This window comes from Streptomyces dioscori, assembly GCF_003024195.1.
In the GTDB taxonomy this organism is placed as follows: domain Bacteria; phylum Actinomycetota; class Actinomycetes; order Streptomycetales; family Streptomycetaceae; genus Streptomyces; species Streptomyces dioscori.
Window position 1 is genome coordinate 236,022 of sequence record NZ_KZ679051.1, and the last position, 98,904, is coordinate 334,925.

General features: G+C 70.9%; 87 protein-coding genes (1 of these 87 cut by a window edge). 37 read left to right on the forward strand and 50 right to left on the reverse strand.

What is annotated here, in order from left to right; genetic code table 11:
- Nucleotides 1–363, reverse strand: the 5' portion of a protein-coding gene (gene trhA, locus C6Y14_RS31650) for a PAQR family membrane homeostasis protein TrhA (protein ID WP_107020298.1). 351 nt of this gene lie to the left of the window's left edge; only the first 363 of its 714 coding nucleotides appear in the window; it begins with the start codon at nucleotides 361–363; the stop codon falls past the left edge of the window.
- A gap of 387 nt (nucleotides 364–750) precedes the next feature.
- Between trhA and C6Y14_RS31655 the strand changes: the two genes are divergently transcribed.
- On the forward strand, nucleotides 751–2,592 hold the full coding sequence (locus C6Y14_RS31655) for a phosphoenolpyruvate carboxykinase (GTP) (protein WP_107020299.1): 1,842 nt from the start codon (nucleotides 751–753) through the stop codon (nucleotides 2,590–2,592).
- A gap of 154 nt (nucleotides 2,593–2,746) precedes the next feature.
- On the opposite strand, the gene C6Y14_RS31660 is transcribed toward C6Y14_RS31655, so the two are convergent.
- From C6Y14_RS31660 to C6Y14_RS31690, 6 genes are all read right to left on the reverse strand, one after another.
- Nucleotides 2,747–5,194 (reverse strand): galactose oxidase-like domain-containing protein, encoded by a 2,448-nt coding sequence (locus tag C6Y14_RS31660; protein ID WP_107020300.1) that lies wholly within the window; start codon nucleotides 5,192–5,194, stop codon nucleotides 2,747–2,749.
- Entirely contained in the window at nucleotides 5,194–6,411 is a 1,218-nt protein-coding gene (locus tag C6Y14_RS31665; RefSeq protein WP_107020301.1) for a glycosyltransferase, read from the reverse strand. The genes C6Y14_RS31660 and C6Y14_RS31665 overlap by 1 nt, the downstream gene beginning before the upstream one ends.
- Nucleotides 6,408–8,087: an ArnT family glycosyltransferase gene (locus C6Y14_RS31670; RefSeq protein ID WP_107020302.1), complete on the reverse strand. Its 1,680-nt coding sequence runs from the start codon at nucleotides 8,085–8,087 to the stop codon at nucleotides 6,408–6,410. The genes C6Y14_RS31665 and C6Y14_RS31670 overlap by 4 nt, the downstream gene beginning before the upstream one ends.
- Nucleotides 8,084–9,493, reverse strand: coding sequence for a glycosyltransferase (locus C6Y14_RS31680; protein WP_225891373.1), 1,410 nt, complete (start codon nucleotides 9,491–9,493; stop codon nucleotides 8,084–8,086). The genes C6Y14_RS31670 and C6Y14_RS31680 overlap by 4 nt, the downstream gene beginning before the upstream one ends.
- Nucleotides 9,494–9,693: 200 nt before the next feature.
- On the reverse strand, nucleotides 9,694–11,724 hold the full coding sequence (locus tag C6Y14_RS31685) for a thioredoxin domain-containing protein (protein WP_107020304.1): 2,031 nt from the start codon (nucleotides 11,722–11,724) through the stop codon (nucleotides 9,694–9,696).
- 49 nt (nucleotides 11,725–11,773) lie between these two features.
- The gene (locus tag C6Y14_RS31690; protein WP_159074343.1) at nucleotides 11,774–13,060 is read right to left on the reverse strand and encodes a recombinase family protein; all 1,287 of its coding nucleotides are present in this window, start codon (nucleotides 13,058–13,060) and stop codon (nucleotides 11,774–11,776) included.
- Nucleotides 13,061–13,216: 156 nt separating this feature from the next.
- Here C6Y14_RS31690 and C6Y14_RS31695 point away from each other — a divergent pair, with 156 nt between their 5' ends.
- The gene (locus C6Y14_RS31695; RefSeq protein WP_107020306.1) at nucleotides 13,217–16,438 is read left to right on the forward strand and encodes a tetratricopeptide repeat protein; all 3,222 of its coding nucleotides are present in this window, start codon (nucleotides 13,217–13,219) and stop codon (nucleotides 16,436–16,438) included.
- A gap of 131 nt (nucleotides 16,439–16,569) precedes the next feature.
- Here the strand turns inward: C6Y14_RS31695 and C6Y14_RS31700 are convergent, their stop codons facing one another.
- Together C6Y14_RS31700 and mca are read right to left on the reverse strand one after the other, a co-directional pair.
- Nucleotides 16,570–16,845 carry a hypothetical protein gene (locus C6Y14_RS31700; protein WP_107020307.1) on the reverse strand — a complete coding sequence of 92 codons (276 nt, stop codon included), beginning with the start codon at nucleotides 16,843–16,845 and terminating at the stop codon, nucleotides 16,570–16,572.
- A 1-nt stretch (nucleotide 16,846) separates the two neighbouring features.
- The gene (gene mca / locus C6Y14_RS31705) at nucleotides 16,847–17,707 is read right to left on the reverse strand and encodes a mycothiol conjugate amidase Mca (protein WP_199854937.1); all 861 of its coding nucleotides are present in this window, start codon (nucleotides 17,705–17,707) and stop codon (nucleotides 16,847–16,849) included.
- Between the two features lie 147 nt (nucleotides 17,708–17,854).
- Here mca and C6Y14_RS31710 point away from each other — a divergent pair, with 147 nt between their 5' ends.
- Nucleotides 17,855–18,247, forward strand: coding sequence for a DUF4307 domain-containing protein (locus C6Y14_RS31710; protein ID WP_107020309.1), 393 nt, complete (start codon nucleotides 17,855–17,857; stop codon nucleotides 18,245–18,247).
- A 257-nt stretch (nucleotides 18,248–18,504) separates the two neighbouring features.
- Nucleotides 18,505–19,002: a transcription elongation factor GreA gene (gene greA, locus C6Y14_RS31715; protein ID WP_107020310.1), complete on the forward strand. Its 498-nt coding sequence runs from the start codon at nucleotides 18,505–18,507 to the stop codon at nucleotides 19,000–19,002.
- Between the two features lie 105 nt (nucleotides 19,003–19,107).
- Here greA and C6Y14_RS31720 read toward each other — a convergent pair whose 3' ends face one another.
- The 3 genes from C6Y14_RS31720 to ilvA form a co-directional block, all read right to left on the reverse strand.
- On the reverse strand, nucleotides 19,108–19,977 hold the full coding sequence (locus tag C6Y14_RS31720) for an ABC transporter permease (RefSeq protein ID WP_107020311.1): 870 nt from the start codon (nucleotides 19,975–19,977) through the stop codon (nucleotides 19,108–19,110).
- Nucleotides 19,974–21,002 carry an ATP-binding cassette domain-containing protein gene (locus tag C6Y14_RS31725; protein WP_107020312.1) on the reverse strand — a complete coding sequence of 343 codons (1,029 nt, stop codon included), beginning with the start codon at nucleotides 21,000–21,002 and terminating at the stop codon, nucleotides 19,974–19,976. The genes C6Y14_RS31720 and C6Y14_RS31725 overlap by 4 nt, the downstream gene beginning before the upstream one ends.
- A gap of 263 nt (nucleotides 21,003–21,265) precedes the next feature.
- Nucleotides 21,266–22,495, reverse strand: coding sequence for a threonine ammonia-lyase (ilvA, locus tag C6Y14_RS31730; protein WP_107020313.1), 1,230 nt, complete (start codon nucleotides 22,493–22,495; stop codon nucleotides 21,266–21,268).
- Between the two features lie 167 nt (nucleotides 22,496–22,662).
- On the opposite strand from ilvA, the gene C6Y14_RS31735 reads away from it, so the two are divergent.
- The 3 genes from C6Y14_RS31735 (at nucleotide 22,663) to C6Y14_RS31745 (ending at nucleotide 24,099) form a co-directional block, all read left to right on the forward strand.
- Nucleotides 22,663–23,163, forward strand: a complete 501-nt coding sequence (locus tag C6Y14_RS31735; RefSeq protein ID WP_199854938.1) for a MarR family winged helix-turn-helix transcriptional regulator — start codon at nucleotides 22,663–22,665, stop codon at nucleotides 23,161–23,163.
- Between the two features lie 184 nt (nucleotides 23,164–23,347).
- Entirely contained in the window at nucleotides 23,348–23,851 is a 504-nt protein-coding gene (locus C6Y14_RS31740; protein WP_107020314.1) for a sigma factor-like helix-turn-helix DNA-binding protein, read from the forward strand.
- Nucleotides 23,848–24,099: a hypothetical protein gene (locus C6Y14_RS31745; RefSeq protein ID WP_107020315.1), complete on the forward strand. Its 252-nt coding sequence runs from the start codon at nucleotides 23,848–23,850 to the stop codon at nucleotides 24,097–24,099. Before C6Y14_RS31740 ends, C6Y14_RS31745 begins: the two co-directional genes overlap by 4 nt.
- 74 nt (nucleotides 24,100–24,173) lie before the next feature.
- On the opposite strand, the gene C6Y14_RS31750 is transcribed toward C6Y14_RS31745, so the two are convergent.
- Complete coding sequence (locus tag C6Y14_RS31750; RefSeq protein WP_107020394.1) at nucleotides 24,174–25,328, reverse strand: cystathionine gamma-synthase; 1,155 nt, start codon at nucleotides 25,326–25,328, stop codon at nucleotides 24,174–24,176.
- A gap of 230 nt (nucleotides 25,329–25,558) precedes the next feature.
- Between C6Y14_RS31750 and C6Y14_RS31755 the strand changes: the two genes are divergently transcribed.
- Nucleotides 25,559–26,680 (forward strand): hypothetical protein, encoded by a 1,122-nt coding sequence (locus C6Y14_RS31755; RefSeq protein ID WP_107020316.1) that lies wholly within the window; start codon nucleotides 25,559–25,561, stop codon nucleotides 26,678–26,680.
- Nucleotides 26,681–26,769: 89 nt separating this feature from the next.
- Nucleotides 26,770–27,363, forward strand: coding sequence for a DUF4291 domain-containing protein (locus C6Y14_RS31760; RefSeq protein ID WP_107020317.1), 594 nt, complete (start codon nucleotides 26,770–26,772; stop codon nucleotides 27,361–27,363).
- A gap of 89 nt (nucleotides 27,364–27,452) precedes the next feature.
- On the opposite strand, the gene msrA is transcribed toward C6Y14_RS31760, so the two are convergent.
- From msrA to C6Y14_RS31775, 3 genes are all read right to left on the reverse strand, one after another.
- The gene (gene msrA / locus C6Y14_RS31765; protein ID WP_107020318.1) at nucleotides 27,453–27,965 is read right to left on the reverse strand and encodes a peptide-methionine (S)-S-oxide reductase MsrA; all 513 of its coding nucleotides are present in this window, start codon (nucleotides 27,963–27,965) and stop codon (nucleotides 27,453–27,455) included.
- Nucleotides 27,966–28,191: 226 nt separating this feature from the next.
- The gene (locus tag C6Y14_RS31770) at nucleotides 28,192–28,743 is read right to left on the reverse strand and encodes a DUF3455 domain-containing protein (RefSeq protein WP_107020319.1); all 552 of its coding nucleotides are present in this window, start codon (nucleotides 28,741–28,743) and stop codon (nucleotides 28,192–28,194) included.
- A gap of 364 nt (nucleotides 28,744–29,107) precedes the next feature.
- Nucleotides 29,108–29,752, reverse strand: a complete 645-nt coding sequence (locus C6Y14_RS31775; RefSeq protein ID WP_107020320.1) for an NADPH-dependent F420 reductase — start codon at nucleotides 29,750–29,752, stop codon at nucleotides 29,108–29,110.
- A gap of 136 nt (nucleotides 29,753–29,888) precedes the next feature.
- Here C6Y14_RS31775 and C6Y14_RS31780 point away from each other — a divergent pair, with 136 nt between their 5' ends.
- A complete protein-coding gene (locus C6Y14_RS31780) occupies nucleotides 29,889–30,350 on the forward strand; it encodes a winged helix-turn-helix transcriptional regulator (RefSeq protein WP_107020321.1) in 462 nt (153 codons plus the stop codon).
- Between the two features lie 9 nt (nucleotides 30,351–30,359).
- On the opposite strand, the gene C6Y14_RS31785 is transcribed toward C6Y14_RS31780, so the two are convergent.
- The 3 genes from C6Y14_RS31785 to C6Y14_RS31795 form a co-directional block, all read right to left on the reverse strand.
- Nucleotides 30,360–32,468: a restriction endonuclease gene (locus C6Y14_RS31785; RefSeq protein ID WP_199854934.1), complete on the reverse strand. Its 2,109-nt coding sequence runs from the start codon at nucleotides 32,466–32,468 to the stop codon at nucleotides 30,360–30,362.
- 74 nt (nucleotides 32,469–32,542) lie between these two features.
- Nucleotides 32,543–32,932, reverse strand: a complete 390-nt coding sequence (locus tag C6Y14_RS31790) for a VOC family protein (RefSeq protein ID WP_107020323.1) — start codon at nucleotides 32,930–32,932, stop codon at nucleotides 32,543–32,545.
- Nucleotides 32,933–33,150: 218 nt separating this feature from the next.
- Nucleotides 33,151–34,191: an NAD(P)-dependent alcohol dehydrogenase gene (locus C6Y14_RS31795; RefSeq protein ID WP_107020324.1), complete on the reverse strand. Its 1,041-nt coding sequence runs from the start codon at nucleotides 34,189–34,191 to the stop codon at nucleotides 33,151–33,153.
- 183 nt (nucleotides 34,192–34,374) lie between these two features.
- Here C6Y14_RS31795 and C6Y14_RS31800 point away from each other — a divergent pair, with 183 nt between their 5' ends.
- A complete protein-coding gene (locus C6Y14_RS31800; protein WP_107020325.1) occupies nucleotides 34,375–35,304 on the forward strand; it encodes a helix-turn-helix transcriptional regulator in 930 nt (309 codons plus the stop codon).
- A 161-nt stretch (nucleotides 35,305–35,465) separates the two neighbouring features.
- Here C6Y14_RS31800 and C6Y14_RS31805 read toward each other — a convergent pair whose 3' ends face one another.
- The 6 genes from C6Y14_RS31805 to C6Y14_RS31835 form a co-directional block, all read right to left on the reverse strand.
- On the reverse strand, nucleotides 35,466–36,242 hold the full coding sequence (locus C6Y14_RS31805) for a globin domain-containing protein (protein ID WP_107020326.1): 777 nt from the start codon (nucleotides 36,240–36,242) through the stop codon (nucleotides 35,466–35,468).
- Between the two features lie 118 nt (nucleotides 36,243–36,360).
- Nucleotides 36,361–39,684 carry a S8 family peptidase gene (locus C6Y14_RS31810; RefSeq protein WP_107020327.1) on the reverse strand — a complete coding sequence of 1,108 codons (3,324 nt, stop codon included), beginning with the start codon at nucleotides 39,682–39,684 and terminating at the stop codon, nucleotides 36,361–36,363.
- A 150-nt stretch (nucleotides 39,685–39,834) separates the two neighbouring features.
- Entirely contained in the window at nucleotides 39,835–40,518 is a 684-nt protein-coding gene (locus tag C6Y14_RS31820; protein ID WP_107020328.1) for an ABC transporter ATP-binding protein, read from the reverse strand.
- A 204-nt stretch (nucleotides 40,519–40,722) separates the two neighbouring features.
- Nucleotides 40,723–42,207 carry an ABC transporter permease gene (locus C6Y14_RS31825; protein WP_107020329.1) on the reverse strand — a complete coding sequence of 495 codons (1,485 nt, stop codon included), beginning with the start codon at nucleotides 42,205–42,207 and terminating at the stop codon, nucleotides 40,723–40,725.
- Nucleotides 42,208–42,397: 190 nt separating this feature from the next.
- Complete coding sequence (locus C6Y14_RS31830; protein ID WP_107020330.1) at nucleotides 42,398–43,669, reverse strand: L,D-transpeptidase; 1,272 nt, start codon at nucleotides 43,667–43,669, stop codon at nucleotides 42,398–42,400.
- A 211-nt stretch (nucleotides 43,670–43,880) separates the two neighbouring features.
- The gene (locus C6Y14_RS31835; RefSeq protein WP_107020331.1) at nucleotides 43,881–44,222 is read right to left on the reverse strand and encodes a hypothetical protein; all 342 of its coding nucleotides are present in this window, start codon (nucleotides 44,220–44,222) and stop codon (nucleotides 43,881–43,883) included.
- A gap of 110 nt (nucleotides 44,223–44,332) precedes the next feature.
- On the opposite strand from C6Y14_RS31835, the gene C6Y14_RS31840 reads away from it, so the two are divergent.
- A complete protein-coding gene (locus C6Y14_RS31840) occupies nucleotides 44,333–44,689 on the forward strand; it encodes a hypothetical protein (protein WP_107020332.1) in 357 nt (118 codons plus the stop codon).
- 95 nt (nucleotides 44,690–44,784) lie between these two features.
- On the opposite strand, the gene C6Y14_RS31845 is transcribed toward C6Y14_RS31840, so the two are convergent.
- The 4 genes from C6Y14_RS31845 to C6Y14_RS31860 form a co-directional block, all read right to left on the reverse strand.
- A complete protein-coding gene (locus C6Y14_RS31845; RefSeq protein WP_107020333.1) occupies nucleotides 44,785–46,404 on the reverse strand; it encodes a DEAD/DEAH box helicase in 1,620 nt (539 codons plus the stop codon).
- 140 nt (nucleotides 46,405–46,544) lie between these two features.
- Nucleotides 46,545–46,748 carry a cold-shock protein gene (locus tag C6Y14_RS31850; RefSeq protein ID WP_003969786.1) on the reverse strand — a complete coding sequence of 68 codons (204 nt, stop codon included), beginning with the start codon at nucleotides 46,746–46,748 and terminating at the stop codon, nucleotides 46,545–46,547.
- Nucleotides 46,749–46,937: 189 nt separating this feature from the next.
- Complete coding sequence (hutH, locus tag C6Y14_RS31855) at nucleotides 46,938–48,476, reverse strand: histidine ammonia-lyase (protein WP_107020334.1); 1,539 nt, start codon at nucleotides 48,474–48,476, stop codon at nucleotides 46,938–46,940.
- 99 nt (nucleotides 48,477–48,575) lie between these two features.
- The gene (locus C6Y14_RS31860; RefSeq protein WP_107020335.1) at nucleotides 48,576–49,718 is read right to left on the reverse strand and encodes a GGDEF domain-containing protein; all 1,143 of its coding nucleotides are present in this window, start codon (nucleotides 49,716–49,718) and stop codon (nucleotides 48,576–48,578) included.
- Nucleotides 49,719–49,842: 124 nt separating this feature from the next.
- Here C6Y14_RS31860 and C6Y14_RS31865 point away from each other — a divergent pair, with 124 nt between their 5' ends.
- Both C6Y14_RS31865 and C6Y14_RS31870 read left to right on the forward strand, forming a co-directional pair.
- Complete coding sequence (locus C6Y14_RS31865; RefSeq protein WP_107020336.1) at nucleotides 49,843–50,700, forward strand: enoyl-CoA hydratase/isomerase family protein; 858 nt, start codon at nucleotides 49,843–49,845, stop codon at nucleotides 50,698–50,700.
- Nucleotides 50,701–50,912: 212 nt separating this feature from the next.
- Nucleotides 50,913–51,476, forward strand: a complete 564-nt coding sequence (locus C6Y14_RS31870) for a hypothetical protein (RefSeq protein ID WP_107020337.1) — start codon at nucleotides 50,913–50,915, stop codon at nucleotides 51,474–51,476.
- A 15-nt stretch (nucleotides 51,477–51,491) separates the two neighbouring features.
- Here the strand turns inward: C6Y14_RS31870 and C6Y14_RS31875 are convergent, their stop codons facing one another.
- Nucleotides 51,492–52,598, reverse strand: a complete 1,107-nt coding sequence (locus C6Y14_RS31875; RefSeq protein WP_107020395.1) for an adenylate/guanylate cyclase domain-containing protein — start codon at nucleotides 52,596–52,598, stop codon at nucleotides 51,492–51,494.
- 472 nt (nucleotides 52,599–53,070) lie between these two features.
- Entirely contained in the window at nucleotides 53,071–53,997 is a 927-nt protein-coding gene (locus C6Y14_RS31880; RefSeq protein WP_107020338.1) for a biotin--[acetyl-CoA-carboxylase] ligase, read from the reverse strand.
- Nucleotides 53,998–54,150: 153 nt separating this feature from the next.
- Here C6Y14_RS31880 and C6Y14_RS31885 point away from each other — a divergent pair, with 153 nt between their 5' ends.
- Together C6Y14_RS31885 and C6Y14_RS31890 are read left to right on the forward strand one after the other, a co-directional pair.
- Entirely contained in the window at nucleotides 54,151–55,749 is a 1,599-nt protein-coding gene (locus tag C6Y14_RS31885) for an acyl-CoA carboxylase subunit beta (RefSeq protein ID WP_107020339.1), read from the forward strand.
- Nucleotides 55,750–55,782: 33 nt separating this feature from the next.
- A complete protein-coding gene (locus C6Y14_RS31890) occupies nucleotides 55,783–55,992 on the forward strand; it encodes an acyl-CoA carboxylase epsilon subunit (RefSeq protein ID WP_107020340.1) in 210 nt (69 codons plus the stop codon).
- Nucleotides 55,993–56,065: 73 nt separating this feature from the next.
- Here C6Y14_RS31890 and C6Y14_RS31895 read toward each other — a convergent pair whose 3' ends face one another.
- Nucleotides 56,066–57,229, reverse strand: coding sequence for an SGNH/GDSL hydrolase family protein (locus C6Y14_RS31895; RefSeq protein WP_107020341.1), 1,164 nt, complete (start codon nucleotides 57,227–57,229; stop codon nucleotides 56,066–56,068).
- Nucleotides 57,230–57,398: 169 nt separating this feature from the next.
- Here C6Y14_RS31895 and mmpB point away from each other — a divergent pair, with 169 nt between their 5' ends.
- Nucleotides 57,399–57,527, forward strand: a complete 129-nt coding sequence (mmpB, locus tag C6Y14_RS45595) for a morphogenic membrane protein MmpB (protein ID WP_107020342.1) — start codon at nucleotides 57,399–57,401, stop codon at nucleotides 57,525–57,527.
- 66 nt (nucleotides 57,528–57,593) lie between these two features.
- Nucleotides 57,594–58,214, forward strand: a complete 621-nt coding sequence (locus C6Y14_RS31905; protein WP_107020343.1) for a Maf family protein — start codon at nucleotides 57,594–57,596, stop codon at nucleotides 58,212–58,214.
- An 80-nt stretch (nucleotides 58,215–58,294) separates the two neighbouring features.
- On the opposite strand, the gene C6Y14_RS31910 is transcribed toward C6Y14_RS31905, so the two are convergent.
- Entirely contained in the window at nucleotides 58,295–58,846 is a 552-nt protein-coding gene (locus tag C6Y14_RS31910) for a hypothetical protein (protein WP_107020344.1), read from the reverse strand.
- Nucleotides 58,847–59,218: 372 nt separating this feature from the next.
- On the opposite strand from C6Y14_RS31910, the gene C6Y14_RS31915 reads away from it, so the two are divergent.
- Both C6Y14_RS31915 and C6Y14_RS31920 read left to right on the forward strand, forming a co-directional pair.
- Nucleotides 59,219–60,991, forward strand: coding sequence for an acetyl/propionyl/methylcrotonyl-CoA carboxylase subunit alpha (locus C6Y14_RS31915; protein ID WP_107020345.1), 1,773 nt, complete (start codon nucleotides 59,219–59,221; stop codon nucleotides 60,989–60,991).
- Nucleotides 60,992–61,284: 293 nt separating this feature from the next.
- Nucleotides 61,285–61,830 carry a TetR/AcrR family transcriptional regulator gene (locus tag C6Y14_RS31920; protein ID WP_107020396.1) on the forward strand — a complete coding sequence of 182 codons (546 nt, stop codon included), beginning with the start codon at nucleotides 61,285–61,287 and terminating at the stop codon, nucleotides 61,828–61,830.
- 125 nt (nucleotides 61,831–61,955) lie between these two features.
- Here the strand turns inward: C6Y14_RS31920 and C6Y14_RS31925 are convergent, their stop codons facing one another.
- Nucleotides 61,956–62,918: a DeoR/GlpR family DNA-binding transcription regulator gene (locus tag C6Y14_RS31925; RefSeq protein WP_107020346.1), complete on the reverse strand. Its 963-nt coding sequence runs from the start codon at nucleotides 62,916–62,918 to the stop codon at nucleotides 61,956–61,958.
- 248 nt (nucleotides 62,919–63,166) lie between these two features.
- A complete protein-coding gene (locus tag C6Y14_RS31930; RefSeq protein ID WP_107020347.1) occupies nucleotides 63,167–64,615 on the reverse strand; it encodes an NAD(P)H-quinone dehydrogenase in 1,449 nt (482 codons plus the stop codon).
- A gap of 141 nt (nucleotides 64,616–64,756) precedes the next feature.
- On the opposite strand from C6Y14_RS31930, the gene C6Y14_RS31935 reads away from it, so the two are divergent.
- The 3 genes from C6Y14_RS31935 (at nucleotide 64,757) to C6Y14_RS31945 (ending at nucleotide 68,319) form a co-directional block, all read left to right on the forward strand.
- Nucleotides 64,757–65,194, forward strand: a complete 438-nt coding sequence (locus tag C6Y14_RS31935; protein WP_107020348.1) for a gamma-glutamylcyclotransferase — start codon at nucleotides 64,757–64,759, stop codon at nucleotides 65,192–65,194.
- Nucleotides 65,195–65,338: 144 nt separating this feature from the next.
- On the forward strand, nucleotides 65,339–66,163 hold the full coding sequence (locus C6Y14_RS31940; protein WP_107020397.1) for a purine-nucleoside phosphorylase: 825 nt from the start codon (nucleotides 65,339–65,341) through the stop codon (nucleotides 66,161–66,163).
- A gap of 506 nt (nucleotides 66,164–66,669) precedes the next feature.
- On the forward strand, nucleotides 66,670–68,319 hold the full coding sequence (locus C6Y14_RS31945) for a phospho-sugar mutase (protein ID WP_107020349.1): 1,650 nt from the start codon (nucleotides 66,670–66,672) through the stop codon (nucleotides 68,317–68,319).
- A gap of 58 nt (nucleotides 68,320–68,377) precedes the next feature.
- On the opposite strand, the gene C6Y14_RS31950 is transcribed toward C6Y14_RS31945, so the two are convergent.
- The 3 genes from C6Y14_RS31950 to C6Y14_RS31960 all read right to left on the reverse strand — a co-directional run bounded on the left by C6Y14_RS31950 (nucleotide 68,378) and on the right by C6Y14_RS31960 (nucleotide 71,964).
- Nucleotides 68,378–69,208, reverse strand: a complete 831-nt coding sequence (locus C6Y14_RS31950) for a hypothetical protein (RefSeq protein WP_107020398.1) — start codon at nucleotides 69,206–69,208, stop codon at nucleotides 68,378–68,380.
- Between the two features lie 154 nt (nucleotides 69,209–69,362).
- Complete coding sequence (locus C6Y14_RS31955) at nucleotides 69,363–71,057, reverse strand: hypothetical protein (RefSeq protein ID WP_107020350.1); 1,695 nt, start codon at nucleotides 71,055–71,057, stop codon at nucleotides 69,363–69,365.
- Nucleotides 71,058–71,304: 247 nt separating this feature from the next.
- Nucleotides 71,305–71,964: a PH domain-containing protein gene (locus C6Y14_RS31960; RefSeq protein WP_107020351.1), complete on the reverse strand. Its 660-nt coding sequence runs from the start codon at nucleotides 71,962–71,964 to the stop codon at nucleotides 71,305–71,307.
- A 427-nt stretch (nucleotides 71,965–72,391) separates the two neighbouring features.
- Between C6Y14_RS31960 and deoC the strand changes: the two genes are divergently transcribed.
- Genes deoC through C6Y14_RS31975 form a run of 3 tightly spaced genes read left to right on the forward strand, consistent with a single transcriptional unit; the run spans nucleotide 72,392 to nucleotide 75,745 of the window.
- Nucleotides 72,392–73,351: a deoxyribose-phosphate aldolase gene (deoC, locus tag C6Y14_RS31965; protein WP_107020352.1), complete on the forward strand. Its 960-nt coding sequence runs from the start codon at nucleotides 72,392–72,394 to the stop codon at nucleotides 73,349–73,351.
- Between the two features lie 17 nt (nucleotides 73,352–73,368).
- Nucleotides 73,369–74,817 (forward strand): aldehyde dehydrogenase family protein, encoded by a 1,449-nt coding sequence (locus C6Y14_RS31970; protein ID WP_107020353.1) that lies wholly within the window; start codon nucleotides 73,369–73,371, stop codon nucleotides 74,815–74,817.
- Nucleotides 74,810–75,745 (forward strand): aldehyde dehydrogenase family protein, encoded by a 936-nt coding sequence (locus C6Y14_RS31975; RefSeq protein ID WP_107020354.1) that lies wholly within the window; start codon nucleotides 74,810–74,812, stop codon nucleotides 75,743–75,745. The genes C6Y14_RS31970 and C6Y14_RS31975 overlap by 8 nt, the downstream gene beginning before the upstream one ends.
- 133 nt (nucleotides 75,746–75,878) lie before the next feature.
- Here C6Y14_RS31975 and C6Y14_RS31980 read toward each other — a convergent pair whose 3' ends face one another.
- On the reverse strand, nucleotides 75,879–76,283 hold the full coding sequence (locus tag C6Y14_RS31980) for a hypothetical protein (RefSeq protein WP_107020355.1): 405 nt from the start codon (nucleotides 76,281–76,283) through the stop codon (nucleotides 75,879–75,881).
- Between the two features lie 127 nt (nucleotides 76,284–76,410).
- Between C6Y14_RS31980 and C6Y14_RS31985 the strand changes: the two genes are divergently transcribed.
- Nucleotides 76,411–77,082, forward strand: coding sequence for a uridine kinase (locus C6Y14_RS31985; RefSeq protein ID WP_225891376.1), 672 nt, complete (start codon nucleotides 76,411–76,413; stop codon nucleotides 77,080–77,082).
- Nucleotides 77,083–77,487: 405 nt separating this feature from the next.
- Here the strand turns inward: C6Y14_RS31985 and C6Y14_RS31995 are convergent, their stop codons facing one another.
- Nucleotides 77,488–78,249, reverse strand: a complete 762-nt coding sequence (locus C6Y14_RS31995) for a SigE family RNA polymerase sigma factor (protein ID WP_107020357.1) — start codon at nucleotides 78,247–78,249, stop codon at nucleotides 77,488–77,490.
- Nucleotides 78,250–78,591: 342 nt separating this feature from the next.
- Here C6Y14_RS31995 and afsQ1 point away from each other — a divergent pair, with 342 nt between their 5' ends.
- From afsQ1 to C6Y14_RS32020, 5 genes are all read left to right on the forward strand, one after another.
- Nucleotides 78,592–79,269, forward strand: a complete 678-nt coding sequence (gene afsQ1 / locus C6Y14_RS32000; protein ID WP_099505496.1) for a two-component system response regulator AfsQ1 — start codon at nucleotides 78,592–78,594, stop codon at nucleotides 79,267–79,269.
- Entirely contained in the window at nucleotides 79,266–80,894 is a 1,629-nt protein-coding gene (locus C6Y14_RS32005) for a sensor histidine kinase (RefSeq protein WP_107020359.1), read from the forward strand. The genes afsQ1 and C6Y14_RS32005 overlap by 4 nt, the downstream gene beginning before the upstream one ends.
- A gap of 239 nt (nucleotides 80,895–81,133) precedes the next feature.
- Nucleotides 81,134–81,700: a hypothetical protein gene (locus C6Y14_RS32010; protein WP_107020399.1), complete on the forward strand. Its 567-nt coding sequence runs from the start codon at nucleotides 81,134–81,136 to the stop codon at nucleotides 81,698–81,700.
- 146 nt (nucleotides 81,701–81,846) lie between these two features.
- On the forward strand, nucleotides 81,847–82,413 hold the full coding sequence (locus tag C6Y14_RS32015) for a VanZ family protein (RefSeq protein ID WP_107020360.1): 567 nt from the start codon (nucleotides 81,847–81,849) through the stop codon (nucleotides 82,411–82,413).
- A 101-nt stretch (nucleotides 82,414–82,514) separates the two neighbouring features.
- On the forward strand, nucleotides 82,515–82,718 hold the full coding sequence (locus tag C6Y14_RS32020) for a PspC domain-containing protein (protein ID WP_107020361.1): 204 nt from the start codon (nucleotides 82,515–82,517) through the stop codon (nucleotides 82,716–82,718).
- A gap of 144 nt (nucleotides 82,719–82,862) precedes the next feature.
- On the opposite strand, the gene C6Y14_RS32025 is transcribed toward C6Y14_RS32020, so the two are convergent.
- Both C6Y14_RS32025 and C6Y14_RS32030 read right to left on the reverse strand, forming a co-directional pair.
- Nucleotides 82,863–83,213, reverse strand: a complete 351-nt coding sequence (locus C6Y14_RS32025; RefSeq protein ID WP_107020362.1) for an ATP-binding protein — start codon at nucleotides 83,211–83,213, stop codon at nucleotides 82,863–82,865.
- A gap of 125 nt (nucleotides 83,214–83,338) precedes the next feature.
- A complete protein-coding gene (locus tag C6Y14_RS32030; protein ID WP_107020363.1) occupies nucleotides 83,339–84,493 on the reverse strand; it encodes an adenosine deaminase in 1,155 nt (384 codons plus the stop codon).
- 113 nt (nucleotides 84,494–84,606) lie between these two features.
- Here C6Y14_RS32030 and C6Y14_RS32035 point away from each other — a divergent pair, with 113 nt between their 5' ends.
- Nucleotides 84,607–85,371, forward strand: coding sequence for a dienelactone hydrolase family protein (locus C6Y14_RS32035; RefSeq protein ID WP_107020364.1), 765 nt, complete (start codon nucleotides 84,607–84,609; stop codon nucleotides 85,369–85,371).
- A gap of 310 nt (nucleotides 85,372–85,681) precedes the next feature.
- The gene (locus tag C6Y14_RS32045) at nucleotides 85,682–86,104 is read left to right on the forward strand and encodes a hypothetical protein (protein WP_107020365.1); all 423 of its coding nucleotides are present in this window, start codon (nucleotides 85,682–85,684) and stop codon (nucleotides 86,102–86,104) included.
- 33 nt (nucleotides 86,105–86,137) lie between these two features.
- Here C6Y14_RS32045 and C6Y14_RS32050 read toward each other — a convergent pair whose 3' ends face one another.
- Nucleotides 86,138–87,100: a LysR family transcriptional regulator gene (locus tag C6Y14_RS32050; RefSeq protein WP_199854935.1), complete on the reverse strand. Its 963-nt coding sequence runs from the start codon at nucleotides 87,098–87,100 to the stop codon at nucleotides 86,138–86,140.
- A gap of 62 nt (nucleotides 87,101–87,162) precedes the next feature.
- On the opposite strand from C6Y14_RS32050, the gene C6Y14_RS32055 reads away from it, so the two are divergent.
- Together C6Y14_RS32055 and C6Y14_RS32060 are read left to right on the forward strand one after the other, a co-directional pair.
- On the forward strand, nucleotides 87,163–88,473 hold the full coding sequence (locus C6Y14_RS32055) for an MFS transporter (RefSeq protein ID WP_107020367.1): 1,311 nt from the start codon (nucleotides 87,163–87,165) through the stop codon (nucleotides 88,471–88,473).
- 186 nt (nucleotides 88,474–88,659) lie between these two features.
- On the forward strand, nucleotides 88,660–89,682 hold the full coding sequence (locus C6Y14_RS32060) for a sigma-70 family RNA polymerase sigma factor (RefSeq protein ID WP_107020368.1): 1,023 nt from the start codon (nucleotides 88,660–88,662) through the stop codon (nucleotides 89,680–89,682).
- Here the strand turns inward: C6Y14_RS32060 and C6Y14_RS32065 are convergent.
- Nucleotides 89,566–89,952: an STAS domain-containing protein gene (locus C6Y14_RS32065; protein ID WP_159074344.1), complete on the reverse strand. Its 387-nt coding sequence runs from the start codon at nucleotides 89,950–89,952 to the stop codon at nucleotides 89,566–89,568. The two genes, C6Y14_RS32060 and C6Y14_RS32065, sit on opposite strands and share 117 nt — an antisense overlap.
- A 319-nt stretch (nucleotides 89,953–90,271) precedes the next feature.
- Between C6Y14_RS32065 and C6Y14_RS32070 the strand changes: the two genes are divergently transcribed.
- The gene (locus C6Y14_RS32070; RefSeq protein ID WP_107020369.1) at nucleotides 90,272–91,192 is read left to right on the forward strand and encodes an AEC family transporter; all 921 of its coding nucleotides are present in this window, start codon (nucleotides 90,272–90,274) and stop codon (nucleotides 91,190–91,192) included.
- An 85-nt stretch (nucleotides 91,193–91,277) separates the two neighbouring features.
- Here C6Y14_RS32070 and C6Y14_RS32075 read toward each other — a convergent pair whose 3' ends face one another.
- The 6 genes from C6Y14_RS32075 to C6Y14_RS32100 all read right to left on the reverse strand — a co-directional run bounded on the left by C6Y14_RS32075 (nucleotide 91,278) and on the right by C6Y14_RS32100 (nucleotide 98,454).
- On the reverse strand, nucleotides 91,278–92,555 hold the full coding sequence (locus C6Y14_RS32075) for a thymidine phosphorylase (protein ID WP_199854941.1): 1,278 nt from the start codon (nucleotides 92,553–92,555) through the stop codon (nucleotides 91,278–91,280).
- A 95-nt stretch (nucleotides 92,556–92,650) separates the two neighbouring features.
- A complete protein-coding gene (locus tag C6Y14_RS32080) occupies nucleotides 92,651–93,064 on the reverse strand; it encodes a cytidine deaminase (RefSeq protein WP_107020371.1) in 414 nt (137 codons plus the stop codon).
- Entirely contained in the window at nucleotides 93,061–94,323 is a 1,263-nt protein-coding gene (locus C6Y14_RS32085) for an ABC transporter permease (RefSeq protein ID WP_107020372.1), read from the reverse strand. The genes C6Y14_RS32080 and C6Y14_RS32085 overlap by 4 nt, the downstream gene beginning before the upstream one ends.
- Nucleotides 94,320–95,441, reverse strand: a complete 1,122-nt coding sequence (locus tag C6Y14_RS32090) for an ABC transporter permease (RefSeq protein ID WP_107020373.1) — start codon at nucleotides 95,439–95,441, stop codon at nucleotides 94,320–94,322. The genes C6Y14_RS32085 and C6Y14_RS32090 overlap by 4 nt, the downstream gene beginning before the upstream one ends.
- Complete coding sequence (locus C6Y14_RS32095; protein WP_107020374.1) at nucleotides 95,438–97,102, reverse strand: ABC transporter ATP-binding protein; 1,665 nt, start codon at nucleotides 97,100–97,102, stop codon at nucleotides 95,438–95,440. The genes C6Y14_RS32090 and C6Y14_RS32095 overlap by 4 nt, the downstream gene beginning before the upstream one ends.
- Nucleotides 97,103–97,404: 302 nt before the next feature.
- Nucleotides 97,405–98,454, reverse strand: a complete 1,050-nt coding sequence (locus tag C6Y14_RS32100) for a BMP family lipoprotein (RefSeq protein WP_107020375.1) — start codon at nucleotides 98,452–98,454, stop codon at nucleotides 97,405–97,407.
- Nucleotides 98,455–98,904: the final 450 nt, after the last annotated feature.

Sequence of the window (98,904 nt, forward strand, 5' to 3'; positions counted from 1 at the left end):
GCTCTCCGGGAGCAGCAGCATCGTCAGCGGTGTGTACGAGCCCGCGATGATCAGGAAGATGTTCGCGTGGTCGAGTCTGCGCAGCACGCCGTCCATCCGCGGACTCCACGTGCCGCGGTGGTAGATCGCGCTGACTCCGAACAGCAGGCAGGCCGTCAGGACGAAGATCGCGCAGGCCGCACGGGCGCGGGTCGACCCGGCGAGGGCCGTCAGGACCAGGCCGGAGACGAGGACCGCCGGGAACATTCCGGCGTGCAGCCAGCCGCGCAGTCTTGGTTTGACGGGGTGCGGCAGGGAGAGCGCTTCGGCGACACGGTCGACGACCGGCGATTCCGCTGAGGCGTCGGGGCTGGGCGCAGTCATGCGATCCATCGTACCTACGCAACCGTAGGTTACGTATCAGCCGACCGTCGGAAGTGCGCCAAGTGGCCAGCGTCTCATGCGGGCGCCGGGCCGAAGTGCCGGGTGGGCAGGGAAAGGACTTCTTACGCCCACGGCAACAAGTGGTGATGCTCACGCCGCTCAGGTGTGAGGCCCTCTGGACATATGCGCGGACCCGTCGGATGATCAAATGAGTGCGGTCGGCACCGGATGAGCGCCAGGAAGATCGATATCCACCGAAAAGATCGATAAGGGTCGGTAAAAATCCGTGACGATCGGTCACGATCGGTGAGTATCGATTACGTGAAGCATCCGGGTCGCAGCCCCCACGGGGCACAAAAAACAAAAACCCCTCATCTAGGAGCGATCGTGGCGCGCGACATCGCGGCTCCCTCTTCTTCCGACACCGTCCCCACCCACCATCAGGAACTGGTCTCGTGGGTCAACGAGATCGCCGAACTGACGCAGCCGGACAGTGTGGTCTGGTGTGACGGCTCAGAGGCCGAATACGAGCGACTGAGCGAGGAGCTCGTCCGCAAGGGCACCTTCAGGAAGCTCGACCCGATCAAGCGCCCGAACTCCTACTACGCCGCCTCCGACCCGACCGATGTCGCCCGGGTCGAGGACCGGACGTTCATCTGCTCCGAGGACGAGGCGGACGCGGGCCCGACCAACCACTGGAAGGACCCCGCCGAGATGCGGGAGGTCTTCCAGGGCAAGGAGGGCAACGGGGGGATCTTCCGCGGCTCGATGCGCGGCCGGACGATGTACGTCGTCCCGTTCTGCATGGGCCCGCTCGGCTCCGACCTCTCCGCCATCGGTGTCGAGATCACCGACTCCGCGTACGTCGCCGTGTCCATGCGCACCATGACCCGGATGGGTCAGCCGGTCCTGGACGAACTCGGCTCCGACGGTTTCTTCGTGCGTGCTGTGCACACGCTCGGGGCGCCGCTGGAGGAGGGCGAGGCGGACGTGCCGTGGCCCTGCAACTCCACGAAGTACATCTCCCACTTCCCGGAGACCCGCGAGATCTGGTCGTACGGCTCCGGGTACGGCGGCAACGCGCTGCTCGGCAAGAAGTGCTACGCGCTGCGCATCGCCTCCGTCATGGCCCGTGACGAGGGCTGGCTCGCCGAGCACATGCTCATCCTGAAACTCACGCCCCCGCAGGGAGAGTCGAAGTACGTCGCCGCCGCGTTCCCGAGTGCCTGCGGCAAGACGAACCTCGCGATGCTGGAGCCGACGGTCCGCGGCTGGACCGTCGAGACCATCGGCGACGACATCGCGTGGATGCGCTTCGGCGAGGACGGGCGGCTGTACGCGATCAACCCCGAGGCCGGTTTCTTCGGCGTCGCGCCCGGCACCGGTGAGCACACCAACGCCAACGCGATGAAGACGCTGTGGGGCAACTCCGTCTTCACCAATGTCGCCCTGACCGACGACAACGACGTGTGGTGGGAGGGCATGACCGAGGAGACGCCCGCCCATCTGACGGACTGGAAGGGCAACGACTGGACGCCCGAGTCCGGCGTACCGGCCGCCCATCCGAACGCCCGCTTCACCACGCCCGCCGCGCAGTGCCCGATCATCGCGCCCGAGTGGGAGGACCCGCGGGGCGTGCCGATCTCGGCGATCCTCTTCGGTGGCCGCCGGGCCACGGCCGTGCCGCTGGTCACCGAGTCCTTCGACTGGAACCACGGTGTCTTCCTCGGGGCGAACGTCGCCTCCGAGAAGACCGCCGCCGCCGAGGGCAAGGTCGGTGAGCTGCGCCGCGACCCGTTCGCGATGCTGCCGTTCTGCGGCTACAACATGGGCGACTACATGGGCCACTGGGTCGACGTCGCCAAGGGCAAGGACCAGGCGAAGCTCCCGAAGATCTACTACGTCAACTGGTTCCGGAAGAACGACGCGGGCAAGTTCGTGTGGCCCGGCTTCGGCGAGAACAGCCGGGTCCTGAAGTGGATCGTGGACCGGCTCGACGGGCGGGCCGAGGGTGTGGAGACGCCGATCGGTGTGCTGCCGGCGAAGGGCGCGCTCGACACGGAGGGCCTCGCGCTCTCCGAGTCCGACCTCGACTTCCTGCTCACGGTCGACAAGGAGGTCTGGCGTGAGGAGGCCGCGCTGGTGCCTGAGCATCTGAACACGTTCGGTGAGCACACACCGGTCGAGCTGTGGGACGAGTACCGGGCCTTGGTGAAGCGCCTCGGCTGACGCCCACCGTTTGTCGTTTGTCCTCAAGCGCCGGACGGGCTGAGTGATCAGCCCGTCCGGCGCTCGCGCCATATGGCCGGGCGAGGCGCGACCGCCGTCTTTCAAGGGGCGCGGGGAACTGCGCGCCCAGCCACGACGCACCCGCACCCGCACATCAGCGCTTGCCGTCTCCCTTGCCGCAGGCCACGCCGTCCCCGTTGCGGTCGAGCCGCAGGAGGTCGTCCTTGCCATTGATCTTCAGGGGGCCGTAGTCGTTGGACTTCAGCCAGGCGCAGCGGGCCGCTGTCGTCTTCTTGACCGTCTTCGGGAAGACCGTCGGGACACAGACATTGGCGGAGCCGTAGTGGCGGTCGCACCCGGCGACGGTCGGGCTGACCTTCGCCGCGGCGCGCTTCTTGCCGGGCGCGACGACCTTGCCCTCCAGCGAGTCCGCGAAGGAGTGGACGTGGCCCGAGGCGGCCTCCCCTGAAGCGGCCGCCAGCGCGGTCGGGCCCTGGAGGTGGACCCACTTCGCCACCGACGGCACACCGTTCGCGTCGACCGCGAAGAGCATGTACCAGCCGGGCGGGGCGAGGTTCGGGTTGCTGGTCACGTTCAGGTCGACGTTGTTGCCGTCGACGGAGAGCGGCAGGTCCACGAAGCGCTGGTTCGGGTCGGAGGAGTGGGTCACCGCGGCCGGGCGGATCAGTTCGGCCCTGGCGATGGGCCGGTCGACCGTGATGCGTTGCGTGTCGCCGTACGTCCACTCGTTGTCGATGACCGAAGTGATCGACGGGCGTGGGCCCTTGAGTAGGTAGGGCGGGGTGTAGACGGACACGTTGTGGTTCCAGGTGCCGTTGCCGGGGTTGTCGCCGGTGGCCATCACGCGGCCGTCGGGGAGCAGGAACGCGGAGGAGTGGTAGCCGCGGGCCTCGGGGTCGGCGGCCACCGGGTCGAAGGTGTTCGTCGCCGGGTCGTACAGCGACGACTCGTACACCGGGTTGGCGCGGTTGTGCAGGGCGCCGCCGGTCTCCAGGACCTTTCCGTCGGGCAGCAGCACGGCGGAGACGTACATCTTGCCCTGGGCGCCGGTCTGCGGGACCTTGCCGTTGCCGAGGTCGACGGTGCCCTGCGGGAGCGGTGGTCCGGCGACGTACGCCGGGTTCGCCGACTTGAGGTCGATGACGTCGGTCAGGCGGTTCGCGTCGGGGTTCGAGTCGATGTTGCCGCCGCCGATGGTGAGGACCTTCTGGTCCTGGGCCGGGGGCAGCAGCACGCTGGCCGACTGGTCGCGTTCGTCCTTGCGCTGCAGGCCGGGCACCTGGGTGGTGGTGTTGGCGTCGTAGTCGTAGATCGCCGAGCCCGTGCCGGGGATGTTGTTGCCGAAGGTGTGGCTGCCCGTGTAGAAGAGGCGGCCGTCCTGCATCAGGACCATCGTCGGGTAGAGGCCCCAGTACGACCAGGTCTGGTTGACCTGCCACAGCGGCAGCCACTTGTTCTCGGCGTCCGACCAGCGCTCGGCCGTGACGGAACCGGTCGAGTCCTCCTTCAGCCCGCCGAAGGAGAGCACGTCACCGTTGCCGAGGATCGTCGCCGACGGATACCAGTGCCCGTCGTTCATGTCGTTCGTCTTGCTGTACGTCTCGGTGACCGGGTCGAAGGTGTACGAGTCCTTGTAGCCCTGGTAGCCGACCGTGCCGTCGGCGGACGGGTAGCCCTTGTTGCCGCTCATGACCAGGACCCGGCCGTCGTCGAGCTGCACATGGCCCGCGCAGAACATGTCCTTGGGCGTGGGGATCTGCTTGTACGTGCCGGTCACCGGGTTGTAGACGGCGCTGGTGAACGTGCCCGCCTCGAACATCTCCTCGCTGTTGCCGGAGCCCGCGATGAGCAGCACCTTGCCGTTGTTGAGGACGACGGAGTGCATGGAGCGGACCGGGTTCTGCGTGGGCAGCACGTCCCAGCGCCCGTTGGCGCACTGCTCGGCCGTGCCGGTGCACACCGGGTCGGGGATCGGGTCGGCGACCTGGTCCATCGTGTAGTCGTCGGTGGTCGCGGAGCCGGTGCCGTAGACGGAGACACCCCAGCTGATGCGGTCGGTGCCCGCGGGGACCTCGGGGGTACGGACCGTCGCCTCCGACCAGTTCGCGCTGATCGGGAGCGTCTTGAGGTCGGTCCAGTACTGCCAGCCGGCGGTCGTGTCGTGCCGGAAGAGCGTGAGGGAGGTGTCCGGGGTCGTCGACTTGTACCAGAGCCCGAGGTCGTACTGCTTGCCGACGCTCACCACCGGCGCGCACTCGGCAGACTCGGTGATCAGCGCCTTGCGGTCGCCCTCGGTACGGCGGGTCAGCTCGACCTTCATGGCCTTGGAGCCGGTGTGGGCGCCGCCGACGGTGGAGAAGGTGAAGTCGTTGTCGCCCCAGCCGGACTTCTCCCAGCAGTACGGCATGCCGTCGCCGCCCGTGCCCGCGGTCTCGAAGCCCGGGTTCTTCACGAGGTTGGCGGCGGAGGCAGGCTGCGGGACGGAGAGGAGCAGCCCCGAGGTGAGGGCTCCGACGGCGATCAGGGTGGTGGTACGGCGTCGGAGGCGGGCGGGTCCACGTCGTACGGGTCGTCCGAACATCAGCTGGATCTCCTTGGGGTGCGGCTCCTCGCACGGCGGTCCTTGCCCGCCGCCATGCCATAGACCAGGGCCTCCGTGCCGGCGAACCGCAGGACGAAGGTCGTCACCAGGGCGAGTGCCGTGGCGGTGAGCGCGCTCATGCCGAACTGCCCCACGAGCAGCGCGATCAGCGGGATGCGCAGCACGAGGTCGGCGTTGGCGAGCAGCGCGAACCGGCCCGCCCTGTCCCACCAGTGCCGGTGCTGCCGGCGGTCCCGGAAGCAGAGGTGTTCGATGAGCAGGAAGTTCCAGGCGACCCCGAACTGGTTGGCGACGATCTCGGCGGGCAGGTAGTGCATCCCGGCGGCCGTCAGGGCCCACAGGCCGAGGAGGTTGGGCAGGAAGCCCGTCGCGCCGATCAGCCCGAAGACCACCATCCGGGCCACCGGTGAGGCCGTGCGCAGTCCGGCGAGGTGCCGCAGGAAGCGGACGCCCTCCTGCGCGGTCGACTTGGACTCCCCCGCGAACCGGTCCTGGAAGACGAACGGCACCTCGGTGACCTGGCGGGGCCGGGCCCGTACGGCCATTTCGAGCAGGATCTTGTAGCCGAGGGGCTTCAGGACGTCCGCGGTGACCGCGCTGCGGCGGATCGCGAAGAACCCGCTCATCGGGTCGCTGATACCGCGCAGCCGGTGCGGGAACAGCGTCTTCGTCAGCCAGGTGGCGCCGCGCGACACGGCGACGCGGTAGCCGCCCGCCAGGCCCTCGCGGCTGCCGCCCTTGACGTAGCGGGAGGCGACGACGAGTCCGGCGGGGGCGCGTTCACCCGCCGCCACCAACTCGGGGACGAGGGACGGCGGATGCTGCAGGTCGCCGTCCATGACGACGATCCAGTCGGAGGTCGCCGCCCGGATGCCCTCGACGACGGCCCCGCCGAGCCCGCCGACGGGCTCCTCCCTGTGCAGCACGGTCACCGGGTACGGGCAGTCGCGGGCGGCCTCGCGGATCACCTCGGGGGTGTCGTCGGTGGAGTCGTCCACGAAGACGACCTCGCAGGGCAGCCGCGCGGGCACGGAGCCGGTGATCTGGCGCAGCAGCTCGCGGATGTTCGCTGACTCGTTGAAGGTCGGCACGACGATGGTGACCGCGCCCGGTTCGGGGAGCGGGGAGGCCGCGCGCAGCGCCGGATCGCTCAACTCTCCCGGCAGTTCCCCCGGGACGATGGACTCGTACGTCATCGGTCGCCGCCTTCTGTGCTTGCCTTGCTCGCCCTGCTCTCCGTACCGCCGTTCTCGATCTTCCGTATCTCGATGCGGTCCGGGCCCTCGCCGAAGGTGGCGACGGGCGTCGAGTGCTTCATGGCCTGTTTGACGTTGGGCAGGTCGACGGCGTCGCGCCGTACGGTCGGGGAGGCGACGACGTAGTCGAGGTCGCGCCAGCCGCGCGGCATCGTCTTCGTCACCGCGGGGTCGAGGTCGGCCTTGTAGAACCAGATGACACCGAGTCCGGGCCGGTAGCCGGCGTGCACGAGGTCGAGCCAGAGCGCGTCGTCGACCAGGACCCGGGTGTCCTCGGGGCGGTCGACCTCGGTCGCCAGCCACTTGGAGGCGGCCCGGTAGGGGGCGTTGGCGTCGGTGGTGGCGGCGGTACGGGCGCCGTCGTACCAGCGCGGCACGACGTACACGGCCGAGACCGCGACGAGCAGCGCCGCGACGGCGTACCGGCCCCGGGTGACGTACGCGCTCTCGTCGGCGGTACGCCGTCTGCGCAGCACCCCGTGGGCGACGCTCGCCGTGCCTCCGGCGAGGACCAGCGCGAGGAACGGCAGGGCCTGGATGACGTACATCGCGGGCAGGTAGCCGTTCGGGCGCAGGGCGACCAGGGCGAGGACGGCGACGGTCAGGGCGGGTCCGGCGAGCGCCCGCGCGGTGACCGACCAGCGCCAGGTGACCAGGAGGAGCAGTGCTCCGGCCAGGCCGCCCAGCGGCAGGATGCGGTCGTAGTAGAGCCAGGACCGCAGCACCTCGTACGAGCCGGAGCCCTCGTCGAGGATGAAGCCCGAACCGGGCCTGGTCAGCTGGTATTCGAGGCCGTCCCAGAGCGAGACGTGTCCGGCGCCGGGGAACAGCTCGCCCTTGAGGAGGGCGAAGAGCGGGTACGACATGCCGATCAGGACGCAGGCCGTGACGGCGCCGGTGAGGGCGAACTTGCGGGTGTCACGGTGGCTGTGGCGCCACATGGTGACGAGCACGGCGGGCAGGACGAAGATCATCGTCTCTTTGGTGAGCACCGCCGCCGCCGCGGCGAGTCCCGCGCCGAAGTGGTGCCAGAGATGGCGGCTCGGGGAGGCGGCGAGGCAGAACGCGAGCAGCGTCCACATCACCGCGATGTTGTCGAGGAAGATCTCCCGCTGGAGGACCACGGACAGCGGCGAGAGCCCGAAGAGCAGCAGCGCGAGCGCGGCGGCCCAGCGGGGCAGGGAGAGGCGGCGGGCCAGTACGTAGACGAGGACCGCGCTCACCGCGCTGACCAGGAGCATCACGATCCGCATCGAGCCGACGGTCATCGACTCGGGGCTGAGCAGGGACGGTATCCAGGTCAGTGCGGCTATCTGTATCCAGCCGAGGGGCGGGTGGTCGTACCAGTACGTGTAGTGGGCGAGGCCGTCGCCCTGCTGCACGGACCAGGCCTGGGCGAGGTAGGTGCCCTCGTCGTCGCTGAGGGTCGGATAGTCGGCGATGTTCCAGCCCTGCACGGTCATGACGACCACGAGGAGGACGCCGCACAGGATCAGGTCGGCCTTCGAACGGGGCCGCCGGGACGGGGCCGTTCGAGGAGCCGAACCTGCTTCGGGGACAGGTGTGCGCTGCGCGGGGACCTTCGGAGTGGTCACCGCGGGGAGGGTGGAGGTCACGCAGGGACGTCCTCTCGGGACCCGCGGGCCACGGCCGCGGCTTCGGTGGCGGCGGTGGCGGCATTGGTTGCGGCGCCGGTCGCGATGTCGGTGTCGGTGTCGGTGTCGGCGCCCTTGCCGGTGCCCTTGCCGAAGTCGGTGCCGGTGCCGGTGCCGGTGCCGGTGCCGGTGCCGGTGAGATGCGCGCCGACGTGGCTGGTCAGCTCCCAGTCGTTGCGGCCCCGCTGCTCGCGCCAGACGGCCCGGACGGCCGCTCCGGCGAGGAGCACCTGGTAGAAGGGGCCGCCGACGACGAGCTTGAGGTAGTGGACGAAGCGGACGCGCAGCCCGTACTGCTTGCCGAAGTCGTGCAGTCCGACGAGTTCGAAGACGAAGGTGACGAACGCGGTGACGGCCGGCAGGAAGGTGATGAAGGCGACGCCGACGGGGACGTCGAGGAAGAGCGCGACGGCCACGTTGAGCGGGATGATCACGCCGGAGATCGCCTGGAGGTACGGCGTCATGAGCGTGTAGCGCGCGAGCAGGCGCTGGCCGAAGCCGGGAAGCTGCTTCCAGTCCTTCTTGCGGTAGACCTGGAGGAATCCCTGGTTCCACCGGGTGCGCTGCTTGAGCAGCGACATCAGGCTGCCGGGCGTCTCCTCCTTGGTCACCATGTCGGAGTCGTACGCGACGACGACCTTCTTGCCGACGCTGGAGAGCCGTACGCCCAGGTCGCAGTCCTCGGCGAGGCAGTCGGGGTCCCAGCCGTCGGCCTCCCGCAGGACGTCCGTGCGGACGAAGACGGTGTTGCCCCCCAACGGGATGAAACCTTTCTGCGCATGGAGGTGGAGCCGCGAGCGGAACCAGAAGAAGTACTCCAGGCAGTTGCGCAGGCTGTACCAGCTGGAGTGGAAGTTGATGAGCTGGACGCCGCCCTGGACGACGTCGGCGCCGGTGGTGCGGAAGGCGTGGTCGACGTGCGCGAGCAGCTCCGGGTGGACCTGGTCCTCGGCGTCGAAGACTCCGACGACGTCGCCGCGGCAGTGCGGCAGCGCCGTGTTCATGGCCTTCGGCTTGTTCTTCTTCTCGTGGGTGTCGACGACCACACGGACGCGCGGGTCACGGGCCTCGGCGTGCCGGGCCACCGCGGTGGTGTCCGGGTCGTCGTGGCCGACGATCACGATGATCTCGAAGTCGGTGTGGCTGGATTCCAGCAGACGCTGGATGGTGTGGTCGAGGACGGCTTGTTCGTGTCTCGCGGGCAGCAGCAGCGAGAAGGACACGTGCTCGCCCCCGTCCGGACTGCTGAACCGGGTGGAGGCGAGCACCTCGGGCGTACGCCACGCGTGCATCTGCCACCACAGGGTGAAAGCAGCCATCCAGAAAAGGGCGAGCGAAACGACAGCGATGAAGACAGACGCCAGCAACAGATCCCCCCAGGATCCCCAGAACCCCCTGTCACGACAGCGAGTCACTCCTGTCGTGTCCGGGACAGAGACTATGGGGATTCTGTGAAGTCCGGGAGGTGTTCTGATAAATAGCGTGTTTCGGAATGCTCGGTCGACTACTAGGACGTATCCGAACACCTGCGCACATCAAGCCTCGGCGTGCCGGGTGTTTCCCCTGCTCAGCGCCCCAGTGCCGCCCGGAGGCGGTCGACGTCGGTCGTCGGGGCGTCACAGGTGAAATTACGGCAGACATACGCGGTCGGTTCATTGTCGACAAGTGACCGGTGTGCAAGGAGGGGTAGTTCGTCACTGTCCGCAGTGCCCACGGCGACGACCGCGCCGGGTGCGGTGGCGAGCAGGGCGGCGCGGTGCAGCTCCCTGGTGGCCGGATTGTCATTGGGCCCGACGACAGCCACCTCGCGCGGTCCGTCCAACTGCGCCTCGGCGGTGGCCAGTCCCCAGCCGATGAACCGCGGGGCGCGCGGCCCGAGCGCCCTGACCACGCCCAACGCCCCTTCGGCAGCGGTCCGATGGGGCTCCGAACCGGTCTGGGCCGCGTAGCTCAGCAGGGCGCCGGCCGCCGCGCTCCAGCCGGAGGGCGTGGCGTTGTCGGTCGGGTCCTGCGGGCGCCGGATGAGCTTCTCGGCGTCGGCCGCCGTGTCGTACAGGGCTCCCGACTTGTCATCGGTGAACTGCACGAGGACGTGGTCGAGCAGGAAGCCGGCGAATTCCAGCCAGACGCCTTCACCGGTGACCGAGGCCAGCGCGAGGAAGCCCTCCGCGACGTCCGCGTAGTCCTCCAGCACGCCCGCGTGCGCGCCGACGCGGCCGTCCTTGCTGGTACGGGCGAGCCGCGCGTGCTCGTCCAGATGGAGCCGTACGAGCAGGTCGGCCGCCGCGAGCGCCGCGTCGACGAGGTCGGGCCGGTCGAAGTACGCGCCGGTCTCGGCCAGGGCGGCGATCGCGAGCCCGTTCCAGGCGGCGACGACCTTGTCGTCGCGGCCGGGCGCGGGACGGCGGTCGCGCGCCTCCTTCAGCCGGGCCTTGACGGACTCGATCCGTCCGGCGTCGAACACGCCCTCGCTCTGCGGCAGTTGCAGCACGGAGGCGCCCTCCTCGAAGGTGCCCTCCTCCGTCACGCCGAAGTAGTCGGTGGCGAGGCGCGCGTCCTCGTCGCCCAGCACGTCACGCAACTGCTGCGGCGTCCACGCGTAGTACGCGCCCTCGACGTGCTTTCCCGTGCCGTCGTCGCTGTCTGCGTCGAGCGCGGAGGCGAACCCGCCCTCGTTCGTGCGCAGTTCGCGGACCATGAAGTCGGCGGTCTCCAGAGCGACCCGGCGGGCCAGGTCCGACCCGGTGGTCCGCCACAGGTGCGCGTACACGCGGCACAACAACGCGTTGTCGTACAGCATCTTCTCGAAGTGGGGCACGACCCACTCACGGTCGACGGAGTAGCGGGCGAAGCCACCGCCGAGCTGGTCGTAGATCCCGCCGCGGGCCATGTGCTCACAGGTGTCGGCGGCCATCTGGAGCGCGCCCTCGGACCCGGTGCGGGCGTGGTGGCGCAGCAGGAACTCGACCGCCATGGACGGCGGGAACTTGGGCGCCCCGCCGAAACCGCCGTGGGTGGCGTCGTAGTCGCGGGTGAGCCCGAGCAGCGCCTGCGCGAGGTCGCCCTCGCCGGGCACCTGCGCGTCGCCGAAGCCGATCTCGCGGTCGGCGAGATCGCGCACGATCTTCCGGGCGACCTCGCCGACCTCGTCCCGCCGGTCGGTCCACGCGCCGCTCACGCCTTCGAGGACCTGCCGGAAGGAGGGGCTGCCGTGCCGGGGCTCGGGCGGGAAGTAGGTACCGAAGTAGAACGGCTCGGCGTCGGCCGTCAGGAAGACGGTCATGGGCCAGCCGCCCTGCCCGGTCGCCGCCTGCACGGCCTCCATGTACACGGCGTCGACGTCGGGACGCTCCTCGCGGTCGACCTTGATGTTCACGAAGTGCGCGTTCATGTACGCGGCGACCGCTTCATCCTCGAAGCTCTCCCGAGACAGGACATGGCACCAATGGCAGCTCGAATAGCCCACGCTCAGGTGTACGGGCAGATTTCGCCGCCGTGCCTCCGCGAAGGCCTCTTCCGACCAGGGCCACCAGTCGACGGGGTTGTCGGCGTGCTGAAGGAGGTAGGGGGACGTCTCGTGGGCCAGTCGGTTCGGCATGTAGCCATCCTGCCTGAGAGGTCCGCCGGACTGGGGGACGGAGTGGCTGTCAACGCCAAACGGGCTCCACCCGCGAATAGTCCCAGGTGTGGTTCCCCTTCATGCCCGGCCGGACGACGCAGCACGTGATGACGGACGCGATGATTTTTCGCCTCTCATCGAGTGGCAACTCACCGGCACGCCAGCGCCGGTGCACATTCTCCGACGGCCGCGCCTGCCCCGCAGCTTCGGAGAACACGAGCCTTTCAAGCACGTCGTCGGCCAAGGGCCCACTGATGCTGCACCGCACGCAGTCACGGCAGGCATAGGTGTAGGGGCTCCTCCTGCTTTTCGCCCTCTGGCCGCACAACGGGCCGTGGCACACCGTGCCATCGTGGCGTTCGGCTCCGCACCGAAGGATGCCACCGGCAAGGTAGCGGGGAGCGGCTCTCTTCCCATGGAGCCTCGGTGCCCCACTGCCTCTGTGCATATACAGGCTGCCTGCGGAAAACGTCGAACACACCGCCTGCCACCGGTCCGGCGTGACGATGGGTTCCCACCGACCGAGCACCGGCTGCCCTGTCTCCGGAACCAGCAGCAGTTCCCCCCTGTTCGCTCGGTAACCGCAGACCCTCGGCGCCGTCATGATCTGCGTGACCGTTGCAGCGTTGGGCCTGCCGCCTCGGGTTCCGGTCACACCGAGGTCGCGCCATTCGTGTGCGATGGCACGGACGGCTTTCCCGCCCACCCGGTCACCGACGGCCTTCTCGATCAGTGTCGCCTCAACGGGATGCACGGTGATCCGGTCCTCCTGCCACCCGAACGGCCGCGGCCCGTTGTGCGGCACACCTTCCACAGCGCGAGCCCAGTGCCAGTCCGCCAGGCGTCGGCTCCTGACCCGCGTTTCCGCGACCGCCGCGTCCAGTGATCGCAACGCCTCCAGTAATCCCTCCTGCGCGTACGGATCCCGGACACCCCGCGGGTCGACGTAGATCCGCCCCGGCCGACTGGTCAACGCGGTGAAGAAGCGGGCGAGGTCCTCCGCGCGGCGGTACAACCGGTCGTCGGCGACACAGACGACCCCTGCGATCCGCTGTCCGTCATCCGTGCACCCGCGTGCGAGGTCCGCGAGCAGGCGGTCGAATTCAGGTCTTGCCGCTCCCGCCTTCGACGCGCTACGGCCGTTGTCGCCGTACACGGCAACCACCGCGCAGCCGTTCTGATGCGCAGCCCGTTCATTGATCCGCAACTGATAGCGCACACCGTGGCCATCACCCTGCCGAAAGTCCTCCGACGTACGTGCGTACGACGCAACCGGGATCGATCCCGTCGGCTCATCCACCTCAAGGTTGCTCACACTGCCTCCGTTCGACAATCTGCCCGACCGTCATAAAAACGATCGAGTGATTCAAAGGTCACCGAACCGATGCCGTTGATCGCCGCCCTCTCGCGTTCAGGCCCCTTACGAAGGACACTTGACAGCCAAGGAGTTGCTGCTGGAGGGGGACGCGAAATGCGGGACAGCCATCGGGCGGAGGCCGAACGGCTGTTGGTGCGGGCCGTGGAGGAGGAGGTCCGGCGGTCCGGCGGACGGACCGCCGGGAACGTACTGCTGTCACGGGCACGGGCCTCGCTGGACACCATGGCGCAGACGGCCGCCGAGGAGTACGAGGCCTACACGAAGGCGACGGACGAGGCCGAGGCGGGCCGGCTGACCTTCGGGCAGCGCTACGCGCGCGAGGGCGCCGGAACTCCCCTGCTGGTGGCGGCCGTCGCCGCCCTCGCGGCCGCCGTGGCGGACCTGGCACTCGGCGCCGGCACGGGCACGGCCATGGCCGCAGGCGCGATCGTCGGCGTCGCGGGCGCCGCGACCACGGTGGCGAAGGTGACGGCCTCCCACCTGCCGGCCGCGAGCCGCCGGGCGGGAGCCCTCGGCCAGCCCGGCGGCCCCGAACAGCTGCGCCTGACCTGGCTGACCGCCCTGGAGGTCCGCGGGATCCGCCCCTTCTTCGACCAGCAGCGCGTGTACAACGCCGCCACCGGGGCGAAGAAGGGCGCGCCCCAGTTGCGGCGTACGGACAAGAGCGCGGCGGCCCGGCGGCGCAGCGTCCTGGAGCAGTCGTTCGGGCAACTCCCGGAGCCGGTCGGGCCGTTCGCGGGCCGCCGCCAGGAGTTGCAGCGGATCACGCAGTGGGTGCACGCGGCCCGCGCGAGCACCGAGACCCGGCCGACGGTGGTCGTCCTGCACGGCGCGCCGGGTTCCGGCCGCAGCACCCTCGCCGTCCGCGCGGCGCACGAGCTGAAGGATCAGTTCCGCGGCGCGTGCGTGGTGGACCTGCGGGGCGACAGCGCGGAGGAGTCACCGCTGACCACCCGCGACGCGCTGCTCCACCTGCTGAACCGGCTGGGCGCACCCCGCGAACAGCTCCTGTTCCGTGAGCGTTCCTCGCAGGATCAGCAGGTCAGGCGGCTCGCCGAGCTGTACCACCAGCATCTGACCGGCCTGGCGGTGACGATCGTGCTGGACGACGCGAGCGACCTGGAGCAGGTGCGCACGCTCGTGCCGGAGCGCTCCGACAGCCTGGTCGTCGTCACCGCCCGGAAGCCCCTGGACCTGCCTGCCGACCTGCCCGCCTGGGTGCACCAGCTCGCGGTGGAACCGCTGGCCGCGCCGGGCGCCGAGGAACTGCTGAAGGCGTCCGCCCAGGACGCGTCGGCCCCGTACGACGCCGAAGCCGCGGACGAGATCCGGGAGTTGTGCGGCGGGCTGCCCCTGGCGCTGCGTGTCGCCGGCTCGTCCCTCGGCCCGCGTACACCGCGCCGGCTGGCCACCGATCTGGCGGCGTACGGTCCGGTCGAGCCGGTCGAACGGGTCCTGTGGCTGCGCTACACGGACCAGCCGGACCCGGCGAGGCGGCTGCTGCGGCGGCTCGCCCTGGCGGGCCGCGCCTCGCTGGGGGCCGCCGCCGCGGCGGCCCTGCTCGCGACGGACGAGGCGGAGGCGACCCGTCATCTGGAGGCCCTGTCCCGCGCGGGTCTGATCGACCACGTCCGCGGCAGCCGCTACCGCCTGCACGATCTCGTACGGGCCTTCGCGCAGGCCCGTCTCCTCGACGAGGAGGACCCGGCCGAGCGCACGGCCGCGCAGGAACGTCTCATCGTGAACTACGGCGAGCTGGCCGACTCGGTGATCCGCCTGGTCGACGGCAAGACGTCCACGCGCGCGGACACGTCTTTCCAATCGAGCACGGTCGGGCCGCACGGCTTCACCTCGCTGGACGCGGCCCTGCGCTGGCTGGACGACGAGTCGAGCTTCATCACGGCGGCACTGCGGCACGCGGAGGGCGTCAACCAGGCGGCGGTGCTCAACCTCCTGGGCGCCCTGTGCGACTACTGCCTGCTGCGCGGCGACCTCTACCGGCTGGGTGAGATCAGCGAGTTGACGCAGGCCGTCGACCAGGGGCTGCTGGTCCGCTCGGTCCAGTGGCGCACGGGCATCGCGGCCCGTCAGCTCGGCGAACTCGACAAGGCCCGTACGACCCTGACGTCGGTGGTCGACCTCTACTTCGAGGCCCATCACGACGCGGGCGCCGCACGGGCGTTGTGTTCGCTCGGCATCACCCTCCACCACCAGGGCAACCTCACCGAGGCCGCCGTGAAGCTCCAGGAGGCCCTGGACCTGCAGGCCTCCCCCGCCCTCGCGGCGGACCGTGCCTGGACGATGCACGCGCTGGCGGCCGTGGAGCGCGACCGGGCGAGGCTGGGCGAGGCGCTCGACCTCCTCACCCGGGCCCTGGACCTGCACCGCGAGGGCGAGTCCGTGCACGGCGAGGCATGGGCGCACTACCAGCTCGGCCAACTGGGCCTGCGGATGGGCGACGTACCGCGCGCCGAGTCCGAACTGCGCGACGCCCTCGACCTGTACGGGCGTACGCGCGACGCCCGCGGCGAGGCCTGGGCGCTGACCCAGCTGGCCCGGGCCCGGCTCGTCGACGGCGACCCGTCGGCCGCCGTGGACGGTCTGCGCCAGGCGGCCTCCCGCCACCGCGAGAACGAGGACGCCCGCGGCGAGGCCTGGACGGTGTACTACCTGGGCCAGTCACTGGAGGAGACGGGCAACCTCGACCAGGCGGTCCGTGAACTGGAGCGGTCCCGGACGATGTTCTCCCGCATCCGCGACGTCTACGGCCTGGCCTGCGCCCGCCACCACTCGGCCCGGGTGACCCGCGACCAGCGCGCCGCGCAGACCGGCTCACTGCGCAACTCCGGCTTCGCCCGCCAGCTCCTGGTCGACGCGCGCGCCGACTTCCAGCGGATCGGCGTCGCCCACGGCGAGGCCTGGACCTGCCTGGAACTGGCGGTGGTCGACGCGGGCAACGCCCGTACGCAGTCGGCCCTGGCCCTGTGCGACGAGGCGACCGCGCTCTTCGCGTCCTACGGCGACCGCCGCGGCGAGGACTGGGCCCGCTTCCTGCGCTGCACCCTCCTGCCGTACGCGTCCCCCGGCGGCGTCGAGGTGGGCACCGCCGTGGCCCAGGAGGAACTGTCCCAGCTCTCCCGCACCGGCCACCCGTCCCGCGACGGAAAACTGGACGACTACATCGAGGCGTACCAGCTCCTCCTGGAGCGAGGAGCCGACCTGGAGGCCGGCTGGCAGGCCTGGCGCCTGGGAATGGTCCCGAACCGGCATGCGCGAGAGGTGATGGGGGTGACGGTCTCGGCGGGACGGGCGTGACAGCGCCGTGCCCGAAGGGGCCCCGCGGCGTCCTGCGGATGTGACTGATCCGGCGATGCCTCCCGGGCATCACCGGATCAGGACGCCGACGCGGTCGTCATCACGGTCGTGATCGCGGTCGCGTCCGGGGCTCAGCCCTTCGCAGGCGAAGCCGTCCCCCCGGAACCGGAACCGCTGCCGGAGCCGGTCGAGGTGGATGTCGCCTTCCCGGCGGGTTCCGCCTTCGGGTCGGCGTCCTCCTTGAAGTCGACCCTCGTCAGCTGCCGGTTCATGCTCTTCATCAGGCCCCATACCGCCAGGGCCATCACCGCGAAGACGATGAAGCCGAGGACACCGGGGGTGACCTTGTTCTCGTCGACCTCCTTGGCGAGGGGGACGAGGTGCGTCAGTGCCAGGCTTGCGCTCATATCAGGCATTGTCGCGGATGCCCGCGAAGAGGTCGTCCTCGGGGAGGGATGTGTCGACGAGGGACTTCGCCAGCTCGTACTCCTCCGTCGGCCAGACCTCCTTCTGGAGCTCCATCGGGACGCGGAACCAGCCGCCCTCGGGGTCGATCTGCGTGGCGTGCGCGATGAGGGCCTTGTCGCGGATCTCGTAGAAGTCCGCGCACGGGACATGCGTCGTCAGCGTGCGCTCGGCGCGCTCGAACTCGTCCCACCGCTTGAGCCAGTCCCCGTACGGCGACTCCAGGCCCCGGTCCAGCAGGGCGTGGTGCAGCGCCTCGGTGCGCGGTCGGTTGAAGCCCTGGTTGTAGTAGAGCTTCTGCGACCGGAAGGCCGGGCCGAACTCCGACTCCGGGTACTTCTCGGTGTCGGCCGCGCCCTCGAACGCCACCATCGAGATCTTGTGGGTCATGATGTGGTCGGGGTGCGGATAGCCGCCGTTCTCGTCGTAGGTGGTGATCACCTGCGGGCGGAACGAGCGGATCTTGCGGACCAGCTCACCGGCGGCCTTGTCGACGTCCTCCAGGGCGAAGCACCCCTCGGGCAGCGGCGGCAGCGGGTCGCCCTCGGGCAGGCCCGAGTCGACGAAGCCCAGCCACTCCTGCTTGACGCCGAGGATCTCGCGGGCCTCGTCCATCTCCTTCTTGCGCACCTCGTGGATGTGCTCCTCGACGTACTTGTCGCCCTGCAGCTTGGGGTTGAGAATGGAGCCGCGCTCCCCGCCCGTGCAGGTCACGACCAGCACGTCCACCCCCTCGGACACGTACTTCGCCATGGTGGCCGCGCCCTTCGACGACTCGTCGTCGGGGTGGGCGTGCACGGCCATCAGTCGCAGCTGGTCAGTCAAGACTCAATCCTCAGTAAGTCGGCGCCCCAGTGTGAAACGGCGCGATCGGCCCTCCTATAGTGACCGAACCGGCGGGCGAAAAATTCCGGGCCCCGGCCCGGCGGACCCGCCCCGGAAAGGACGATCATGAGTACGGTGCAGCTGCCCGAGGGCCGCTACGGTCGCTCCGCGGACGCGCGCGCCGACCGCAGACTCAAGATCATCGGTTCCGTGCTCGGGGCGGCCCTGCTCGCACTGATCGGCTATTTCGCCTTCCACTACGTGGCCGGCAACAAGATCAGTGCCGAGGTCATCAGTTTCGACGCCTCCGGTTCCGCCGTGAAGGTGCATCTTGAGGTCCGTAAGGACTCGGGCGTGACGGGCTACTGCACGATCCGCTCCCAGGCCGAGGACGGCGCCGAGGTCGGCCGCGCGGACTTCCGGTTCGACCAGGACGCGTCCCGTGTCGACAAGGTCCTCACGCTGCGCACGACGGCTCCCGGCACGACCGCGGAACTCCTCGGCTGCCACGCGGACTGAGCCTCGGGACGCGTTCACCGCCGCCCCTGCCCCACCGTGCGAGCCGTGCGCCTCCCCGGCCACACCGGACCACACGCGACACTGACGGATGTCACTCCCGACGCCTCCGCACTGACCTGCGTGGACGCAATTCTGATGGCTTATGTCCTCCCCCTTCGGCCCGTGAATTGTTAGGCTCGTGGTTTCGCCCACCCGAGAAGGAACATTCTTCTGGGTAGGGCGATGCTTTGTATTCCCAGTACCTACGAGGAGCACCTGTGACCCAGACCAGCGAGAACGTCACCTGGCTGACCCAGGAGGCGTACAACCAGCTCAAGGCCGAGCTGGAGCACCTGTCTGGTCCTGCGCGCGCGGAGATCACGGCCAAGATCGCGGCCGCGCGCGAGGAGGGCGATCTGCGTGAGAACGGCGGGTACCACGCGGCCAAGGAGGAGCAGGGCAAGCAGGAGCTCCGGGTGCGCCAGCTGACCCAGCTCCTGGAGAACGCCAAGGTGGGCGAGGCTCCGTCGGCCGGTGGTGCGGTCGCGCCCGGCATGGTCGTCACCATCGCCTTCGACGGCGACGAGGACGACACGCTCACCTTCCTGCTCGCCTCGCGCGAATACGCGAGCTCCGACATCGAGACGTACTCGCCGCAGTCCCCGCTGGGCTCCGGTGTGAACGGCAAGAAGATCGGCGAGGACGCCCAGTACGAGCTGCCGAACGGCAAGCTCGCCTCGGTGAAGGTCCTCGAAGCCAAGCCGTACGCCGCCTGACCCCGTCCCCGGCGTCGCCCTGGCGAGCCCCCGGTGCCTGCGCGCCGGGGGCTTCTGCGTGCCCGGCCGCCGGGGGCTCCCCCGTGCCTGCCCGAACGGGCCCGCTCAGCCGTCCGCCTTGCGGTACTTGCGTACCGCCAGGGTGCGGAAGGCGACGATGATCAGCACGGACCAGATCACCGAGGCCCAGACGGGATGCTGCATGGGCCAGGCGCTGGACTCCACCACGCCCGGGTTGCCGAACAGCACGCGGCACGCCTGCACCGTGGCACTGAACGGGTTCCACTCGGCTATGTGCCGCAGCCAGGGAGTCATCTGGCTGGAGTCCACGAAGGCGTTCGAGATGAACGTCACCGGGAACAGCCAGATGATCCCGCCCGAGGTCGCCGCCTCGGGGGTGCGCACGGACAGGCCGATCAGGGCGCCGATCCAGGTGAACGCGTATCCCAGGAGGAGCAGCAGACCGAAGGCGGCCAGTACCCTGGCCGCGTTGGTCGGCTCCGCGGAACCGGTGCGCCAGCCCACGAGCAGTGCGACGACCGCGAGGACGAGCAGGGTGATGGCCGTCTGTACGAGGTCGGCGACGGTCCGGCCGGTCAGCACCGCGCCGCGGGCCATCGGCAGGGAGCGGAAGCGGTCGACGAGCCCCTTCTGCATGTCGTCCGCGATACCGGCGGCCGATCCCGCCGTGGCGAACGTGACGGTCTGCGCGAAGATGCCCGCCATCAGGAAGTTCTTGTAGACGTCCGGGTCGGTGGTGCTCCCGATCTGCATCGAGCCGCCGAAGACGTACGTGAACATGACCACGAACATCACTGGCTGGATGATCCCGAACAGGATCATCTCGGGGATCCGGGTCATGCGGATCAGGTTGCGTTTGGCGACGACCAGGGAGTCCCGGACGGACTGCCCGAGGGAGCCTCCCGGGGCCGGGGCCGGGGCCACGCTTCGCGCGGCATCGGTGACGGCGCTCACTTGTCGGCCTCCTTCTTGCGCTTGGATCCCTTGGACCTCTTGAGCCCTTCGGTGTCGGCGCTCTCGCCGTTCTCCGCGTCCTTCTGCTCGGCGAGGTGGCCGGTCAGGGACAGGAACACGTCGTCGAGCGTGGGGCGGCGCAGACCGATGTCGTCGATCTCTATGCCGCGGGCGTCCAGCTCACGGATGACCTCCGCGAGGAGCTTCGCGCCGCCGGAGACGGGCACGGTGAGCCGGCGGGTGTGGTCCTCGACGGTGGTCTCGCCCTTGCCGAAGCCCCGCAGGACCTCGGCCGCTGTCGCGATGTGCTCGCGGTCGTGCACCACGACCTCCACGCGCTCGCCGCCGGTACGGGCCTTGAGCTGGTCGGAGGTGCCGCGGGCGATGACCTTGCCGTGGTCGACGACGCAGATGTCGTGGGCGAGGTGGTCGGCCTCTTCGAGGTACTGGGTGGTCAGCAGCAGCGTCGTACCGCCGGAGACCAGCTGCTTGATGACCTCCCACAGCTGCTGGCGGTTGCGCGGGTCGAGGCCGGTCGTCGGCTCGTCCATGAACATGACCGGCGGCGAGACGACGAGCGCCGCCGCGAGGTCGAGCCGACGGCGCATACCGCCGGAGTACGTCTTCGCCGTCCGGTCGGCGGCCTCGGTGAGGTTGAACTGCTCCAGCAGCTCGACCGCGCGGACCTTCGCCTGCTTGGCCCTCATCTGGTAGAGCTGGCCGACCATGTGGAGGTTCTCACGGCCTGTCAGATACTCGTCGACCGCGGCGAACTGGCCGGACAGACCGATCGAGCGCCGTACCTCGTTCGGGTGCTTCAGTACGTCGATGCCCGCGACGACCGCTTTGCCGCTGTCGGGCCGGAGCAGGGTGGTGAGGCAGCGGACGGCGGTGGTCTTGCCCGCGCCGTTCGGTCCGAGCAGGCCGAGGACCGTGCCCTCCGGGACATCGAGATCGACGCCGTCCAGAGCCCTTACGTCGCCGAAGGTCTTCACCAGGCCTTCGGCGTAGATGGCTCCTGGCATGTGAGTCTCCCAAGTGGTTGGGGATTCTGTGAAAAGTGATGAGTGGGCGACTATTTTCGCCCGCTTTGCGTCTCGGGGCGAGTGAATATCGCACCTCGCCCCCGGCGGCATGTGAGGAGAGACACACCATAACGCGATGTATCGCGTTTCCTCAAGTGATTTTCCCGGCCCGGTTTTCCATGCGTTTCTCCCCCGCCGCGCGCGCTCGCCGCGCCCCCGTCACGCGCCCCCGTCACACACTCGTCGCGCTCCCCCGCCCGGCCTCAGTCGATGACCGTGTAGCCCGCCCGCCGCAGTGCCGAGTTCACCTCGGCGCAGTGCTCAGGCCCCTTCGTCTCCAGGTGCAGCTCGACCTCCACCTCCGTGAGCCCGAGCCGGGGATCGGTCCGTACGTGACTCACATCGAGGACGTTAGCGTCCACCACTGACAACACCCCGAGAAGCGTGGCCAGGGCCCCGGGCCGGTCCGTCAGGCGCAGTGTGACCGCGAGGTAGCGGCCGTTCGCGGCCATGCCGTGCCGCAGGATGCGCTGCATCAGCAGCGGATCGACGTTTCCGCCGGACAGCAGCGCGACGACCGGGCCCTCGAAGGCGTCCGGCTCGCTCATGATCGCCGCGACCGGGCTCGCGCCGGCCGGTTCGACGACCAGTTTGGCCCGCTCCAGGCAGAGGAGGAGCGCGCTGGACAGGGCGTCCTCGGACACCGTGCGGATCTCGTCCACCAGGTCGCCGATGATCCGGAACGGCACGTCCCCGGGCCGCCCGACCTTGATGCCGTCGGCCATCGTCGCCGGATTCTCGACCGACACGGGGCGCCCGGCCGCCAGCGAGGGCGGGTACGCGGCCGCGCCGGCCGCCTGCACGCCCACGATCCGCACGTCCGGCCGCAGTGCCTTCACCGCGACCGCGATGCCCGCGGCGAGCCCGCCACCGCCGATCCCCACGACGATCGTGCGTACCTCGGGGCACTGTTCCAGGATCTCCAGGCCCACCGTGCCCTGCCCGGCGATGATGTCGGGGTGGTCGAAGGGATGGATGAAGACGGCGCCCGTCTCCGCCGCGTACTCCTGCGCGGCGGCCAGCGTCTCGTCCACCACCGTGCCGTGCGTCCGCACCTCGGCGCCGTAGTGCATGGTCGCCGCGACCTTCGGCAGGGGGGCGCCCGACGGCATGAACACCGTGGAGTGCACCCCGAGCAGCGAGGAGGCCAGGGCCACACCCTGCGCGTGGTTGCCCGCGCTGGCCGCGACCACTCCCGCCGCCCGTTCCTCGGGGAGGAGCCCGGCGATCCGCACGTACGCGCCGCGCAGTTTGAACGAACCGGTGCGCTGGAGGTTCTCGCACTTGAGGTGGACCGGCGCGCCCACCAGGCCGGACAGGTGCCTGCTGCCCTCCATGGCGGTCATCCGTGCCACGCCGGAGAGCATCTTCTGGGCGCCGCGCACATCGTCGAGGGTCACCGGCGGCAAGGGGTCGGCCGTGCGATAGCTCATGACCGTCAGTCTCGCAGTTCACACCGCACCCCACCGTCCGTGACCAACGTCCGAGACCGGTTTGCCCAGCGCCCGTACGGCCCGCCCCCCGTCCGCGTACTCTGTCCCCCAACCCAAGCCAGCCCCACGCATGAATAGAGCCCCCGGCCATGCCCACAACACCTGGAATGTCGATGGACATGACGACCGTCGGTGACACCGGTCTTCTCGAAACGCTGCAGCACGAGGTCGCGGTGTTCGCCCGCCGTGCCGAACAGACCCGGCTCGGCGGGGTCGGCCAGGTGCGCAACTCGATGGACCGCGCCGCCTACCTGCTGCTCAACCGCCTTGACAAGGAAGGCCCGATGGGCGTCAAGGCGCTCGCCGCGAGCATGGGGATCGACTCGTCGACGGTCACCCGGCAGGTGGCCCCGCTGGTCGACACCGGCCTCGTCAAGCGCACCTCCCACCCGGAGGACGGGCGGGCCGTGGTGCTCCAGCTGTCGCCGCGCGGACTCTCCCGTCTGGACGAAGTGCGTTCCTCCAGGCGCCAGTTGATGGCGGAACTGACCCAGGAGTGGTCACCCGAGGAGCGCGAGGCCTTCTGCACGCTGCTCACGCGCTTCAACACCGCTCTCTCCACCCGCATGGCCGCGTCGCCGTCCGCGGAGGCACCGGCAACCTCCTGACCGCCCGTACGCCGCCCACCGCCCGCCACCGCTCCGGGCCACACCGGCCGGATCCGGGCGTACCGTCTCGTGCCGGCCTCTTGACCAGGGGCCCGCGCCTGGCCTCATATGAAGTCGGGTCCCGGCGTACGCGACCGTTCACGGCGTACGTCTCCAGGGCCCGCTTTTCCCACGGGGAGGCGCGGTGCGAGAGCGGCAGGCGTCCCGGAACGCCCGCCGTGCCCGGGAGTTCGAGGCGTTCGTCGCGGGCGCGGCAGGGCGGTTGCTGCATGCCGCCACACTGCTCACCGCGGAGCCCCCGGACGACAACCCGCGCGCGCGGCGCCTGCTCACCGCGTCCCTGGCCCACACGTACGCCGTCTGGGACCGTCTGCACGGCGAGGACCCGTACGACCGGACCCGGCAGTATCTGGCGGTGCGCTTCGCGCGCGGGGCCTGGCACCAGTACGGCGGCCTCGGCCGGCCGTATCCCCGTGGCCGCCCCGACAGCGCCCTGCGCCACCTCACCCCTCAGGAACGGCTGATCCTCGTGCTGCGCATGTACGAGGGCGTCGCCGAGGAACAGGCCGCCGCGCTGCTGGGGCTGCCCACGGAACGCGTACGGGCGATCTGCGCCCGCGCCATGGCAACGCTCCTGCATCCGCCCCGGCAGGCCGCCCCGCCGGTCGCGAAAGTGGTGCCTTCATGAGCCCCGTCAACCGCAGGGAGGCCGATGTCCGGCGCATTCTGGAGGAACCGCAGCCGCCCGTACCGCCGGATCTGTACACGGAGGCCGTCCGCAGGGGCGGGCGCATGCTGCGCCGCCGGACGTTCGCCCGGCGGCTGATGTGGCTGGTGCTGCTCGCGGCGACCGTGGCCCTCGTGGTGTGGCTGTCGGTCGCCCAGCCGTGGGTGGAGCCGCCGTCGGAGACGACTCCACCGCTGACCGGCTGGTGAAAGGTCCGGCGGGCGGCCTCTGCGGGGCAGCAGCCTCTGAAAGGCCGCCTGGGACCTCGACCGGGCCTGTCGGGCTACGCGAGGGCCTGCTTGAGGTCCTCAAGGAGGTCGTCGATGTTCTCGATGCCCACGGAGAGGCGTACGAGATCGGCGGGGACCTCAAGGAGGGACCCGGCCACGGACGCGTGCGTCATCCGCCCCGGGTGCTCGATCAGGGACTCGACGCCGCCCAGGGACTCGCCCAGGGTGAACACCTTGGCGCGGTTGCAGACCTCGACGGCCGCCTCCTCGCCGCCCTCGACCTGGAAGGAGACCATGCCGCCGAACGACCGCATCTGCTTGGCGGCGGTCTCGTGACCGGGGTGCTCCGGAAGGCCGGGGTACAGGACGCGCGTCACGCGCGCGTGCCGGGTGAGCATCTCGGCGACCTTGCCGGCGTTCTCGCTGTGCCGGTCCATCCTGACGGCGAGCGTCTTGATGCCGCGCAGCACCAGCCAGGCGTCCATCGGGCCGGCGACCGCGCCCATCGCGTTCTGGTGGTAGGCCAGCTCCTCGCCGAGCGCCTGGTCGGCGACCACGAGGGCGCCGCCGACGACGTCGGAGTGGCCGCCCATGTACTTGGTCAGCGAGTGCACGACGACGTCCGCGCCGAGCGCGAGCGGCTGCTGGAGGTAGGGGCTCGCGAAGGTGTTGTCGACGACCAGCTTCGCGCCGGCCTCCCGTGCGACGTGCGAGAGCGCGGCGATGTCGGTGATGCCGAGGAGCGGGTTGGAGGGCGTCTCCACCCAGACCGCCTTGGTCTTCGGGGTGATGGCGGCCCGTACGGCCGCGGGGTCGCTGGTGTCGGCGACCGACCACTCCACCCCCCACCGCGAGACGACCTTCGCGAAGAGGCGGAACGTACCGCCGTACGCGTCGTTGGGGATGACCACGTGGTCGCCGGGACTGAGCAGCGTACGCAGCAGGCAGTCCTCGGCCGCCAGTCCGGACGCGAACGCGAGCCCGCGGCTGCCGCTCTCCAGGGCGGCGAGGTTCTCCTCAAGCGCGGTCCTGGTCGGGTTGGCGCTGCGGCTGTACTCGTAGCCGCCGCGCAGACCGCCGACGCCGTCCTGCTTGTAGGTCGAGACCTGGTAGATCGGCGGGACGACCGCGCCGGTGAGGGGATCGGCGGTGTTGCCCGCGTGGATCGCCACGGTTTCGAAGTGCTGACTGATGTGCCTGTCGCTCATGGGCACCGAGGGTAGTGCGCCCGCGGGCATGATGACGGCGGACGTCCACCTCCTGGCCCGAGCCCGTCGCCGGGGTTCCTGGTGGAACCGCCCCCTCCGGCCTCCCTCCGGCCTCCCTCCGGCCTTTCTCCGGCCTTTCTCCGGCCTTTCTCCGGCCTTCGACGAAGGTTTTCCACAGGAGCCGCCGCCCTGGTTGGCCAATTGTCGGACGCGTCTGGTTCGCTTGTGGCATGGAGATTCTCTGGGTCCTGATAGCGCTGGTCATGATCGGATTCGTTGTCGGACCGATCGTGTCGCGCAGGCGTGCCGGTGGTATCCAGCAGGTCGCCCCCGGCGACCCGGACGCCGCGGACCCGGCGAACTACGGTTTCCTTCGGCAGGAGGAGCTGGACATCCGCATGCCCGGCCCCGACCAGGACCTGCTGGAGGTCCTCGACCTGGTGCAGCGCAGCCAGGACCACCGCGCCGCGTCGCAGCTCCTCGCCGGTACGGAGGCGGAGGGCGAGCGGCGCTGGCAGCGCGTCCAGGCCTTCGCGGGGGCCGCGTCGCTGGAACTGCAGCAGCGCCCCGGCGGGGTGAGCGACAACCCCGGCGGGCAGTGGCTGCGGGTGTGGCGGGCCGAGCAGCCCAAGGACGCGGGCGGCGCGGCGGTGCACGCGGAGTTCCTGGTGCAGCAGGCGTGGCGTACGTCGTCACCGGGGACGGACGAGTTCCGGATCATCATGGAGGAGGCGCGGTCGGCCTGCGGTGACGCGGCGCTGCTGGCTCCGGGCGACCCGATCCCGTACATCATCGAGCTCTCCGTGGCCCGCGGGCTCGCCTATTCGCAGCCGGAGTTCGAGAAGCTCTGGCTGAAGATCCTGGACCGGGATCCCGCGCACATGGGGGCGCATCTGGCGGCGCTGCACTACTGGTGCGAGAAGTGGCACGGCTCGCGGGAGACGGCCTACTCGTTCGCGGAGGCGGCCGCGGCGCGCGCTCCCCGGGGTTCCCTGCTCGCCGCCATGCCGCTCTTCGCGGTCTTCGAGCACCTTCCCGAGGTGAACCTCGTCAGCAGCTTCTACCAGAGCGAGGTCGTGACGAAGGCGGTCCACGGCGCGCTCTTCGCGGTCCACGCGGCCCGCCCGGACGACCCGATGCTCGCCCATGTCCGCCATCTGCTCGTCTTCTTCCTGGTACGCGGCGAGCGCTGGGCGGAGTCGATGAACCAGCTGGTGCATGTCGACGGCCACGTGGGCGCCCTGCCCTGGACCCTGACGCCCGACCCGGCGGCGGACTACGCGGTGTACCGGGCCCTGTCGGTGGCGGGCTACGAGGCGAACGGGGGGAGCCCGGCGACGCTGCCGCACTGAGCGCGGCCCGGGCCCGCCCGAACTGGGGGGCTTTCCGCCCCGGCGAAAATGGGTGGCCGCCCGAACCGGCCGCCCCCACGCTGTACGCCATGGAAGAACCGCAACACAGGATCCGCGCGGCGCACTCGGAATCCACGATCACCGTCTACCAGGCCTACTCCCCGGAGATCGGCCTGCCCGCCGTCCGCGACGGGCGTTTCCCGGCGATGTGGAAGCGGGACAGGATGACGTGGATCAAGCCGTCGTTCCTGTGGATGATGTACCGCTGTGGGTGGGGCGCCAAGGAAGGGCAGGAGGTCGTTCTCGCTGTCGAGATCGAGCGGGAGGGTTTCGAGTGGGCGCTGCGCCACGCCTGTCTGTCGGGTTACGCGCGCGGGGTCCACCCGGATCGTGCCGCATGGCAGCGTCGGTTGAAGCGCGCGCCGACTCGTGTGCAGTGGGACCCCGAGCGGGACCTGCGCCTCCAGCCCCTGCCGTACCGGTCCCTGCAGCTCGGCCTCTCCGGTGAGGCCGCACGGCGTTACGCGGACGAGTGGACGGTCGCGATCCGCGACGTGACTCCGCTCGCCCGTGAGATCCACGCACTCGTCAGCGGCGGAGACCTCGACTCGGCGGCACGGCTGCTGCCCCAGGAGCGTCCCTACCCGGTCGGAGAGGAGCTTCTTGCCCAGCTGGGTGAGTGAAGGGAACGCTCGCCCGTCCCCACGAGGCCCCGCGTCCACGCGAACAGGCCCGTCGGTCACAGGTGGTGTGACCGACGGGCCCCTGGCGGTCAGCCTTCCGCGCGGGCCGGCAGGCGCCACCCCGGGCGGGGGAAGTGGCAGGTGTAGCCGTCCGGGTAACGCTGCAGGTAGTCCTGGTGCTCGGGCTCGGCCTCCCAGAAGGGGCCGACCGGCTCCACCTCGGTGACGACCTCGCCCGGCCACAGACCGGAGGCGTTCACGTCCGCGATCGTGTCCTCGGCGATCCGCTTCTGCTCGTCGTCCACGTAGTAGATCGCCGAGCGGTAGCTGAGCCCCAGGTCGTTGCCCTGGCGGTTCTTGGTGCTCGGGTCGTGGATCTGGAAGAAGAACTCCAGGATCGTACGGAAATCGGTCCCCGCGGGGTCGAAAAGGATCTCGATGGCCTCCGCGTGCGTCCCGTGGTTACGGTACGTCGCGTTCGGCACGTCGCCCCCGGTGTATCCGACCCGGGTCGCCGTCACGCCGGGGAGTCGGCGGATCAGGTCCTCCATCCCCCAGAAGCATCCGCCCGCCAGCACGGCCCTCTGTGTCTGCGCAACCATTGCGGCCCCTTCCAAATGTCAGTCAGCTCGGTCACTCGGGCCGCTCGGCTCGCTCACCACCGGCTTCCATGCCCACTCCCCTCAACGCACGAGGGTTCCGGCCGATTCCGTACCCGGCCGAACGGGGGCAGGGACCCCCGGATGTCGTACGGGAGTCCCTGCCCCTGTCCAGCCCCTCTTCAGCCCCTTTTCAGCTCTCAGCCTCAGTCGGCGCTGCTTCAGGCCGTCACGCGGTGGGCTTGTAGAAGGTGTACGTGGCGGAGTACGGGACGCCGACCTGCTCGGTGCCGGTGCAGGCGGCGGTGGGGGCCACGCCGCCGTCGGTGGCGAGGCGCTGGATGTAGGAGACGTCGGCGAAGACGCCGGCGCCGCGGGTGGCGGTGGACTTGAGCAGCAGCTCGGGGATGGTGCCGGTCTTGGGCGAGGTGGCGACGGCGGCGGCGTTCACGGCACTGCCGTCCACCGTGGACACCCAGACGGGTCCGCGGGAGTGCAGGGCCACCGGGCGGTGGTGGCGGTCGCCCTTCACCGACAGGGTGGCGGCGGGCTCCAGCAGCTTCCAGGCACCGTCGGTACAGGTGTACGTCTGGACGCCGGTGGCGGCGAAGACACCGGTGAGCCGGTTGCCGTCCGGGACCTTCAGCGCGTCGGGAACGCCGACGCCGACCCGTACGGGCTGCGAGACCGCGGCCTGGTCGGCCGACGCGCCGGAGAGCGTGCCGGCGGTCACGGCGGCGAGTGCCGCGGTGGTGAGGACAAGTCGCTTGGCGAGCTTCATCGGATGCGTCTCCAGAGATCCAGAAAACCAGAAATGATGTCTGTACGAGGTCACGGGCGCGGGAGCGGCAGCGGGAGTGGCAGCGGACGGGCACGCGGATTCGGATGCGGGCGCGAACACGGCCGCCTGCACCGGCACGGGCACGGGCACCGGCACCGGCACCGCACGGACACCGACGCCGTTCCGCCGTGCGGGGACCATCGCCGGGGCGACGGCCCGGGCCGCCCAGCTGAGCGCGGGCGCGCAGCACGTGACGGAGCAAGGAGTATCACCGGCCCCGTACCGCCTGGCGAGGGCCTGGGGGGCATACGGCCGGTCACGTCACGGCGGTCCCGGCGGACACCCCGCATGCCCCGTCACCTCCTCAAGAGACCTTGGGTATCGCGGAGTTGGGGTCCACGCCCGCGAACGCGAGACCTATGACGAAGCCCGCGACCTCCTCCAACTGGCGGACCCGGTCCAGCGACCCCAGAGTCGCCGGGGCTCCGCCGACGTCGCTCACCAGGTCGCCGACGACCCGCAGGGCCGCCGGCTCGTCGCCGCACATCGCCACGGTCGGACGGGGCCGGCCGTCGTCGGCGGGGGCCGTCCACAGTCCGGCGGGGAAGAGATGGAACGCCTTCACCACATGAGCGCCCGGTGCGAGCCCGGCGATCCGCGTCGCCATCGACTCGCCGTGTCCGGTGAGCAGATCGCCGACACCGTGCGCGACGGCGTTCGTCGGGTCGATCAGGGGCGTGCCCGCGAGGACGCCCTCGGCCGCGCCCGCCAGTCCCAGCATGTCCTCGACGCCGTCCCACGACACGGCGAGGAGTACGGCGTCGCGGTCCGTGGCCGCCTCCCGCGGGGTGCCGGCGAACGCCCCCCGACCCAGGCGCCCCAACCGTCCGGCGAGCTTGTCCGCCTTGGCCTGCGACCGTCCGCCGATCCACACCTCGTGCCCCGCCCGGATCCAGCCCTCGCCCAGGGCCGCCGCCAGTGTTCCCGTTCCCAGGATCCCGATACGCATCGTCGCCGCCTCACAAACCGCTGTCCGCTGCTGTCAGTTGCGTAGTCACGGTAGGGAGCCCGTCGCGCACCGATCGGTGCGCGACCGACGCGCGATGATGGCGGAGAGGGCCGGCGGAAAGGCGGGGGAAGCGGACATGGCCGACGACGACGCGCACTGCTACGAGCTGGTCGCCGACTGCCGGCTGCGTGCCGGCGCCGATCTGTTCGCGCACACCTGGGACCCCGTCGTCCTGGCGGCCCTGCGCGCGGGACCGTGCCGGCGCCGTGATCTGCGGGCCGCGATCGGCGGCATCAGCGACAAGGTGCTGACCGACACACTGCGCCGCCTCCTCGCCAACGGTCTGATCGGCCGCCGGGCCCATGCCGAGGCGCCGCCGCGCGTCGAGTACGCCCTGACCGCGCTGGGGCGGAGCCTGGTCGAGGGCCCCATGACGGCGCTCGGCCGCTGGGTCACCGAGCACGGCGACGAACTCCTCGAAGCCCAGGAGGCTGGGGAAGCGGAGGGGGCTGTGGAAGCGGAGGCAGTCGAGGAGGCCGGGGAAGCCGAGGCAGCCGGGGAAGCCGGAGCAGCCGGAGCAGCCCGAAGGTCGCGGTAGGTCGGCGGGTTACTCCACCTCTATGCCGTGGTCCCGGACGAGTTCCGTCAGGCCCCCGGTGTAGCCCTTGCCGCCGAGGACGAAGTCCCAGTCGCCGCCCGCCCGTCGGCGGAAGGAGCCGAGCACCAGCGCGGTCTCGCGCGGTCGCCCGTCGGAGACCTCCAGCTGTCCCAGTTCGGACATCTCCGGGTCGAGCAGCCGGATACGGGCGTCGGTGAACCCGGAGAGGTCGGCGTCCGGATCGGCCTCGGGGTCGACCGCGGCCACGAGGACGAACCGGTCCGCCCGCTCCGGCAGCCCGTCGAAGGACACGCAGATCGCGGCCTTGTCGGACCCGGTGGCGGGCAGGGTGCGCACCGAACCGTCGGGCGTCCGCGGGTTGTTGAAGAAGACGAAGTGCTCGTCGCTGAGGACGCGGTTGCCGGCGCAGACGAGCGCGCACACGTCCAGGGCCACGTTCCCGGACCACGACATGCCGAGGACGTTGTAGTCGTCGGGCAGCCGGTCGCCGGTGTCCGGCGGCGCCCCCGCCGCCGCCGTGCTCGCCGCACCCGCCGACCGCGTGCCGCCACCGCTCACCCGGTCACCCGCCCGGTCGCCCTCCCCCAGCCGCCCCCGCAGCCCGTGCCGGTGCAGCAGGTCGACGAGCTGGGGGCCGGAGACGAGTTCCAGCGGTTTGCCGTTGGCGAAGGTGTGCGAGCCGGGGCCGAAGCCCGAAGTCGTCACCAGGACACCCTTGTTGGCCCCGGCGTCCTGCACGGTCCCGTACAGGTCTCGTACGGCGGTGGGCGGCACGGTGTTGCGGTACCGCTTGACCTGTACGACGATCTTGCCGCCCCGGATCGGTGCCGGGTCCAGCGCGTCGACGTCCACGCCGCCGTCGCCGGAGCGCTGGGTCGTCACCGCCTGCATCCCCATGGCCCGGAAGAGTTCGGCGACGAGGTTCTCGAAGGCGATGGGGTCCATGGCGTACAGGTCGGGTTCCTCGTCGCCGCCGTGGGCGACGACACGGTTGCCGACGTCCTGCGGCCGACGCCCCGTCCGTACCGGTGTGAGCTGGTCCGGCCGGGCCGAGAGCTGTCCCCGCAGCGCGTCGGACAGGCAGCTGCCCGCGTCCACCTGTGCGAGGTGCAGGTCGCGGAACGACGAGCGGGAGGCCATGACGGTCGCGAGGAAGATCTGGCCCGGCCTGCCCGTGGTCGGGTCGTGTCCGTCCACGAACCCGTTCAGGGTCACCGCTTCGAGTGCGCCCAGTTCATCCGCGGCGAAGAGTTCGTGCAGGACGAGCAGCATGCACTGCGCGAGAACGTCCCGGTACAGCGCCCGCCGCCGGCTCACGGGCTGCGGGGTCTCCTTGTCCTGGTCGGTCCCGGCCACGTACCGGACGGATTTGACCTCGGGGACGATGCCGAAGCCGGGCAGCTCCCAGTCCAGCACCAGTTCCCGGGCCGCCGGGTCGTAGGCCGCCGCGACCTGGCGCGGCAGGTCCTCCGGCCACGCCGTCGAGGCGTAGAGAGCGGCGGAGAAATACTCGATCACCGCGTCGGGATCCAGCCGCCGGACGCCGTCGGTCACCTCGGCGACGCTCGCGTTGTGGCGGCGTACGTCGGCCAGCTGGGCGTCGGCCCACTGCTGGTACTGCCGCTGGTAGGCGGCCAGTTGCTGCTGCCGGTGCGCCTCGGCGGCCTGGGCGGCGTGCCAGTCGTGCTCGAAGCGCGCCCGGGCCTCGGCCTGCGCCTGGGCCCGGCGGTTCGCGGTCCAGCCGCTCTGCACCTGGTACCGGCCGGCGTCCGGCATGCGGACCGGCTGGGCCAGCGGTCCCGGCGCGAAGGGCTCGACCGCCTCGGGCCGCAGGAGCGAGGCGGCCCTGAAGGGAGGCGTCCGACAGCCTGCGGCGAGCAGGCCCTGCAACGAGGCGACCTGCGCGTCCAGTTCGTCGGTACGGCGCTGTGCCTCGGCCTGCCGGTACTGGCGGTGGTTCTGGGCCGCTCGGCGCTGGTAGGCGAGCGTCTGCTGTTCCGCGCGCCTGCGCTGCCTGGCTTCGACTTCCAGCTGGCGCTGCTGCTGCCGTTGCACTTCAGCCCACACGCCGACAAAACCGGTAGAGCGACGAGACATGCGCTGCAGGCCCTCCCCAGGACACAGGACAATGGCAGCCGAAAAGCACATCGTAGGCGTGCCGGCTGCCCCGCCTACTCCCGCGTCCCGCTTCCGTAGGGCCGGGTGAGGATCTCCAGGCTGTGGCCGTTCGGGTCCTCGAAGTACGTGCCGCGACCGCCGTCGTTCGTGTTGATCTCGCTGACACGGCGGTGGTACGGGTCCGCCCAGTAGGTGAGACCCGCGTCCTGGACACGGGCGAAGATCGTGTCGAAGTCGTCCTCGGAGACCAGGAAGGCGTAGTGCTGGGGCGGGATGGAGCCGACGGCGTCCATGTAGTCGAGGGTCACCCCGTTCGGGATCCGCACGGGGATGAAGGGCCCGTACGCGGGACTCACCTCCAGGCCCAGGATGTCGGCGAGAAAGCGGGCGGACGTCTTCTTGTCATGGGCGGCGACGATCGTATGGTTCAGCTCGACGGTCATCGTACGGACCTCCTCGGTTCGCCGGCTGCTCGGCACGTTCCATGCTCCCGTACACATCAACGCCGGGGCCCGTACCTGTACGACAGTGCCCCCACCGGAATATCCCGATGGGGGCACATAGGGGCGCGGAGAACAGCGCAGTCTCTTGCTTTTAGGGGCGCGGGGAACTGCGCGACCAGCCACAGCGGACCCGCAGAGGACAACGCACCCCAGCGGAGCTAGATCGTGGCCGCGTCGATCACGAACCGGTACCGCACATCACTCGCGAGCACCCGCTCGTACGCCTCGTTGATCTCAGCCGCAGAGATCAGCTCGATCTCCGCCCCGAACCCGTGCTCCGCACAGAAGTCCAGCATCTCCTGCGTCTCCCGAATCCCCCCGATCCCGGACCCCGCAAGCGTCTTGCGCCCACCGATCACGGAGAACAGGTTCAGGGAAACAGGCTCCTCGGGCGCGCCCACGTTCACGAACGCGCCGTCGGTCCGCAGCAGCGACAGGAACTTGTCCAGGTCCAGCGGAGCGGAAACGGTCGAGAGGATCAGATCGAACGACCCCCGCAGCTCCTCGAAGGTCTGCGGGTCACTGGTCGCGTAGTAGTGGTCGGCGCCCAGCTTCAGCCCGTCGTCCTTCTTGCGGAGCGACTGCGAGAGCACGGTCACCTCGGCGCCGAGCGCGTGCGCGATCTTGACGCCCATGTGCCCGAGGCCGCCCATGCCGAGGATCGCGACCTTCTTGCCGGGCCCGGCGTTCCAGTGCTTGAGCGGGGAGTACGTGGTGATGCCGGCGCACAGCAGCGGCGCGGCCTCGTCCAGGGCGATGCCTTCGGGGATACGGACGGTGAAGGCCTCGTCGACCACGATGTGGGTCGAGTAGCCGCCGTAGGTGTTCTCGCCGCTGCGGTCGACGGCGTTGTACGTGCCGGTGTTGCCCTCGACGCAGTACTGCTCAAGGCCGGCCTTGCAGTTCTCGCACTCGCGGCAGGAGTCGACCATGCAGCCGACACCGACGCGGTCGCCGACGGCGAACTTGGTGACACCGGAGCCGACCTCGGTGACGACACCGGCGATCTCGTGCCCGGGGACCATCGGGAAGATGGCCTCGCCCCAGCCCTCACGGGCCTGATGGATGTCGGAGTGACAGATGCCGGCGAACTTGATCTCGATGAGGACGTCCTGCTCGCCGACCGGGCGACGCTCGATGGTGGTGCGCTCCAGCGGAGCCTTGGCGGCGGGGGCGGCGTATGCGGCGACAGTGGTCATGCGGAGGGTTCTCCTAAGGAGTGGATCCGTGCCCGGCCTGCCTTCCGGCCGGGTACGGCGTCCAGCCTGCCCCCTTTGCCGTCCTTCACCCAGACCACGGTGTTTCGTACGTCCACTGGTCCTACTACTGGCGGGGGCAGGCTCGTATGCGTACGACCGTGTAGCAGCGTGAATACTGGACGTATGGACGAACAGGCCTCTCAGGAGCCCACCGGCGGGACCGGACAGGAGCCGGGACGGCCGCTGGACCGGCGCGCCGAGCTCAGCGAGTTCCTGCGCACCCGCCGGGCCCGGCTGAAGCCGGAGGACGTGGGGCTGCCGGACTTCGGGCGGCACCGCCGGGTGCCGGGGCTGCGCCGCGAGGAGCTGGCGCAGCTGGCCGGGGTGTCCGTGGCGTACTACACCCGCCTTGAGCAGGGCAACGGCCGGAACGTGTCGGCGGAGGTGCTCGACGCGATCGCGCGCGCCCTGCGGCTGAGCGGCGCCGAGCACGCGCATCTGACGCATCTCGCGAAGCCCAAGCAGCACAAGAAGAAGGTGTCGGCCCGGCCGCAGCAGGTGCGGGTGGCGATGCGGCAGCTGATCGACACGTTCGACAGTGTGCCCGCGTACGTCGTGGGGCGGCGCTCGGACATCCTCGTGTGGAACCGGATGAGCGCGGCGGTCTTCGGGGACTGGGCCCAGCTGCCGGCGCAGGAGCGGAACTGGGCGCGGATGGTGTTCCTGCGGCCCGAGTACCGCGAGCTGTTCGTGGAGTGGGAACAGAAGGCGTCCGACATGGTGAGTTTTCTGCGGATGGACGCGGGGTGCCATCCGGACGATCCGCGGTTGTCGGCTCTCGTCGGGGAGCTGTCCGTGAAGAGCGAGGAGTTCCGGCGGCTCTGGGCGACGCATGACGTCAAGGAGAAGAGTCATGGGGTGAAGCGGCTGCATCACCCTCTGGTGGGTGAGCTGACGCTCTCCTTCGAGACGTTCAAGCTCGTCGACGACGAGGAGCTGTCGATGGTGACGTATCACCCGGAGCCGGGGTCCGCCTCTGCCGAGGCGCTGCGCTTGCTCGCGAGCTGGGGTACGGACGCGGTGCGGGCGGGCACGTCGGCGCCGAGGCAATAGCCTTTTCCCTCGCCCCCGCCGCCCCTACCCGTCCCGTCCCGCACTCAGGGGCTCCGCCCCCGAACCCCCGCTCCTCAAACGCCGGAGAGGCTGAAAACCTCCTAGGGGCGCGGGGAACTGCGCGGCCGGCCCCCACCGGACCCGCAGCCGGAATCGCCCCCTCAGGCCCCGGCCCGGTACGGCGGAGCCGAACCCCAGGACCATTGCGGGACCGGCTGCTCGGCCGGCGGTGTCGCGTCCGGGCCTGAGAAGTACACGGCCAACCGCGTCCCCCACTCCGCGTAAGCGAGAAACGCGGACCGGAACTCCGCGTCCGAAGGCAGCCCCGCCTCGTCCGCCGCGTCCTGCAGCAGGTTCACCCACCGCCGCCGCTGCACCTCGGTGATCCCCTTCCCCAGGTGCTTGGCGACCATGTGTCCGTGCCCTCCCTGCGTCTCGGAGTACACGGGCGGCCCCCCGAAGACCTCCCCGAACCAGGAGGCCACATGCGCCGCGTGCTCGGCGGCGAGCCCTTCGAAGACGGGGGCCAGGACGTCGTCCTTGAGGACCTTGTCGTAGAACACCTCGGTGAGGCGCGCGAAGGCTTCGGTACCCCCGGCCCAGGCGAACAGCGTGGGCACGGCCGCCCCCGTCCCCCGTACCGTCGTCGGCTTGTAGTGGCGTGTCTCCTCCACGAACCCGGTGAAGGGGCCGATCTCGGCGACGAAGTCGGTGAACAGCTCGGACTCGCGGAACCCCTCGACATGGTCCTCGGTGGACGTCCAGGTGATCCGGAGCACGTAGTGCTGGAAGTCCTCCTCGCTGCGGGCCAGCTCGTAGTCGACGCACTGCGGGGCCGCCGCGAGGTGCGAGGCGGCCCGGGAGTACGCGGCGAGGAACAGCGCCGACTGCTCCTCGGGGATGAGGTACCTGATGTATTCAACGGTGTGCGCGGTCATGTCCTCCCCCTACCCGAACGGCCCGCCGGCAGCTGTGCTTCCGGCGGGCCGTTCGTGCGTATCAGCGTTCAGCGAACCTGTCGGTGATCCATGTGATCCACCGGATCAACCCGACGGGTCACTTGCCGTAGTACGCGTTGTAGATCGAGATCGTCGACTTGTTGCCCTTCTTGTCGGCGATCTTGGCGTGGAACGAGATCGCCTTGCCCTTGGCCGGGTTGGTGATCGCGATCTTGCCGTTCTTGACGGTGACCTTCTTCCAGGTCTGGCCGTAGTCGTACGACACGTACACGGCGAGGGACTTCAGGTTCGAGCCCGCCGCCGAGCCCTGGACGGTCACCGGGACGGAGACCTTCTTGTCCGCCGGGGCCCTGCTGTCCAGGCCGACGGCCGCGTCGAAGCGGATCGAGGACGCGGGCAGTTTGGCCAGGTCGGCCTTCTTGGAGCGGAAGGTCCAGCTGGCGTCGACGCGGGTGGAGGCCGCGGCGACCTTGACGGTCCGCTTGACCGAGGTGGTCAGCTTGTACGCGGCGTCACCGGCCGGGACCTTGAAGATGCCGTCCCCGACCAGCGGGTCGCTGTTCGAGCCGACCTTGGCGCCGTTGCGGTAGAGGGTCGTGGTGACCGACGAGTAGAGCGAGGAACCGGAGTGGGTCTTGCCGTCGGCGAACAGCGGCAGGTAGCCGTAGATGCCGTTGCCCTCGCGGTAGAGACCGAAGGAGGAGGTCAGGCGAGGGCCGAAGACCGCCGTGTTGAAGGTCTTCTCGTAGCTCTTGCCCGCCGCGAGGGTCTGCGGGGTGCCGAGCGTGTAGAAGGCCTCGACGATCGGCCAGCCCCATTCGTCGACTCCGCCGTGCTGCTCGAAGTCGAGGTTCCACTTGACCCCGCCGGCGGTGGACAGGTGAACCGTCCGGGTGCCGGGGAGCGTCTGCGGGACACTGATCGCGGAGGAGCCGGAGCTGCCGGGCAGGCTGCCCCAGGCGGTGAGCGCGCCCTTCTTGCCGCTCGCCGAGGCGCCCAGACCGGTCTTCACCGTGGCCAGTTCGCTCGCCTTGTAGTGCTTGGTGTAGCCGGTGGCGAGCTGCTTGACCTTGGCTCCGGCGGTGGTGTCGTACTCCTCGGCGGGCTTGGCCCAGTGGCCGTCCCACTGCTGGTACAGCGTGCCGTCGGTGATCTGCGGACCGGCGTGCGCGGAACGGAAGTTGTCGTACGAGTCCAGCCACCAGCCGAACCCGTAGCTGTTGTTGCCGACGTCAACCGTGTAGTCGGGTGAGGCGAACTCGGACTTGGCCGCCGCGTCGGGCACGGTGATGTCCACCGGCTTGGCGGTCCGCGCGTCCACCGTGATCGTGGCGTTCTTGGTGACGCTCAGCTTCGGCTGGGCCACCCAGTCGGCGCCCTTGGCGAAGTCCTCCGGGTCGACGAAGAGCGCCGAGTCGAGGATGTAACCGCCCTTGGGGACACGGACCTTGACGGTGCCGGACGCGTCGTAGGGCGAGTACCACTTCTCCTTGGAGAGCCCGGAGACCCCGGAGAGGTTGGCGTTGTAGTACTCCGCCGCGTTGCCGTCACGGCCGATGAACTTGAGCGTGAGGTCGTACGACTCCACCTCACGCTGCACCGCCGCCGCCGTGCGTACGCTCTGCCCACCGCCGGTGGCGGTCACGTACGCGGAGTAGGCGCCGTCGACCGTGCCGCCGAGCTTGCTGTTGGCCGTGAGGTCGGCGGAGGCCGTGCCGCCCGCCGGGACGGTCAGCGTCTTGGCGCCGAGCGTGAAGAAGCCGGCCGGCGCGGCCTGCCCCTTCGGGTCGGTGGCCGCCACGGTGAGGTTCAGCGTGACGTCGGTCTTGCCGAGGTTGCGGTACGTGACCTTCTTGGTGACCGGGGTGTCGTCGGTGTGCGGCCACTGCTGGACGCCGAAGCTCACCGACGACGGCTCGGCGACGACGGTCTGCTTGATGGCCTTGTCGACCTGGATGCGGCCCGAACCCTGCTGGAACGGCGTGTACTTGCCGCCCTTGGCGGAGCCGGTCAGCGCGCCCTTGAGCTCGGCGTACGTCCAGTCGGGGTGCTGCTGCTTGAGGATCGCCGCGGCGCCCGCGACATGCGGGGTCGCCATCGACGTACCCGAGATGGTCACATAGCCGGCCGGCTTCTCGCCGACTTCCTTGGCGATGACGCTGCCGGGGGCCGAGGCGGCCGTGATGTCCACGCCGGGCGCGGTCACGTCGGGCTTGATCTGCCCGTCGAGGCCGGGGCCCCGGCTGGAGAACGAGGCCAGCTTGTCCGTGTCGTCTACGGCGCCCACGGTGAGCGCGGCCTCCGCGCTGCCCGGGGAGCCGATCGTCTGCTCGCCGAAGTCGCCGTCGTTGCCCGCGGCGATGGCAAAGAGGATGCCCTTCTCCTTGGACAGCTTGTTGACCTGCGCTTCGAGCGGGTCGATGTCGGCGGTGTCCCCGCCGCCCAGGCTGAGGTTCACGACGTCGGCGCCCTGTTCGGCCGCCCAGTCCATACCGGCGAGGATGCCGGAGTCGTCGCCGTAGCCGCTGTCGTCGAGGACCTTGCCGTTGAGCAGCTTCGCGCCCGGTGCGACGCCCTTGTACTTGCCGGCCGACTTGGCGCCCGTACCCGCCACGATGGACGCGACGTGCGTGCCGTGACCGTACTTGTCGGTCGCGTCGGGGGCGGCGGAGAAGTTCTTCGCGGCCACGACCTGGTTCTTCAGGTCGTCGTGGGTCGCGTCGACACCGGTGTCGAGGACGGCGACCTTGATGCCCTTGCCGTCGAAGCCGGCGGCCCACGCCTTGTCGGCGCCGATCTGCTTGACGGACTTGTCGAGGCTGGCCTTGCGGACCCCGTCGAGCCACACGTGGGCGATGCCGGAGGCGGTGCTCGCACCGCCGGACCGGGTGTCGGTGACCGCGGCCCACAGGTCGGGCGCGTCGCCCTTGGGCGTCAGCACCGCGTCCGCGTTCAGCGACTTCAGGGTCCTGCGGACCTCGGTGTCGCCGGCCTCGCGGACGTCCGCCTTCGCCGCCGCGGCCGTGCCGCGGTAGCCGACGATCAGCTTGAGGCCCTGCTTCTGCGCCTTGCGGCTGGCCGCGGTGCTCAGTTCGGTGACGTCGAACAGCCGCTGGTCGAGCTTGCCGCCGGCTATCAGCCGGGCCGCGTCGGCCGGCACGACGAGGGTGTGCCCGTCGGCCTTGCGTATCTGGACGGGTATCCCCTCGCGGCCCTTGGCCCGTTCCAGGCCGAGGACACGGCCCTTGGCGTCGACGACCACACGGTCGCCGGTGATCAGGGTGACGCGGTGCTTGGGCGTGGTCTGTACGGCCCGGTCGGTTGCCGTACGCTCGGCCTCCGCCGACGCCGGGCTGGTCATGCCCGCCGCCAGGGCCACGGCTGCCGCCGCGGCGATCGTGGCCGTGCACGCTCTCTTCACTTGTCTGCGCAAGTCTCCCCCTGGAGATCAGGTCCGGGATGAACCCCCGTTCATCCGGCCGGGGGACATCCCGTACGCATGCTCGCGCGTAACCCCCCGGAATACTCAGTATGCCGGGGGGTGAACTGGTGCTCAATAGCAAGACAGGCGTCAGGAGTTGGCGTTTTCCTTGACGGTGATCCTCCCCTTCCGGATCGTGGCGACCCGGGGGGCCTTTTTCGCGAGTGCGGAATCGTGCGTGACCATGATGAAAGTGAGCCCGTGCTCCTTCCACATGGTGTCGAGTACGTCCATGATCTCGTCGCGCATCGACTCGTCGAGGTTGCCGGTCGGTTCGTCGGCGAGCAGCACCTTCGGCTGCTTGACCAGGGCACGGGCGATGGCGACGCGCTGCTGCTGACCGCCGGAGAGCTCGGCGGGCAGATGCCCGGCCCGCTCGGCGAGCCCGACGGACTCCAGTGCGGCGGCGGCCCTTTCCCGCCGTTCCCTCACCTTCACCTTCAGCGGTACGAGGGCGGTCTCCACGTTCTCCTGGGCGGTGAGGGTGGGAATGAGATTGAAGCTCTGGAATACGAATCCGATGTTCTCGCTGCGCACGTTCGTCAGTTTGGTCTCGGACAATCTGGCGAGATCTGTTCCGTCCAGTTCGATGCTTCCGCCAGTGGGGCGGTCCAGGCCGCCGAGCATCTGGAGGAGGGTGGATTTGCCGCCGCCGGTGGGGCCCTGGATGACCAGGCGGTCGCCGTCCGGGATGGTCAGGTCGACGCCTGCGAGGGCGTGGACGGTCTCCTTGCCGCGCTTGTACTGCTTGGTGATGCCTCTTAGTTCGTACATGTGTGGCTCCTGGGCCGGGCGCTCCGCCGGGGGGGCGCGGTAGGAAAAGGTGCGGGCCGTCCGGGGCTGGTCGCGCAGTTCCCCGCGCCCCTGGAGGGGCGGGGTGGCGGCCGTGCCGGAAGTGCGGGTTGTACGTGGCTGAGCGCGCCGTTCCCCGCGCCTTTGACGGGGCTCGGGGTGCGGGGCCGCCCCGTAGCAGTTCGGCTACTCGACCCGGCGGAGTGCGTCCGCCGGGCGGAGGCGGGAGGCGCGCCAGCCGCCGAACGCGCCGGCGATCAGGCCGCCCGCCACCGCGAGGCCCACCGCGATCGCGATCGTGTTGAGGGCCACGGGTGCCGTGAGGGTCACGTCGAGGGCCTTGGAGGCCGCCTGGCGGGCCGGGCCGCCCATGCCGCCGCCACCGGGGCCTCCCCCGCCGCCGGGGCCGCCCATGCCCCCGCCCGTGGAGGCGAGTTCGGCCTGGAGCGTCGGGCTGATCGCGGTGACGGCGTACGCGCCGCCGAGGCCGAGGGCGATGCCGAGGACACCGCCGACGAGGCCGTTGACGACGGCCTCCCCGACGACCTGCCGGGTGACGCGGCCGGACTTCCAGCCGAGTGCCTTCAGCGTGCCGAACTCCCGTACGCGCCGGGACACGGCGGACGAGGTGAGCAGTCCCGCGACCAGGAACGCGGCCACGAGCACCGCGATCGAGAGCCACTTGCCGACGTTCGAGGCGAGGTCGGACGCGGTGGACAGGGACCCGGACACCGTGTCCGCCAGGTCGGCGGAGGTCGTCACCGTCGTACCGTCGATGTTCTTCTGGATGGTCGACTTGACGCTGTCGATCTGCTGCGAGTCGGACGCCTTGACGTAGATCGTGGTGACCTTGTTCTTGGAGTCACTGAGCGTCTGCGCCTGCTTGAGCGGGATGTACAGGTTGGCCGCCGCGTCACCGCTGTCGGGTGTCGCGATACCGATGACCTTGTACTTGACGCTCTTGACGGTGACGGTGTCACCGAGGGCGAGCTTCTTCTCCTTGGCGTAGGACGTGTCGGCGACGACGACCTTCGCGTCGGTCTCCGAGGTCTTGAACGTACGGCCGCTGGTGATCTTCGACGAGGTCAGCGGGCCGAGGTCCGGCTTGGTGACGTCGGTGCCGTACACCGAGTAGTTGTTGACGTCGAAGTCGGCGCCGCCGCCCTCGACGCGGCCCTGCGGGGACTGCTGGGCACCGGGGCCGCCGCCCTGCTGGTTGCCACCGCCGCCGCCCTGCTGCTGGTCCTGCCGGAACTCACCCCGCTGGAACTGGCCGCTGACCTTGATGACCTGGAGGCTGAGCCCGCCGACGGCGTCCGAGACGCCCTTCTGCGTATCGACCTTGGAGACCGTGCCGGCCGCCAGGGTCTGGAAGCCCTGCACCATGACGCGGTCGCTGCTCTGCTCCTCGTCGGAGTCACCGTCCCGGGCGTCGAACTGGAAGCGCGGGCGCTCGCCCGTGCCCGACTGGGCCTGGGCCGCCTTGGTGACCGTCATGTCCGTGCCCAGCCCGTACAGCGACTGGAGGACCTTGCCCTGCGCCTTCTCCATGCCGGACGACACGGAGCTGACGACGATGACCAGGGCGATGCCCAGGGCGAGTCCGGAGGCGACGACGAGCGCCGCCTTTCTGCGGCGGCGCAGTTCGCGCCTCAGATAGGTGAAGAACATGGCCGCAAGCTAGGGACGGCGTGTGATGGAGGGATAAGCCCCGCATAAGAGAAGGATGAGAAGGCTGTGCAGAACCTCGGAAAGGCCCCCCGGCGGGCTGTGCGGGCCCCGGGAAGGCTGTGAAAACGCCGAGGGCGGCTGCTCGTGGTGAGCAACCGCCCTCGGTGCGAGGTGTGTTCGGGTCCAGGGGTCAGGCGGCCGAACCGGCCTTCCACGCCGCCCAGTCCAGGTTCCAGCCGTTGAGGCCGTTGTCCGGGGCGATGGTCTTGTCACCGGTGTTCCGCACGTCCACGACGTCACCGACGATCGAGTTGCTGAAGAACCAGCCACCCTCGGACTTCGTGTCGTTGGCGCCCTTGGTGTCCGACAGGCCCACGCAGCCGTGGCTGGTGTTGACGCTGCCGAAGATGGACTTGGCGGCCCAGTAGTTGCCGTGGATGAACGTGCCGGAGTTCGACAGGCGCATCGCGTGCGGTACGTCCTTGATGTCGTACTCGCCCTTGCCGTCGTCGTCCGTGAAGCCGACGGTCGCGCCGTTCATCCGGGTCTCCTTGAACTTCTCGGAGATCACCATCTGGCCCTGGTACGTCTTGTTCTCGGGCGAGCCGGCCGAGATCGGGATGGTCTTGATGGTCTTGCCGTCCTGCGTGACCTTCATCGTCTTGGTCTTGGCGTCGACGATGGAGACCTGGTTGCGGCCGATCTTGAAGGTGACCGTCTTCTGCTGCACGCCGTACACGCCGTTCGCGCCCTCGACACCGTCGAGGTTCAGCTTCAGGGTGACGGTGGAGTTGCCCTTCCAGTACTCCTCGGGGCGGAAGTCCAGGCGGTTGGCGCTGAACCAGTGCCCGACGACCTCCTGGCCGCTGGTCGAGGAGACGGTGATGCCCTTCTGGACGTCCGCCTTGTTCGTGATCGCCTTGTCGAAGTTGATCGAGACCGGCATACCGACGCCGACGGTGGAACCGTCCTCGGGCGTGAAGTTGCCGATGAAGCTGTTGGCCGGCGAGACCGTCGTGAACGACGCGTTCTCGTGGGCGGCACGGCCGGCCGAGTCCTCGGCCGTCGCGGCGATCTTGTAGGCGGTGGCGCGCTCCAGCTGACCGCTGGGCTTCCAGCTCTTCTTGTCGGCGGATATCTCGCCCTCGACGGCGGCACCGGCCGCCGTCTTCATGGTCACTTCACTCAGTGTGCCCTTGGTCACAGTGACCGCGGCGGCGCTGTTGATGGAGGCGTTGTCGGAGCCGTCCTTGGGCGTGATCTTGATCTGGGCCTCGGAGGTCTTCTTCGCCGCGGCCTCGTCGACCTTCGACTGCGAGGAGCCGTCCCCTTCGTCGTCGCCCTTGGGGTTGTCGCCGCCCCCTCCGCTGCACGCAGAGAGCATCAGCACCCCGCCGAGCAGTGCGGACGCGACCGTCAGGCCCTTGCGCCGCTTACTGTCCGTCATCACACGCTTCTCCATCGTTGCCGAATCCCCTGAACCACGAGAGTCCCCGTAACACCAATTAACGCTACGACCGGTTCGTCCCGTTCCACATCCATCGAGGGTGTGGGGCATGCCACGTCGATCCACAGGGATACGCCTGGTGCGGGTGTCGGTCACTGCGTCCCATGAGACGACAGGACCCCGGGTGGCGGTTGCCGCCCGGGGTCATGAATTCTCCCGAGCGGTGTCAGCCGGCCGTTTCTTTCTCGTCCGAGGCGTCATCATCCTCGTCCAGGTCCCAATCCGGCGAATCGGGGTCGTAGTCGATGTGCTCGCTGCTCCACGAGGCCTGCGCGAGTTCGACCCCGGGCAGGTCCGCGACCAGGTCGAACGGGTCGACGAGGTACGCGAGGGCCTCGGCCGTGTTGTGCGTCACGGTGCTCTCGGCGTGGGCCCGCTCGTCGGCCGGGATCTCGGCGTCCTCGGCCATGCTGCCCAGCGCCGCCTTGGTCAGCGCGTTCTCGTCGTCGACCTCGACGACCAATTCGACGTGCAACCGCACAAATCGTGATGTCTCAGGTGTGCTCATACCTCGGAGCGTACGACTCCTGGCCACCGTGACTTTCCCGTGACCCGCACCTTTCACTAACATCGCCCCACACGGCCAATTCGCCAGCGTCACAAGGGGATCGATATTCCGTGTCCGCACGTCGATCGTTGCTGACCGCCACCGCCGCGGGGACCCTCCTGGGTGCCCTGTGGTTCGTTCCGTCCGCCAACGCGACGGACGACAAGCCGGCGGAGCACAGAACACAGACGACGACCACAACGGTGGTCCGCACCGCGGCACACACCTCCACGGACACGTCCGCGGAGGCCGCCACAGAGGATTCCGGCACGACCGACGACACGACCACGGAGGAGACCCAGACCCACCTGGCCGACACGGGAAGCTTCGACACGACCCCGTACGTAACAGGCGGAACGCTGTTCCTGGCCCTGGGTGCGGGATTCGTCGTCTACTCGGTGCGCAGGGAGCGCATGGCGGAGTACTGACCCCCGCAAGGGACGCGGGGAACTGCGCGGACGGCCACGACGTACGCGCAGCCGCCGCACAACACTTCCCCCCCCCCGAGCTCTCAGACGGAGCCTCAGGCGGACCGACGCCCACCCTGCTGTCCACCGCGCGTACGCGACGCTGCGGCACCCCCGCGCCCACGCGAGGCCGCCGCCCCGGCGCCGGACCCGCTGCGAGCCCCGCCGCCACCGGCCCGCGTACCGGCGGACCGAGTACCGGCGGCAGCCGCGCCACGGCCACCCCCGCCACCACCGCGCCGCGCCCGCGGCTTGCCCTGCGAAGGCTGGGCAACCGCGGGCTCCGGTACGGGAATGACGACCGGCACGCCGGAAGGCTCCCGCGCCCCGGTGATCCGGACCAGTTCCTCGTCGCTGGACCTGACGCGGGCCGTGTGCGGGTTGATCCCCGCGTTGGCCATCAGCTGGGTCATGTCCCGCTTCTGCTCGGGCAGGACCAGCGTGACGACGCTGCCGGACTCCCCCGCGCGAGCGGTACGGCCGCCGCGGTGCAGGTAGTCCTTGTGGTCGGTCGGCGGGTCGACGTTCACGACGAGGTCGAGGTCGTCGACGTGGATGCCGCGCGCCGCCACGTTGGTCGCGACGAGGGCGGTCACCAGACCGGTCTTGAACTGGTCGAGCGTGCGGGTGCGCTGCGGCTGCGAGCGTCCGCCGTGCAGGGCGGAGGCGCGTACGCCGCTCGCGAGCAGCCGCTTGGTGAAGCGGTCGGCCGAGCGCTTGGTGTCGACGAACAGGATCACGCGCCCGTCGCGGGCGGCGATCCGCATCGCGACGGCCTTCTTGTCCGTCTCGTCGGCGACGTGCAGCACGTGGTGCTCCATCGTCGTCACGGCGCCCGCGGAGGGATCGACGGAGTGCACGACGGGGTCCGTGAGGTACATCCGCACGAGCCGGTCGATGTTCTTGTCCAGGGTCGCCGAGAACAGCATGCGCTGACCGTCCGGCTCGACCTGGTTGAGGAGCCCGATGACCTGCGGCATGAAGCCCATGTCGGCCATCTGGTCGGCCTCGTCGAGGACGGTGATCGACACCTGTGCGAGGGTGCAGTCACCCCGGTCTATCAGGTCCTTGAGGCGCCCCGGCGTGGCGACGAGCACCTCGGCACCGCGCCGCAGCAGGGCGGACTGCTTGCCGATGGAGAGCCCGCCGACGACGGTCGCGAGGCGCAGGTTCACGGCCGTGGCGTACGGCGTGAGCGCGTCGGTGACCTGCTGCGCGAGTTCGCGCGTGGGCACCAGGACGAGCGCGAGCGGCGCCTTGGGCTCGGCGCGGCGGCCCGCGGTGCGGGCGAGCAGCGCGAGGCCGAAGGCGAGGGTCTTGCCCGAGCCGGTGCGGCCCCGGCCGAGGATGTCGCGCCCGGCGAGGGAGTTGGGCAGGGTGGCGCCCTGGATCGGGAAGGGGTCGGTCACACCCTGGGCGCTGAGGGTCTTGCCGAGCGCGGCCGGCATGTCCAGCGCGTCGAAGGACTCGACGGAGGGCAGTGCGGGCGTGAGCGTCTGCGGCAGGGTGAACTCGCGCGGCGGGGCGGCCTGCGCGATGGGCTTCTTGCGTACGTTTCTGCCGCCGCCGTTGGCGGGGGCCGCCTGGCCGCCGCGTGTGCCACGAGTACCGCGGGAACCCCGGGAATTCGCCGGCCGCCCGCCGGCGGTTCGTTCAGGACGTTCGGATCGAGTCATGCTGGATCTGGAATTCCTTCCTGGGCCGCACGGTTTCCCGTGCTTTCACGGTTTCCCGTGCTCTGGGACACACGGACAGCACAAGCCGGGGCCCGCACCCGAAGGTGCGGACCCCGGCTCGCGTGATGCGCGTCCCGGAATTAGGCGGGAACGATGTTCTCCGCCTGCGGGCCCTTCTGGCCCTGCGTGACGTCGAAGGAGACCTTCTGGCCCTCCTGCAGCTCACGGAAGCCAGAGGTGGCGATGTTGGAGTAGTGGGCGAAGACGTCGGCGCCGCCGCCGTCCTGCTCGATGAAGCCGAAGCCCTTTTCGCTGTTGAACCACTTCACGGTGCCAGTAGCCATGTCATTTCTCCTTGGATAGGTGTGGCTCCCATCCGGAAATGACCGGAAAAACAAAACGCGCCTGAGAGAGAATCCTTTCAGGCGCACAAGTTAATGGGTACCAAAAACGTTTCGCTATGAACCCTAGCACACGAATCGGCGGGGCTGCCGTGACGCGCACGACAGCCCCGCCCCCGGTCGGGAGATCCGTCAGGACAGCGGGCCCGTCACCGGTTCCACGGCCGCGACCAGGCCGCCGGCGCGTACGAACGCGTCCGCCGCGGCGAGGTCCGGGGCGAGGAAACGATCCGGCCCGGGGCCCGCCACCCCGGCGGCCCGGACGGCGGCGATCGCGGCCCGCGAGGCCGGCGCGGGCGTGAGTCCGGTACGCAGTTCGACGGCGCGCGTGGCGGCGTACAGCTCGATGGCGACGATCCGGGTCAGGTTGTCGACGGCCGTGCGGAGCTTGCGGGCGGCCGACCAGCCCATCGAGACGTGGTCCTCCTGCATCGCGGAGGACGGGATGGAGTCGGCGGAGGCCGGTACGGCGAGCCGCTTCATCTCGCTGACCAGGGCGGCCTGCGTGTACTGGGCGATCATCAGGCCCGAGTCGACGCCCGCGTCGTCCGCGAGGAAGGGCGGCAGCCCGTGCGAGCGGTTCTTGTCGAGGAGCCGGTCGGTGCGGCGCTCGGCGATGGAGCCGAGGTCGGCCGCGACGATGGCGAGGAAGTCCAGCACGTACGCGACCGGGGCGCCGTGGAAGTTGCCGTTCGACTCGACTCGCCCGTCGGGCAGGACGACCGGATTGTCGACGGCGGAGGCCAGCTCACGGTCGGCGACCAGCCGGGCGTGGACCATGGTGTCGCGCCCGGCACCGGCGACCTGCGGGGCGCAGCGCACGGAGTACGCGTCCTGCACGCGCGGCGCGTCGTCCTGGTGATGCCCTGTCAGCTCCGAACCCTTCAGCACGGCCAGCATGTTGGCGGCGCTGACGCTCTGGCCGGGGTGCGGCCGGATGGCGTGCAGTTCGGGCGCGAGGACCTTGTCGGTCCCGAGGAGCGCCTCCAGGCTGAGGGCGGCCGTGATGTCGGCGGACTTGTAGAGGGTGTCGAGGTCGGCGAGGGCCATGATCAGCATGCCGAGCATGCCGTCGGTGCCGTTGAGGAGGGCCAGCCCCTCCTTCTCGCGCAGTTCGACGGGCTCGATGCCGTGCTCGGCGAGCAGTTCACCGGCGGGGCGGACCACACCGTCAGGGCCCTCGGCGTCCCCCTCCCCCATCAGGGTCAGGGCGCAGTGGGAGAGCGGGGCGAGGTCCCCGGAGCAGCCGAGCGAGCCGAACTCGTGGACGACGGGGGTGATTCCGGCGTTGAGGACGTCGGCCATGGTCTGCGCGACGGACGGGCGCACCCCGGTCCGGCCCGAGCAGACGGTCTTCAGCCGCAGGAACATCAGCGCCCGGACGACCTCGCGTTCGACGCGCGGCCCCATCCCGGCGGCGTGCGAGCGCACGATGTTGCGCTGCAGCTGCGCCCGCAGCTCCGGGCTGATGTGCCGGCTCGCGAGGGCTCCGAAGCCGGTGGAGACCCCGTAGACGGGTTCGGGTTTGGCGGCCAGCGCCTCGACGATCTCGCGGGCCGCGGCGAGCGCCGCCACCGCCTCGCCGGAGAGCTCGACCCGGGCGCCGCCGCGCGCCACGGCCAGCACGTCGGACGCGGTGACCCCGCTCGTCCCCACCACCACAGAGTGCATATCCATATTCAGGAGCGTACGCAGTGAATGCGATGGTGTCACTAGTGGGTACGGGGTTGGGTCCTTACATCTACGTCACACCGAGGCCTCACCCGCGGCCTACCGCCGCCCGCGGAACCGCCGCCGTTCGGCCGCCGCGGGCGGGGGCGCGTCGGCGAGGCGTACGACGGGATCGTCGGGGCCCTCACGCCCGGCGACGACGGGCTTCGTGGCACGTACGGCCTTGGCGCGGTACTGGGCCGCGTCGGCGAGGCGGAAGAGGCGGCGGGCCGAGCGGACGGGTCCGAGGGGGTCCCCGGTCGAGGCGATCCCGCACGCGACCCCCTCGCCCAGCTCCAGCTCACCGGCCCGGCGGCACAGCTCCTCGGCGACCCGGACCACCTCGTCGGCGGCGGGACCCACCGCGACCAGGCAGAACTCGTCACCGCCGAGACGGGCGGCGAGCGTGCCGGGCAGCATCGCGCCGCACAGCGAGAGCACCGACCCGAAGCGTTCGAGGAGCCGGTCGCCGACGGCGTGCCCCCGGGTGTCGTTGACGCGCTTGAGTCCGTTGAGATCACACACCACCAGGCTGACGACCACTCCCTGCGCGCGATGGCACTCGATGGCCTCGTCCAGACGCACGTCCACGGCCCGGCGGTTGGCGAGCCCGGTCAGCGCGTCGGTGAAGGCGAGCCGCCGGGCCTCCTCCAGCCGTTCGGTCTGCGCGATCCCGGCGGCGACCACGGAAGCGAGGACGGTCGCGAAGTCGGCGTCGGCACGGCCGAAGGCGGGCGCGCCGGCCGACCGGGCGACATACAGCTCGCCCCAGGCGCGCCCGTGCAGCACGATCGGCGCGACGACGCAGCAGCCGCGCCCGCGCCGTCGCAGCGCGGCGACTCTCTGATGGCAGTACTCGGCGCTCCCGGCGGCCGGACCGTCCGCCGTCTCGACCCAGGCGTTGGGCTCGCCGCCGCCCACCCAGCGCTCGTGCAGGAACTCGGTGATCTCGGGGAACTGATGGACGGGGTACGTCTCCGACTCCGGGAACTCCTCCTCGCCCGGGGCCCGCTCCCCCGTGTTCACCAGGACCCGCAGCCGCCCCAGCTGCCGCTCCCACACGGACAGCGCGGCGAAGCTCCCGCCCAGCGCCAGGCGGGCCCCGTCCGCCGCCGCGCGCCACGACTCATGCGGGGCGTGCGCGGCGGCCATGCCCTGCGCCAGCGCCACCACGGCCCTCAGTCGCACATCGTCACCACCCATTACCCTAGGTTAGGTAGGTTTGTACGACTATGAGAGGTCGACGCGGCGAACAGGGGTTCCGCCACGGACGGCCCGCTGGGATGATCGACCCGGAAGTTAACCCACGTTAACCGGGGAGTGCGACATGACGGAGCAGGACGGCAACGGGCCCGACCAGGCGGATCGAGCGGACCGGGCGGACCAGGACTCGACGCGACGGTTCGGGGAGTACGTGGCGGTGCACCGCCCCGCCCCGTACGTCGCCGAACTCTCCCTGGACCGGCCCAAGGCCATGAACGCCGTGTCGTCCCGGATGGCCCGCTCGATCGCCGCGGCCTGCGAGGCGCTGGCCGCCGACCGGGACGTACGCGTCGTGGTGCTGACCTCGACGCACGAGCGGGCGTTCTGCGTCGGCGCCGACCTCAAGGAGCGCAACTCCCTCACGGACGCCGAGCTGGTCCGGCAGCGGCCGGCCGCGCGGGCGGCGTACACCGGGGTGCTGGAGCTTCCGATGCCGACGGTGGCCGCCGTGCACGGCTTCGCGCTGGGCGGCGGTTTCGAACTGGCCCTGGCCTGCGACCTGATCGTGGCCGACGGCACCGCCGTGGTGGGCCTGCCCGAGGTGTCCGTCGGCGTCATCCCCGGCGGCGGCGGTACGCAGCTGCTGCCGCGCCGGGTGGGCGCCGCGCGGGCCGCCGAGCTGATCTTCACCGCTCGGCGGGTGGCGGCGGGGGAGGCGCGGGAGCTGGGGCTGGTCGACGTCCTGGTCGATGACGGTCAGGACCGGACGGAGGCGCTGGCGCTGGCCGCGCGCATCGCCGGGAACTCGCCCGTGGGGCTGCGGGCCGCGAAACGGGCGCTGCGGCTCGGGCACGGGCTCGATCTCCGGGCCGGCCTGGAGATCGAGGACGCGGCGTGGCGGTCGGTGGCGTTCTCGGGGGACCGGGCGGAGGGGGTGGCGGCGTTCAACGAGAAGCGCCGGCCGGAGTGGCCCGGGGAGTGATTCCCTCGCCCCCCATTGTCCTCAAACGCCGGACGGGCTGAGTATCAGCCCGTCCGGCGTTTGAGGACCGGGGGTTCGGGGGCAGCGCCCCCGAGTCAGTGACGGGAACGGGTAGGGGCGGTGGGGGCGAAAAACCCCGTTCGGGTGACGCCGCGCCGGACACCGTCCGAACCCCCACGCGCGTGCATACCCTGCGCATCGGGGGGATCGGCATGACTAAGACGGCACAGCAGACGGACGACCCGACGGCCACAGCGGCAGCGCCTCGCGGACGCCACCGCAGACCCCGCCCCCACCGCACCCTCCTCACGGTCACCGGCCTCGCCCTGGCGGCAGGCGCGCTCGGCATGCTGCGCCTCGCGGTCCCCACCCCGTCGCAGGCCGGCGGCGAACGCGTGGAGGCGACGGAGCTGGACCCCAGCGCGTCGGCGGTACCCGAGAAGCAGCCGCGGCACGACCCGACGGCGGCCCCGGCGACGCCCGCGTCCCCCTCCGCCACCCCGTCCCCGGACACCACCCCGGTGCCGCCGCGGGCGAATCCACCGAGCCACACCGCACCGGCAAGGACCGCAGCCCCGACGGCCGTCCACCCCTCACCCACAGCCGCACCCACGCGCCCGGTCACCGCCCGGCACCCGGAACGGCGCCCACCCGCCGCCACCGCCGAGCCCTCGGCACCCGCCCGGCCGCCCGGAACGGCGCTCCCGCCCCCGGTCCCGCCGGACGCCATCTGCGTACCGATCGTGGGTCTGTGCCTCGACAGCGACGGCAAGTAGGACCGGCGAGAGCCCTCAGCCCCGCCGGCTCATCAGCCAAGGCTCGACCACGCCGAGCCCACGCACCGCCCGCTGCCACATCGGCTGGAGTCCGAAGCGGTACGCTGGCGGCTCCTCGCCCTCCTTCTCCGCGGCGACGGCCTCCTCGACGGCCACGGCCTCGGAGGCGGGCGCGTCGCCCGTGCGGATCAGCTCCTCCGCGAACGCCCCGTCGACCAGGACGGCGTCCTTGGGAGCTATCGACGTCAGCCGGGAGGCGAGGTTCACGGTCGTACCAAACACGTCACCCATGCGTGTGGTCACCGTGCCGAACGCGATGCCCACGCGCAGCTCCGGCATCGTCTCGTCGTTGGCCATCGTCTCGATGAGGCGCAGCGCGATCTCGGCGGCCACCCCCGCGTCGTCGGCCGCGTACAGCACCTCGTCGCCCAGGGTCTTGATGAGCCGTCCGCCGTGGGCGGCGACGAGGTCGGCGGCGGTGGTCTCGAAGGCCTCGACGAGTTCGCCGAGCTCCTCCTCCTCCATGCGCCGGGTGAGGCGGGTGAAGCCGACGAGGTCGGCGAAGCCGACGGCGAGGCGCCGGTCGACCATCTCCTCGTCGTCCGCGGCCTGCACGACCCGCCCGGTCGCGGCGGCGAGCTGGCGCCGCCAGACGTAGATCAGGAACTCCTCCAGCTCGGGCAGCAGCAGCTCGATGAGGGGGTACGTGACCTCGGTGCGCGTCATGCCCGGCTCGGGCGGCTCGGTGAGGCCCTCCAGGAACGAGTCGATCTGCCACTCGGCCAGCCGGGCCGTGGTCTGGCCGGTGGAACGGGCCACCTGGACCGCCATCGCCTCGCTGAGCAGTCCGGCCTCGACGAGACCGGCGAGGCGCCGCAGGGCGAGTACGTCCGCCTCGGTCAGCGCCTTGGCCTGGCCGATGTCGGCGAAGCCCATGGCCCGCCAGAAACGGGAGGCCAGCTCCATGGAGACACCGGCGCTGCGGGCCGCCTGGAAGGGGGTGTAGCGGCGCTCGGCGCCGAGGATGAGCTGTTCGAGCCGGAGCGCGAGCGGGTCGTCGTCGGACTCGGCGCCGGGCTGGTCGGTCCGGCCGTCCGGCCCGCCCGTCCGGCTGTTCTGCACGTCGGTGCGGCTGTCCCGCACGTCCGCCCGGCCGTTCTGCACGTCGGTCCGGCCGTCCTGCGCGTCCACTGGGTCCTGTTCCTCTTCCTCCACGCGCGCGTGGAGCTCGGCGCGGTCGACCCGCGCGGCCGCCGTGTCGGCGACAGACCCGGCGGCACGCCCGGGCTCCCCGTCGGAGGCGGGGTCACCCGTGCCCGAACCGCTGTCGTCGACCGTCACGCCTGCTGCCCTTCCGATCTGCCGCGGTCAGGTATCGACCGGCCTCAACTCTACGGCAGGTGTGCTCTGGCTCACTCCCGACTGCCGAGGCCGGACGGCTCCTGACCCACTCCGTCCCCGTACGTCCGGCGGACCGCTCCGGCCCGCTCCCTGTCGTACGGCCCGTCCGCGCCCCTTGCTCACCACCGGCACGAACAGGCACGCCACGCGGGGAACGCACGGAACGCCCCGCGTACCCCGCTGGGCGCGTACGTCACTCGCTTCCCGGGGATCCCGCCGATCCCGCCGGGCGCAGGTGCACGATGTCCCCGGCGCCCACGGGCTGCTGCACGCCTTCCGCGGTGGCCAGCACCAGCCGTCCGTCACCGTCGAGGGCGACCGCCTCGCCGGTGATCGAGGTGTTCCCGGGCAGTTCGGCCCGTACCTCCCGGCCGAGCGTCGCGCAGCCGGCGGCATAGGTGTCCTGGAGACCGGACGCGGCGGGGTCGCCTCCCACACTCCGCCATTTCTCGAACCACTGTTCGAGCGAGCGCAGGACGGTCCGCAGGATGGTGTCCCGGTCGGTGGTCGCCGCTCCCGCGAGGGCGAGCGATCCGGCGCCCGGTACGGGCAGCTCGTCGGCGCGGAGCGTGACGTTGATGCCGATGCCGACGACGACCGCGTCGTCCCCGGCGCGTTCGGCGAGGATGCCGCCGACCTTGCGTTCCGCGCCCTCGACCGTCACCAGCAGGTCGTTGGGCCACTTCAGCGCCGTGTCCACGCCGGCCGACCGCGAGAGCCCCGTCGCCATCGCGACCCCGGCGAGCAGCGGCAGCCAGCCCCACCGCTCGACGGGGACGCCGGTGGGCTTCAGCAGGACGGAGAAGAAGAGGCCCGAGCGGGCGGGCGCCGTCCACCGCCGGTCCAGGCGCCCGCGCCCGGCGTCCTGCTCCTCGGCGATCAGGACCGTGCCCTCCGCCGCCTTGCCTTCGGCGGCGAGGGCGACGAGGTCGGAGTTGGTGGAGCCGGTACGGGCGACCACCCGCACGTCGGACCAGAGCCCTCCACGCCCTCCGTCACGCCCCCCGTCGCGCACGAGCGCGCGGCGCAGCGCCACGGCGTTGAGCGGCGGACGGTCCAGGTCGGACCACGGGTTGCTGTGCGCGTCGCTGTTCGCGTCTGAGTCATCTCGCGGCGTCATGCAACCCACCCTAGGTGTGGTAAACGCCGCACTGCCGAACGGTAGGCACGCCACTACGCTACGGATGAGTAGCCAATCCCCCATCTGAGCCCGATCCCCTTCTGAGCACCTCACCCTCACGTCCCCACTGAGCAGGCAGGGAGCCGCATCCCGATGTCCGAGCCGGAACAGCAGCATGAGATCGACATCCACACCACCGCGGGCAAGCTCGCGGATCTGCGGCGCCGCATCGACGAGGCGACGCACGCCGGCTCGGCACGCGCCGTCGAAAAGCAGCACGCCAAAGGCAAGTTGACGGCCCGTGAGCGGATCGAGCTGCTGATGGACGAGGACTCCTTCGTCGAGTTCGACGAGTTCGCGCAGCACCGCTCGACGGACTTCGGGCTGGAGGACAACCGCCCGTACGGGGACGGGGTGGTGACCGGTTACGGCACGGTGGACGGCCGTCCGGTGGCCGTGTTCTCGCAGGACTTCACGGTCTTCGGCGGCGCCCTCGGCGAGGTCTTCGGCCAGAAGATCATGAAGGCGATGGACTTCGCGCTGAAGACCGGCTGTCCGGTCATCGGCATCAACGACTCCGGCGGCGCCCGCATCCAGGAGGGCGTGGCGGCGCTCGGCATGTACGGCGAGATCTTCCGCCGCAACACCCACGCCTCCGGAGTGATCCCGCAGATCAGCCTGGTCGTCGGCCCGTGCGCGGGCGGCGCGGTCTACTCCCCCGCCATCACCGACTTCACGGTCATGGTCGACCAGACCTCGCACATGTTCATCACCGGCCCCGACGTCATCAAGACGGTCACCGGCGAGGACGTCGGCTTCGAGGAGCTGGGCGGCGCGCGCACCCACAACGCGGTCTCCGGCGTGGCCCATCACATGGCGGGCGACGAGAAGGACGCGATCGAGTACGTCAAGTCGCTGCTGTCGTACCTGCCGTCGAACAACCTCAGCGAGCCGCCCGCCTTCCCCGAGGAGGCGGACCTGACGACGACGGACGAGGACCGCGAGCTCGACACGCTGATCCCGGACAGCGCGAACCAGCCGTACGACATGCACACGGTGATCGAACACGTCCTGGACGACGCCGAGTTCTTCGAGACGCAGCCGCTGTTCGCGCCGAACATCCTCACCGGATTCGGCCGCGTCGAGGGGCAGCCGGTGGGCATCGTCGCCAACCAGCCCATGCAGTTCGCGGGCTGTCTGGACATCGACGCGAGCGAGAAGGCGGCCCGCTTCGTGCGCACCTGCGACGCCTTCAACGTCCCCGTGCTCACCTTCGTGGACGTCCCCGGCTTCCTCCCGGGCGTCGACCAGGAGCACACGGGCATCATCCGCCGCGGCGCCAAACTGATCTACGCGTACGCCGAGGCCACCGTCCCCCTGATCACGGTGATCACCCGCAAGGCCTTCGGCGGCGCCTACGACGTCATGGGCTCCAAGCACCTGGGCGCGGACCTCAACCTGGCCTGGCCGACGGCCCAGATCGCCGTGATGGGCGCGCAGGGAGCGGTGAACATCCTGCACCGGCGCGCCATCGCGGCCACCCCCGCCGACGAGCAGGAAGCCACCCGGGCCCGGCTGATCCAGGAGTACGAGGACGCGCTCCTCAACCCCTACACGGCGGCCGAGCGCGGCTACATCGACGCGGTGGTCCTGCCCTCCGACACCCGCGCCCACGTCGTACGCGGCCTGCGGGCCCTGCGCACCAAGCGGGAGTCCCTGCCACCGAAGAAGCACGGCAACATCCCCCTCTAGCCAGCACGCCGGTCGTCGAGAACGGGAGCGGTCATGAACATCAAGGTCGTACGGGGCAACCCGACCCCCGAGGAGCTGGCCGCCGCCCTGGCAGTGGTCAGAGCCCGCGCCGCGGCGGCGGAGACACCCCCGCCCGGCGCGGCACGGCACAGGGACGCCTGGTCGGACCCGTCCCGCCTGGCCCAGACCCGCCTGCCGTCCCCGGGCCCCCGGTCCTGGTCCCACACCTTCTGGCCCCGCTGACCCCCTGATCGGGCCCCTCCGGGGCCCGTAAGGGGCGCGGGGAACTGCGCGACCAGCCACGACGCACCCGCAGTCAAAGAAGCACCCCCACGGCTTCGGCCATCACCTCGTACCCGAGATCATTCGGGTGCAGGTGATCGCCGAAGTCGTAAGCACCCCGAAGCCGTTCGGACGCGACGGGATCGGCGAGCGCCCGATGGAGATCGACCACGCCGTCGTACTCCCCCGAGCAACGAACCCACTCGTTGAACTCGTGACTCACCTTCGCGGCCCGCTCCCCCCAGTGATCGGACCCCCCGAAGGGCAACAGCGTCGCCCCGACCGCCCGCACCCCCCGACCCCGCACCTGCCGTATCAACTCCCGGTGCCCCGCGATGAGTTCATCCACCTCGACACGCGGCGCGGGCCGGTACGTGGGCTCCGCCGCCCCCTCACTGAACCCGATGTCGTTGAGCCCGAGCAGCACCACGAGGGTGTCGACGCCGGCCAGGGAGAGCACGTCCCGTTCCAGCCGGTGGACGCCCTTCTCCCCGTACCAGGCGGAGTCGTTGAGCAGCAGGTTCCCGCCGATACCGGCGTTGAGCACGGGCCGTCCGGTGCGCGCGGCGAGGGCGTCGGACCATCGGCGGTTCGCGCCGGGCGTGGACCCGAACCCGTCGGTGATCGAGTCGCCGAAGAGCGCCACGCCGTCCGTGCGCCCGGCGGAGACGTCGACCGCGGTCAGGAAGTACCAGGACTCGGTGGTCTCGTCGAAGCCCGCGCCCCCGGTGTCCGCCAGGAGGTCGCCCGCACCCCGGTAGCTGGTCGTGAAGGCCTGCGCGTGGAAGGTGGCGGGGCCGGTGACGGCGTCGAGGTGCAGGGTGACGGTCACGGACTCCCCGGCCGCCACGGCGAACTCGGCCGCGTCGCCGACGGTCTCCCCGCGCGCCGGGATCTCGACGGACGCGGCCCCGCCGAAGGTGAGCCGCACGGGCTCGGCCCGCACGGCGGCACCGGCGCCAGCGCCGGCAGCGGCATCTACTCCGGCGCCGAGGGCCGTACGCGCGAGGGTCGCGCCCGCGATCCGCAGCGGCGAGGTCCCGTACGCGTTCGAGAGGCGGATGCGGACGCGGTCGCCGCCCGCGGTCAGGCGGACGACCTGCCGCAGGGACTGGCGCCAGAAGCCCTCCTGGGACCAGTTGGGGGTGAAGCCGGTGCTGGGCGACTGCGGAGAAGCGGTCCAGGCGGTGGTGAACACAGCGGTTCCCTCCAGTTCCTCAGGGGCGTACTAATGGGATTCGAGTCCCCTTAGTGATGCCGGGAACGGTAGCAGGAAGCGAGCATCTAATGGAACCAGCGACCCTTTTACTCAAGATGAGTACGCGTACTCAGGCGTCCGGAGCCGTGCCGGAGTCACGATCGGAGACATGCTGTGGTCCGACCCGGAGAACGAGCCGCCGAAGGAGCTGCGCGACATGCAGGACATGTTGCGGCGGCTCGGCGTCCTCATGGCGCTTGCCGTGGTGTTCGCGATGATCATCCTCGGCCTCATGTGAGACCGGCCCGACCGGCAGTCCGGCCTCCGGCAAAACCGGCCGGCAGCGGCTCGCTACGCTGACCGCATGACTGATCAGCCACGCCGCAGGCTCGTTCTCGCCTCCCAGTCCCCCGCCCGGCTCGGACTGCTGCGGCAGGCCGGACTCGACCCCGAGGTCGTCGTCAGCGGGTTCGACGAGGACGCCGTGACCGCCCCGACCCCCGCCGAACTGGCGCTCGCCCTCGCCGAGGCGAAGGCGTCCGTGGTCGCCGCACGGCCCGAGGTCGCCGGCGCCCTGGTGATCGGCTGCGACTCGGTGCTCGAACTGGACGGCGTGGCGTACGGCAAGCCGGTCGACGCCGAGGAGGCGACCGCGCGCTGGAAGTCGATGCGCGGCCGGGCGGGCATCCTGCAGACCGGCCACTGCGTGTGGGACACACAGGCCGGCCGGCACACCTCGGGGGTCGCGTCCACCGTCGTCCGCTTCGGCGAGCCGACCGACGCCGAGATCGCCGCGTACGTCGCCACGGGCGAGCCGCTGCACGTCGCAGGGGCGTTCACACTGGACGGCCGCTCGGCCCCCTTCGTCGACGGCATCGACGGCGACCACGGCAACGTCATCGGGCTCTCGCTGCCGCTGGTACGCCGCCTGCTGGCCGAACTGGGCGTCGGCATCACCGACTTGTGGACCCCGCGCGAGCACTAGGGCCCACCGAGCCGATCGGGAGCGGCGGGCCCAGCGGGCCGGGGTCGGAGGCGGTTCAGGGGCGCTTCAGGAAACGCGGTTCAGGAGACGGAGGGCGCCGGGGGCGGAGGCAGCACACCGTCCCCGGAGCCCCCGGCACTCCCGGAACCGCCGACGCTCCCGGGGCCGCCGGGACTCCCCGGGCCCGCGTCCGGTCCGGCGTCCGGCCCCGCGTCCGGCTTCGCGTCGGACCTCGTGGCCTCCAGCCGGTCGTACGTCATGAAGATGAGCACGATCAGGCCGAGCACGACCATCGTGAACGCGAACGCGCCCCAGCCCACCAGGCCGACCGCGAACGCGCCGAGCAGGGCGTGCACCACCGCCGCGCTGATCAGCAGGATGCGGCCGAGGCCCGCGGGCGCGCGGTCGCGCAGGCCGACGCGCAGCGCGGTGAAGCCGCAGAGCGCGAAGTAGAGGCCGAAGACGAGCCCGGCGACCTTCGACGACGTGGACATCACGTCAGGGTCGAGCCCCGCGAGGGACATGTCCTGCCGGTCGACGACGACCCCCATGAACCAGTTGACCCACGCGATGCCCACCGCCTCCACGAAGAGCACGATCGCGGTCACGAATGCCACCGGTCTGCGGATCACCGGGCCCCACCCACTTTCGACTTCCGCCCGAGCAGGGCCCTGTTACCTCAAGTATCCGTACGCCAGCGAGCACGCTACTAACGAGTAAACCCAGGGACAAGGGATCTGCGGAGGGCAAAGAATCGTTGGGCCATTCGTAGGGTCTCCACAAAGAAACCGAGTGGCGCGCAGCACGGACTCACAGAGACCTTGGCCACACCGGAGAGCTAGGGTTCAAGGCAAGCCCCCTGCGTACCGAGGTAGGGCAAGGGAAATCGCGGGCGAGCAGGCCTTGTATCACGCTCCGTGTGGGCAAGCTCACCATCGGGGACGGGTCGAAACGACGTGTCGGCAGTCCCTAAACTCGGCTTGTTTCAAGGAGAGGGAGCCAACGTGCGCAAGGTGTTGATCGCCAACCGTGGCGAAATCGCTGTTCGTGTCGCCCGGGCGTGCCGAGACGCCGGCATCGCGAGCGTGGCGGTGTACGCCGAGCCGGACCGGGACGCCCTGCATGTGCGGGCCGCGGACGAGGCGTTCGCGCTGGGCGGTGACACCCCCGCGAGCAGTTACCTCGACATCGCCAAGGTGCTGCAGGCCGCCAAGGACTCCGGGGCGGACGCGATCCATCCCGGATACGGCTTCCTCTCGGAGAACGCCGACTTCGCCCAGGCCGTCCTGGACGCGAACCTGACCTGGATCGGCCCGCCGCCGCAGGCGATCCGCGACCTCGGTGACAAGGTCGCCGCCCGGCACATCGCGCAGCGCGCGGGCGCCCCGCTGGTCGCCGGTACGCCGGACCCGGTGCCCGGCGCCGACGAGGTCGTCGCCTTCGCCCGGGAGCACGGCCTCCCGATCGCGATCAAGGCGGCCTTCGGTGGTGGCGGCCGCGGTCTGAAGGTGGCCCGTACCCTCGAAGAGATCCCCGAGCTGTTCGACTCCGCGGTGCGCGAGGCCGTGGCCGCGTTCGGCCGCGGCGAGTGCTTCGTGGAGCGCTACCTCGACAAGCCCCGGCACGTGGAGACCCAGTGCCTGGCCGACTCCCACGGCAACGTGGTGGTCGTCTCCACCCGTGACTGCTCCCTGCAGCGCCGCCACCAGAAGCTGGTCGAGGAGGCGCCCGCGCCGTTCCTCTCCGACGCCCAGGTGGCCGAGCTGTACGCGTCCTCCAAGGCGATCCTCAAGGAGGCCGGGTACGTCGGCGCCGGGACCGTCGAGTTCCTGGTCGGCGCGGACGGCACGATCTCCTTCCTGGAGGTCAACACCCGTCTGCAGGTAGAGCACCCGGTCACCGAGGAGGTCTCCGGCATCGACCTCGTACGGGAGATGTTCCGCATCGCCGACGGCGAGGAACTGGGCTACGACGACCCGCCGCTGCGCGGCCATTCCTTCGAGTTCCGCATCAACGGCGAGGACCCGGGCCGCGGCTTCCTGCCGGCCCCCGGCACCGTGACCCTGTTCGCCCCGCCCACCGGTCCGGGCGTGCGCCTGGACGCGGGCGTGGAGTCCGGCAGCGTGATCGGCCCGGCGTGGGACTCGCTGCTCGCCAAGCTGATCGTCACCGGCGCCACCCGCGAGCAGGCCCTGCAGCGGGCCGCGCGTGCGCTGGAGGAGTTCACCGTGGAAGGCATGGCCACGGCCATCCCCTTCCACCGCGCGGTCGTCGCCGACCCCGCCTTCGCGCCCGAACTGACCGGCTCCACCGACCCGTTCACGGTCCACACCCGCTGGATCGAGACCGAGTTCGTCAACGAGATCCCGGCCTTCACCGCTCCCGCGGACACCGACACCGAGGACGAGCCGGGCCGTGAGACGGTCGTCGTCGAGGTCGGCGGCAAGCGCCTCGAAGTCTCCCTGCCGGTCTCGCTGGGCATGTCCCTGGCCCGTACGGGACTCGCGGCGGGCGCCAAGCCCAAGCGGCGCGCGGCCAAGAAGTCCGGCCCGGCCGCCTCCGGCGACACCCTCGCCTCGCCCATGCAGGGCACCATCGTGAAGGTGGCCGTCGAGGAGGGCCAGGAGGTCAAGGAGGGCGACCTGATCGTCGTCCTGGAGGCCATGAAGATGGAACAGCCCCTGAACGCCCACCGCTCGGGCACCGTCAAGGCCCTCGCCGCGGAGGTCGGCGCCTCCCTCACCTCAGGCGCGGTCATCTGCGAAATCAAGGACTGACACCAGCCAGCTGTCCCGCCGGACGGGGTGCGCCTCTGGAGGCGCACCCCGTCCGGCGCTTTTCAGGGGCGCGGGGAACTGCGCGGGCAACCCCCACCGGCCCGCAGACACAAGACACCCGCGGCACCCGTGCATTTCAGGGGCGCGGGGAACTGCGCGACCAGCCACATACGGCCCGCAGCACCCAGCCGGTGGTCAGGGGGCAGACGGATAGGGTTCGAGGGCGGCCACCATCCCCGCCCGAAGGACCGAGGAGAGGGTAGGTAGGACACATGGCCAACCCCCCGGCAGGGATGCGCGCCGACGCCCGCAGAAACCACGCCCGCCTGGTCACCGAGGCAAGAGCCACATTCGCCCAGCACGGCGCAGACGCCTCCTTGGAGGACGTGGCGAAACGCGCAGGCGTAGGAATCGGCACCCTCTACCGCCACTTCCCCAACCGCCACGCCCTGCTGAACGCGGTCTTCGCGGACGCGGTGAGCGACCTGCTGACCCGCTCCCGTGAACTCCTCGACGCCCCGAACCCGTGCACGGCGCTCGTGGAATGGCTGCGCGCCGTCATCACCCATGCGAGTGAGTACCGCGGACTGTCACGCGCGCTCATGTCGGCCTCGCACGACGACGCGTCGGCGCTCGCGCAGTGCAGCGGCCCGATGCGCGAGGCGGGCGACGCCCTCCTCACGCGCGCGCAGCAGGCAGGCTCCGTACGCACCGGTGTCGCCATCGGTGATCTGCTTCAGCTGACCAACGCGATCGCGCTGGCCGCCGAAGAGACCCCGGGCGACCCGGAGTTGGCCGACCGCCTGCTGGCGCTGACGCTGCGGGGCCTGAAGGCCTGACCCCGCGCACACCGAACGTAGCCACTGGCGCGGTGCGTTCCGACGTACGGACTGGACCCCCGTCCGTCCTCGGCACCGGCCCTGCTGTACCGCCCTGCTGTACCGGCCCTGTTGTACCGGCCGCTTCAGCGTCTGCGCATGTCGGCGACCCGGGCCCGCTCGCTCTGGGCCTGGTCGCCCAGCACCGCCGCGGCGCTGCGCAACTGCGGTCCCGCACCGGGCACCTGACCGCGTCGGGGGCCGGGCAGCGGCACGTCCCGGCGTGGCGGCTGGCGCCCCGCCGGGACCGTATCGCCGCCCGAACCACCCGCTCCCGCCACCGCGATCTGTACGCCCTGGTCGGCCAGGGCCTGCAGTTCGGTGGCCGCGCGGTCGTCCTGGGCCGGTGGCTCGTCCGTGACCAGGCGGGTGATCACATCGGTCGGCACCGTCTGGAACATCGTGTCGGCGCCGAGCTTGGTGTGATCGGCCAGGACGACGACCTCGGCGGCCGCCTGGACGAGCGCGCGGTCGACCGAGGCCGACAGCATGTTGGAGGTGGACAGGCCGCGTTCGGCGGTGAGGCCGCTTCCCGACAGGAAGGCCCGGGAGACCCGCAGCCCCTGGAGGGACTGTTCGGCCCCGCTGCCCACCAGGGCGTAGTTGGAACCGCGCAGGGTGCCGCCGGTCATCACGACTTCCACCCGGTTGGCATGGGCCAGCGCCTGGGCCACCAGCAGGGAATTGGTGACGACGGTCAGCCCCGGCACCCGCGCGAGCCGGCGAGCCAGCTCCTGCGTGGTGGTTCCCGCCCCCACCACAATGGCCTCGCCCTCTTCGACGAGACCCGCGGCGAGGTCGGCGATGGCCGTCTTCTCTGCGGTCGCGAGATGAGATTTCTGCGGAAAGCCGGACTCCCGCGTGAACCCGCCCGGCAATACCGCACCGCCATGTCGGCGGTCGAGGAGTCCTTCTGCCTCCAGTGCGCGCACGTCCCGCCGTACGGTCACTTCGGAGGTCTGGACGACGCGGGCGAGCTCACGGAGCGACACGGCTCCATTTGCTCGCACCATTTCGAGGATCAATTGACGACGTTCTGCAGCGAACACGAAACTGACAGTAACCCCAACGACCGTCTGCTTTCAGCAGTTTGCGCCGAATAACAGAAGTTGTTCGCATGGCACTACCCGGAGTGGTATACGCGCCTAATCCGGGCGCCTATGCCGGGCGAATGGTCGACGACTCCCCGTGACCAGAGGGACGCCCGATCCTCGTGACCAGCGAAAAACCGCGCACGGCACCGCTTTCCACGCCGCGTCGGCCCCGCTTCGGGGTCCCCCGCCACCCGCGTCGGCGCTCAGCCCTCGCCGGTGGACTTCCGGGTGTGCAGCTGACGGGCCACCTCGGCGATCGAGCCCGACAGGGACGGATAGACGGTGAACGCCTTCGCGATCTGCTCGACGGTCAGGTTGTTGTCGACCGCGAGCGAGATCGGGTGGATGAGTTCCGAGGCGCGCGGCGCGACGACCACACCGCCGACGACGATCCCCGTGCCCGGACGGCAGAAGATCTTCACGAAGCCGTCCCGGATGCCCTGCATCTTGGCGCGCGGGTTGCGCAGCAGGGGCAGCTTCACGACCCGGGCGTCGATGACGCCGCCGTCGACGTCCGACTGCGAGTAGCCGACGGTGGCGATCTCGGGGTCGGTGAAGACGTTCGACGAGACCGTCTTCAGATTGAGCGGGGCGACCGCGTCGCCGAGGAAGTGGTACATGGCGATACGGCCCTGCATGGCGGCCACGGAGGCGAGCGCGAAGATCCCTGTGACGTCACCGGCCGCGTACACGCCGGGGGCCGTGGTCCTGGAGACCTTGTCCGTCCAGATGTGCCCGGACTCCTGGACCTTGACCCCGGCCTCCTCCAGGCCCATGCCGTCGCTGTTCGGGATCGCGCCGACGGCCATCAGACAGTGCGAGCCGGTGATGACACGGCCGTCGGCGAGCGTCACCTCGACCCGGTCGCCCACCCGCTTGGCGGAGGCGGCGCGCGAGCGGGCCATGACGTTCATGCCGCGCCTGCGGAACACGTCCTCCAGGACGGCCGCCGCGTCCGGGTCCTCGCCCGGCAGCACGCGGTCACGGCTGGAGACGAGCGTGACCCGCGAGCCGAGGGCCTGGTAGGCGCCGGCGAACTCGGCTCCGGTGACACCGGAGCCGACCACGATGAGCTCCTCGGGGAGCTCGTCGAGGTCGTAGACCTGCGTCCAGTTCAGGATGCGCTCGCCGTCGGGCTGCGCGTCGGCCAGCTCGCGGGGGTGCCCGCCGGTGGCGATGAGGACGGCGTCGGCGACGAGCGTCTCCTCGCTGCCGTCCGCGGCCCGCACGACGACCTTGCGGGAGCCGTCCAGGCCCTGCATGCCCTCCAGCCGGCCGCGGCCGCGCAGCACCCGCGCCCCGGCACGCGTCACGGAGGCCGTGATGTCGTGGGACTGGGCGAGCGCGAGGCGCTTCACCCGGCGGTTGACCTTGCCGAGGTCCACGCCGACGACGCGCGCGGGCTGGTCGATGTGCGGGGTGTCGTCGGCGACGATGATCCCCAGTTCCTCGTACGAGGAGTCGAAGGTGGTCATCACCTCGGCCGTCGCGATGAGGGTCTTGGACGGCACGCAGTCGGTGAGCACCGACGCACCGCCCAGGCCGTCGCAGTCGACGACGGTCACCTCCGCGCCGAGCTGCGCGGCCACCAGGGCCGCTTCGTATCCGCCGGGTCCGCCGCCAATGATCACGATCCGAGTCACGTACTCCATTGTCCCGCACGCTTCAAGGTGCTTCCGCACGGGGGCGCTGTCCGGGTGTCGCGGGGCGGGCGGCCGGGGTGGCACGGGTGTGCGATCCGGGACCACGGTTACGGGAGAGTCACCTGCGTCCCCTGCCGTACCCTCGGTCCCATGTCGCTCTACGCCGCGTACGCCGGCAATCTCGACCCGCGGCTCATGACGCGCCGCGCACCCCATTCGCCGCTGCGCGCCACGGGGTGGCTCAACGGCTGGCGGCTGACGTTCGGCGGCGAGCACATGGGCTGGGAGGGCGCGCTGGCGACGATCGTCGAGGCCCCGCGCTCACAGGTCTTCGTCGCCCTGTACGACATCGCTCCCCCGGACGAGGAGTCCCTGGACCGCTGGGAGGGTGTCGGCCTCGACATCTACCGGCGGATGCGCGTACGGATCCACACGCTGGAGGGCGAGGAGTCGGCGTGGCTGTACGTCCTCAACGGTTACGAGGGAGGGCTCCCCTCGGCCCGCTACCTCGGCGAGCTGGCCGACGCGGCGGAGTCGGCGGGCGCCCCGCACGACTACGTGATGGAACTGCGCAAGCGCCCCTGCTGAACCCCTGCCGTCCCCTGCCGACCCAGGGGACGCGTCCCGGAACAGGCCGTCGCCGGGCTTCGTCGGAAACAACAAGACAACGATCGCAAACCCGTGACCATCAACATCTACGCGCGTAGGCCGCGAGCGGCTACCCTCATGCGCGTGAACGCATCTCTTCTTCCGGACGACATCCAGGGCGACCCGTACGCCGCCGCCGACGCCGCCGCCGCGCGCCTGCGGGAACTCTCGGGCGCCGAGACCCACGACGTCGCCCTCGTGATGGGCTCCGGCTGGGCGCCGGCCGTGAACGCCCTCGGCGATCCCGAAGCCGAGTTCCAGGTCACCGATCTGCCCGGTTTCCCGCCGCCGGCGGTCGAGGGGCACGGCGGCACGGTCCGCTCGTACCGGATCGGCGACAAGCGGGCGCTGGTCTTCCTGGGCCGCACCCACTACTACGAGGGCCGCGGGGTCGCCGCCGTCGCGCACGGCGTCCGGACGGCCGTGGCCGCCGGCTGCAAGACCATCGTGCTGACCAACGGCTGCGGTGGACTGCGCGAGGGCATGCGGCCCGGACAGCCGGTCCTCATCAGCGACCACATCAACCTCACGGCGACGTCCCCGATCGTCGGCGCGAACTTCGTCGACCTGACGGATCTGTACTCGCCGCGGCTGCGCGCGCTGTGCAAGGAGATCGACGCGACGCTCGAAGAGGGCGTGTACGCGCAGTTCCCCGGCCCGCACTACGAGACTCCCGCGGAGATCCGGATGGCCCGCGTGATCGGGGCCGACCTGGTGGGGATGTCGACCACGCTCGAAGCGATCGCCGCGCGGGAGGCGGGGGCCGAGGTGCTCGGCATCTCGCTCGTCACCAACCTCGCCGCGGGGATGACGGGCGAGCCGCTGAACCACGAGGAGGTGCTCCAGGCCGGCCGGGACTCGGCGACGCACATGGGAGCGCTCCTCACCCAGGTCCTGGACCGGCTGTAGTTCTTCGCCCCCGCCGCCCCTACCCTCCCCCACCGTCACTGCATGGGGGCTGCGCCCCCTCGCCCCCTGATCGCGCTGCGCGCTCGTCCTCAAACGCCGGACGGGCTGAAAGAACAGCGGCCGGCCCAAATGACGCCGAAGGCGCAGACGGCGCCGACGGATCGGCGGCGCACCGGCGGCGGACCCGAAATGCCGGGGCGCAGCCCCGCATTTCAGGGGCGCGGGGAACGGCGCGGCCCACCCCCACCGGCCCGCGGACAAACCCGTGGGAAGGGGCGCGGGGAACGGCGCGACCGGCTCCACCCGCCCGCGGACAAACCCGGGGGCCGGGGCGCAGCCCCGCCTTCGAGGGGCGCGGGGAACTGCGCGGCCGGCCCCCACCGGCCCGCGGACGGATCCCGGCAGCCCGTCCGGCGTTTGAGGACACCCGGGGGGCCGGGGGCAGCGGCCCCGGGGGAAACCGGGGTACACCACCACGTACAGACGACGAAAAGAGGTCGACCCTCGTGCAGGACGAACTCATCGCGCGGGCCACGGCATGGCTGGCCGAGGACCCCGACACGGACACCCGCGAGGAACTCGCCAAGCTCATCGACGCCCAGGACACCGCGGAGCTGACCGCCCGCTTCTCCGGCACGCTCCAGTTCGGCACGGCAGGCCTCCGCGGCGAACTGGGCGCGGGCCCGATGCGGATGAACCGCGCGGTCGTCATCCGCGCCGCCGCCGGCCTCGCCGCGTACCTGAAGGCGAAGGGGCGGACGGGCGGCCTCGTCGTCATCGGCTACGACGCCCGCCACAAGTCCGCCGACTTCGCCCGCGACACCGCCGCGGTGATGACGGGCGCGGGCCTGCGCGCCGCGGTGCTCCCCCGCCCGCTCCCCACGCCCGTACTCGCGTACGCCATAAGGCATCTGGGCGCGGTGGCGGGCGTAGAGGTGACGGCCAGCCACAACCCCCCGAGGGACAACGGCTACAAGGTGTATCTGGGGGACGGCAGCCAGATCGTGCCCCCGGCGGACGCCGAGATCGCCGCGGAGATCGCCGCGGTCGCGCGCCTCGCGGACGTCCCGCGCCCGGACTCCGGCTGGGAGACCCTCGACGAGGGCGTCCTGAACGCCTATCTGGAGCGCACGGACGCGGTTCTCGCTCCCGGTTCCCCGCGGACCGCCCGCACGGTCTACACGGCCCTGCACGGCGTCGGCACGGAGACCCTGCTCGCCGCGTTCGAACGGGCCGGCTTCCCCGCGCCCGTCCTCGTCGCCGAGCAGGCGGAGCCGGACCCGGACTTCCCGACCGTCGCCTTCCCCAATCCGGAGGAGCCCGGCGCGATGGATCTCGCCTTCGCGAAGGCCCGCGGGAGCGACCCGGACCTGATCATCGCGAACGACCCGGACGCGGACCGCTGCGCCGCGGCCGTCAAGGACCGCGGGACCGGCGGGAACGGCGGTGACTGGCGCATGCTGCGCGGCGACGAGGTCGGCGCGCTCCTCGCCGCGCACCTCGTCCGCCGGGGCGCGCGCGGCACCTTCGCGGAGTCGATCGTCTCCTCCTCCCTCCTCGGCCGCATCGCCGGGAAGGCGGGTCTGCCGTACGAGGAGACCCTGACGGGCTTCAAGTGGATCGCCAGGGTGGAGGGCCTGCGGTACGGCTACGAGGAGGCGCTGGGCTACTGCGTCGACCCCGACGGCGTACGGGACAAGGACGGCATCACGGCGGCCCTGGCCATCACGGAGCTGGCCTCGGAGCTGAAGGAGGAGGGGCGCACGCTCCTCGACCTGCTGGACGACCTCGCCGTCGAGCACGGGCTGCACGCCACGGACCAGTTGTCCGTCCGGGTGGACGACCTCTCCGTCATCTCCGACGCGATGCGCCGGCTGCGCGAACAGCCGCCCACGCGGCTGGCGGGCCTGTCCGTCACCGGGAGCGAGGACCTCGCCCTCGGGACGGACCTGCTGCCGCCCACGGACGGCCTGCGCTACACGCTGGACGGCGCCCGTGTCATCGTCCGGCCCAGCGGTACGGAGCCGAAGCTGAAGTGCTATCTGGAGGTCGTGGTGCCGGTGGGCACCCACGACGACCTCCCGGCGGCGCACGCGAAGGCGGCGGAGCTGCTGGCGGAGATCAAGCGGGATCTGTCGGCGGCGGCCGGCATCTGAACGGCCCGACGGACCGGCGCCGCCGAAAGCGCCGGTCCGTGGCCCCTTCAGCCCCGCCTCAGAGCCCGTACCGGCTCTTCAGGTGGCGCCAGAAGTCGCGGAACATCCACTTGTCGAACTCGGTGATCTGCGTGGCGCTGCCCGCGTTCATGAGGAAGCAGCACTGGCCCGTCGGCGTCCAGTCGTAGAAGTCGTCGAGGCCGAAGGTGTGGCCGACCTCGTGCAGATAGATGTGGATGTCCTCCTGGGACAGCGCGCCGGTGAAGTACTCCTGGCCGACCCGCTGGCCCCAGTCGCCGCCCGCGCCGCCCTGGAAGCCCTTGGTCAGCCAGAGGGACTGGTCGTAGTGGCGGGCCGCGCCGCCCGGACACTTCGTGTAGTCGCCGTCCTGGTGGAAGAACCGGCCGCAGTCGGGCGCGCACTGCGGGGCGCCTCCGCTGTCGAGGTTTCCGGCATAGACGTCGACGGAGTTGTCGGTCCACTGGAGGGTGGAGCGGTTCTTGACCGCCCAGCCGACGATGTTGACGGGCACGCTGGTGTACGGCCAGGCGTTGTGGCCCGTGCCGTTGTCCAGCATGGCCGCCGTCCACTTGCCGAACTGCTTCTTCAGGGCGGCGTGGACCTGGTCGCGCAATGCCGTACCGACCGGGGCGTCGGACTCCCAGCGGACGCAGTAGTTGATGCTTCCCCGGTTGGCCATGACCTGGTCCCAGCCGTAGTTGCGGAAGCCGTACAGGTCCGGGTAGGTCGTCGAGACGTGGTTCCACACCTCGTTCAGCGGCTGCACCAGGTTCGCGGGCGGGTTCCACTGGTCGGCGGCCTGCGCCGGGGCGGCCCGCGTGAGGGGCGAGGCGGCCAGCACCACGAGCGCGACCAGGACGGTGACCAGACGCGCCCGGCGCCTGTGCGGACGACCGGGCGGACAGCTCTGCAAACGCCTGTGCGGATGTCTGCGCACGGTGAACTCCCTTGGTGGGGGACGGGATTTCACCCTCAGGTCGCCACCGGTGCCCCCGCGGTTGCCCGCCGTGTAGCGATTCGGCTCAGCCCCACACCACCAGGACCGCCGCCCACACCAGCGCCAGTACGACGGCCAGCGGCCAGAGCGGGCGGCCCCGTTCGGGGGTGGTGCTCTCACCGGTGGGGCGCAGCGCCGGGTCCTCGCGCATGGCCGACAGCTCGGCGGCCAGCGCGTCGTACGGATGGACCAGGCCGCGCCGGCGCTCGAACCACGCCCAGCGCGGCGCCGCGACCGACCAGTCGTCGTCCCGCCAGCGCAGCTTCAGTTCGAAGGACCGGCGGCGTACGGAGCGGATGTCGTCCCAGGGGACGTGCCGGGGGCCGCGCAGCCCGGTGACCCACAGGCCCGAGCGGTCCGCGGTGATGCGCCAGGCGAGTTTCACGGGGACGCGGGCGGCTCCGTAGAGGCCGAGTGCGGTGGCCAGGCCCAGTTTCCAGGAGGGCAGTTCGGCCTCGGTGAACCCGGCCCAGGTGAGCCAGACGCCCCACTGCACCAGCAGTGCGGCGGCCACCCAGTCCAGCCAGCCCGCACGCCAGCGGCGTACCGGGGCGGGCGCGCGGTCCACGACCGACTCCCTTGCCTGCCGCTCCAGTTGGCGGTTCCGCTCCTCGCGGGCCTTCTCCTTGGCGATGCGCCGCATTCCCGCGCTCGGCGACAGCGGGCGGACCGGGCCCGCCGACCACTCCGTCAGCGGGGGCTGGTCCGGGTCCTCGTCGGCGCTGAGGACCACGACCTCGGCGCCGTCGAAGGGCGCCCCGAAGAGGACGGCCTCGCGGACCGGGCCGGGGACGTCGTCGTCGACGGCGTCGAGGAGCCGCTCCAGTTCCTCGGCCCCGGTACCGGCGCCGGCATCGGGGCTGTCCGTCCCGCCCTCGCCCCCGTCCTCGCCCTCGTCGTCCTCGTCGTCCTCGTCGGATTCGCCGTCGTACGACGTCAGTTCCACCGTGAACAGGGGCCGCATGGCCGCGAGGTCGTCCGCCGCGTACACCTCCGTGGTGCCCTGTGCGTCGTCGCGTACGAGGACACGCAGTACGGGTGCGGGGGTCCGGCGCAGGGCGACGGCCCGGTGGCGGCCGAGCCACGCCGAGACCAGGGCGGTCAGGCCGAGCCCCGTCAGATAGAAGGCCATGACCCAGGAGCCGCGCTGGTCGTCGACCGTGCCCCACAGGTTCGCGGTGACGCCGGTGAGCACACCGAGCACGAGCACCACGACGCCGAGCGGTAGCAGGAAGCGGCCGCGCCGCACCGGGGCGTGGGCGGCCGGGACCTGTGCGGTGCCGTCCCCGGCGGCCTCCAGCGCCTGTGCCAGCTGGGTACCGCGGGCCCGCAGGCGTACGGCGACGGCGGTCCAGGAGGCCACGACGACGAACGCCCCGACGGCGGTCACCGCCCAGGGCAGCGACGATGCCTGCACCGCGAGCCCGAGGAGCAGCGCGGGCGCTCCGGCCCAGACCAGTTCGGGGCGGGCGAGCACCCACAGGACGTACACCGCGAAGCCCGCCGCGACGAACGGCCACAGCCCGCCGAGCATCGCGGCCCAGGCGCCCGCGCAGAGCGCGAGGGTGGTCACGGCGCCGGCGATCGACCGGCGCACCCGCAGGAACGTCCAGCGCGACGGCAGCGCGGCCGACCAGTTCGCCGCCCGGCCGGCCGTCCAGTCCCGGCAGTCGTCGGGTATCGCGGCCGCGGGCAGTCGCAGCGGCTCGTCGTACGACACATGCACTCCTGGATCGCGTGGGAACGCCGGTGCCGACACCGGCGCGGGCACCGGTGGTGACAGTAGCGAGCGAAACGACCCGCCCAGGCCGGCGGACGTCCCGGCGCCCGATGCGGGTGCCGCCCTCTCGTACGGGCGGGCATGGCCATCCGCCTCAAGCGGGCCCGCTCGGAGTGCGGCGGAGGTGACGCCGGGTGGTGCGGTGCCGGGTGGTGCCGGGTGGTGCCGGGTGGTGCGGTGCGCGGGATCAGGCCACTGACAGGAGGATCGCCAGCAGGACGGCTCCGGCCGCCGCGGGGGCCATGACCTCGTAGGCCCAGCGCACCGAGACGTCGCCCTGGGCCTGCGGGTCCTTGCCGCGGGCCTCGACCAGTTCGCGCAGCTCGTCGATGATCTGGTCGCCCTGGGCACGTACGGGGCCGGTGGCGACCGCGGCGGGGTGCGGGGCCGGGCGGGTCTGGCGGGTCTGGCCGCGGGCCTCCTTACGGGCCGCCCGGTTGCGGGCCCGCAGGGAGACCGGCACGGCCCAGACCTGGTACTTGGTGCCGGTCTTGTCGAGTACCTCGTTCGAGTAGCCGGACCTGAACGCCTCGACCGTTCCCCAGGGCAGCGTGATCACCCGGAAGGGGTTACGGATACGCATGCGCTGCTCGTTCGCGTGGACGGCGGGGCGCAGGGTGAAGGCGGCGACCAGGGGGACCAGCACGAGCAGTGTGGCCAGCGCGACCCAGGGGGTGCGGCCCTCGCCCGTGAGCAGCGCGTCGATGCCGAGCCAGGCCGCGATGCCGAGCAGCAGGGCGCCGCCCGCGACACCGGACGGGGACCGGTAGACCCTGTCCTTGAACTGGGGTTCCGCCGGGGGGTGCGGGGCGTCCGGTGCGGGTGGCTGGTGGTCCGGGGTCGTCATACCCCGATTCTGCCTGACCGTCCCCTTGGGGGTCGCTCCGCGGGTGGGGCCGTTGCCGCGTGCGGGCCCGCCGGGGCGTCCCACGCCCCATCCGGACCCGCCCGAGGCGTCGCCACCTGCGGGGCGATGGGGGCGGGCGGCGCCGTTCCCCGCGCCCCCATCGGGGCCCAGCCGGAGCGTTGTCGGCTGCAGCGGCGTGGGGGTTGCCCGCGCCGTTCCTCGCGCCCCTGTCGGGGCACGGCCGGGGCGTTGTCGGCTGCGGGGCGGTGGGGGTTGCCCGCGCCGTTCCTCGCGCCCCTTGCGGGGCTCGGCCGGGGCGCCCCGTCAGGGGCGCGGGGAACTGCGCGGCCGACCCCCACGCCGCTGCAGGCGAACGCACCCGGGGGTATACAGCCGCTACGCGCGTAGATATGCTCGGGTGGTGACCATGCCCACCACTGCACCCCCCGCAGCCCACGCATTCACGGACGTGACCGCGTCAGACAGCACCCTGCGCCGCTTCCTGCACGGGCTGCCCGGCGTGGACACGGTCGGTCTGGAGGCGCGTGCCGCCGCCCTCGGCACCCGTTCGATCAAGACGACCGCGAAGGCGTACGCCATCGACCTCGCCATCTCGATGGTCGACCTGACGACGCTGGAAGGCGCGGACACCCCCGGCAAGGTCCGGGCGCTCGGCGCCAAGGCCGTCCACCCGGACCCCACGGACCGCACCGCCCCGACGACCGCCGCCGTCTGCGTCTACCCCGACATGGTGGCCGCCGCGAAGGAGGCCGTCGCCGGCTCCGGCGTGCTGGTCGCCTCCGTGGCGACCGCCTTCCCGGCCGGCCGCGCCGCGCTCGACGTGAAGCTGGCCGACGTGCGCGACGCCGTCGCCGCGGGCGCCGACGAGATCGACATGGTCATCGACCGCGGCGCGTTCCTCGCGGGCAGGTACCTGAAGGTGTACGACGAGATCGTCGCCGTGAAGGAGGCCTCGGGCGCCGCCCGCCTGAAGGTCATCTTCGAGACCGGCGAGCTGTCGACGTACGACAACATCCGGCGCGCGAGCTGGCTCGGCATGCTGGCGGGCGCGGACTTCATCAAGACGTCGACGGGCAAGGTCGCCGTCAACGCGACCCCCGCGAACACGCTCCTGATGCTGGAGGCCGTCCGCGACTTCCGCGCGCAGACCGGGATCCAGGTCGGGGTGAAGCCCGCCGGCGGTATCCGCACCACGAAGGACGCCGTCAAGTTCCTGGTGCTGGTCAACGAGACGGCGGGCACGGACTGGCTGGACAACCACTGGTTCCGCTTCGGCGCCTCCTCGCTCCTCAACGACCTGCTGATGCAGCGCCAGAAACTGGCCACCGGCCGCTACTCCGGCCCCGACTACGTGACGGTGGACTGATCCACATGGCTTCCGAAATGGTTTCCGCGAAGGCTTCCGCATTCGCCTACGCGCCGGCGCCCGAGTCCCGCTCCGTCGTCGACATCGCGCCCTCGTACGGCCTGTTCATCGACGGCGAGTTCACCGAGGCCGCCGACGGCAAGGTCTTCAAGACCGTCAGCCCGAGCACCGAAGAGGTCCTGTCCGAGGTCGCCCGGGCGGGCGAGGCGGACGTCGACCGCGCGGTCGGGGCCGCCCGCCGGGCCTTCGGGAAGTGGTCCGCGCTGCCCGGCTCCGAGCGCGCCAAGTACCTGTTCCGTATCGCCCGGATCATCCAGGAGCGCAGCCGCGAGCTGGCGGTCCTGGAGACGCTGGACAACGGAAAGCCCATCAAGGAGACGAGGGACGCCGACCTCCCCCTGGTGGCGGCGCACTTCTTCTACTACGCGGGCTGGGCCGACAAGCTCGACCACGCCGGGTTCGGCAAGGACGTGCGCCCCCTCGGCGTCGCCGGCCAGGTCATCCCCTGGAACTTCCCGCTCCTGATGCTGGCCTGGAAGATCGCCCCGGCGCTCGCGACGGGCAACACGGTGGTGCTGAAGCCCGCCGAGACGACCCCCCTGTCCGCCCTGTTCTTCGCGGACATCTGCCGTCAGGCGGGCCTGCCGAAGGGCGTCGTCAACATCCTTCCCGGTTACGGCGACGCGGGCGCGGCGCTCGTCGCGCACCCGGACGTGAACAAGGTGGCGTTCACCGGCTCCACCGCCGTCGGCAAGGCCATCGCGCGCCAGGTCGCGGGCACGGACAAGAAGGTCACGCTCGAACTGGGCGGCAAGGGCGCCAACATCGTCTTCGACGACGCCCCCATCGACCAGGCCGTCGAGGGCGTCGTCACGGGCATCTTCTTCAACCAGGGCCAGGTCTGCTGCGCGGGCTCCCGCCTCCTCGTCCAGGAGTCGATCCACGACGAGCTGCTGGACTCCCTGAAGCGCAGGCTCTCGGCCCTGCGCCTGGGCGACCCGCTCGACAAGAACACCGACATCGGCGCGATCAACAGCGCCGAGCAGCTCGCCCGTATCTCCTCGCTCGTCGAGCAGGGCGAGGCGGAGGGCGCCGAGCGCTGGTCCCCGTCCTGCGAGCTGCCGTCCTCGGGCTACTGGTTCGCCCCGACGCTCTTCACGAACGTCACCCAGGCGCACACCGTGGCCCGCGACGAGATCTTCGGCCCGGTCCTGTCCGTGCTCACGTTCCGCACCCCGGACGAGGCGGTCGCGAAGGCCAACAACAGCCAGTACGGACTCTCGGCGGGCATCTGGACCGAGAAGGGCTCCCGGATCCTGGCGGTCGCGAGCAAGCTGCGCGCGGGCGTCGTCTGGTCCAACACGTTCAACAAGTTCGATCCGACCTCGCCGTTCGGCGGCTACAAGGAGTCGGGCTACGGCCGCGAGGGCGGTCGCCACGGCCTGGAGGCGTACCTCGATGTCTGACAAGCCGAAGAACACCGGGAAGAAGACCGAGCAGAAGGCCGAGCAGAACCAGCGCCTGAGCGTCTTCAAGACCTACAAGCTGTACGTCGGCGGGAAGTTCCCGCGTTCCGAGAGCGGCCGGGTGTACGAGGTGACCGACTCGAAGGGCCAGTGGCTGGCCAACGCTCCGCGCGCGAGCCGCAAGGACGCCCGTGACGCGGTCGTCGCCGCCCGCAAGGCGTTCGGCGGCTGGTCCGGCGCGACCGCGTACAACCGCGGTCAGATCCTCTACCGTGTCGCGGAGATGCTGGAGGGCCGCAGGGACCAGTTCGTACGGGAGGTCGCGGAGGCGGAGGGTCTGCCGAAGTCCCGGGCCGCCGCCCAGGTGGACGCGGCGATCGACCGCTGGGTCTGGTACGCGGGCTGGACCGACAAGATCGCGCAGGTCGTCGGCGGCGGGAACCCGGTGGCGGGCCCCTACTTCAACCTCTCGTCCCCCGAGCCGACGGGTGTCGTGACGGTCCTCGCCCCGCAGGAGTCCTCGTTCCTCGGGCTGGTCTCGGTGCTCGCCCCGGTGATCGCGACCGGCAACACGGCGGTCGTGATCGCGAGCGAGAAGTTCCCGCTCCCCGCGCTGTCGCTGGGCGAGGTGCTGGCGACCTCGGACGTCCCGGGCGGCGTGGTGAACATCCTCACCGGCGGTACGGCGGAGATCGCGGCCCCGCTCGCCGCCCACCAGGACGTCAACGCGATCGACCTGGCCGGCGCCGACGAGGCACTCGCGAAGGAACTGGAGATCGCGGCGGCCGACAACCTCAAGCGTGTCGTCCGTCCACAGCCTGTGGATTACTTCGCGACGCCCGGCATCGACCGCCTCACGGCCTTCCTGGAGACGAAGACGGTCTGGCACCCCACGGGCGCGCTGGGCGCGTCGGGCTCGTCCTACTAGGCCGCCTGCTCCACCGGGCCGGCGCCCGGCCCGCCAAGGCCGATGCCCGGCCCACCAGAGCGGGAGAGCCGCGCTTCCCCACCGTCCGGGGGAGGCGCGGCTCTCTCTCGCGTCACCGGTACGTCCGTACGGTTCAGGCGCCCAGCAGCGTCGTCACCTGGCCCAGCACCGGGACGCTGCCCAGCGACTGGGCCTGCGCGACCGGCGCCGTCAGCATGGTCGTCGCCATCGGCGGGAAGTCGGCGATCTGCGTGCCGAGCCCGTTGTCGAGCGGGTCGACGCCCGTGCCCGCCAGCGGGTTGGGCTTCAGGCCCGCGACCGGACCGGTCACGTAACCGACCGTCCCGGTCAGGGCCTGCAGTCCGGACTGCGGGTCGATGGTGCCGAGCGAGGTCGGGCGCGTACGGATCACGTCCACCACGGGGTCGGTGTCCGCGACCGCCGAGGTCGCACCGGCGCCGACCGCGATCCCCGCGGTGGTGAGGGCCAGCAACGCGCGCCGGGCGGTCGGGTTCTGGTAGGCCGTGTGTCGTGCCATCGCTGCTGCCACCTTCTGATGCGCTGAGTAATCGGGTCGACACGTAGGGTAGTTGAGGGGTGACGTACGTTCCAAAGGCGACCCGCGGACTCGGCCGGGAGCGGATGATGCCGCACACTGGTGTCTCGTGAGTTCCCCTTTCCCGAATTCCCCGGCAACCGCCCGTGTCGTACTGCTGTGCGGCCCCTCCGGCTCCGGCAAGTCCCTTCTCGCGGCCCGCTCCGGCCTTCCGGTGCTGCGGCTCGACGACTTCTACAAGGAGGGCCACGACCCGACGCTGCCGCAGGTGGCGGGGAGTTCGGACATCGACTGGGACCATCCGCTGTCCTGGGACGCGGACGCGGCCCTCGCGGCGATCGCTGAGCTGTGCGGGACGGGGCGTACGAGCGTTCCCATGTACGACATTTCGCGGAGCGCGCGTACGGGTGCCGAGACCGTCGACTTCGAGTCGGCCCCGGTCTTCATCGCCGAGGGCATCTTCGCGGCGGAGATCGTGCAGCGGTGCCAGGAGGCGGGGCTGCTGGCGGATGCGCTGTGTCTCAGCCGGGGGGCCGTGACGACGTTCCGGCGGCGGTTCCTGCGGGATCTTCGCGAGGGCCGGAAGTCCGTGCCGTTCCTTCTTCGGCGGGGGTGGCGGCTGATGCGGGACGAGCGGGTGATCGTGTCCCGGCAGACGTCGCTCGGGGCGTACGCGTGTGATCGGGACGAGGCGCTTGGCCGGCTGGCCGTGGCGTCTCGCTCCGCGACGTCCCGCTCCGCGGCGGAGGTTGTGGGTGACGTGCGGGTGAGTGGGGGCTGAGCTCGCGCCGTTCCCCGCGCCCCTCAAAGGCAAAGGATTGCGCCGTTCCCCGCGCCCCTGAAGGGCAAAGGCAAAAGACTGCGCCGTTCCCCGCGCCCCTCACAAGCGAAAGACTGCGCCGTTCCCCGTGCCCCTGACGGCAAAAAGCAGCGGGGCCGGTTGGGCCCCCCGGCCCCTCCGGTCCCGCTGCTCTTCGTGATCCCCCGTGGTCCCCCCGGACCCCGTTGTGCTCCCCCGAGCCGTCCGCCGCCTCCCCCGAAGTGACGGACCGCCCCTTGTCGTCCGCCGCCTCCCCCCGGAGTTGCGGACTTCCCCCGTGCCGCTCGTCACCTCCCCCGAAGCGACGAACTTCCTGCGCTGCCCGACGCCTCCCCCGGAGTGACGGACAGCCCCCCCCCACTGCCTTCAGGCGACGAGCTCCCCGAAGGACTCCTCCTCGTCACGGCCGAAGCTGAGGACGTCGTCCTCACGCAGCCGGCGGAGCGACCGCCAGATGCTGGACTTCACCGTGCCGACACTGATGTCGAGGATCTCCGCGATCTCCGGGTCCGTGCGGCCCTCGTAGTAACGAAGGACCAGCATGGTGCGCTGGAGTTCGGGAAGCCGGGCGAGCGCCTGCCACAGGACCGCGCGCAGCTCCGTGCCGCGCATCGCGTCCGTGTCACCGGCCGTCTCCGGCAGCTCCTCGGTCGGGTATTCGTTCAGCTTGCGGCGGCGCCACGCGCTGATGTGCAGATTGGTCATCGTGCGGCGGAGGTAGCCCCCGACCGCCGCCTTGTCACTGATGCGGTCCCACGCCCGGTACGTCGAGAAGAGGGCGCTCTGCAGCAGGTCCTCGGCCTCGAAACGGTCGCCGGTCAGGTGGTAGGCGGTCGCGTACAGGGAGGCGCGGCGCTCCTGGACGTAGGCGGTGAACTCCGCCTCCGACACCGAGTGCCGCTCCCCCGTGACCTCCCCGTACGCCGCCCCTGTTCCCCCGTGGGCAGCCCCCGTGCCGCTTCCCCCCGCATGTGCGTCAACCACCGTCATGTACGACCCGGTGTGCTGACGCCCGGTGCCGCGAGCGCACCCCCGCCCGCTCACGGCACCGGACTTCTCGGTGCTCCTCGTGACGTCGTGGAGCCGCGTGACAACTGCGCCAGTGTTGGTGCTGTGCAGCGTGTTCATCTCGCGCCCCCCGTCGTGGAGTTCCGGTTCTCCGGTACTTCGTCTGCTTCGTCGCCGACCGTGTCGCCGGCTTCGCTGCGGTGCTTCCGTGCTTGTGACCAAAAGCTTGCCGGGGCCACTTCATGACGGTGTCCCCCGACTGTCACAGACCTGTCACAGGGGGCGGGACCTGCCTGGCGCTTCCCGTCGTCCTCGATTTCCACAGTCCGATCACAGAGAAGCGTCGTACGGCTACTCATCCGGCACACTCGGCACGCCTCGGCCACCCACTCGTACGCGGGACATGTGTGGGAGCGCTCCAACAGTCGATACCCGCCCACGTCATGGGACAGAATGACGTCCGTGCCTTCCCTGTTGCTGATCGAGGACGACGACGCCATCCGGACGGCCCTGGAGCTCTCGCTGACGCGCCAGGGACACCGGGTGGCCACCGCTGCCACCGGCGAGGACGGACTGAAGCTGTTGCGCGAGCAACGGCCCGATCTGATCGTCCTCGACGTGATGCTGCCAGGCATCGACGGATTCGAGGTGTGCCGCCGCATCCGGCGTACGGACCAGTTGCCGATCATCCTGCTGACCGCGCGCAGCGATGACATCGACGTCGTGGTCGGCCTGGAGTCCGGCGCCGACGACTACGTGGTCAAACCCGTGCAGGGGCGGGTGCTCGACGCCCGGATCCGGGCCGTGCTGCGCCGCGGCGAGCGCGAGGCGAACGACTCGGCGACCTTCGGTTCGCTGGTGATCGACCGCGCCGCGATGACCGTGACGAAGAACGGCGAGGACCTGCAGCTGACGCCCACCGAGCTGCGGCTGCTGCTCGAACTGAGCCGGCGGCCCGGCCAGGCCCTGTCCCGGCAGCAGCTGCTGCGGCTGGTGTGGGAGCACGACTACCTCGGTGACTCCCGGCTCGTCGACGCGTGTGTGCAGCGGCTGCGCGCGAAGGTGGAGGACGTGCCGTCCTCGCCGACCCTGATCCGTACCGTGCGCGGCGTCGGCTACCGGCTGGACAATCCTCAGTGACCAAACCGCAGGACAAGCTCCGTGGCTGGGCGGCGGCCCGCCGGACGGTCATGGCGGGGCTGCGCTTCACCAGTCTTCGGCTGCGCCTGGTCGTGGTGTTCGGGCTGGTCGCGCTGACCGCCGCCGTGTCGGCGTCCGGGATCGCGTACTGGCTCAACCGCGAGGCCGTGCTGACCCGTACGCAGGACGCGGTGCTCGGCGACTTCCAGCAGGCGATGCAGACCCGCGCCAGCACGCTGCGGCAGCACCCCACGCAGGGGGAACTGCAGCGCGCCGCCGGGCAGATGGCGAACAGCAGCCAGCGCTTCAGCGTGCTGCTGATCGCTGAGGACGAGAACGGCAAGGCCGTCCGCGGCAACTCCGACCTGGACACCTTCACGCTGGAGGACGTACCGCAGTCCCTCCAGAAGGCGGTGAACAAGGAACAGAAGATCTCCTCGCACAACAGGTACGCGTACCACCTGTACTGGCAGCGGACCGTGCAGGACGACAAGCCGTATCTGGTGGGCGGTGCCAAGGTGATCGGCGGCGGGCCGACCGGGTACATGCTCAAGTCGCTGGAGCCGGAGGCCAAGGACCTCAACTCGCTGGCCTGGTCGCTGGGGATCGCGACCGGGCTCGCGCTGATCGGCTCGGCCCTGCTCGCGCAGGCCGCCGCGACGACCGTACTGAAGCCGGTGCACCGGCTGGGGACCGCCGCCCGGCGGCTCGGCGAGGGCAAGCTCGACACCCGGCTGCGGGTGTCGGGGACGGACGAACTCGCCGATCTGTCACGGACGTTCAACCGGACGGCCGAGTCGCTGGAGAAACGGGTCGCGGACATGAGCGCCCGTGACGAGGCGTCCCGGCGGTTCGTGGCGGACATGTCGCACGAGCTGCGGACCCCGCTGACCGCGATCACCGCGGTGACCGAGGTGCTTGAGGAGGAGCTGGACGCCGAGACCGGCAGCGTCGACCCGATGATCGAGCCCGCCGTACGGCTCGTCGTCAGTGAGACCCGGCGGCTGAACAACCTCGTGGAGAACCTGATGGAGGTCACCCGCTTCGACGCGGGCACCGCCCGGCTCGTCTCCGACACCGTCGACATCGCCGACCAGATCACCGCGTGCATCGACGTACGCGCCTGGCTGGACGCGGTGGAACTGGACGCCCCGCGCGGCATCATGGCGCACGTCGACCCGCGCCGACTGGACGTCATCATGGCGAACCTCATCGGCAACGCCCTCAAGCACGGCGGTTCCCCGGTGCGCGTGTACGTGCGCGAGGAGGGCGCCGACCTGGTCATCGAGGTGCAGGACCACGGCCCCGGCATCCCCGAGGACGTCCTGCCGCACGTCTTCGACCGCTTCTACAAGGCGAGCGCCTCCCGGCCGCGCTCCGAGGGCAGCGGACTCGGCCTGTCCATCGCCCTGGAGAACGCCCACATCCACGGCGGCGAGATCACCGCCGCGAACTCACCGAAGGGCGGCGCGGTCTTCACCCTGCGTCTGCCGCTCGACTCCTCAGAGCCGAAGGACCCCGAGGACGACCGGGATCACGGGGACGACGGCAATCACGGGGACCCCGGAGCCGGGGCCGAGGACGCCCACCGGGCCGACGCCGACCGCACCGAGGGGGGCGTGTGATGCCCGTACGACAGGACACGCCGGACACACGTGACGGACGGGACGCACGGGGCGCACGGGACGCACAGGGCGCACAGGGCGCACAGGGCATACGCGCCCCGCGTGCGCCGTATGCCCCGCGTGCGCCGTATGCGCCGCGTGCGCCACGAGCCCTGCGCGCGGTCCGTACGGCCCGTGCGGTCCGCACTGTTCGCGCTGTTCGCGCTGTTCGGCCGGTGCTCGCCGTGCCGCTGCTGGCCATGGCACTGGCGCTCGCCGGGTGCGGGATCCGGGCGACCGAGGTGCCGACCGACTTCGGGCCCGCGCCCTCCCGGGTGCCGTGCGCGCTGACCGGCCCCGACATCGGTACGCAGTCCTCGCGCGGCATCCTCGTGCAGGTCTTCCTCGTCTGCTCCTCCCAGCTCGCACCGGTCGACCGGACCGTACGCATCGGGGCGGGTCCCGCCGAGACGGACCGGGTACGCGCCGCGCAGGCCCTCCTCGACGAACTCTCCGAGTCCCCGTCGGACGCGGAGAGGCAGGCGAACTACTCGACGACCGTGCCCAAGGGCCTCACCGTGGCCGGTCCGCGGCGCACCGACCCGGGCGACGCGCTCCGGCTGAGCACGGCGCCCGCGGACCTGACCCCGTACGCGCTGGCGCAGATCATCTGCACCTTCAGCGACTCCGAGGCCGCCTCCGACGACGGCACGGTGACCCTGGGCGGCCCCGGCGGCGACGCCGCGCGTCGCTACGAGTGCACGGAGGCCGTGCGGACGCGGCCGGGCACGGAGACCCCGCCCTCGACGCGGACCGACGGGGCCTGAGCCCTTCCGCGCCACCGGCGGGCGCTTCGCGGGGGCTGTCGTGGAGCGGCCGTCCGGAGCCCGTCTGTGGCGCACGCCTCACCCGTGCGGGCCAAGCGCCGCCGTCACACGGAACCGATCCTGCCGGTGTCCGCGTCCTTGGGGTCGTGCAGCGTCAAGGCTCGAACGGCGGAACCGCCGTGAACCGCGTCCGTGCGACGGGAGGTCTCCTCCTCGTCGCACATCTCGCGCTTGTCGCCTGGGTCACGCTGCGGCCCCTGGACGTGCCCTGGGTGAGCGCCGCGAACCTGCGGCCGTTCGCCGGCATCAGGGCCGATCTGGCGATGGGACCCGAGGCGGCGGCCCGCGCCATCGGCAAGGGTCTGCTGCTGCTCGCCCCGCTCGGGGTGCTGCTGCCCCTCGTGGGCGGCCGGCTCGCCGTCTCCCCGCTGCTGTCCCTGATGCGGACGGTCGCGGCGGGCGCGCTGCTGTCGCTGGGCATCGAACTGCTGCAGACCGGGGTGCCCGGCCAGGTCGTCGACGTCGACTCGCTGCTGCTGAACACCGTGGGCGTGGCGCTGGCCCATCTCGCGGTCGTCCCGGCCGCTCGGGCCGCGCTGCGCCGCCGTGCCCTGCTGCGGCGCAAGGCCGCCGCACTGCGCCGCAGGGAGGCGGTGGAGGAGTCGACTCAGGGTCTGACCCCGACGATTCCCAGGGTCGGTATCGCTCCATAGAGTGACGCCCGTGACTCTTCGTATCCGTAACGTGGATGTCAGACGGGGCGACCGCACAGGAAGCCCCGGATCCATCCGACGACGCTCACGAAGGAGTCGCAATGAACCGCCTTGCCCGCCCGACCGACGGCCGGATGATCGGCGGAGTGTGCGCCGCGCTGGCTCGGCGCTTCGGCACCTCCGCGACCACGATGCGCGTGATCTTCCTGGTCTCCTGCTTGCTGCCCGGCCCGCAGTTCCTGCTCTACATAGCCCTGTGGATCCTCTTCCCCGCAGAGGGCAAGGCGACCCGCACGGCCTGGTGACGCGTACGGCCTGGTGACCAGCACGGCCTGGTGACCCGTGCCTGAGCACGCCGATGGGGCGCACCCGAGCGGGGGTGCGCCCCATCGGCGCGTACGGAGGCGGTTCGGGCCCGGTTCCGACGAGAGGGCCCGGTGGGGTGCCGCTCAGCCCAGCGGGATGCCGTTGACCGGTGCGCCGTGCGTGGGCAGGCCCTGGATGGGCAGACCGCCGAGCAGGCCGGCGACGGGCGCGGCGGGACCCTCGGCGAGGAGGTTCATGACGGCGGGCTGGGCGGCGGTGACGGCACTGCCGAGCGCGTTCTGGCCCTGGGTGACCGCCTCGCCCGTACCGGGCAGGGCCGAGGCGAGGCCGTCGACCGGCAGCGTGCTGGTGGCGTTGCCGAGCGCCGGGACCTCGGGGAGCGCGGGGGCGGCGTTGGCGGCGCCGGCTCCGGCGGCGGCGAAGGCGGCACCGAGAGCGGCGACACCGAGGGTCTTGGCAGCAGACTGCTTCATCTTCGTCCTTGCATGCTGTGACGGGGATTTGAGCGGTCCGAAACGGTAATCACGTGCGAGCGCGCCCCGCAAACATCGAAAAGCGGCCGAGTCGTCATCACCCGGCCGCTTCCCGTCCTTCGACTTCAGCCCTCTTCGCGCACAGAACCGCTGGTGGAGGCGGTCTGCTGGAACAGCCATTCGGACTTCAGCTCGGCATAACCAGGCTTGATCACGTCATTGATCATGGCCAGTCGTTCATCGAAAGGAATGAATGCTGATTTCATCGCATTGACTGTGAACCACTGCATGTCGTCGAGCGAATAACCGAAGGCGTCGACAAGGTGCTCGAATTCCCGGCTCATGCTGGTGCCGGACATCAGCCGGTTGTCGGTGTTGACGGTCGCCCGGAAGTGCAGGCGCCGCAGCAGCCCGATGGGGTGCTCGGCGTACGAGTCGGCGGCGCCCGTCTGGAGGTTGGAACTGGGGCACAGCTCCAGCGGCACCCGCTTGTCGCGTACGTACGAGGCGAGGCGGCCCAGTTTCACAGTGCCGTCGTCCTGCACCTGGATGTCGTCGATGATGCGCACGCCGTGGCCCAGCCGGTCGGCGCCGCACCACTGGAGCGCCTGCCAGATGGAGGGCAGCCCGAAGGCCTCGCCCGCGTGGATCGTGAAGTGGTTGTTCTCCCGCTTCAGATACTCGAAGGCGTCCAGGTGACGGGTGGGCGGGAAACCCGCCTCGGCGCCCGCGATGTCGAAGCCGACCACGCCCAGATCCCGGTAGCGGTTGGCCAGTTCGGCGATCTCCAGGGCGCGGGCCGCGTGCCGCATGGCGGTGAGCAGGGCGCCGACGCGGATGCGGTGGCCGTTCTCGCGGGCCAGCCGCTCGCCCTGCCGGAAACCCTCGTTGACGGCCTCGACGACCTCTTCGAGGGTCAGCCCGGCTTCCAGGTGCTGCTCGGGCGCGTACCGCACCTCGGCGTAGACGACGCCGTCCTCGGCGAGGTCCTCGGCGCACTCGGCCGCGACGCGGAACAGCGCCTCGCGGGTCTGCATGACGGCGCAGGTGTGCGCGAAGGTCTCCAGGTACCGCTCCAGCGAACCGGAGTCGGCGGCTTCGCGGAACCAGATGCCGAGCTTGTCGGCGTCCGTCTCCGGGAGGCCCGGGTAGCCCGCGTCACGGGCGAGGTCGACGATCGTGCCGGGGCGCAGGCCGCCGTCCAGGTGATCGTGCAGCAGGACCTTCGGCGCCCGGCGGATCTGCTCCGAGCTCGGGGTGTTCTTGGTCTGGCTCGTCATTTCCGCACTCTAACGCCTACGCGCGTAGATCTCTCCTTGCGCGGATCCGTCGATATGTAACGGTGACCGTGCGGACGGATGGCGTACACCATTACTTCTGACACTGTTTTGTCATGGCACAGCAAGCGACGCCGGTTCGCACGGCACGGCTGGGGCGGGCGCTCGGCACGGAGCCGACGGCGGTGAGCGGCGTGGTGCTGCTGCTGCCGGGCGGCGAGGAGACCTCGTCCCGCAGACCTTCACCGATGCTGGCGGCGGCGTCCGTCAGGGCGTTGGGCCGCCGGCTCGTCCGCGCGGGACGCACGGAGGGGCTGGCGGTGCACGTGGTGCACTACCGGTTCCGCGGCTGGAACGGCAGCGAGGCGCATCTGGCGCAGGACGCCGCGTGGGCCGCGGACGAGGTCGTACGACGCTACGGGGACGTGCCCGTCTGTCTGGCCGGGGTGGACATGGGTGGGCGGGCCGCCCTGCGCGCGGGAGGCCACGACGCCGTCAACTCCGTGCTGGCGCTGTCCCCCTGGCTGCCCGAGGAGGATGTCGCGGCACCGCCCGAACCGGTGAAGCAGCTCGGGGGGCGGCGGGTGATGATCGTGCACGGCACCAACGACCAGCGGACCGACCCCGAGTTGTCGTTCCGGCTCGCGGCGCGGGCCAAGAAGGCGAACCGGGACATCTGCCGGTTCGAGGTGCACTCGGACCGGCACGCGCTGCACGCGTTCCGCGACGAAGTGCACGCGCTCGCGGAGGACTTCGTGATGGGGGCGCTGTTCGGGCGGGCGTTCTCGCGGCCCGTGGAGGACGCGCTCGCGGCTCCGCCGCCACTGGGCCTGCGGATGCCGCTCGCGTCCGGCTTCGGGCAGTCGCTTCGCCGTCGATGAGCTTTCCGGGCCGGGACCGGCTGCGGGCGCGGCTCCGCCGCACCGCCGCACCGCCGCACCGCCGCACCGCCGCACCGCCGCACCGCCGCACCGCCGCACCGCCGCACCGGCGGAGAGATCCTGGCTGCCGCGGTTGCGGCACGGCGAACAGTCGCCTGAGCGCACGACATGATCCGGCCGAACTCGTTACCGCGCGGCCGCGTCCGGACGTGGCCGCGTACGGCAAAGCCTGGACGGGCTTCATGGCGCATTGCAGGATCTGGAGGCGCGCGCGGAAGACCTGCGCGGCCGAGGAATGTGAGACGCATACATGACCAAGCGTGGATTCGACCTGCCGCCGAAAGCGTCGCCGGACGTCATCGCCCAGCGTCACGAACTGGCCGACGCGGTCTGCCGGGAACTGCTCCGTGCCGGACTTCCCGCTTATCGGGGCGACGCCGACGGCGGCCCGTACACCGGCCCCGGAGCCGAGGCGCACCTGGATCCCCTCGTCGGTGGTGCGGTGTTCGTGGACTGGAATTCGTCCGGGGAGCTGACGCGGGCTGCCATCGATCTCTTCGAGAAAGGAATAGACCCCTCGGATCCGCCGGCTGTCTTCCGTCATTACGGAACGGTTCACCAGAACATGCGGGACGCGCTTCTGGCCATTCTGCGCTCCGCGGGATTCGAGGCCGAAGAGGCGGATCCGCATACGCACGGCGGTGCGATCCGCGTGTCCGGTTTCCGCCACTGATCCGTTCCCGTGCGCGTCGGTCACTCGCGTCGCTCACTCCGGCAGCAGCGAACCCCTCTTCGACAGCAGGAACTTCTTGAAGGCCGCCACCGGGGGTGTGTCCGGGTGGCCGTCGAGCCAGGCGACGCCGATCTCCCGGGCCGCCCGGGGGGCCGTGACCGTCAGTTCCACGACTCCTGGGCGGGGGACGGCCGGCGGGGGCAGGAGGGCCACTCCCAGGCCCGCCGCCACCAGGCCCCGCAGGGTCTCGGCCTCCTCGCCCTCGAAGGCGATCCGGGGGCGGAAGCCCGCCTGCCGGCAGAGGTCGTCGGTGATGCGGCGCAGGCCGTAGCCGGGTTCCAGGGTCACGAAGGCCTCGTCGGCGGCCTCCGCGAGGCGGATACGGCGGCGGGAGGCGAGGCGGTGGTCGGCCGGGACCACCAGGCGCAGTTTCTGCTCGTCCAGGCGGCGGCCGACCAGGTCGGGGGCGTCCGGGACGGGGGACGTGAGGCAGAGGTCGAGTTCGCCGGAGCGCAGGCGCTCGATCATCGCCTCGCCGTAGTTCTGGACGAGGCTGAAGCGGACGCGGGGGTGGTCGACGCGGAAGGCCCGGATCAGCGCCGGGACCGTCTCGGAGCCCATGGTGTGGAGGAAGCCGAAGGCGACCTTGCCGGTGGCGGGGTCGGCGTCGGCCCGTACCTCGTCGGCGGCCCGCTCGATCTCCGCGAGCGCCCGTTCGACGGAGCCGAGGAAGGTACGGCCGGCCGGGGTGAGGGAGACGGTGCGGCCCCGGCGGGCGAAGAGGTCCACTCCCAGGTCCTGTTCGAGGCGGACCATCGCCCGGGACAGCGTCGACTGCGGGACCTGCATCTCCTGCGCGGCCCGCGTCACATGCTCGGTGCGGGCGACCCCGGCGAAGTACGCCAGCCGCGGGGCGAGCAACCGCGACATGCCCGCGCTGTCTTCTGTGTCACCGGACGGTGACAGGCGACCCTCTGACCTCTGCTGATGCATCACAGGAACGATTATGGCGATTCCATGCATTGGACGGATGACGGGGAGGACTTTAGGTTCGAACCATGCCTTCCGCCAGTACCGGGGCGTCCACCAGCGTGGTCGCCCCCTCCGCCGCCGCCGCTCCCACCGAAGCCGTCGTCCCCACCGAAGTGGTCCCCGTCGACACCCGGCTGACCCCGGGCGGGCCCGGCTACCGCCGGATGAGCTTCGCCCTCTTCCTCGCCGGGGTCGCGACCTTCGCGCTCCTCTACTCCACCCAGGCTCTCCTCCCCCTGATCTCGCACGACTTCGGGGTCACGGCGAGCACCGCGAGCTGGACGGTGTCGGCGGCGACCGGCGCACTGGCCCTGTTCGTCCTGCCGCTGAGCGCGCTCTCCGAGCGATTCGGACGGCGTACGTTGATGACGGCGTCGCTCGCGGTCGCGGTGACCGTCGGACTGCTCGTGCCCTTCGCCCCCTCGGTCGGCTGGCTGGTCGCGCTGCGGGCCGTCCAGGGCGCGGCGCTGGCCGGACTGCCCGCCTCTGCGACGGCGTATCTGGCGGAGGAGGTACGGCCGAAGGCACTCATCACGGCCATCGGCCTGTTCGTCGCGGGCAACAGTGTCGGCGGGATGAGCGGCCGTGTCATCACCGGCTGGGTCGCGCAGGAGTGGGGCTGGCGGGTCGCCGTCGCGGTGATCGGCGTGATCGCGGTGGGCTGCGCCGTCGCCTTCCGGCTGCTGCTTCCCGCGCCCAAGCACTTCAAGGCGGGTTCGCTGCGCCCGGCGGCGCTGGTCCGTACGGTCCGGGACCACCTCGCGAACCCGCTGCTGCGCAGGCTGTACGCGATCGGCGCGCTGTTCATGACGGTGTTCGGCGCCGTCTACACGGTGATCGGCTACCGCCTCACCGACGCCCCGTTCTCCCTCCCGCAGGGCCTCATCGGCTCGATCTTCCTGGTCTACCTGGTCGGTACGGTCTCGGCGTCGACCGCCGGAAAGCTGGTGGGCCGGCTCGGGCGGCGCGGCGCGCTGTACCTGGCGGGCGCCACGACGACCGCGGGCCTGCTGGTGTCGCTGGCCGACTCCCTGCCGTTCGTGCTGCTCGGCCTCGTACTGATCACGGCCGGGTTCTTCGCCGGGCACGCGGTGGCGTCCTCCTCCGTCAGCCACACGGCGAAGGAGGGCCGCGCCCAGGCCTCGGCGCTCTACCAGTCCGCCTACTACCTGGGCTCCAGCGCGGGCGGCACACTCGGCGCGATCGCCTACCACTCCGGCGGCTGGGCCGGGACGGTCGCGCTCGGCCTGCTGGCGGTGGTCGGGGTCGGGGGCATCACGGTGCTCGGGTCGCACGCGGCGCGGACGCAGCGGCGGCTGGTGGCCGTGCGGCACTGACATTCCGGGGCCCGCTCGGGGGCGCCGGCGGACATGTGGGGTGCAGGTCAGGACAGTAACTGTCCTGACCTGCACCTTTTCCGTCTCGGGGGGCCATTGTCAGTGGGCTGCGGTAGCTTCCGGAGTGCCGGTACCGCAATGGGGCGGTGCTCGCACGGCGGACAAGGCCACAGGGGTGGGTTGGCTATGAGCGACGGTACGGCGACGGTGGAAGACCTCGATGTCCGGCTGGAGAAGCACCGGGTCGAGCTGACGGGGTACTGCTACCGGATGCTCGGCTCGTCCTTCGAGGCCGAGGACGCGGTCCAGGACACACTGGTGCGCGCCTGGCGCAGCTACGACAAGTTCGAGGGCCGCTCCTCGATGCGTTCGTGGCTGTACCGGATCGCGACGAACGTCTGCCTGGACATGCTGACCGCAGGCAACAAGCGGGCCCGGCCCATGGATCTGACGGACTCGACGCCCCTCGCCCAGGCCGCGCTGACGCCGCGCGCGGACAACACCTGGCTGGAGCCGATGCCGGACGCGCGCGTGCTGCCGACGGTCGCCGACCCGGCCGAGGCCGCCGTCGCCAAGGAGTCCGTGCGCCTCGCCTTCATGGCCGCCCTGCAGCAACTGCCGCCCAAGCAGCGGGCCGTGCTCATCCTGCGTGAGGTGCTGGCGTGGAAGGCGAGCGAGGTGGCCGAGCTGCTCGGCACGACGGTCGCCTCCGTGAACAGCGCGCTGCAGCGGGCGCGGGCGACGCTCTCGGAGAGCGGCAGCGGGAGTGCGGCGGCGCGGGCCGTCACCTCCGATCCGCTCGACGAGGAGCAGCAGAAACTGCTCGACCGCTATGTGGCCGCCTTCGAGGGGTACGACATGGCGGCGCTGACGGCCCTCCTGCACGAGGACGCCGTGATGACGATGCCGCCGTTCGACCTGTGGCTGACCGGGCCCTCGGACATCACGGGCTTCATGACGACGCTCGGCGCGGCCTGCGCGGACTCCCATCTGGTCCCGGTCGCGGTGAACGGACTGCCGGGCTTCGCCCAGTACAAGCCGGATCCCGAGACGGGCGGGCACACGGCGTGGGCCGTGCAGGTCCTGGAGATCTCAGAGGGGCGGATCACGGGGTTTCACTGCTTCCTCGACACGCAGCGGTGGTTCCCGCTGTTCGGGCTGCCGCTCCAGCTCGAAGGGCAGGGCGACGAGGGCGAGCAGCGCGCGTAGGGCGGGGTCCGGGGCGCGGAGTCTGAGGCGGCCTCCGGCGCGGCGGGCCGCGAGTTGCATCCTCGCCAGGGCGTCGACGGTCGTCAGGCCGGGTGGGCCCAGATCCCTGACGTCGCAGACGACGACGCGGGCCGTGGTGTCCTGAAGCCGTGCGCGCACGGCTTCGCAGAGCCGCGGCACGTCGTCCTTGGTGACGGGGCCGGGCAGTACGAGTACGTCGGGTGTCGAGGGGTCCACGTGCGGTAGACCCTGGCGGGGCGCGGAACTCATCGCGGGTGCGGGTGAGTGGGGGTTGCCCGCGCAGTTCCCCGCGCCCCTGAAAAGCCGGTCGATCGTCGGCTGACGGCCGGTGGGGGTGATCCGCGCCGTTCCCCGCGCCCCTGAGAGACGGGCTGGGCGCGGCTCCCAAGGGGCGCGGGGAACTGCGCGAACGGGGGCGAGGGGGCGCAGCCCCCATGCGGTGGCGGGGAGCCACACGGCCGGTGGGGCGTGCTCTCGGCTCTAGGGTTGGGTGTATGACCCATGAATCTTCGTCCGGCCCGTCCCGGATACCCGGGCCCCGCCACCCCCAGGCCTCGCTGGAGGTGCCGTGCAGGGCGTGCTGAACGGATTCGCGGTCATCGCGGTGGTCATCGGAGTCGGATACCTGATCGGGCGGCGGGGGTACCTCGGCGACAACGGACGGGAGGTGCTGACCAAGCTCGCCTTCCACGTCGCCACCCCCGCACTGCTCTTCACCACCCTCGCGCGGGCCGACCTGTCGGTGATCCTGTCGAACCGGCTGCTGGTGACGGCGGTCAGCACGTTCGCGGTGGCCGGGATCTTCGTCGCGGTCGGTGCCGTACGCCGCTGGGGCGTGGGCCGTACGACGATCGGCGCGCTCTGCTCCAGCTACGTCAACGCGGGCAACCTCGGAATCCCGATCGCCGTGTACGTCCTCGGGGACGCCTCGCTCGTCGCGCCGGTCCTGCTGTTCCAGCAGATCTTGATGACGCCGGTCGCGCTGACGGTCCTCGACCTGTCCGGCGCGGGCGAGAAGCAGCCGCTCTGGCGGCAGGTCACCGCTCCCGTCCGCAACCCCGTCGGGATCGGCTCACTGGCCGGCGTGGCCGTCTCGGCGACCGGGCTGACCGTCCCGGGACCCGTCATGGACCCGTTGACCCTGATCGGGAACATGTCCGTACCGGCCGTCCTGCTCGCCTTCGGAATCTCCCTGTGCGGCAGCACGATGCCGGGCCGGGGCGCCGACCGGGCACCCGTACTGCTCTCCGTCGCCCTGAAGTCCGTGGGCCAGCCCCTGGCCGCCTGGGCGCTGGCGGCGGGCGTCTTCGGACTGCGGGGCGAACCCCTGCTCGACGTGGTGGTCACCTCGGCCCTGCCGGCCGCCCAGAACCTCTTCACCTACGCCTCCCGCTACCGCGTCGGCGAGGTCCTGGCCCGCGAGTCGATACTGCTGTCGACGATGCTGGCGGTACCGGTGCTGGTGGTGATCGCGGCGTTGCTGGGATGAGGCCCTCGACAGCACCGGAACGGGGAACGGGACCGGTGGTCGTCCGCCGGTCCCGTTCCCCGTTCCGCACTTCGATCCACCCGCCTCAGGCGATACGTTCCCGCACCACCGGTGCCGTCGTGAACGCCGTGCCGGGGGCCGCCACCTCGTACGAGTCCGTCACCGCTTCCAGTGCGTACGCGAAGCGTTCCGGGGTGTCCGTGTGGAGGGTGAGGAGCGGCTGGCCCTCGGTCACCGTGTCGCCGGGCTTGGCGTGGAGTTCGATGCCCGCGGCGGCCTGCACCGGGTCCTCCTTGCGGGCGCGGCCCGCGCCCAGGCGCCAGGCGGCGACGCCGATGTCGTACGCGTCGAGGCGGGTCAGGACGCCGGAGGCGGCGGCCTTGACCACGTGCTGCTCGCGGGACGTGGGGAGGGGGGCGTCGGGGTCGCCGCCCTGCGCCGTGATCATGCGGCGCCACGCGTCCATCGCCGAGCCGTCGGCCAGTGCCTTCGCCGGGTCGGCGTCCTTGATGCCCGCCGCGTCCAGCATCTCGCGGGCCAGGGCGAGGGTGAGTTCCACGACGTCGGACGGGCCGCCGCCGGCCAGGACCTCCACCGACTCGCGGACCTCCAAGGCGTTGCCCGCGGTGAGGCCGAGCGGGGTGGACATGTCGGTGAGGAGCGCGACCGTCCGTACGCCGTGGTCCGCGCCCAGGCCCACCATCGTGGAGGCCAGCTCGCGGGCGTCCTCGATCGTCTTCATGAAGGCGCCGGTGCCGACCTTGACGTCCAGGACGAGCGAGCCCGTACCCTCCGCGATCTTCTTCGACATGATCGAGGAGGCGATCAGCGGGATCGCCTCGACCGTGCCGGTCACGTCCCGCAGCGCGTAGAGCTTCTTGTCCGCCGGGGCGAGGCCGTCGCCCGCCGCGCAGATCACCGCGCCGACCGAGTCGAGCACGGAGAGCATCTCGTCGTTCGAGAGCGCGGCGCGCCAGCCCGGGATCGACTCCAGCTTGTCGAGGGTGCCGCCGGTGTGGCCGAGACCGCGGCCGGACAGCTGCGGGACGGCCGCGCCGCAGGCCGCCACGAGCGGGGCCAGCGGGAGCGTGATCTTGTCGCCGACGCCGCCCGTGGAGTGCTTGTCGGCCGTCGGGCGGGACAGGGACGAGAAGTCCATGCGTTCGCCGGAGGCGATCATCGCGGCGGTCCAGGTGGAGATCTCCCGGCGGTTCATGCCGTTGAGCAGGATCGCCATGTTGAGGGCGGCCATCTGGTAGTCGGCCACGTCACCGCGCGTGTACGCGTCGATGACCCAGTCGATCTGTCCGTCGCTCAGCTCGCCGCGGTCCCGCTTGGTGCGGATCACGGAGATGGCGTCCATCGACGACGAAGTCATGGCTTCCCTTCGGTAGTGCGGCGGCCCCTCCCGGTGTCCTGACGACACACGAAGCGAAGGGGCCGCAGGTGACACATGAATTACCTGGTGAGGTGCTCGGGGCCGAAGGCCTGCGGGAGCATCTCGGAGAGCGGGAGGAGACCGGCCGGGGTCTCCAGGACGAGGTCGGGGCCGCCGAACTCGTACAGGAGCTGGCGGCAGCGGCCGCAGGGGACGAGGATCTCGCCGCGGCCGTCCACGCACGTGAAGTGCGTGAGCCGGCCTCCCCCGGTGTTCTGGAGCTGTGAGACCAGCCCGCATTCGGCGCACAGGCCCAGGCCGTAAGAGGCGTTCTCGACGTTGCAGCCGGAGACCACCCGGCCGTCGTCGACCAGGGCCGCGACTCCGACCGGGTAGCCCGAGTAGGGGGCGTACGCGCGGGACATCGCCTCGCGCGCCACCTCCCGCAGGGCCTTCCAGTCGACCTCGGCCGGTTCGGTCCCGGCCGTCGTCACTTGCCCTGCCCTCGCCGGTACGGCATGCCGTCCGCCTTCGGCATCCGCAGGCGCTGCGCGGAGAGTGCGAGGACGAGCAGCGTGACGACGTACGGGGTGGCGGTGACGACCTGGTTCGGGACCTCGTTGGTCGTGGTGTACCAGAGGAAGACCAGGACGCCGATGAGCGTGGTGATCGCCGCGTTGACGTACCGCTTCTTCCATACGAAGTAGGCCGCACCGATGATCAGGAGCAGGGCCAGCAGGAGCAGCAGCGCGTGGACGTTGGTGCCGCCGCCGCGGAGCTTGAGGCTGTCGGTGTAGCCGAACAGGCCGGCGCCCAGGGCGAGTCCGCCCGGCATCCAGTTGCCGAAGATCATCGCGGCGAGGCCGATGTAGCCGCGCCCGCCGGTCTGGCCCTCCAGGTAGATGTTGGAGGCGACCAGGGAGAGGAAGGCGCCGCCGAGTCCGGCGAAGCCGCCGGAGATGACGACGGCCAGGTACTTGTACTTGTAGACGTTGACGCCGAGCGACTCGGCCGCGACCGGGTTCTCGCCGCAGGAGCGCAGGCGCAGGCCGAAGGAGGTGCGCCACAGCACCCACCAGGTGACCGGGACGAGCAGGACGGCGATCACGGTGAGCGGCGACAGGTCGGTGAAGAGGCCGCCGACGAGACCGGCGAGGTCGGAGACCAGGAACCAGTGTTTGCCGTTGAGGGTCTGCAGCCAGTCCGAGAGACCTGGGATGTCGAAGGTGCCGAGCGAGTCGACGGGCGGCGACTGCTTCGACGTGCCGCCCTCCTCGCCCTCGAAGGCGAAGGTCGACAGATAGCGGGTGGCACCGAGGGCCAGGATGTTGATGGCCACACCGGAGACGATGTGGTTGACGTTGAAGGTGACCGTGACGACCGCGTGCAGCAGGCCGCCGAGCGCGCCGCCGATGATGCCGAAGGCGACACCGGTCCACGGGCCCCACTGGAAACCGGCCCAGGCACCGAACCAGGTGCCGAGGATCATCATGCCTTCGAGGCCGATGTTGACGACGCCCGCGCGCTCGGCCCACAGTCCGCCGAGTCCCGCGAGGCCGATCGGTACGGCCAGGCGCAGGGCGGTGGACATCTGGCCGGTGGAGGTGATGCCGTTCGCGTCGGTGACGAGGCGGACGACGGAGACGAGGACCAGCAGGCCCGCGATGAGCAGGAGCAGGACCGGGAGCGAGATACGGCGGCGGCCCCGGGCGGGCTTCGGCGCCTGCGGCTTGGCGACGGTTGCGGTGCTCATCGGGCAGCCACCTCCTTCTTGGAGTTGTCGTTGGCGGCGGCGGCCAGTTCGGCACCGACACGCCGCTGCTGGCGGCGCAGGCCCCAGACGCGTACGGCCTCGTAGGAGACGACGACCGCGATCACGATGAGACCCTGCATGATCACCGCGATCTCCTTGTCGTACGCGACCGGGGTCGCGTAGTCGAGGGCGGGTGAGGCCTTGTCGAGGAAGGCGACCAGCAGGGCGGCGAAGGCGATGCCGACCGGGTTGTTGCGGCCGAGCAGCGCGATGGTGATGCCGGTGAAGCCGAGGCCCGTCGGGAAGGACAGGCTGTAGGTGTGGGCGTCGCCGAGGAGGATCGGCAGGCCCGCGAGGCCCGCCATGCCGCCGGAGATCAGCATCGCGGTGAGGACCATGCGCTTGGCGTCCACGCCGGAGGCGGCCGCGGCGGTCTCGGAGGCGCCGGTGGCACGCAGGTCGAAGCCGAAGCGGGTGCGGTTGAGGACCAGCCAGTACAGGACACCGGCGAGTACGGCGATCAGGGTGAAGCCGTAGATCTCGCCCGCGTCGCCCATGTCGAAGCCGGGGAACCAGCCGGACTCCTTCATCACGCCGGTGGTCTGGTTGTTGCCGAGCGGCTGGCCCCAGACCTCGGTGAGGGTGAGGTAGCCGATGAGGCTGGTGGCGATGGCGTTGAGCATGATCGTCGCGACGACCTCGCTCACTCCGCGGGTCACCTTGAGGACACCCGCGATCCCGGCCCAGAAGGCGCCGGTGAGCACGGCGATCAGCATCAGGAACGGGATCTGCAGGGCGGCGGGCAGCGAGACGTGCGCGCCGACGACCGCGGTCATCATGGCGGCGAGGCGGTACTGGCCGTCGACGCCGATGTTGAAGAGGTTCATCCGGAAGCCGACGGCGACCGCGAGGGCGGCCAGGTAGTAGACGCCGGCCTGGTTGATGATCAGGACCTGGACGTCGGCGAAACCGGCCTGCTCGAACATCAGGGTGTACGGCTCGATCGGGCTCTTGCCCGAGGCGAGCAGCACGAACGAGGTCAGCACCACGGCCGCCACGAGCGCGATGACCGGTCCGGCCACCGCGAGGAGCACGCGCTCCTTGTCGAACTTCTTCATCGGGCCTCGTCCTCCGGGGCTGCCTCTGCGGCTTCCGCCACCTGGCTTGACTGCTGTTCGTGCTCCACGTGCTCCAGGTGTCCGGAGGCCGCGCCCGTCATGGCCGAGCCCAGCTCCTCCGGGGTGACGGCCGCCGGGTCGGCGTCCGCGACGAGCCGGCCGTTGTAGATCACCCGGAGGGTGTCGGAGAGGCCGATCAGCTCGTCCAGGTCCGCGGAGATCAGCAGCACGGCGAGCCCCTCACGGCGGGCCTCGCGGATCTGGTCCCAGATCGCGGCCTGCGCGCCGACGTCCACACCGCGGGTGGGGTGGGCGGCGATCAGGAAGCGCGGCTTATGGCTCATCTCGCGGCCGACGATCAGCTTCTGCTGGTTGCCGCCGGACAGGGAGGCCGCCGTGACGTCGATGCCGGGCGTCCGGACGTCGTACTCCTCGACGATGCGGCGGGTGTCGGCCTGGGCGCCCTTGATGTCGAGCCACCTGCCCTTGCCCTTGGAGTTGGGCTTCTCGGTGACATGGCCGAGGATGCGGTTCTCCCAGAGCGGGGCTTCGAGGAGCAGGCCGTGGCGGTGGCGGTCCTCGGGGATGTAGCCGACGCCCTGTTCGCGGCGCTTGCGGGTGGGCCAGGAGGTCATCTCCTCGCCGATGAAGCGGATGGTGCCCGAGTCGGCGTTCTTCAGGCCGATCAGGGCGTCGACCAGTTCGGTCTGGCCGTTGCCCTCGACCCCGGCGATGCCCATGACCTCACCGGCGTGGATGGTGAAGGTGACGTCGTCCAGGACGCGCTTGGCGTCGCCGCCGGCCGCGTCGCCCGCGAGGGAGCCGGCGGCCGGGGTGTCTCCGACGGTGCCGGTCTCGCCGAGCGAGGCGCCGCCGGCCGCGTACACGGTGAGGCCCTCGACCTGGATGACGGGCTTGTCGGTGACCGTCGACTCGGCGGTCTCCGGGGTGGGCAGTTCGCTGCCGACCATCATCTCGGCGAGCTGGCGGGAGGTGGTCTCGGCGGGGACGGCCGTGCCGACCGTCGTGCCGCGGCGGATGACGGTGATCTCGTCGGCGACCGACAGGACCTCGCCCAGCTTGTGGGAGATGAAGATGACGGACAGGCCCTCGGCCTTCAGCTCGCGGAGGTTGTCGAAGAGCGCGTCGACCTCCTGCGGCACGAGGACGGCGGTGGGCTCGTCGAGGATCAGGATGCGGGCGCCGCGGTAGAGGACCTTGAGGATCTCCACGCGCTGGCGGTCGGCGACACCGAGGTCCTCGACGAGGGCGTCCGGGCGGACCCCGAGGCCGTAGCGCTCGGAGATCTCCCTGATCTTGTCGCGGGCGGCGCCGCCGATGCCGTACAGCTTCTCGCTGCCGAGGACGACGTTCTCCAGGACGGTGAGGTAGTCGGCCAGCATGAAGTGCTGATGGACCATGCCGATGCCGCGCGCGATGGCGTCGGCGGGGCTGGTGAAGGCGACCTGCTCGCCGTCGACCGCGATGGTGCCCTCGTCCGGCTTCTGCATGCCGTAGAGGATCTTCATCAGGGTGGACTTGCCGGCCCCGTTCTCGCCGACGAGGGCGTGCACGGTGCCCTTGCGGACGGACAGGTGGATGTCGTGGTTGGCGACGATACCGGGGAAGCGCTTGGTGATCCCCGCCAGTTCGACCGACACGGGCGACTGCGACGGGGACGGTGACTGTGCGGCGAGCGGAGGGCTGCTGGACGCGTCGATGGCGTACTCCTTGGAAAAGGGGCCGATCTACGCGCGTAGCGCCCCTGCTTCAACTACTACTGCGGAGTCGGATGTTCTGGATGTATCCAGGAGCACCCAGGCATATCAATGCCTCCCGGACAGAACCGGATCATCCGCCGCGCGAACGGGGCGCGGGAAGGCCATCCTTCCCACACCCCGTTTTCGCGACCGTAACGCTGCCATTACAGCGCCCGATTGACCATGGTTACCGCGGACGGTTACTACGAGGTCTTGACCTTGATGGTGCCGTCGTTGATGCCCGTGGTGGCCTTCTCCAGAGCCGCCTGCAGCTTGGCGTTGCCCTTGAAGTCGGGGTTCGAGTCCGCGAGGCCGACACCGCCGGTCTTGAGGGAGGCGCGCACGACACCCGTCTCGGGCTTGCCGTCCTGGACCGACTTGGCGAGGTTGTAGACCGCGCCCTCGACGTCCTTGGTGGCCGAGGTGAGGATGTACTGCTTGTACGCCTTGAGGGCGTCCTGGCTGTACTGGTCGGAGTCGACACCGATCGCCCACACCTTGGCGGCGGAAGCGGCCTCGATGACGCCCTGACCGGACAGGCCCGCGGCGTGGTAGACCACGTCGGCGCCGTCCTCGATCTGGCCCTCGGCGGCGGTCTTGCCCTTGTCCGGGCTGGCGAACCCGCCGTCCTCGGCCTTCTCGGTCAGGAACTGCGAGACGACCTTGACCTTCGGGTTCGTGTCCGCGACACCCTGCTTGTAGCCCGCCTCGAACTTGTGGATCAGCGGGATGTCCACGCCGCCGACGAAGCCGACGGTCTTGGACTTGGTGGTGAGGGCCGCGGTGACACCCGCGAGGTACGAGGACTCCTCCTCGTGGAAGACCATGTCGGCGACGTTCTTCTTGTCGATCGTCTCGTCGTCGACGATGCCGAACGTGGTCTTCGGGAACTTCTCGGCGACCTCGGCGACCGCCGGCGCGTAGGCGTAGCCCACGCCGACCACCGGGTTGTAGCCCGCCTTGGCCAGCGTCTGCAGGCGCTGCACCTTGTCGGCGTCGGACTCGCCGTCGGTGGGCTCGACGGCCTTGGAGCCGTACTTGAACTCCGAGGCGGCCTTCTCCATTCCGCGGGTCGCGGCGTCGTTGAAGGACTGGTCGCCCTTGCCGCCGACGTCGTACGCGAGGGCGATGCCCTTGCTCTTGCCGTCGCCGCTGTCTGCGGCGTCGTTGGACGTGCCGCCGCAAGCAGCGAGGGCGGCGGTGAGGGTAGCGGTCGCAACGCCCGCGACAGCGATTCGGGACACCCGGCGCATGGAACGTGACTCCTTTGTGCAAGCGCCCATACCAGGCGCTGGTTCCGCCGCAGCGTAACGCGCGTAGACCAGACGGAAAACCCCTTCTGTCCGGTCCGTTATCGAGCTGTGGCCACAGATGCCGTACAGACTACGGAACGTCGAACGCCCCTTGCGGGAGGCAAGGGGCGCGCGACCTGCGACGGAGTCTGCCGGCAGGGCTACCGGCCGGTACGCGAGGCGTACGGGCCGGGTGTGTCGTCGACCGCGGGCTCATGGGGGCCGGCCCCCTTGAGGGGGCGGGGCTGCGCCCCTGCCCGGCCCGCGGTAGCCGGTCGACCGACGGCCGGTGGGGGTGACCCGCGCAGTTCCCCGCGCCCCCAGAGGTGGCGGGGCTGCGCCCCTGCCCGGCCCGCGGTAGCCGGTCGACCGACGGCCGGTGGGGGTGACCCGCGCAGTTCCCCGCGCCCC

Excerpts from the sequence above, each read along its gene's own strand:
- C6Y14_RS31660 (WP_107020300.1), bottom strand. The coding sequence starts at position 5,194 with ATGTTCGGACGACCCGTACGACGTGGACCCGCCCGCCTCCGACGCCGT.
- C6Y14_RS31665 (WP_107020301.1), bottom strand. The coding sequence starts at position 6,411 with ATGACGTACGAGTCCATCGTCCCGGGGGAACTGCCGGGAGAGTTGAGC.
- C6Y14_RS31685 (WP_107020304.1), bottom strand. The coding sequence starts at position 11,724 with ATGCCGAACCGACTGGCCCACGAGACGTCCCCCTACCTCCTTCAGCAC.
- C6Y14_RS31695 (WP_107020306.1), top strand. The coding sequence starts at position 13,217 with ATGCGGGACAGCCATCGGGCGGAGGCCGAACGGCTGTTGGTGCGGGCC.
- C6Y14_RS31700 (WP_107020307.1), bottom strand. The coding sequence starts at position 16,845 with ATGAGCGCAAGCCTGGCACTGACGCACCTCGTCCCCCTCGCCAAGGAG.
- mca (WP_199854937.1), bottom strand. The coding sequence starts at position 17,707 with ATGGCCGTGCACGCCCACCCCGACGACGAGTCGTCGAAGGGCGCGGCC.
- C6Y14_RS31710 (WP_107020309.1), top strand. The coding sequence starts at position 17,855 with ATGAGTACGGTGCAGCTGCCCGAGGGCCGCTACGGTCGCTCCGCGGAC.
- C6Y14_RS31725 (WP_107020312.1), bottom strand. The coding sequence starts at position 21,002 with ATGCCAGGAGCCATCTACGCCGAAGGCCTGGTGAAGACCTTCGGCGAC.
- ilvA (WP_107020313.1), bottom strand. The coding sequence starts at position 22,495 with ATGAGCTATCGCACGGCCGACCCCTTGCCGCCGGTGACCCTCGACGAT.
- C6Y14_RS31735 (WP_199854938.1), top strand. The coding sequence starts at position 22,663 with ATGTCGATGGACATGACGACCGTCGGTGACACCGGTCTTCTCGAAACG.
- C6Y14_RS31745 (WP_107020315.1), top strand. The coding sequence starts at position 23,848 with ATGAGCCCCGTCAACCGCAGGGAGGCCGATGTCCGGCGCATTCTGGAG.
- C6Y14_RS31750 (WP_107020394.1), bottom strand. The coding sequence starts at position 25,328 with ATGAGCGACAGGCACATCAGTCAGCACTTCGAAACCGTGGCGATCCAC.
- C6Y14_RS31755 (WP_107020316.1), top strand. The coding sequence starts at position 25,559 with ATGGAGATTCTCTGGGTCCTGATAGCGCTGGTCATGATCGGATTCGTT.
- C6Y14_RS31760 (WP_107020317.1), top strand. The coding sequence starts at position 26,770 with ATGGAAGAACCGCAACACAGGATCCGCGCGGCGCACTCGGAATCCACG.
- msrA (WP_107020318.1), bottom strand. The coding sequence starts at position 27,965 with ATGGTTGCGCAGACACAGAGGGCCGTGCTGGCGGGCGGATGCTTCTGG.
- C6Y14_RS31770 (WP_107020319.1), bottom strand. The coding sequence starts at position 28,743 with ATGAAGCTCGCCAAGCGACTTGTCCTCACCACCGCGGCACTCGCCGCC.
- C6Y14_RS31775 (WP_107020320.1), bottom strand. The coding sequence starts at position 29,752 with ATGCGTATCGGGATCCTGGGAACGGGAACACTGGCGGCGGCCCTGGGC.
- C6Y14_RS31780 (WP_107020321.1), top strand. The coding sequence starts at position 29,889 with ATGGCCGACGACGACGCGCACTGCTACGAGCTGGTCGCCGACTGCCGG.
- C6Y14_RS31785 (WP_199854934.1), bottom strand. The coding sequence starts at position 32,468 with ATGTCTCGTCGCTCTACCGGTTTTGTCGGCGTGTGGGCTGAAGTGCAA.
- C6Y14_RS31790 (WP_107020323.1), bottom strand. The coding sequence starts at position 32,932 with ATGACCGTCGAGCTGAACCATACGATCGTCGCCGCCCATGACAAGAAG.
- C6Y14_RS31795 (WP_107020324.1), bottom strand. The coding sequence starts at position 34,191 with ATGACCACTGTCGCCGCATACGCCGCCCCCGCCGCCAAGGCTCCGCTG.
- C6Y14_RS31800 (WP_107020325.1), top strand. The coding sequence starts at position 34,375 with ATGGACGAACAGGCCTCTCAGGAGCCCACCGGCGGGACCGGACAGGAG.
- C6Y14_RS31805 (WP_107020326.1), bottom strand. The coding sequence starts at position 36,242 with ATGACCGCGCACACCGTTGAATACATCAGGTACCTCATCCCCGAGGAG.
- C6Y14_RS31820 (WP_107020328.1), bottom strand. The coding sequence starts at position 40,518 with ATGTACGAACTAAGAGGCATCACCAAGCAGTACAAGCGCGGCAAGGAG.
- C6Y14_RS31825 (WP_107020329.1), bottom strand. The coding sequence starts at position 42,207 with ATGTTCTTCACCTATCTGAGGCGCGAACTGCGCCGCCGCAGAAAGGCG.
- C6Y14_RS31830 (WP_107020330.1), bottom strand. The coding sequence starts at position 43,669 with ATGGAGAAGCGTGTGATGACGGACAGTAAGCGGCGCAAGGGCCTGACG.
- C6Y14_RS31835 (WP_107020331.1), bottom strand. The coding sequence starts at position 44,222 with ATGAGCACACCTGAGACATCACGATTTGTGCGGTTGCACGTCGAATTG.
- C6Y14_RS31845 (WP_107020333.1), bottom strand. The coding sequence starts at position 46,404 with ATGACTCGATCCGAACGTCCTGAACGAACCGCCGGCGGGCGGCCGGCG.
- C6Y14_RS31850 (WP_003969786.1), bottom strand. The coding sequence starts at position 46,748 with ATGGCTACTGGCACCGTGAAGTGGTTCAACAGCGAAAAGGGCTTCGGC.
- hutH (WP_107020334.1), bottom strand. The coding sequence starts at position 48,476 with ATGCACTCTGTGGTGGTGGGGACGAGCGGGGTCACCGCGTCCGACGTG.
- C6Y14_RS31860 (WP_107020335.1), bottom strand. The coding sequence starts at position 49,718 with ATGGGTGGTGACGATGTGCGACTGAGGGCCGTGGTGGCGCTGGCGCAG.
- C6Y14_RS31865 (WP_107020336.1), top strand. The coding sequence starts at position 49,843 with ATGACGGAGCAGGACGGCAACGGGCCCGACCAGGCGGATCGAGCGGAC.
- C6Y14_RS31870 (WP_107020337.1), top strand. The coding sequence starts at position 50,913 with ATGACTAAGACGGCACAGCAGACGGACGACCCGACGGCCACAGCGGCA.
- C6Y14_RS31880 (WP_107020338.1), bottom strand. The coding sequence starts at position 53,997 with ATGACGCCGCGAGATGACTCAGACGCGAACAGCGACGCGCACAGCAAC.
- C6Y14_RS31885 (WP_107020339.1), top strand. The coding sequence starts at position 54,151 with ATGTCCGAGCCGGAACAGCAGCATGAGATCGACATCCACACCACCGCG.
- C6Y14_RS31890 (WP_107020340.1), top strand. The coding sequence starts at position 55,783 with ATGAACATCAAGGTCGTACGGGGCAACCCGACCCCCGAGGAGCTGGCC.
- mmpB (WP_107020342.1), top strand. The coding sequence starts at position 57,399 with ATGCTGTGGTCCGACCCGGAGAACGAGCCGCCGAAGGAGCTGCGCGAC.
- C6Y14_RS31905 (WP_107020343.1), top strand. The coding sequence starts at position 57,594 with ATGACTGATCAGCCACGCCGCAGGCTCGTTCTCGCCTCCCAGTCCCCC.
- C6Y14_RS31920 (WP_107020396.1), top strand. The coding sequence starts at position 61,285 with ATGCGCGCCGACGCCCGCAGAAACCACGCCCGCCTGGTCACCGAGGCA.
- C6Y14_RS31930 (WP_107020347.1), bottom strand. The coding sequence starts at position 64,615 with ATGGAGTACGTGACTCGGATCGTGATCATTGGCGGCGGACCCGGCGGA.
- C6Y14_RS31935 (WP_107020348.1), top strand. The coding sequence starts at position 64,757 with ATGTCGCTCTACGCCGCGTACGCCGGCAATCTCGACCCGCGGCTCATG.
- C6Y14_RS31960 (WP_107020351.1), bottom strand. The coding sequence starts at position 71,964 with ATGACGACCCCGGACCACCAGCCACCCGCACCGGACGCCCCGCACCCC.
- deoC (WP_107020352.1), top strand. The coding sequence starts at position 72,392 with ATGCCCACCACTGCACCCCCCGCAGCCCACGCATTCACGGACGTGACC.
- C6Y14_RS31970 (WP_107020353.1), top strand. The coding sequence starts at position 73,369 with ATGGTTTCCGCGAAGGCTTCCGCATTCGCCTACGCGCCGGCGCCCGAG.
- C6Y14_RS31975 (WP_107020354.1), top strand. The coding sequence starts at position 74,810 with ATGTCTGACAAGCCGAAGAACACCGGGAAGAAGACCGAGCAGAAGGCC.
- C6Y14_RS31980 (WP_107020355.1), bottom strand. The coding sequence starts at position 76,283 with ATGGCACGACACACGGCCTACCAGAACCCGACCGCCCGGCGCGCGTTG.
- C6Y14_RS31995 (WP_107020357.1), bottom strand. The coding sequence starts at position 78,249 with ATGAACACGCTGCACAGCACCAACACTGGCGCAGTTGTCACGCGGCTC.
- C6Y14_RS32010 (WP_107020399.1), top strand. The coding sequence starts at position 81,134 with ATGGCACTGGCGCTCGCCGGGTGCGGGATCCGGGCGACCGAGGTGCCG.
- C6Y14_RS32020 (WP_107020361.1), top strand. The coding sequence starts at position 82,515 with ATGAACCGCCTTGCCCGCCCGACCGACGGCCGGATGATCGGCGGAGTG.
- C6Y14_RS32025 (WP_107020362.1), bottom strand. The coding sequence starts at position 83,213 with ATGAAGCAGTCTGCTGCCAAGACCCTCGGTGTCGCCGCTCTCGGTGCC.
- C6Y14_RS32030 (WP_107020363.1), bottom strand. The coding sequence starts at position 84,493 with ATGACGAGCCAGACCAAGAACACCCCGAGCTCGGAGCAGATCCGCCGG.
- C6Y14_RS32035 (WP_107020364.1), top strand. The coding sequence starts at position 84,607 with ATGGCACAGCAAGCGACGCCGGTTCGCACGGCACGGCTGGGGCGGGCG.
- C6Y14_RS32045 (WP_107020365.1), top strand. The coding sequence starts at position 85,682 with ATGACCAAGCGTGGATTCGACCTGCCGCCGAAAGCGTCGCCGGACGTC.
- C6Y14_RS32055 (WP_107020367.1), top strand. The coding sequence starts at position 87,163 with ATGCCTTCCGCCAGTACCGGGGCGTCCACCAGCGTGGTCGCCCCCTCC.
- C6Y14_RS32060 (WP_107020368.1), top strand. The coding sequence starts at position 88,660 with ATGAGCGACGGTACGGCGACGGTGGAAGACCTCGATGTCCGGCTGGAG.
- C6Y14_RS32065 (WP_159074344.1), bottom strand. The coding sequence starts at position 89,952 with ATGAGTTCCGCGCCCCGCCAGGGTCTACCGCACGTGGACCCCTCGACA.
- C6Y14_RS32075 (WP_199854941.1), bottom strand. The coding sequence starts at position 92,555 with ATGGACGCCATCTCCGTGATCCGCACCAAGCGGGACCGCGGCGAGCTG.
- C6Y14_RS32085 (WP_107020372.1), bottom strand. The coding sequence starts at position 94,323 with ATGAGCACCGCAACCGTCGCCAAGCCGCAGGCGCCGAAGCCCGCCCGG.
- C6Y14_RS32090 (WP_107020373.1), bottom strand. The coding sequence starts at position 95,441 with ATGAAGAAGTTCGACAAGGAGCGCGTGCTCCTCGCGGTGGCCGGACCG.
- C6Y14_RS32100 (WP_107020375.1), bottom strand. The coding sequence starts at position 98,454 with ATGCGCCGGGTGTCCCGAATCGCTGTCGCGGGCGTTGCGACCGCTACC.